Genomic DNA, 92,442 nt, shown 5'->3' with positions numbered 1-92,442 from the left:
CCGCTGAACTTCCCGGCTGCGGGCTGGCGGGTGTCGGTGCCGCTGAACTTCCCGGCTGCGGGCTGGCGGGTGTCGGTGCCGCTGAACTTCCCGGCTGCGGGCTGGCGGGTGTCGGTACCGTTGAACCTCCCGGCTGCGGGCTGGCGGGTGTCGGTACCGCTGAACTTCCCGGCTGTGGGCTGGTGGGTGTCGGTACCGCTGAACTTCCCAGCTGCGGGCAGTCGTGCCGCTGGGGCGGCACGGGTGGGCGCAGCGGCACCCCGCCGGCGCGGGCAAGCGAAACCCCCCGCGCCGGCCACACCCACCCCGCTGCTCCAGCGCCGGTGAGCGACACTCACCCCGCCGACACGAACCCCTCGTTCACGGCGCCGCCAAGCGCAACCCCACCCAAACGCCGCCACACCCGAAGGTGGCGCCGCACCACCCTCGCCGCCCTCCTCCTCGCCGCCGTGGTCCTCCCCCTCTCCGCGGCCGCCCGGCCCCAGATCCCCGCCCCACCCCCCGCCGCTCTCCCCACCCCCCTCACCCCGGCCGCCCTCGCCACCGCCTACGAGGCCAACCGCGAGAACGCCGCCGAAGCCGCCCGCATGGCCGCCGCCGACGGAGACGTCTCCCGCGCCGCCGCCGACCGCGCCCTCGCGTCCCCCTCCCGTCGCCTCCTCCGCTTCGACGCCAGAGGCGACGGCCAGGCCACCGAGGTCTTCGGCGACCTGCCGCACGCGACGCGTGTCGCCGTCCTGGTCCCCGGCTCGGACACCACCCTCGACACCTACGCCCGCTTCCGCACGGCGGCCGAGTCCCTGTACCGACGCCTCACCCACGAGGCAGCCGGCGACACCCGCACCGCGGTCATCGCCTGGCTCGGCTACCGGACCCCCGCCACGATCAGCACCACGGTCCTCACCCCGGGACGGGCCGGCCAAGCGGCCCCGCACCTGCGTGAGTTCATCCGCGAACTCCGCACCCTCACCGCCCCCGGGCCGGCGGCCGTCGCCCTCCTCTGCCACTCCTACGGCACGGTGGTCTGCGCCCGCACCGCCCCCGCCCTCACCGGCCTCGGCGTGACCGACATCGCCCTGGTCGGCAGTCCCGGCGCCGGCGCCGGCTCGGTCGCGGACCTGCACACCTCCGCCCGTGTCTGGGCGGCCAGAGGAGCCGACGACTGGATAGCCGAGGTCCCGCACCTCCGCGCCGACCTCTTCGGCACGACCGTCGGCCTCGGCGCCGACCCCGTGTCCGCGTCCTTCGGCGCCCGCGTCTTCGCGGCAGGCCCCGGCGGCCACAGCGACTACTTCACCCCGGGCTCGGCCTCCCTGGCCAACCTCGCCCGGATCGTCCTCGGCGAGACAACGGAGGTCACCCGTGCGTAAGCCGCCGACACCCCGCCTCCCCGACCGCATACGACACCTCGCCCAGCGCATCGACACCGCCACCCCACCCGACCGGGACCGTGCCGTCGACGCCCTTCGCGCGTTCGCGGTCCTCGGTGTGGTCCTGGGCCACTGGCTGGTCACGGCGCTGGTGGCGGACGGCGGCACGCTGCACACCAGCAGCCCCCTCCAGCATCTGCCGTGGCTGGCCCCGATCTCCTGGGCGTTCCAGACCCTGGCCGTGTTCTTCCTGGTCGGCGGCCACGTCGCCACCCGCAGCTATGCCACCGCCCAGGCCATGGGCACCCCGTACCACCGCTGGCTGGCGTCCCGTCTGTCCCGCCTCTTCAAGCCGGTCGCCGCACTTCTCGCCCTCTGGGCGATCGCGACCACCGCCCTCCTCCTGTCCGGCACCGACTTCACCACCGTCCACACCCTCGCCAAACTCGCCCTGTCCCCCCTCTGGTTCCTCGTGGTCTTCGCGGCACTGACGGCGGCGACTCCCCTCGTCACCCGGCTCAACCCCCTGTGGCCGCTGGCCGTCGTCCTCCACGTGGACCTTCTCCGCTTCGGCTTCGGCGCCCCGCCCGGCGTCGGCTGGGTGAACCTGGCGGCCGGCTGGCTGGTGCCGTACACCCTGGGTGCCGCCTGGACCCGCGGTGAACTGGACCGCCCGCGCGCCGGCTGGGTCCTGTTCATCGGCGGTACGGCGGCCACCGCCGGCCTCGTCGGGTGGGCGGGCTACCCGGCGTCGATGGTCGGTGTCCCCGGCGCGTCCGTCTCCAACCTCGACCCGCCCACCCTGGCCGCCGTCACCTTCGGCCTGGCGCAGTGCGGTCTGGCCCTGCTCCTGCGCGAGCGGCTGCGTCGCACGATGCGCCGCCCCCTCGCCTGGGCGGCGGTGGCCTTCGTGAACCTCTCCGCGATGACGATCTTCCTCTGGCACCAGACGGCCCTGATGGCGACCACGGCCACCGGCCTCCTGCTCGGCCACCTCCCCGGCCTCCACACACCCCCCGACGGCCTCACCTGGATCGCGGCCCGCCTCCTCTGGCTCCCGGCCTTCGCGCTGACGCTCGCCGTCTGCTGGGCGGCGTTCCACGCGTACGAGCGCGGCCGCCCCCGGACCCGCTCGCGCGTCGTCCGGACCCACCCCTCGTCCGATCGGGCTACACCGACGGGAGCCCGCCATGTCTAGGCTGGCCGCTGTGACGGAGACGGAGACGGGGACCGGGCGGCCGGAGTGGATCGGCCGCGTGCTGCGCTGGCTGCGGATACTCCGCGACGACCTGTGCACCGCCCGCCTCGACCCGCTGCCCCCCTCCGTATGGCTGCGCTGGCTGCCGCACGGCGTGCTGTGCCTGGCGGCGTTCGGCATCACGCTCGGCGGCATCGCGCAGCTCTCGGACAACGGGCATCTGGGTCCCGGTCTGTCCATTCCGCTCGGGCTCGCGCCGGGCTGCGCCGTGGTCCTCGCGATGTGGCGGCCCGTCCCGGCCTGGTGGCTGTCGACGGGGGCCATGCTGGTGGGCGCCGTCGCGCTGCACGGCCGGCTGGGCATGACCGCGCAGGCCCCTTTCACCTGGCCCTGGACCACGGCCGGGATCATCGCGCACCTGCTGGTCCTGCTGCTGCTCACGCTGCGGGTCCGCACCCGGGTGGCCGTCGAGGCACTGGCCGTGACCGTGGTGGTCACCTGGCTTCTCGACGGTGTCTGGGGTGGGGCGCCGCACCAGTCCACCTCGGTGGTGGCCGTCGTCCTGGCCGTGATCGTCGTGGCGCTCGGCACGGCGTTGCGAGGCCGCCGCGAGGCACGCGCGGAACTCGGCCGCCAGGCCTCGCTCACCGAGGAGGAGCGGGCCCGGCGCACCCTGCTGGAGGAGCGCAGCCGGATCGCGCGCGAGCTGCACGACGTGGTCGCCCACCACATGTCGGTCATCTCCATCCAGGCCCAGGTCGCTCCACACCTTGTGGAAAACCCTTCGGACGAGCTCCGGGAGAACCTCGACGGCATCCGGCACAACGCGCTGGAGGCGCTGACCGAACTGCGCAGAGTGCTGGGCGTCCTGCGCTCGGAGAGCCCCGACGAGGACGCGCCCGACGACTCCGGCACCGGCCCGCACAGCCCGCAGCCCACTCTGGACCGGCTGGACACGCTGGTCGAGAACACCAGGGCGGCCGGTCTGACCGTCACCGCCCGGATCAACGGCGAGCCGCGCCCCATGCAGTCGGGCGTGGAGCTGTCGGCGTACCGGATCGTGCAGGAGGCGCTGAGCAACGTTCTGCGGCACGCGCCGGGGGCGACCGCCCATGTCGAGATCGAGTACATCCCCTACGGACTTCTGGTGTCCGTCGCGAACTCCCGGCCGACACGCTCCGCACCGCCGTCGCCGGGCGCCGGGCACGGACTGCTCGGCATGCGGGAGCGGGCCGCGATGCTCGGCGGGTCGCTGACGGTCGGACCCCGGCCGGACGGCGGCTACCGGGTCTTCGCGGAGCTCCCGGCCGCCGCTCCCGGCGCCCGCCTGATACCCGGCCGTACCGCGGACCCCACCACCGGCACCACCCGTGCCCTCGCCCCGAAGGACGACCCCGCATGACGAGCAGCGGCAACCCCATCCGTGTGGTCATCGCCGACGATCAGCAGATGGTCCGGCAGGGCTTCACCGTGCTGCTGAACGCCCAGCCCGGCATCGAGGTGGTCGGCCAGGCGGTGGACGGCCTGGACGCGGTGGCCAAGGTCGCCGAACTCACCCCGGACGTCGTTCTCATGGACATCCGCATGCCCGAGCTCGGCGGCATCGAGGCCACCCGCCGGATCATCGGCGAACGCCCCCACATCAAGGTGCTGGTGCTCACCACCTTCGACCTGGACGAGTATGTGTACGAGGCGTTGCGGGCGGGCGCCTCCGGGTTCCTGCTCAAGGACGCGTCCGCGGACAAACTGGCGGAGGCGGTGCGGGTGGTGGCGGCCGGCGACGCGCTGCTCGCGCCGGTCATCACCCGCCGGCTGATCGCCCAGTTCTCCCAGCTGGACGGCGGCCGGGTGCGCGCCCCGCTGAAGTCGCGGGTCGGCGATCTGACCGAGCGCGAGACGGAGGTCCTCACGCTGATCGCCCAGGGCCTGTCGAACGCGGAGATCGCCGAGCGGCTGGTCGTCGCCGAGCAGACGGTGAAGACCCATGTGGGCCGCATCCTGGTGAAGCTGGGCCTCAGGGACCGCACCCAGGCCGCGGTGTTCGCGTACGAGTCCGGGCTGGTTCGGCCCTCCGGTTACTGACCGGTCTCCCGCTGCTCCTCGAAGTACCCGTAGTACCTGAGGAGGATGCCTGAGGACCCACCTCACTGGTGACGACGGCGAGCCCCGGCTGCGCCTACGGTCGATTACGTGACCGAGAAGACCCACACGCACTCGCAGCCGCTGCCGCCGGAGCCGCTGGACGGCGCGTTCGAACCGTACAAGCCGCGCAGCCCGGAGGTCCGGGCGGCGCTGGACGCCCTGCGCAGGCTGCGCCAGGACCTGTTCCAGGACGCCTTCGCCTATCGGCCGTTGCCCCCGATGAGCATGGACCGCCCGTTCATCCGCCATCTCCCCGTCCGGTTGCGGGAGTACGCCGTCTGGGCCCCGCATCTCGCGGTGGTCGCGGCCGGCGTGGCGGCGCTGCTGGCGTCCGTCACGGACCGGCCGCAGGGAGAGTTCGGGGCCCTGGTGGCGGGCCTGTTCGCGCTGGCGCCGGTGCTGCTCACGCTGGCGCGCCCGGTCGCCGCGTTCTGGCTGTCCCTGGTCGGGACCTGGGTCGGCGCCGTGCTGGGCAGCGCCTGGGACGAATGGCCCTGGGCGCCGGGCAGCTTCTTCTCCCACCTGGTGGTGCTCACGGTGGTCGCCGTCCGCACCCGCCCGCGGACGGCGGCCTGGATGTGGGTGATCACCGGGCTCTACGGCTTCGCGGCCCTCTCGCTCTTCGGCTCGGGCCACTACGGGAACAACGTCGCCCCGATGCTGGTCGCCTCCGCGATATCCATGCTCGCCGCCTCCGTCCGGCAGATCCGCCGGGAGGCCGAGCAGACGGTGACCGAGCAGCAGACGCAGACGGCGCACGAGCGTTCCCGGCGCACCCTGCTGGAGGAGCGCACGACGATCGCCCGCGAGCTGCACGACGTGGTGGCGCACCACATGTCGGTGGTCGCCATCCAGGCGGAGGCCGCCCCGTACCGTGTCGAGAACCCGCCGCCGGAGCTGGAGAAGGCGTTCGCCACGATCCGGGAGAACGCGGTGGCGGCGCTCACCGAACTACGCCGCGTGCTGGGGGTGGTCCGGGCGGAGGACTACGAGGCGCCGGACGCCCCGCAGCCCACCCTCGCGGACCTGGACGCGCTGCTCGGCAATGTGCGGGAGGCGGGCCTGACCGTCGACAAGGGGGTGACCGGCGCGGTCCGTGAACTGCCGCAGGGTGTAGAGCTGTCGGCGTACCGGATCGTGCAGGAGGCGCTGAGCAACACCCTGCGCCATGCGCCGGGAGCGAGCGCCCGCGTCGAGATCGGGTATGTCATCGGCGGCCTGGGCCTGCGCATTGTCAACGGCCCTGCGCCGCAGCCCGCCCTCATCAAACCGTCGCCCGGCGCCGGTCACGGCATCACGGGCATGCGGGAGCGGGTCTCCATGCTGAACGGCGAGATGACGGCGGCCGCCACGCCCGAGGGAGGCTACGAGGTGACGGTGTTCCTGCCGGTGACCACGACCAGCGGCGAAGGTGACGCATGACCGTCCGCACCATCCGCGTGCTGATCGCGGACGACCAGATGATGGTGCGCGAGGGTTTCTCCGTGCTGCTGAACGCGATGCCGGACATCGAGGTCGTCGGCGAGGCGGTCAACGGCCGCCAGGCGGTGGACCGCGTCCGTGAGCTCTCTCCCGACGTGGTCCTGATGGACATCCGCATGCCCGAGCTGAACGGCATCGAGGCGACGCGGGAGATCGTGGCCGCCGACGGCACGGCGAAGGTCCTGGTCCTGACCACCTTCGACCTCGACGAGTACGTCTACCAGGCCCTGCGCGCCGGTGCCTCCGGCTTCCTCCTCAAGGACGCCTCGGCCCGCCAACTCGCCGACGGCGTGCGGGTGGTGGCCGCCGGTGAGGCCCTCCTGGCCCCCTCGGTCACCAGACGCCTGATCACCGAGTTCTCGAAACTCTCCGACCCCCCGCGCCTGATGCCCGCGGCCCACGCGGCCTACGGCGACCTCACAGACCGCGAGACGGAGGTCCTGGTCCTCATCGCCCAGGGCCTGTCCAACGCGGAGATGGCCGAACGCCTGGTGGTGGCCGAGTCGACCGTCAAGACCCACGTCAGCCGCATCCTGGTGAAGCTGGGCCTCCGTGACCGCACTCAGGCAGCAGTGTTCGCCTACGAGGCGCGGCTGGTGACGCCGGGGTAGCACAGGCAGCGCACATGCCACGCGCACAGTCGTTATTGCGATTCGATCGCGGGCGGTACAGGTGTGGACACACTATGCGTAAGTTGTGTTTGAATGGTGAAGGAATCGGCCAGGTGGCTGATTCCACTCCCTCTTCCTTCTTTTCCCACTCCCGTTTCCCCGGCGGGAGCCGCAGCCGTCCCCTCCCCTCCCCGTCCCCGTTTCGCGCGAAGAAAGTTGCCGCGATGACCGCTGACGTGTCCGAGTTCCACTACGGCCTGGTAACTCCGATAGCCGCCTACCTGATGGCATTTCTGGGCTCCGTGCTGGCCCTGCGCTGCACGACCCGTTCGCTCGGCCGCAGGCGCGGTGAGAAGAGGCTGGGCTGGCTCGCCCTGGGCGCGATCGCCCTCGGCTGCGGCATCTGGACCATGCACTTCGTCGCGATGATCGGCTTCAGCGTGGGCGGCACGGGGGTGAGTTACGACGCGGGCAGGACGCTGCTGAGCCTCTTCGTCGCCATCGCGGTGGTCGCCGTCGGCGTCTTCCTGGTCGGTTACCGGGGTTCGGGCCCCGTCACCCTGGGCACCGCCGGCGTCATCACCGGTCTCGGCGTGGCGGCGATGCACTACCTCGGCATGAGCGCGATGAACACCGGCGGCACCGTGCACTACGACACCACGATCGTCGTCCTCTCCGTGGTGATCGCCGTGGTCGCCGCGACCGCCGCGCTCTGGGCGGCGGTGTCGATCAGAACGGTGTGGGCGACCGTTGGGGCCGCCCTGGTGATGGGCGCGGCCGTGTCGACCATGCACTACACCGGAATGGCCGCGGTGAGCGTCCACGTCGCCCAGATGCAGAGGGCCGAGTCGTCGACGAGCCTGCTGGCCTTCCTCCTGATCATGCTGGCCGGCCCGGTGGCGGCCCTGATCCTGGCCGCGGCGATCGTCATGTTCGACCCCGAGGTCGTGGGCGGCCAACGCGAATGGACCGACCCGACGCCCCCCGCCGCCATCCCGGCCCCGCCGCTCTGGCCCCCCACCGAACGCCCGCAGTCCCTGGCGGACCGGCGTTTCACGGGCTGACGCCGAGCGCTCGGAGACCGGCGTCACCACCGGCGAAGCGCACGGATGACACCTCCGGCACCCAGGGGGATCCGGGCGTACCGGACACCTTCCCTTCACCGCCCGCCAGCCGCTTTGAGCGGCTGGCGGGCGGCGGCGTGACCCGCTGCGGACGAGGGCTCACCCGAACGCGCGTACGTGTCGGCGGGGCATCGGTAGCCGGGCATGGTGAGGTGAGGCGGGCGGCGGGAACTGGGCCGGGACGCCGGCCGGCCGCCCGTCTCTTCCTTGCCGAGACGGGGAGCGTTCATGTACGGCGTACTCAGATCCGTTGCCGCGGCGGGCAGTGCCGCCTGTGCGCTGCTGCTGGGGCTGTCGTCGGCCCCGGCCGGCTCCGGGGCCGTGGCGGTGGTCGCGCCTCGTCCCCCGCGGGCGGCCGAGGACGTACGAGGCGGCGGAGACGGCACCCTCATCACCCGCCTGCGCACACCCCCTACCGGCACGTCGATCGCCTCACCCGCGCACGACACCCTCTTCGCCTGCAAAGGGGGGACCCTCACTCGACCCGACCGCCCGTGGATCGACGCGCACGGTGTGATCGACGTACTCAAGCGCCCGTTCGTGTCGGGGACCATGCACTGGCACAAGTACCTGAAGGTGACGACGACCGCGACCGGGAGGCGCTTCCAGGGCAACGGGCTCCCGGACCGTTCCACCGGGCGCTTCCCCGTCCGGAAGGGCACCCCCGCCTACAAGTACTACGCGGAGATTCCCGCGCACGGGTACCCCAACGCCGCCGCGATCCCCATCAAGTCGTGGAACCTCGACGTCACCGTTCCGCGCGATCCGTCTGTCCGGGCGCAGCCCACGTGCATCGACCAGCTGACGACCGGGATGGCTCTGGCGGGCGGCACCTTCCACCTGGAGGTGGCCACCGACGCGGAGGACCGACCGGTCGATCCCAACGCGGCCCTGCCGCTGGACCGCTGCTGGGGCCATCCGTACGACGCGCAGTACCACTACCACGGCCCTTCGCAGACCTGCTTCGGCAGCAAGTCCTCGAGGGCGTCCGGGCACTCACCGCTCGTGGGATACGCCATCGACGGCTTCGGGATCTTCGGGCCGCGCGGCGAGGACGGAAAGGTCGTCAGGAACAGGGATCTGGACGTCTGTCACGGTCACACGCACGTGATCATGTGGGACGGCAGGAAGACCGTCATGTATCACTATCACCTCAACGGGGAGTATCCGTACTCCGTCGGATGCTTCCGGGGGAAGCCGGTGACGGTCCCCGGGTCCGGGCACGGCTGGCACTGAAGGCTGGACCGCATAAGCCGGAGCAGACCCGGTGAAGGGCGAGCCCTCGACCTCAAGGCCGGTGACCCGGCTCTGCCACCCGGCTGAAGGGCAGGGCGCTCAGGGTCATCCCGGTCGCGCCGATCCACAGCGTGGCCGTCGGGCCGAACACCGAGCCCGAGGTGCCGCCGAGGAGGCCGCCCAGGGGGATGCCGCCCCAGGAGACGAAGCGGGCGGTCGCGCTCATGCGGCCCAGGAGCCGGTCCGGGGTGAGGGTCTGCTGGAGGCTCGACTGGGCGACCACGCGGATGACCCCGCCCAGGGAGAGGGCGGCGAGCCCGGCCGCGGCCACCCCCACGCTCCAGCCCGGCCGCGCCAGCGGCATCAGCGCGGTCGGCGGACAAGTCAGCAGCGGGGCCAGCCAGATGACCGTCCGTTGCCCGACCCGCCGCGCCACCTCGGCGGCCAGCAGCGCGCCCAGCAGGGCGCCGCACCCCATCCCCGACAGGATCAGGCCGATGCCGAAGGGCGAAAGCCCGATCACCCGCTCCAGGTAGACCAGCAGCATGGCCTGGTACAGGACCAGGAAGAGGTTGAACATCGCGTCCCCGAGGACGACGGCGCGCAGGGCGGGATGACCGAGGACGAACCGCAGGCCGACACGGATGTCCCGGCCCAGCCGCGGGCGTTCGCCCGTCTCCGGCCGCTCCTCCCGCCCGCGGATGCCGGTCGCGAGCAGACCCGACAGGGCCATCCCCAGCACACTCGCCAGCAGCGTCGCGGGGGCGCCGACCCCGCCGACCAGTGGTCCCGCGACCGCCGGGCCGCCGATGGCGGTCACCATGGGGGTACCTCCCACGCCCTTAAGGCAGTGGGGGAGGACCGCCGAGAGTCTCGCGTTTCCCTCGACGAGGCGGTCGCGGCCCACCAGGTGCGGCAGGTAGCTGACGTGGGCGACGTCGAAGAAGACGGTCAGCACGCCGTGGGTCAGAGCGACGGCACAGAGCCACCAGAAGGTGAGCCGGCCCGCCCACCAGGTCACCGGCACGGTCAGCAGGACCAGCGCCCGCGCGAGATCGGCACCGATCATCACGGGCCGTTTCCGTGTCCGGTCAAGCCAGGCGCCCGCCGGCAACCCCACGAGAAGGGAGCCCGCCGTGGTCAGCGCGGTCAGCAGTCCGACCTGGAACGCGGAGGAGTCCAGGGCCGTGATCGCGACCAGCGGCAGCGCCAGGAAGATGACGCGGTCGCCGAGTTGACCGAGGGCGGTGGCGGTGAGGAGGCGGCGGAAGCCGGGGTCACCCAGCAGGCCGGAGGAACGGCGGCGCATCTTCTACCGGTCCACCGCGAACTCGTAGACGACCTCCCGGCGGGCGTCCGGAATCACGATGTCGGCGGTCTCCACCGGCCGCCCGCCGGTGTCGTAGATGGTCCGCTCGATCGCGAGCACCAGGTCCCCGGCGGCGATCCCGAGCAGGTTCGCCTGCGCCTGGGTGGCGCGGGCCGGGCGCGGCAGCTCGACCACCGTGTCGACGTTCACCCCGATGGACCGCATGCGCTCGACCACCCCCCGGCCCGCGAGCGGCCCCCGCTCCGGCAGCACGACCGGGGTGCCGTCCGTGAGGTCCAACGGCTCCCAGGACTCGGAGAGCTGGACCGGCCGGCCGTCGGCGAGGAACTCGTAGTGCGTGCGGACGCAGAGAGCACCGGGGACGACGGCGAGCCGCTCGGCGATGTCCTCGGGGGCCGGGACCCGCACTTCGCTGTGCGCGTCCCAGGCACCCGCCCGGCCCCGCTCCGTCAGGGCGGCGAGCGAGCGTTCGCGGCGCCGGGAACGGACCATCCGCAGCCGCTCGCGCGGCACCCGCACGTACGTCCCCGACCCCGCCCGCCCTTCCAGGAGCCCGTCGGCGATCAGCAGGTCCATCGCCCGCTGTACGACGTTGCGCCCGACGCCGTACTCCTCGGCGAGCCGTGCCCGGGACGGCAGCCGGTCGCCGAGCCGCCACCCGTCGGCGACGATCCGTGCGCGCAGCGCCTCGGCCGTGGCCAGGTAGGGCGCTTTCCGGGGCATCCGCGGTCCTCCACTCTGTCGTTGCGGACGGAGTCGGCAAGCTACTGCCCCCGCCGAAAGCTGCTGGAGCAGAATCACGCTCCGTCGATCACTTCGGGCCCGGTGAAACCGCTCCGCCAATCGGGTGAAGCCCCAGCTCGCAGCCTGTTGGCGGGCCGCGCGCCCCCGCTACACCAAAGATCATGATCAAGCACCTGGAGCACGGTCTGACCGCCCTCGCGCTGACCGCTGTCCCCCTCCTCGTCACCGCCCTGCCCGTCCAGGCGACCGCGGTGCCGCAGTACTTCCAGATCAGCACGCACCTCAACGGCAAGTGCCTCGCCTCCAACGGCGACAACGTCGAGGTGCAGACCTGCAACGCCGGCACCGGCAACCAGCTCTGGTACTGGTCGGGCAGGAAACTCGTCAACAGCGCCGAACAGCACTGTCTGGATGTGAAGAACGGAGAGGTCAACGCCGCCGCCCAGGTCGTCGGCGACTGCCACGGGCTGGCCAACCAGCGCTGGTACAAGGACGGCAACTGGCTGCGCACCGAGGTCAACAACCAGTGCCTGAGCATCCAGAACAGCGGTGACCCGAGCGAGCACGCGGGCATCAACCTCCGCAACTGCGGCCCGTACGCCTGGCAGTACTGGAACCTGCCCAGCGCCTGAGCACTGAGACACCCCTGGTCAGGAAGGGGACCGGCGGTCTAACGTCCGTCCATGGCAGCCTTCGACCCCTGGGACCCGGACTTCCTGGCCGACCCGTACCCCTCCTACGCCGAGCTCCGCGCCCGGGGCCGGGTGCAGTACTTCGAGCCCACCGACCAGTGGCTGGTTCCGCTCCACGCCGACGTCTCGGCGCTGCTGCGGGACCGGCGGCTGGGGCGGACGTACCAGCACCGGTTCACGCACGAGGACTTCGGGCGGACCGCGCCCGCGCCCGAGCACGAGCCGTTCCACACGCTCAACGACCACGGCATGCTCGACCTCGAACCGCCGGACCACACCCGCATCCGCCGCCTGGTGTCGAAGGCGTTCACCCCGCGCACGGTCGAGCGGCTCAAGCCGTACGTGTCCCGGCTCGCCGGGGAACTCGTCGACGGGCTGGTGCGCAGCGGCGGCGGCGACCTGCTCACCGATGTCGCCGAACCGCTCCCCGTCGCCGTCATCGCCGAGATGCTGGGCATCCCGGAGGTGGACCGCGCCCCGCTCCGCCCCTGGTCGGCGGACATCTGCGGGATGTACGAGCTGAACCCGTCGGAGGAGACCGCGGCGAAGGCGGTCCGGGCCTCCGTGGAGTTCTCCGACTACCTGCGGGATCTGATCGCCGAGCGGCGCAAGGAGCCGGGCGACGACCTGATCTCCGGGCTCATCGAGGCGCACGACGAGGGCGACCGGCTCACCGAGCAGGAGATGATCTCCACCGCCGTCCTGCTCCTCAACGCCGGTCACGAGGCGACCGTCAACGCCACGGTCAACGGCTGGTACGCCCTCTTCCGCAACCCCGCCCAGCTTGCCGCCCTCCGCGCCGACCACTCCCTGGTCCCCACCGCGATCGAGGAGCTGATGCGCTACGACACCCCGCTCCAGCTCTTCGAACGCTGGGTGCTGGACGAGATCGAGATCGACGGGACCACGATCCCGCGCGGCGCCGAGATCGCCATGCTCTTCGGCTCCGCCAACCACGATCCGGCCGTCTTCGAGAACCCCGACCGCCTCGACCTCACCCGCCGGGACAACCCGCACATCTCCTTCAGCGCCGGCATCCACTACTGCATCGGCGCCCCGCTGGCCCGCATCGAACTGGCCGCCTCCATGACGGCACTGCTGGAACGGGCGCCGACCCTGACCCTGGCGGCGGAGCCGGACCGGAAGCCGAACTTCGTGATCCGGGGGCTGGAGGGGTTGCGGGTGACGGTGGGCTAGCCGTCGAGGCGGGAGAGCTGGGCGGAGGCCCAGATCCCGCTCCCCCCGAAGGCGGCGATGATCCCGCCGCCGACGAGTCCTGCACCGAGGCGGCGGCGGCGAGCATGCCGGCTGACCGTGCCTTCACAGAACCCCCTGCCGGCCTGTCGCTGACGTGCCGCTACGGCATGTCTATGACAGATTCGCACCGGCCGGGTGTCCGCGTCACGCCTCCTGCACGCTCGACGCCAGGCGCACGGCCGCGTCGACCTGCGCGTTCAGCTCCCCAAAATCATGCGGCCAGCCGTCGTACTTCACCCACAGCTCCCGGCCGCCCATCGCCGCCGACGCCACGTCCCCCAGGCCCAGTCGGTGTAGCTTCCGGTGGTGCACCCGTGCAGGCGACCGCTCCTCGGAGAGGCGGACCAGGATCGTCATGGGCTGATTGGAATCCGCCTCGGGGTCCCGGTGTGCGGAGCAGCTGATGCCCACCTCGACGCCGTCCCGGTGGCCCACGGCCAGCAGCGAGCCGCGAAAGAGCGGGCTCGCCGGCAGCTCCCACCCTTCCCCGTCGGTGGTGAACGCCGCCGGGTCGGTCTCGCAACGCCCCCCGTTGAGGCATGCCCAGGCGAGCAGGATCACGCGGCTGTTCTCCCGCCGGTCCGCGGCGCGCTCCTCGTCGCCCAGCGACATGGCGGCGAGCAAGACCCCGAACACGAATCCGGTGGCGGGGAGGGGCACCATCCACTGCCACGGCCATCGCAAGAACAACTCGACGACGAGGAGGAGCACCGCCGTGAACCCTCCGATGGCCGCGCCCATCAACAGCGTGTCCCGCGTATCGCGCGTAAGACGCATGTAATGCAGTAGACCACCGCTTGCCGCCAATTGCCCTGCCCTGGACGGTGGTTGTGCCGCGCTACGAACGGTTGCACCCCCATCCGCCCCTCAGGCCGTGAGGTCCCGCCTCCGCAGCCCCGCCAGCCCAGCGCCCGCCAGCACCGCCGCCAGCCCGAGCAGGATCATCACCGGCTCCCACTCCATCCCCCCGCCCGGCAGCTTGGGCAGGTGGCCGAAGGGGGAGAGGTCCAGGACGAGTCGGGGGGCGTTCAGGGCCGGGCCGACCCAGCCGATCAGGAGGACCGCCACCGCCACGCCCCAGGAGGCGGGGGCGCAGAGGCGGGGGGCCAGGCCGTACAGGAGCAGCGCCAGGCCGCCGATCACCCACACCGCCGGGAGCTGCGCCAGGCAGGCGCCCAGGATCGGGCCCACCTGCCTGCCGTAGCCGACGGCGAAGCCCGCCCCGGCCAGGAGCATGATCAGGGCCGCGCCGGCGAAGGCGATCGTCAGGTGGCCGGCCGCCCAGCGCAGGCGGCTCACCGGGCAGGCGAGGAGGGGTTCGGCGCGGCCCGAGGTCTCCTCGCCGTTGAGGCGGAGGACCGATGCCACGACGTACAGCGCGGCGAGCAGGCCCAGTGTCCCGATCATCGAGGCGAGGAACGCGTCCGTCAGCCCGCTCCGGCCGCCCATCCGCTCGAAGATCCGGCGGGCGTTCTCGTTGTCCCCGACCAGGTCGGCCGCGCCCTGGGTCAGGCCGCCGTAGACCACCCCGGCCAGGAAGAAGCCGAGCGACCAGCCGAGCACACCGCCCCGCTGGAGCCGCCAGGCGAGCGCGGCGGCGGAGCCGAGGCGGCCGACGGCCGGGCCGGGGCGGGTGGGGAAGAAGCTCATGCCGAGGTCCCGGCGCCCGGCCAGGACGTAGGCCACCGCCGCCTGCACCAGCACCGCCGCCGCGAACAGCAGCAGCACCCACCAGCGTTCGGCGGCGAAGGGGCGCAGGTTCTCCAGCCAGCCCAGGGGGGACAGCCACGTCCACGGCGAGGAGCCGTCGCCGGTCGCCGAGTCGCCCGCCGCGCGCAGCACGAAGGCCGCGCCCAGGACGGCGGCGGTGAGGCCCCTGGCCAGGCGGGCGCTCTCCGTGAGCTGGGCGGCGATCGCCGCCATCGTGGCGAAGACCATGCCGGTGGCGGCCAGGCCGAGGCCGAGGGACAGCGCTCCGGCCGTGCCCTGCCCCGCCAGGCCGGCGGTGATGAGCAGAGCCAGCACCCCGTTGGCGACCGCCGCCGCCAGCAGGGCCGCGGTCAGGGACGCCCGGCGGCCCACCGCTCCCGACGCCACGAGTTCCGCGCGGCCGGTCTCCTCCTCGTCACGGGTGTGGCGTACGACGACGAGCAGGCTGGTCACGGCCGCGAGCAGACCGGCGTACACGCCGACCCGCCACGCCGTCAGGCCGCCGAGCGAGGTGTCGTGGAGCGGGCCGATCAGGGCGCGGAAGGAGGCGTTGGTCTGCAACTGGCGGACCAGGTCGGTGCGTTCGGCCTCGGTGCCGTACAGGGTCCGCAGCGTGTTCGGCATGGAGAGGACCATCAGGGCGTTGACCGCGATCCACACCGGGGTCGTCACGCGGTCGCGGCGGAGCGCGAAGCGCAGCAGGGTGCCGGTGCCGGTGAGGCCGGAGAGGGGGGTCATCGGGCGGCCGCCTCGTCCTGGTAGTGGCGCAGGAAGAGCTCCTCCAGGGTCGGGGGTGTGGAGGTGAGGGAGCGGACGCCGGTCTCGGAGAGCGCGCGGAGTACGGCGGTGAGCTGGTCGGTGTCGACCTGGAGGCGGATCCGCCGGCCCTGCACGTCGAGGTCGTGGACGCCGGGGAGGTGCGCCAACCCGTTGGGCGGGCCCGCTAGTTCGGCGGTCACGCTGGTGCGGGTGAGGTGGCGCAGGTCGGCGAGGGAGCCGGACTCGACGGTCCGGCCGCCCCGGATGATGCTGACGCGGTCGCAGAGTTCCTCGACCTCGCTGAGGATGTGCGAGGAGAGCAGGACCGTACGGCCCCGGTCGCGTTCCTCCTCCACGCAGCGCTGGAAGACCTCCTCCATCAGGGGGTCGAGGCCCGAGGTCGGTTCGTCGAGGATCAGCAGGTCGACGTCGGAGGCGAAGGCGGCCACCAGGGCGACCTTCTGCCGGTTGCCCTTCGAGTAGGCGCGGCCCTTCTTCGTCGGGTCGAGTTCGAAGCGGTCGAGCAGGTCGGCGCGGCGGGACTTGTCCAGGCCTCCGCGCAGGCGGCCGTAGAGGTCGATGACCTCGCCGCCGGAGAGGTTGCGCCAGAGGGTCACGTCTCCGGGGACGTAGGCGATCCGGCGGTGCACCTCCACGGCGTCCGTCCAGGGGTCGCGGCCCAGGATCTGCGCGGCGCCCGAGTCGGCGCGCAGCAGTCCGAGCAGCACCCGGATCGTGGTCGACTTCCCGGCGCCGTTGGGGCCGAGGAAGCCGTGCACCTCGCCCGCCTCGACGGCCAGGTCGAGGCCGTCCAGGGCACGGGTGCGGCCGAAGGACTTGTGGAGCCCGGCGACCGTGATTGCCTTCGTCATGGCTCAGAACGTACGCTTCTTTCAGAAAATTGTGAAGTTAAGGAAGCGTCTGAAGCTCGGATAGGGTGAGCCCATGACGGAAACAGCCGGTGGCCGGGACACGGAGGCCGTGTCGAAGTTCGTCGAGTCCTTCGCGGCGCAGCTCGTCGAGGCCGGGATGCAGCGCATGCCCGCCCGGGTCTTCGCCGCGCTGCTCTCCTCCGACGAGGGCGTGCTGACCTCCGCCGAGCTGGGCGAACGACTGCAGATCAGCCCCGCGGCGGTGTCCGGGGCGGTGCGCTACCTGACGATGACGCACATGGTCGCGAGGGAGCGGGAGCCGGGCTCGCGCCGGGAGCGCTACCGGGTGCACGGCGACCAGTGGTACGAGGCCCTCACCAACCGGGAAGCCGTGATCAAGCGGTGGGAGGCCGCCCTGCGGGAAGGGGTCGCCAGCCTCGGCCCCGACACCCCGGCGGGACGGCGGATGGCCGAGACGCTGGCGTTCTTCGAGTTCGTGGACGAGGAGATCGTGAAGATGATGGAGCGCTGGCGGGACCGCCGGGACAAGCAGTTCGGCGACGTGCCCCGGTAGGAGCGCGGGGCTGGCCGACGCGTTGAAGCTCCTCGCAGAAGGGAGAACGGCGACATTACTATCCCTTCCGGGGCGCGGGGGCGCTCCACACGGCTTCGAAACAAGGGGCGGACGTGGCACGTTGGAAAGCGCTGCCGGCCGGGCTCGACCCGGCCGTCGTTGAATTCGTCGCGGAATTACGGCGGTTGAAGGACACATCCGGACTGAGCCTGCGGGACCTCGCCACCGGCACGGGCTACAGCTCCTCGTCCTGGGAGCGTTATCTCGGCGGCCGGCTGCTGCCGCCCCGCGAGGCCGTGGAGTCGATGGCCACGATGGTGGCGGCGGACACCGCCCGGCTGCTCGCACGGTACGAGAGGGCGGGGGACGCGTGGCGTCGTGACCACCTCGACGACTCCGGGGCGGGCGAGGAGCCGGAGCGGGGGCAGGAGGAAGGCGCGTCTGCCGCACCGGGCGTCCTCGTGGCGTCGGGGGATCCCGTGGCGTCGGGGGATCCCGGCGAGGGCCCGCGCGACGGCGCCGCGGTCGTCGGGAAGGGCGCCGGTTCCCGGCCCCGGAACCTGCTGCGGCAGCTGGCGACGGTCGGCCTCTCCGCCGCGGCGGGCGCGGTGATCGCGGTGCTGGTGATGGAACCGGGACACAGCGCGTCCGCGGTCGCGGTACCCCGTACCACCGCGACGGCGGCGAGACCGGTCCCGTACACCTGCCACTTCGTCCGCAAGGCGGGGCTGTGGTACGCGGGCAACAGCGCGACCCGCACCGATCACCTCCAGGTCGACATGTGGGGACCCGAGGTCGCCGAGTTGCAGTGTCTGCTCCAGCACGCGGGGGAGTCGCCGGGCGGCGTCGACGGCAACTTCGGCCCGCTCACCGAGAGCGCGGTGATCAGTGCGCAGAAAGCGTTCCACCTGGATGTCGACGGCCAGGTGGGACCGCGGACGTGGGCGGCGCTGAGACGATGACCCGGACACCGCCGGAGTGCGCCCGCCTCGCCGCGGAACTGCGCCTGTTGCGGGCGCGTTCAGGGCTGAGCCTGTCCGCGCTGGCCGTCGAGTCGGCGTACAGCAAGTCGTCCTGGCAGCGGTACCTGACGGGTCGTGCGCTGCCGCCCTGGCTCGCCGTACGCGCGCTGTGCATCCTCGCGAACGAGCCCGAGCCGCGACTTCGGGCCCTGTGGGAGCTGGCCGAGTCCGACTGGAGCCGACGCGGCGCGATCGCGACGGCGGAGCCCACGCCCGTCCCCGGGCCAGCCGTCCCCGTGCCATCCGTCCCCGTGCCATCCGTCCCCGCGCCGGCTGTGCCCGGCCCGGGGAGGTCGCCGCGATGGCGCGTCGGCGTGGCCGGCGGCGTTGCCGTGCTGCTGCTCGCCGGGCTCCTGGCGCTCACCGGTCGCGCGTGGACCTCCTCCGATCCCGGCGCGGACGCCGCGCTGTCCGCGCCCTCGGCCGCGGCCTTCCACGTCGGCTGCACGGGAAGCGCCTGCGACGGGCTCGACCCGGGAGCGGAGAAGTGCGGTGTGGAGCCGGAGACGCTGCTCCACACACAGATCCCCGCCGGCTTCGGCCTGGAGATCCGCTACAGCCCGAAGTGCCGTGCCGCCTGGGCCAGGGTCTGGAACACCGCCGTCGGGGACACCCTCAGCTTCACGGTTCCGGGCCGGCCGAGGCAGAGCGTCACCGTCGCCAGCCGCAGCGACGCCACCGGGTTCGTCTACACGGATCTGGTCGCCGTCACCGGCCGCGCCGCTCGGCTCACGGCATGCCTGAGCGCCGGATCGGCCCACCCTCCGAAGTGCTACTCCACGCCGTCGCCCTGACCCTCGGGACGACCCGCGAATCCCTCATCCGATACGGAAAACCCTCAGGTCAGAGCCGGTTCAGTTCCACTGTTCCGGCAGATTCCCCAGGGCCGTCGACACCCGGAGCCGACGCACCGGAGCATCGTCGGCGACGGGGGTGATCCCCGGTCCGGGGTGCCGGATCGGGGACCACGTCCGCCACCCCGATGTGATCCACGACTTGAGGAGGAGACGAAGTGCGACCGATCACTGTGCCGAGGGCATGTGCGGGTCTCGCCACCGCTGTCGCGATCGCCGCAGGGACCCTGGCGGGCGCGAGCACCAGCTTCGCCGCGACGCCGGCGTCCACGCAGGTCTCGACGCAGGCGGTGAGTCCCAGGACCGTCGCTCCGCGCGACACCGTGAACCTCGGCCTGAGCACGACCCAGGCCAAGTACGTCCAGTGCTGGCTGCGGAACTACTGGGGCTACACCGACGGGATCGACGGGCAGCTCGGCACCAACAGCTGGAAGGCGTTCCAGCGCAACCTGCAGGCGTACTGGGGTTACACCGGCGCGATCGACGGGGACGTCGGCGGCGGCACGGTCTCGGCGCTGCAGCGCCTGCTGAAGGCGTACTGGGGCTACGACAGCAGCATCGACGGAGTCGCCGGACCGGAGACCCAGGCCGCGTTCAAGAGGTTCGCCGACAACCGCAGCAACCAGTGCTGAGCGGTTCGGCCAGGCGCCCCGATAGGGGCGCGGGGAACTGCGCGCTCGGCCACGACGCTCCCGCAGGTACGCACTCACCTGCGGGCCGGTGGTGGGCTGGTCGCGCAGTTCCCCGCGCCCCTTACGGGGCGCTCAGCGCTCCCTGGTCTCCTCCAGCACCGTCCGCCCCAGCAGCGCGTACCGCTCCGGTGCCCGGTGCTTGAGGTACTGCGCGTAGCCGACGCCCGTCGCCGCCACCAGCGCCACCAGCCACGGCGTCGCCTTCAGCAGCAGCGAACCGGACTCCGTGCCGGCCGCGACGCCCATGTTGGACACCAGCAGGACGACCACGGCGAGCATCGCGACGCCGCCGATGAGCGGGGCGGCGAAGGTCCTGAACCAGTGCCGGCTCTCGGGGTGGTTCTTGCGGAAGTAGACCAGCACCGCGAACGAGCAGACCGCCTGCACGACCAGGATCGCCATGGTGCCGAGGATGGCGAGGAGGACGTAGAGGGCGTTGTACGGGTCCTTGCCCGCGATCCAGAACGCGGCGATCAGGACGGCGGAGATCACCGTCTGCACCAGGCCCGCGATGTGCGGGGAGCCGTGCCGGGCGTGGGTGCGGCCGACCGTGCGCTGGAGTGACGGGAGGACGCCCTCCCGGCCCAGCGCGTACATGTAGCGGGCGGCGCAGTTGTGGAAGGCCATGCCGCAGGCCAGCGAGCCGGTGATCATCAGCCACTGCATGAGGACGACCGCCCAGTGGCCGACGTAGTGCTCGGTCGGGTTGAAGAAGAGGGCGAGCGGGTTCGAGGAGGAGGCGGCCTTCACGGCCTCCGTCTCGCCGTTGCCGGTGATGGCCATCCAGGAGACGAAGACGTAGAAGACGCCGACGCCGAGGACCGAGATCATCGTCGCCTTGGGGATGATCTTCTTCGGGTCGCGGGACTCCTCGCCGTACATGGCCGTGGACTCGAAGCCGACCCAGGACCAGAAGGCGAAGAAGAGGCCGAGGCCGGCCGAGGTGCCCTTGAAGGCGTTGACCGGGTTGACCGGGCCGAAGGTGAAGCCGTGCGGGCCGCCGCCGTGCAGGGCGACCGAGATCGCCATCGCCGCGAGGACGGTCACCTCGGTGCCGAGGAGGACGACGAGGAGCTTCTCGGCGACGCTGACGCCGAACCAGGTGCCGGTCGCGTTGATGGCCAGCATCAGGATCGCGAAGGCCCACCACGGGACGTCAAGTCCGGTCTGGTCCTTCAGGGTCGTGTTGGCGAAGACCGAGAAGATGCCGATCAGCGCCGGTTCGAAGACGACGTACGCGAAGGTGGCGAGCAGCCCCGATGCCAGGCCCGCGGTGCGGCCCAGACCGTAGGAGATGAAGCCGTAGAAGGCGCCCGTCGAGGTGATGTGCTTCGCCATCGACGTGAAGCCGACGGAAAAGATTGCCAGGACGACCATTGCGACGAGATAGCTCGCCGGGGCTCCGATGCCGTTGCCCGACGACACCATGAAGGGCACGTTGCCGGTCATCGCGGTGATGGGCGCGGCGGTCGCGACGGCCATGAAGACCACCCCGAGCAGGCCGATCGCGTTGGGCTTGAGCCGGTGAACCGTGCCCTCGCCGTCCGTCTTCCCGTCCGTTCCCGTCGCCGGGGCGACTCCCTCTTCCACTGCCATCGGGGTGGCCCCTCTCCTGCGTTCGCTGGCTGTACTGGACCGGAACTCTGTAGGCCGAATGAGTCGGTAGAGGGTCTCGGGGCGTTAAATGTTTGTCAACCAGACCTTTAGAAATCTGACGCAATCTGTCGGCAACACCCGGCTCGTACGGTCGCCGCCATGAGCACGTACACGGCCACCCTCGGCGGCGAACGCCACCGCTTCGACTCCCTGGCCCGCCTGCTGGCCGCCGCCAGCCCGGAACGCTCCGGCGACCGGCTGGCCGGCCTCGCCGCCGCGAGCGCGCGGCAGCGGGTCGCCGCTCGCTGGGCGCTCGCCGAGGTGCCGCTCGCGACCTTCCTGACGGAGCCGGTGATCCCGTACGAGGACGACGACGTGACCCGGCTGATCCTGGACACGCACGACGCGGCCGCCTTCGCACCCGTCGCCGGACTGACGGTCGGCGAGTTCCGGGAGTGGCTGCTGGCGGCGGACACCGGGGCCCTGGCCGCCGTGGCGCCGGGGCTCACGCCGGAGATGACCGCCGCGGTGTCCAAGCTGATGGGGAATGCGGACCTGGTGGCCGTCGCCCGCAAGGTGCGGGTGGTCACCGCGTTCCGCTCGACGATCGGCCTGCCGGGGCGGCTCGCGACGCGGTTGCAGCCGAACCATCCGACCGACGACCCGGCGGGAGTGGCGGCCGCCCTCCTGGACGGCCTCCTCCTCGGCTCCGGCGACGCGGTCATCGGCATCAACCCGGCGACCGACAGCCCGAAGGCGGTCCGCGACCTGCTGGAACTCCTCGACGGAGTGATCGGCCGCTACTCGATCCCCACCCAGTCCTGCGTGCTCTGCCACGTCACCACCAGCGTGGACCTGATGGAGCGCGGCGCCCCGGTCGACCTGGTCTTCCAGTCCATCGCGGGCACCCAGGCGGCGAACGCCTCCTTCGGGGTGACCCTCGGTCTGCTCGACGAGGCGTACGAGGCGGCGCGCGGGCTGCGGCGGGGGACGGTCGGCGACCACGTCATGTACTTCGAGACCGGGCAGGGCAGCGCCCTGTCGGCGGACGCGCACCACGGCGTCGACCAGCAGACCGTGGAGGCGAGGGCGTACGCGGTGGCCCGCCGCTACCGCCCCCTCCTGGTCAACACCGTCGTCGGCTTCATCGGCCCCGAGTACCTCTACGACGGCCGGCAGATCCTCCGGGCCGCCCTGGAGGACCACTTCTGCGGCAAGCTGCTCGGCCTGCCCATGGGCCTGGACATCTGCTACACCAACCACGCCGACGCCGATGACGACGACATCGCCACCATGCTGACCATGCTCGCCGTCGCGGGCGCGTCCTTCGTGATCTGCACGCCGGGCGGCGACGACATCATGCTCAACTACCAGTCGGCCTCCTACCACGACGCGTTGTACCTGCGCGAGGTGCTGGGCCTGCGCCCGGCACCGGAGTTCGAGGCGTGGCTGGAGTCGATCGGCCTGCTGGCAGAGGACGGCGGACTGCGCGAGGTCAGCGGCCATCCGCTGACGGCGATCGGAAGGGAACTGGCCGCATGACCGAGGTGACGACCGCCGGACTCGACGAGCTGTGGCCGCTGCTGCGCCGCCACACCCAGGCGCGGATCGGTCTCGGCCGCTCCGGCCCCGCCCTCCCCACCCGGCACCGCCTGGGCCTCCAGGCCGCCCACGCGGCCGCCCGGGACGCGGTGCACTCGCCGTTCGACCCGGACGCGGTGGCGGCGGGGCTGCGGGGCCTGCCGACGGTACGGGTCCGCAGCGCGGCCGGCGATCGGCTGACCTATCTCCAGCGCCCCGACCTGGGCCGCCGGCTCGACCCCGTGGACCGGGCGCACCTGCCGGCCGGCGGTGACTGGGACGTCGTCTTCGTGGTCGCCGACGGGCTGTCCAGCCGGGCCGTGCACGAGCACGCGGCGGCGGTGGTCCGGGCGACGGCGGCCCGCCTCCCCGACTGGCGCATCGCCCCCGTCGTCCTGGCCGAACAGGCCCGGGTGGCCCTCGGCGACGACATCGCCCACGCGATGGGTACGGCCATGGTGGTCGTCCTGATCGGCGAACGGCCCGGCATGTCGGCGGCGGACTCCCTGGGCGCCTACCTGACCTACCGGCCGACACCGGGCGTGACGACGGACGCCGACCGCAACTGCCTGAGCAACATCCGCCCGCCCCTGGGCCTGACGTACGAGGCGGCGGCGGGAAAGCTGGCCGCGCTGCTGAACAGGGGCCGGGAGCTGGGACGGACCGGGGTGGCCCTGAAGGACGAGACGGACGCGGACGTGACCGCTCAGGGAGCCTTGGAGGCACCCGCTACGGCGCCCCCGGCACCGTAAGCCCCCAAGCGCCCTCCACCACCCGCCACGTCCGGCGTCGTACCGGGCCCGCCACGCCCGCGTCGGCCCGGTAGCGGAAGTCCGCGCCCGTCACCGTCACCGTGCGCCCGCTGGCCCGGAGCGGGGTCGCCTCCGCGCCCACGGACAGCGGGCGTACCTCCACCTCGGCGAGACCGTCGGGGCCGCCCGGGGTCACCGAGATGCCCTCCACCGGCTGGTCCAGGTCCACCACCGTCTCCCCGTCGACCTCCACCCGCAGCCGCGCGGGCCCGGGGCGGGGCACGGCCGGGAGCGGGCGGGTGACCGACAGGGACCGTACGAGGTGCTGGTACGGCCGCAGCCACCCGCGCGCCGCCACCGGCTCCGGAGCCACCGCCGCGGCCGTCAGCGGCGGTATCCGCAACGCGCCCAGCACCACCCCGTCGCTGTCGTCGACGAGGAGATCCATCCGGCGTTCCACCCCGTCCAGGACCGCCCGCGCCGCCGCCACCGTGCCCATGGGCACCCCCAGCGCGTGCGCGACGCCCAGCGGGCCCCCGACCGGGACCATGGACAGCACGCATCCGGCCAGCTCCCGGCGCCGGTGCAGCAGGGTCACCGCACGGACCAGGGCGCTGTCGTCGCCGACGACCACCGGCCGCCGCGAGCCCCGGCGGGCCAGCACGCGGGCGAATTCCTCGGGCCCGTCCGGCATGCACACCTTCGCGGCCGCACCCGCGCTGAGCACGTCTTTCGCGATCCGGACGGATTCACCGTCCGTTTCCCGTGCCGCCGGATCGATGATCACCAGCAGCTGATCGGACGTCGCGAATGTCGCCACCTCGGTCGTGCCTCGCTTCCTCGGGTAGCATCACTGTGCAAGAGCCCCTTGCGCTATTGCGCCAGGGGCTTCGTCTATTCCGGGGCATCCGGTCCGACGGTTGTGCGGCCAACGACGGTCGCGGTGGTACGCGGCGACGAACCTTACGCGTACGCCCCTGACCTTGGACATGCCCCGCCCGGAAGGGGTGTACGCGCGTGCCCGCACTTGTGCTGCTCGGTGCTCAGTGGGGTGACGAAGGCAAGGGAAAGGCGACGGACCTGCTAGGCGGATCCGTCGACTATGTGGTGCGCTACCAGGGCGGCAACAACGCCGGCCACACGGTCGTCGTCGGCGACCAGAAGTATGCGCTGCACCTGCTCCCTTCCGGAATCCTCTCGCCCACGTGTGTCCCGGTCATCGGCAACGGTGTCGTCGTCGACCCGTCGGTCCTGCTCTCCGAGCTGAGCGGTCTGAACGAGCGTGGCGTCGACACGTCCAAGCTCCTGATCAGCGGTAACGCGCACATCATCACGCCGTACCACGTGACCGTCGACAAGGTGACGGAACGCTTCCTCGGAAAGCGGAAGATCGGTACGACGGGGCGCGGCATCGGCCCGACCTACGCCGACAAGATCAACCGGGTCGGCATCCGGGTCCAGGACCTCTACGACGAGTCGATCCTGACCCAGAAGGTCGAGGCGGCCCTCGACGTCAAGAACCAGATGCTGACCAAGCTCTACAACCGGCGCGCGATCGCCATCGAGCAGGTCGTCGAGGAGCTGCTCGGCTACGCGGAGAAGCTCGCTCCGTACGTCGCCGACACGGTCCTGGTCCTCAACCAGGCCCTGGAGGAGGACAAGGTGGTCCTCTTCGAGGGCGGCCAGGGCACGCTCCTCGACATCGACCACGGCACGTATCCGTTCGTCACGTCCTCGAACCCGACCGCGGGCGGCGCCTGCACCGGCTCCGGTGTCGGCCCGACGAAGATCAGCCGGGTCATCGGCATCCTCAAGGCGTACACGACCCGCGTCGGCGCCGGCCCGTTCCCGACCGAGCTCTTCGACGAGGACGGCCAGGCGCTGCGCCGGATCGGCGGCGAGCGGGGTGTGACGACCGGACGCGACCGCCGCTGCGGCTGGTTCGACGCGGTCATCGCCCGCTACGCGACCCGCGTGAACGGCCTGACCGACTTCTTCCTCACCAAGCTCGACGTCCTCACCGGCTGGGAGCAGATCCCGGTCTGCGTGGCGTACGAGATCGACGGCAAGCGCGTCGAGGAACTCCCGTACTCCCAGACCGACTTCCATCACGCGAAGCCGGTCTACGAGACCCTGCCCGGCTGGTCCGAGGACATCACGAAGGCCAAGTCCTTCGCGGACCTGCCGAAGAACGCCCAGAACTACGTCAAGGCGCTGGAGGAGATGTCCGGCGCCCCGATCTCCGCGATCGGCGTGGGCCCGGGCCGCGACGAGACGATCGAGATCAACTCGTTCCTCTAGAGCAGCGGTTGCAGGACTCATTTGGGCCGGTCTTGGGAATCCTTGACCGGCCCTTGGGTCGTCCGTGGTTACGCCGGTAACGGGCGAGGGTCAGCATCTACGCGGGTAGCCCGCCGCGGCCCGTATGCCACACCCGTCCTCTGCGCCTTTCCAGGAGTCCTGAATGCCCGTCAATCCCATGAACCGCCGTGAGTTCGTGCAGAAGTCGGCCGTCACCGGCGCCGCCGTGGCCGTCGCGGGAACCGTCGGTACCGGCAGCGCCCAGGCCGCCGAGCTCGGCCACCCCAAGCCGCCGAAGGCGCCCAAGACCTGGTCGTTCTCCATCCTGGGCACCACCGACCTGCACAGCCACGTCTTCAACTGGGACTACTACACCAACGCGGCCCCGGTGGACTCCAGGGGCAACACGTACGGCATCGCGCGCATCGCCACCCTGGTGAAGAACCTCCGCAAGGAGAAGGGTGCGGACCGGGTCCTGCTGGTCGACGCGGGCGACATCATCCAGGGCACCTCGCTGGCGTACTACTACGCGAACGTCGACCCGATCACCGGCAAGGACGGCAAGCGCGGCCCCAAGCACCCCATGGCGGTCGCCATGAACGAGATGCGGTACGACGCGGCCGCCCTCGGCAACCACGAGTTCAACTACGGCATAGAGGTCATCCGCACCTTCGAGAAGCAGTGCGACTTCCCGCTGCTGGGCGCCAACGCCCTGGACGCCAAGACGCTGAAGCCGGCCTTCCGGCCCTACACCGTCAAGCACATCAAGGTCCCGCACGGCCCGGACATCAAGGTCGGCATCCTCGGCCTCACCAACCCGGGCATCGCCCTGTGGGACAAGGACAACGTCTCCGGGAAGATGGCGTTCACGGGCCTGGTCGAGCAGGCGAAGAAGTACGTGCCGCGGCTGCGCGCCCTCGGCTGTGACGTCGTCTTCCTCACCGACCACTCGGGTCTGGACGGCTCGACCTCGTGGGGCGACGAACTCCCCTACGTGGAGAACGCGTCGAACCTGGTCGCCGAGCAGGTCCCCGGCATCGACGCGATCCTCGTCGGCCACACCCACGTCGACGTCCCGACGTACACGGTGAAGAACGCGGAGACGGGCGAGGAGGTCCTCCTCTCCGAGCCGTACTGCTACGGCTACCGCCTCTCCGTCTTCGACTTCGAGCTGGAGCACGTGCACGGCTCCTGGAAGATCACCAAGAAGACCGCCACCACCCTGAACAGCAACACGGTCGCCGAGGACCCGCGGATCACCGAACTCCTCACCGCCGACCACAACCTGGTCGTCAAGTACGTCAACACGGCGATCGGCACCTCCACGCAGAACATGTCGACGGCGGAGGCCTGCTGGAAGGACGTGCCCGCCATCGACTTCATCCACGAGGTCCAGACGGAGGCGGTGAAGGCGGGCCTGTCCGCGGCGGACGCGGCGCTCCCGCTGATCTCGGTGGCCGCGTGCTTCAGCCGTACCGCCGACATCCCGGCCGGCAACGTGACGATCCGCGACATCGCCGGCCTCTACATCTACGAGAACACGCTGTACGGCAAGAAGCTCACCGGCGCCCAGCTCAAGGACTACCTGGAGTACGCGGCGAAGTACTACCACCAGGTCCCGTCCGGCACGGCGGTGAACACCGCCACCCTCACCAACGCCAACAGCTTCTGGGACTACATGTACGACACGGCGTCCGGCGTCTCGTACGAGATCGACATCGCGGCGGCCGAGGGCTCGCGCATCAAGAACCTGACCTACAACGGCGCGGCGGTCGCCGACGACCAGGTCTTCGTCGTCGCCGTCAACAACTACCGCGCCAACGGCGGCTCCGGCTACCCGCACATCGCCGCCGCGGAGACCGCCTACAGCTCCACCAACCAGGTCCGGGACCTGATGATCGCCTACGCCACGGCCAAGGGCACCATCGACCCGGCGGCCTTCGCGGCCACCAACTGGAAGCTGACGCAGGGCGGCACGCCCGTCTTCTAGTTCCAGCGCTTCGCCGGTTCATCGTGTGGTGGCCCCACCCCTCGGGTGGGGCCACCACTTTTTCTTTTTCCCGAATAAGAGAGACCTGTCGATTTCATTTGTGGATTTCATTGTTTCTGTGAATCCTGAAAATCTTGCACCGACTGTAATCCGAAAATGTTAGTCAGTCGGGTTTTCGCATTGAGTGTCAACAATGTTGTTGGTAGCGTCCGCGGTGCGTTCCTCTCACCTTCCGACCAGGCCAACGGGTGTTTCCGTATGGCTAGTTCGGCATGCCGAAGGAGTACTTTGTGAGCAAAGAGAGAACCCGTCTGGTCCGCTCCAGGCGGACTCGAAGGGTCGTAGTCGGAGCCGCCACGGCTCTGGTTCTTGTCGGCGGCGGATTCGCCGTGGCAAATGCGGCCACGGCCGGCAGTGAGAAATCGGCCGCGGGCGTCCAGCGTCCGGTCGACAAGCAGGCCAAGGGCACCGCGGCCGTCGTCAGCGCCGCCAACGCCTTCCTGAACACCCTGACCTCCGACCAGCAGGCCTCGACCCTGCTGGACTTCTCCCAGGCGAACGCGACCGCGTGGTCGAACCTCCCCTGCGGCGGGACCTGCCGCCCCGGCATCCAGCTCAGCACCCTGTCGGACGACCAGCTGGCCGCCGCCAAGGCCCTGTTGAAGGCGGCTCTGGGCACCGGCAAGGACACCGGCTACGAGCACGTCCTGCAGACCCTCAAGGCCGACGACGTGCTCGCCTCGGCCGAGAGCACCAGCTCCGCCTCCGCCGCACCGACGGACGCGCCCACGGCCACGGCGACGGACTCGGCGTCGGCCGACCCCTCCGCCACGGCCACCGACTCCGCCTCCGCGGCGCCCACCGACGTCCCGACCGGCGCCCCGCCCTCCGGCGGCACCGGCGGCGGCCCGGGCGGCTTCTCGTACGGCAGCGGCTACTACTACCTGGCGTTGCTCGGCACCCCGTCCAAGACCGGCTCCTGGCAGCTGCACTTCGGCGGCCACCACCTCGCCGTGAACATCACGTACAAGGACGGCAAGGTCTCCGGCGCCAGCCCCTACTTCACCGGCGTCGAGCCGACCAGCTGGACCGCGGACGACGGCACCACGTACGCGCCGCTGGCGAAGTTCCGCAACGGCCTGCTGAAGCTGACCGGCAGCCTGAGCACCGCGCAGCTGGCCGAGGCCAAGCTGTCGGAGTCGTTCAGCGACGTGCTGCTCGGTCCCGGCAAGGACGGCGACTTCCCGGAGACCAAGGAGGGCGTCAAGGTCAGCGAGCTGTCGCCGAAGCAGAAGAAGCTGGTCCTGGCGGCGATCCACCCCTGGATCGCGGACGTGGACGACGCCACCGCCGCGCAGCTGATGAAGACGTACGCGAAGGAGCTCGACCAGACCTACGTCGCCTACTCCGGCGGCACCGGCCTGGACACCCAGGGCGACTACGTGCGCATCGACGGACCCAGCGTGTGGGTCGAGTTCGTGGTCCAGAACGGTGTCGTGTACCAGAACCAGGTCCACTACCACACCGTGTACCGGGACCACACCCGCGACTACGGGAACGAGTTCTCCTTCTCATGACCGGACCGCGAAACTGGCTGACCACCGTCCTGACACGCCTGGTGGCCGGGATCGCGATCGTGGTGCCGGCGGCGCTCCTGCTCGGGGCGTCGCCGGCCGCCGCGCATCCGATGCCGCACTCGGTGGTGCAGCTGGACGTGTACAGGTCCTCGGTCTCCGCCCGGCTGGAACTGCCGGTCTCCGACTTCTCCCGGGCCAGCGGCATCGACCTGGACACCGTCACCGGCAAGGCCGTCCCGGCCGCGCGGGCGAAGGCGGTCCGCGCCTACCTCGCCCAGCACATCCACCCGACCACCACCGGCGGCAAGGCGTGGCAGGTCGGCATCGGCGCGATGCACCTCAGCGCCACCCAGCAGACGTCCACCGGCCCCTACCGCGAACTGACCGTCGCCGCGGTCCTCACTCCGTCCGCCGGCGCCGACGTACGCCACTTCACCTTCCACTACGACGTGATCGTGCACCAGGTCGTCACCCACGTCACCCTCGTGACCGTCCGCCAGGACTGGGCGAACGGCCAGGTCGACGGCAAGGGCACCACCCAGGTCGGCACGATCGAGCTCGACATCCGGCACATGAAGGTCCCGGCCCTGAAGGTCGACCTCGGCCCCGGCAGCGCCTGGCGCGGCTTCGTCGCCATGGTCGAACTAGGCGGCAACCACATCCTCACCGGCACGGATCACCTGCTCTTCCTGCTGATCCTGCTCCTGCCGGCCCCTCTCGCCGCGACCGGCGGCCGCTGGACCGGCCTGGTGGGCCCCCGCAAGGCGCTGGCCCGCATCGGCGGCATCACCCTCGCCTTCACCGCCGGCCACTCGGTCGCCCTGGCCGCCACCGCCCTCGGCCGCCTCCAGATCCCCTCCTGGCCGGTGGAGGCGTTCATCGCCGCGAGCATCCTGGTCGGCGCGATCCACGCGATCCGCCCCCTCTTCCCGGGCCGGGAGGCGATCGTGGCAGGCGTCTTCGGCCTGGGCCACGGCATGGCGTTCTCCTTCGTCCTGGCCGAAATGCACCTCTCCACCGGCCAGTTGGTCACCAGCCTGCTCGGCTTCAACCTGGGCATCGAACTGGTCCAGCTGCTGCTGGTCTGCCTCGCCCTGCCCTCGCTCCTGGTCCTGGCCCGGCTGCGCGTCCAGCCCGTACTCCGCCTGACCGGCGCCGCGCTCACCGGCGTGGCGGCCCTCGGCTGGCTGGTCGACCGCCTCGGCCTGCCCAACCCCGTCGCCCGCGCGGCCGACAGCGCCGGCTCCCACACCACACTGCTGCTGATCACCCTCACGCTGGCCGCACTCACCAGCACCGGATGGACCCTGGCCACCCGCCTGCGCGGCACACCGCAGGGCGGCCTCAGGCCCCGATGGCGTGCAGACCCGGGCCGGTCATGAGCCTGCGCAGGCCGTCCTCGGCCGCCGGATCCGCCGGGGTGACGGCGATCAGGCACTGGTCCGAGTCGTCCAGGGTGGCCAGCGTGTCGTAGCAGAGGGCCAGTTCACCGACGACCGGGTGCCGGATGCGTTTGCGGCCGTGGGCGCGCTGCTTCACCGTGTGGTCGTCCCACCACGCGGTGAACTCCGCGCTCCGGTCCCGCAGTTCGGCGATCACCTCATGCAGCCGCGGGTCGTCCGGGTGGCGCGCGAGGTTCGCCCGCAGGTTGCCGACCGTCTCACGGGCCACCCGCGCCCAGTCCATCTGGACCTCGCGCATGCCCGGCTCCAGGAACAGCACCCGTGCGGTGTTGCCGCCGAGTTCCCCGGCGGTGCCGAAGGCCGCGCCGAACAGAGCCGTCGCCGCCGCGTTGTGGGCCAGCACATCGAAACGGAAGTCCACGACATAGGCCGGGATCAGCGGCATCCCCGCCAGCAGCACGCGCAGCGAGTCGCCGACCGGGACGGACAGATGCCGGGCCACCGGGGTCTCGTCCCGCGCGATGAGATGCAGATGGTGCCGCTCGGAGGGCGACAGCCGCAGTGCCTGGGCCACCGCGTCCAGCACGGCCGCGCCCGGCGTGCCGACCCGGCCCTGCTCCAGCCGGATGTACCAGTCGATGCTGTCGGCGGCGAGCTGGGCCACCTCCTGCCGCCGCAGCCCCGGCGTACGGCGCCGCCCCACATCCGGCAGCCCGACGTCCCCGGGCCGCAGCCGCGCCCGCATGGCACGCAGGAACTCACCCAGTTCCGCACGCTGGGGTGACCGCTGACTCGCCATGCCCGCCATGATTCCGACCCCGGCCGTGCGCTGTCGACCCCGGAGCCTGGTATCCCGAATGCCAGCAATCCGAGAGCCTTCCTGCCGGTGTCCCGCCTCCTTGATCGTGGTGCCACCGCAGGCACCCGTCCAGGAGGGCACCATGAGAACGTCGATCCGAGCCGCCGCCGCGCTGACCGCGGTCGCCGCCGCCGTCACCACCGGCGTGACCACGGCCAACGCCGACACCCACACCGGCCGGTCGGACGACGGAGGTTACGGCTACACCCAGGTCCGCAAGGTCGTCCCCGACACCGCCGCCCACTTCACCGTCACCAGCCCGGACATCCGCAACGGCGGCACCATCCCGGCCGACTCCTACGCGGGCGCCGCGTTCGGCTGCTCCGGCGACAACAAGCAGATACGGCTGTCCTGGCACGGCGCCCCGAAGGACACCCGCAGCTACGCGGTCACCATGTTCGACCCCGACGCCCCCACCGGCTCCGGCTTCTGGCACTGGCAGACCTGGGACATCCCCGCCACGGACACCGAGCTGGGCTCCGCCCTGCCGGCCGGCGCGGTCGCCGGCACCAACGACGCCGGCCAGACCGGCTACCTGGGCCCCTGCCCGCCGGCCGGCGACATCACCCACCACTACCGGATCACGGTCTACGCCCTGGACACCCCGACCCTGCAACTGCCTGCGGCGACCCCGGCCGCGCTCACCCGCTTCACCATGTCGACCCACGTGCTCGGCACGGCCACGATCACGGCGACGGCGCGCAGGTCCTGACGAGGAGGACCGCGGCCGGACCAGCGCGCCCGGCGTCCCATGGTCGGCGCGGTGCCGCCCACGCCTTGAAGACCGCATCCGTGACGGCCGCGACCGCTCGTCCCCGCTCGGAAACCGAGTAGCCGTACTCAGGCGGGGACGCGCCGACGGGGGTGAGATGGGGGCATGAGCCTTCCGCCGCCCCCTTACCCGCCGTCGTACGGTCCCGGGTTCCCGTCGCCGCGTCCCCTGCCGGGCGGGCCTCTCAGGGTGGTCTTCGCCGTGCTGGCCGGGCTGCTGCTCGCGGTCGCTGTCGCGGTCAACGGGCTGTTGTTCTTCGGCATGCTCTTCGCCGGTGACAGCTGCGGCACCTCGGCCGGCACCCAGCGGTTCTGCGAGGGTTCCGGGTGGATGCTCGTGGCGATGTTCGGGCCGACGGTCGCGCTGGCCGCCGCGGCAGCCACGGTCGTGCTCGGGGTGGTGCGAGCCCGGCGGCCGTGGACCGCCCTGGCGCTGGGCGTACTCGTCTACGCGGCCGGGCCCGCGCTCGCCCTGTTCACCGTCTTCGGCTAGTGCTCTGACCGCATGGGTTCGCCGGGTCGGCCGTCGTGACGGTTGGATGCGCGCGGACGTCCGATCCGACCACTGGAGGCGCGGTCTGGTGGAGGCCGGCGGCGGCTACGGTGCCGAGGCCGTCTGCGTACGGGGCATGACGGGGTCGCCTTTCGCAACGGGGAGCGAGGGGGGATTCAGCGGTAGTCGAGCTCGGCGAGCTCGGTGGCGAGCTTCTTCGGCAGGCCCGTGTGGCCCAGCAGAGGCAGTGCGAGGTTGCGGGCCCCGCGGACCATGGGGTTGCGGGTGGTGGCCACCCGGGTCATCCGGTCGGTGAAGGCGACCACCCGCTGGGCGACCGGGCGGCGCTGTGCCTCGTAGCCGTCGAGCCGCCCGGTGGCGAACGCCCGGCCCAGTGTGTAGCCGTCCTGGATGCCGGTGTTCATTCCCTGGCCGCCGGCGGGGCTGTGCACGTGCGCGGCGTCGCCGGCCAGCAGCAGGCGGCCGACGCGGTAGTGGTCGGCGACCCGGTGGTGCACCCGGAACCGTGACGACCATGCCAAGCCGGTGACCCCGGCCTGGCCGGGGGCGCGCTCGTCGAGCAGCTGCTGGACGAACGCGAGATCGGGTGTGGCGGGGGCGTCGTCGATGGTGGCGACGACCCGGTAGTGGCCGCCGGGCAGCGGGGCGACGACGGTGAGCCCCGCGGTGCCGAAGGTGAGGGAGACTTCGGCGGGGCCGGGCGTCCAGTCCATCACGACGTCGGCGAGCACGAAGGACTCGGCATAGGCGTTGCCGGTGAACCCGATGCCCGCCGCTTCGCGCACGACGCTGTGCATACCGTCGGCGCCGACGGCGTACCCGGCGCGCAGCGTCTGACCGGTGGACATGGTGAGGGTCACCCCGTCCTCGTCCTGAACGACCGATGCGACCTCATAGGGGCGGTGCACATCACCGCCGAGCGCCCGCAGCCGGTCCAGCAGCACGCTCTCGGTCTCGTACTGGGGAACCATCAGCGTGTACGGGTGGGCCGTGGGCAGCTGGTCGAACGGCACGGTCAGCAGCCGGCGAGAGCCGTCCCGGACGGCGAACCGGGTCACCTGAACGCCTCGGGCGATCAGCTGGTCCGAAGCCCCCAGCTCGTCCAGGACTTCCAGGGTGCGGGCGTGTACGACGGCAGCACGCGAGGTGTTCGCCCCCTCGGCCAGCCGGTCCAGGACGACGAAGTCGACACCCGCGGAAGCGAGCGTGACGGCGAGCGCGAGACCGGTCGGGCCACCGCCGACGATGGCGACCTCGGTGTGGGCGGGGAGTGCGGTGGTGTTCATGGCGGTGTCTTCCGTTCTGATCCAGGAGGAAGGTCAACAGACGTTTGCCAACAGTTGTTGGCCAACGCTCGTTGACATGATGCTCAGAGTTCCACTGGAAAGTCAACATGTGTTGGCCTACAGTTGTTGGCATGACGCAAGACGCCGAGATCACCAGCAGGGACAAGCGTTCCGACCGCACCAAGGCCGCGATCCTGCGCGCGGCGCGGGAGCGATTCGCCGCCCAGGGCTACGAACGCACCACGATCCGTGCCGTGGCCTCCGACGCCGGCATCGACCCTTCGATGGTCATGCGCTACTTCGGCAACAAGGCCCAGCTCTTCGACGCGACACTCGCCATCGATCTGCGGCTGCCGGACCTCACGGGCGTTCCGGCGGACGAGGTGGCACAGGCCATGGTCCGGCACTTCCTCGAACGCTGGGAGGGCGACCCGGCCGACGACGCGCTGCTGGTCCTGCTGCGCTCGGCGGTCACCAACGAGCAGGCCGCGGCGCGGATGCACGAGATCTTCGCGGCCCAGGTCGCGCCGGCCCTGGCCGCCGCCCTGGGCCCGGAACGCGCCGCACGCCGGGCCGGCCTGGTCTCCGCCCAGCTCCTCGGCCTCGGACTCACCCGCTACCTGCTGCGTCTCCCGGCAGTGACCGCCCTGACACCGGACGAGATCGAAGACGGCCTCGCACCGGCCATCCAGGCCGTGCTCGATCCGAGCTAGGCGGCATCGAGCGATGAGTTCCGATACGAAGGGAGGTCTTCTCGGGCGGACGTGCTCGTGAGGTGCGGGCACGTACGAACTCGACCGAGCTTGATGACCGGTGAGGAGACTCCAGCGTGAGCGACATCGTGGTCCAGAAGATCGTCCGGCCTGAGCGCGCGGTATCGGGCCCGTGGCTGGAGGTGATCGCCTCAAATCTCGACTACCACCGAGCGACCTTCTTGTGGAAGTGCGAGGGCCTCTCGGACGAACAACTGCGGCTGCGTCCTGTGCGGACGTCGGCGTTGACCCTGCTGGGGCTCATGCGCCATCTACAGGGGGTTGAGCGTGCCTGGTTCCAGCGGACGCTGGCCGGCACGATGCCTCGCTTCTTTCCCTACCGGACCTACGTCACCGCTGACGGGGGCGAGTGGTACGACGAGTCGGACGCCACACCGGCCAGGGACGTCTACGAGGACTACCTCAAGGCGTGCGAGGAGTCGCGGCAGGTGTTCGCGGAGGTGACCGTCGACCTCGCGCGCATCGTGCCGAACCCGGAATTCGGTGACACCGACGTACGGTTCGTCCTTGAACACGTGATCGAGGAGTACGCCCGCCACGTCGGCCACGCGGACCTCCTCCGCGAGGCCATCGACGGCGCCACCGGCGAGTAGCCGACCGCTGCGCCCCACGGAGCACGCCGAGCTCGCGCAGTGATCAGCGGGTGAAGGGCCGGCCGACCAGCTGGGCGATCACCGGCATCCGGTTCACTGGCGAGCCGAGGTGTCGCCCCCCAGGAAGGCGGCCCAGGAGGCCGGGGAGACGGTGAGGCGGGGGCCGTCGGGGGCCGTCTTGGAGTCGCGGATGTGGATGGTGTGGGGGCAGGGGGATATTTCGAGGCAGTCGCCGCCGCTGTCGTTGCTGTACGAGGACTTGCGCCAGGTGTAGGCGGTTTCGACGCACTGGCCGCCGCTGTCGTTGCTGTAGCTCGACTTGAACCAACGCAGGGTGCTCGTCATGTCCGCTCTTCTCCTGCCAACTTTCGGATGAGGCTCAACGAGTCGTCCGAGCTCAGCGCCTGAGTTCGGATCTTCGCATATCGGTGGGTGAGGCGAGCGACCTTTGCGGGATCGCTGACCAGCACACTTTCGTCCTCGATCTCCATGTAGACCAGGCGGTGGTGTTCCTTGGTCTCCACCAGTTGCATGTCGCCACGTGCACCCGCGTGGCCGGCCCTCAACCCCCGGTCCGTCGGCAGCACTTGCACGCTCACATTGTCCCTCTCCGTGTCCTCCGCGAGCGACCGCAATTGGTCGCGCATCACCTCCCAGCTCCCGAACGGCCGCCGCAGTACCGACTCCTCCAGGATCAGCTCGATCATGGCCGTCGGATCCGCCCGGTCGAACAGCACTCGCCGTGCCACCCGCGCCTCGACCAGTTCCTCCACCTTCTCGTCGGGCAGCTTCGGGAAGCCTCCGCCGATCAGCGCGCGTGCGTACTCCGGTGTCTGGAACAGACCGTCGACCACGAACGTCTGGTACGACGACAGCGAGACCGCCTCCTGCTCCACCAGCGCGAAGTTCTTGAACTGCGGCGGATACTTGTCCAGCAGTACGAACCTGCGTGCCTTCTCGAAGATCCCCAGCCCGCCGCCGATCGCCTCCTCCAGCTTGGCGAGCATCTTGTCGCTGGCGGGCTGCGCTCCCGTCTCCATCGCGCTGACCGCGGACCCGGTGTAGCCGATGCGCTTCCCCAGCTCCTCTTGCGTCAGATCCTGTTGCTCGCGGAATGCCTTCGCGAGAGCGGCCAGGAGCTGTGCCGTGCTGCCCGCCTCCGCCTTGTTCTCAGCCCGCGCCATTGCGGTCACCCCCGAACTCAACCGAACTCAACCGGTCACAACCACCGAGCCCCGAATTCCCAGAGTTTTCGGCTCTTGACTCAGAGTTATGGCGACGGTAGCCGCACCTGCCCAAACTGGTCCCATGAATACGCAAAGTCACCAGTTAAACCTCGGCTGGCTCCCGGCCTCCGGCGTTCAACTCCGCAAGGCCGGTGTCCAGTTCGACGCGGTGCGGGTGGACGACGGGGAGTGGGGGCGGCGGCTCGCCGACCGGCTCGCGGAGCTGACCGGGGGTGACCCGGGGCCCGTCATCGAGGTCGCCAGCGGGCGGCGGTGTGTGTACTTCCTGGTTCCGGCCGGGAGTACGGATCACCTGCCCTGGCCTGCGGAGGTGACCAGACTGACCGCCGTTCCGGCCCGGGTGTCGTACATCCCGATTCCCGCGCTGGACGACATGACCTGGCCGTTGGCCTGGCGCTATCGGCCCACCGCGCACGGGCGTTTCGTGCACACGCGACTGCTGCGGACCGCGCTTCACTCGCCGGAGTGAATTGCGTCAACACGCGGGCAGAAAAAAGGGATTGTGGCTTGCGCTCGGCTCTTTGCGAGGCCCTAAAGTCACGATCAACGAGATTGCCCCCGCGGTGCGCCAACACCCGGGGGCCCGACACCTGGAGCTGAACCCTCCGATGCGCGTTCATCGTACGGCGCCCCTGCGCGCCTTCGCAGCCCTCGCCAACTCCCGTTTCGGGGACCGACGTCTGTCCTGGGGAGCGGTAGGCGTACTGGCGTACCTCTTGGGGCTGCCGGACGGTTCCTGGATCACGGAGCGAATGCTTGCGGCGCAGCGTCGCGAAGGGTGCATGTCGATCGTCGCCTCCCTGCGTGAACTGGAGGAACGGCGGTATCTGCGGCGGGTGGTGCGGCGGGACCCCGTGACTCGGCAGTACTCGACGACCTGCGAGGTTTTCGAGAGGCCGTACGAATTCGGGTCACCGGCGGGTGAATTGCAAAAAGTTCGCCTCGTGGCGGCCTAGAAACCAGAGAAAGGAACGTCGATGACTGTCACACTCGTACGCCCTGAGACGGTATACCGCCAGTATACTGTCCTCATGGCTGACACCACGATCAAGGTCGACCCCGCTGTCCGTGACCGCCTCCAGGAGCTCGCCCGGGAACGCGGGATGAGCATGCGGGACTTCGTGGCGGAGCTGGCCGGGGCCACGCCCACCAAGGAGGAGCTGCGCAAGCGGTACGAGGAGACCAGGGCGTACGTCGAGGAGCACTTCCTGGGGCGGCCCTACACCGAAGAGGATGAGAAGGCCGGCGAGCAGCTGTGGGCCGACATCGAGTCGGGTCGGATCGGGGAGGTCCAGTGACCGGGGAAGAGCGTTACCCGCTGCCGCGTGCCGTCATCTTCGACGACACGGCGGCCCTCGCGCTCGGCGCCGGGAACAGCATGGCCTCGCGGCTCGTCGTCGAGGCCGAGAAGGATCCGGCTCTGCGGGTCTACATCCCCGCGGTGAGCCTGGCCGCCGCCGAGCGGGAGCGGGCCGGTGTCGCCGAGCACGTCGGTGCGCTGCCGTCCGTCAACATCGAGGGGCTCGATTTCGCGGCGGCCACCGCCGTCGGCAAGCGCCTGCGCGCAGCCAAGGGCGACTCGGAGCACGGCAAGGACGAGCCGGACTGGAGCGGCGCGCATGTGCTGCACCTCGCCCTGCCGACCGTCGAATGGCCGCGCGGCCGTGCCGTGCTGACCAGGACCCCGATGCGTTACCGGGGCACGGGCATCCGCACCATCCGTCTCGTCGAGAACTGATCCCCGCCCGTCAGCTGAAGACGATCATCGACCCCTGCGCCAGGCTTCGGGTCGCCGCCGCGTGCAGGCCCAGCCAGACATGGCGTTCGCGGGCGAAGGGGCTCGGGTCGTAGGGGGCCGGGACCGCCGGTTCCTCCAGGTCGGTGGGGGCGGCGGGGGGCTGCGGCGGGGCCGGGGGGTTCGCCGGGTCGATGCCGATCGACGGGGCGACGTACTCCAGCTCGCGCAGCAGGGCGTGGGAGGAGCCCAGGGGGCCGCCGCTGGCGAGGAGTTCGTCGCTGGCGAGCGGGTTCGGGAAGTCGACCGGGACGTAGGCGCCCGCGTGGTCGTAGTGCCAGACCAGGTGGGACTGCTGGGCCGTCGACTCGAACATCTCCAGGAGCTGCTCGTAGTCACCGCCCAGGTCGTCCACGGGGGAGACGGGCAGGCCGCAGACCTGGAGCAGGTACACGCGGCGGAGGAAGTGGAGGGCGTCGTAGTCGAAGCCGGCCACGGGCGCGACCTCGCCGGACAGGCCCGGCATGTACTGGTACACCGGCACCGGGGGCAGCCCGGCCTCGGCGAGCACCTTGTTGTATTGCGCGAGTTCCTCGGCGAACGGATTGTCGGGGGTGTGGCACAACACGTCGACCAGCGGTACCAGCCAGAGGTCACAGGCCAAAGAGGGCTCCTAGTATCAGCGCGTTCACAGCAAGTGCTCAGCCAGGTGGTCAGGGAAGAGTAATCCGTGCGGCGCCGGTCAGCTCCCCTCGTGCAGGTCCCATACCCAGACCCCACCGGTCCACTTACCGGGTTTTCCGGTCAGGGCCTCCACCGCCTGTCGTAGTTTCTCGTCATTGGGTTGCGGGGCGACCACCAGTACCCCCGCCTTCCAGTACGCGAAGTCCTTCTTCGCCTGCGCCTGCCAGTTCTTGCCGATCACCGGGACCTTCCCGGTGTAGCGGACGTCCCGCAGCATGCTGGAGGTGTAGCGCGGGACGGCGCCGTAGATTCCGGTGCGGTCCTCGCCGTAGGGGCCGTTGAAGTATCCGCCGGGGAGCTTGAAGCCGAGCCCGGCGCTGGTCTGCCAGTGCAGGGCCTCCGCGTAGCCGGGGTCCGGCAGCGGGAGGGGGACGAGGGACTCGCCCCTGCCCACGTACGACTTCCACATCCCGCTGCTGATGAACTCCGGGACCGCCTCCCGCTGCTCGGACTTGAGCGGGGCCGGGAGGATCGGGAGCAGGGCGAGGGCGACGGCGAGCAGGCCGAAGTACTGGGCGCCGATGCGGCGGGTGGCCAGGACCTTCTCCAGGGCCAGCGCGAGCAGCACGCCCAGCGCGGGTGCGCAGATCATCGCCACCCGGCCCTCGATGACGGACTCGAAGAGCGGGAATTTGCGTACCAGCGCCCAGGGGCCCGGATACACCGTCTCCGTCAGCGGGATGCGGATCTTCGGGCCCATGGACAGCACGGCCGCGGCCACGGACGTGAACGCCAGCGCCTTGACCAGCGGCCGCTCCCACAGCCGTACGACGATCCCGAACGCGACCAGGACCAGCGGCCAGCCGTAGAAGGCGTTCTGCTCGGTGGGGTTGAGGGAGAGCTCGTTGGCGCGGCCCGCGTTGCCGTAGAGCAGCGAGCGTTCGGAGAAGGCGAGGAGGGAGAGCGGGCTGTTTCCGGCGTTGTCGCCGTGCAGGACGCTGTGGTAGCTCTGCGGGCCCGTGAACTGCCAGTAGAGCGGGAAGGCGACCAGGGGCAGACAGACCGCCCCGGCGATCAGCAGGCCCTTGCCCAGCGGGCGCCAGGCTTCCTTCGCCACCTGCGGCCGTACCACCGCGTACGCGAGGGCGAACAGGGTCATGCCCAGCGCCGCCAGCAGGAACGGCTCCTCGCCCAGGAGGACCTGGTACGCCGCCATCAGGCCGAGCACGATCCCGTCCCGCCGGACCCGGGCGCCGGTGGCCAGGCGCAGGGCGCGGTCGATGATCAGCGGGATCATGAACAGGATCACGAAGTTGGGGTGCGCGTTGGCGTGGCTGACCATCGGCGGCGCGAAGGCCGCGAGGGCCGCGCCGACGAAGGCGGCACCCCGGTGCCGTACCACCCGCTTCACGATCAGCCAGTACCAGGCGGCGGCGGTCGCGGCGAGCCCGAGCGCCATGCACACGGAGAGCGAGACGGCCGGACCGGCTATGAGCGTCAGCGGGGCGAAGGGGACGGAGACGCCCAGCATGACCGTGTTGGCCATGAGGTTCACGCCGTCGGGGAAGTTCTGGAAGTCGGAGAAGAGCGGGTTGCGGAAGTGCGCGAGGTTGTCCGCGGTCACCGCGAAGAACCACTCCCACTGGTTCTGGTCCTGGAGGGAGTCGACGAGATAGCGGTGGTCCGGGTCGAAGAAGCGGCCCGAGTAGAGGGCGATCGAGAGGGCGAGGAAGAGGAACGGGACCAGCAGGTCCGCCGGGCGCAGCCGGCGCAGCCGCAGCCGGGCCAGGTCGGCGAGGACCTTCGGGTAGTCCAGCGGGCCCACCTTGGAGCCGGGCTGGTGGCTCCAGCGGACCGGGACCTCGGCGATCGGGTGGCCGCCCCGGTGCAGGTGCTGGAGGACCTCGATGTCGATGCCCCAGCCGTCCAGCCGGGAGTCGGCGAAGGCCTCGCGGGCCAGGTCGCCGTCGAAGAGCTTGAACCCGCACTGGGTGTCCCGGATCCCGGGCACGGCGGTCGCGCGTATCAGCAGGTTCCCGGCGCGGCCGAGCAGCTCGCGCAGCCGGTGCTGGTGGTCGGCTATCTCCGCGCCCGGCACCGCACGCGAGCCGATCGCCGCCGCGCTGCCCTCGCTGAGCGCCTTGTCCAGCCGCTCCAGCTCCTCGATCGGCGCCGCGAGGTCGGCGTCGGTGACGAGCACGCGGCTGCCGCCGGTCGCGGCGACGCCGAGGCGCAGGGCGTTGCCCTTGCCCCGGTTGCGGTCCGCGGCGACCAGGCGGACGCGCGGGTGCCGTAAGGCGGCGACCTCGCACGTCCCGTCCGTGGAACCGTCGTCGGAGACGACCACTTCCCAGGAGCCGAAGCGGCTCTCGTTGTCGGCGAGGTAGCGGGTGACGGCGTCGAGCGTCGGGCCGAGCCGTTCCTCCTCGTTGTACGCCGGGATGACGACGGAAAGGTCGACGGTCCCCCTGTCCTCGTCCTCCGTGGTCTCCGTGGGCGCGGTCATCCGTTCTTCTCCGCCAGTCGCTCGATCAGGGCGAGGGAGTGCGTGTTGTACGCGGCGACGATCCCCCGGGCGGCCTCGGTGTCCCGGCGGGACAGCGCGTCGACCAACTCCGTGTGCCGGGACCACAGATACCCGCGTAGATCGGGCAGCCGGCGCAGATGCTGCACCGCGCACACCCAGGACTGCACGCGCAGCCGGTGCAGGAAGTCGGCGAGGTAGGGGTTGCCGAACAGGGCCGACAGCTCCCGCCAGAACCGCAGGTCGTAACCGATGAGGATGGTCAGGTCACCGGCGGTCGCGGCGCGCTGCGCCTCCTCGCCGCGCCGGCGGACCGCGGCCAGCGCGGCCGCGACCCGGGGCTCCTCGGGGTCCTTGAAGGCCGGGTGGAGGCCGTGGGCGAGGGCCTGGAACATGCCGTCGGTGACCAGGCTGCGGGCCTCGATCATGCCCCGGTAGTCGGCCAGCGTGTACTCCGGCACCCGGAAGCCGCGGTGCTGGTCGGCGTCGAGGATGCCCTGCGCGGACAGGTCGACCAGCGCCTCGCGGACCGGCGTGGCGGAGACCCCGTACTGCTCGGCGATCTCCTTGACGGTGAACTCCCGGCCCGGCTGCAGCCGCCCGGCGAGCACTTCGTCACGGAGCGCGTCCGCGATCTGCTGGCGCAGGGTACTGCGGGTCACAGCGCCGTTGCCGGGCATCGTCGGGTGCCTCTCCTCACGCGTACGGGTGACGTGCTCGCTCACAGATACATGTACGAGCACGCCACCTTACGCGTTCGGGTTCCGGGTGTACTCCTTCTGTACCCGGGAAGCTACCCGTGGGTCGGCTGTGAGAAGCGGCGCGCCCCTTCAGGGGCGCGGGGAACTGCGCGACCAGCCCCCACCGGCCCGCAGCCCGAAACGGGACCTCAAGCCACCGTGTATTCGTCGGCCACGCTCAGCGCCGCGTCCAGCGCAGCGAACCCTTCCTTCAGCTCGGCCTCACTGACATTGCACGGCGGCACCACATGCGTCCGGTTCATGTTCACGAACGGCCACAGCCCCTGCTTCTTCGCCGCAGCGCCGAAGGCGGCCATCGCCGCGTTCGCCTCCCCGGCCGCGTTGTACGGCACCAGCGGCTCCCGGGTCTCCCGGTTCTTCACCAGGTCGAGCGCCCAGAACATGCCGACCCCGCGGACCTCGCCGACGCTCGGGTGCCGCTCGGCGAGCGAGGCGAGCGCCGGCCCCACGACCTCCGCACCCAGCCGCTTCGCGTTCTCGACGACCCCTTCCTCCGCCATCACGTTGATCGTCGCGACGGCGGCGGCACAGGCCAGCGGATGCCCGGAGTAGGTCAGCCCGCCCGGGTAGGGCCGCTTGGCGAAGGTCTCGGCGATCTTCCCGCTGATCGCGACACCACCGAGCGGCACATACCCGCTGTTCACGCCCTTGGCGAAGGTCATCAGATCGGGTACGACCCCGAACAGGTCGGCGGCGAACCACTCGCCGGTCCGCCCGAACCCGGCCATGACCTCGTCCAGGACGAAGACGATCCCGTACTTGTCGCAGATCTCCCGGACCCCCGCCAGATACCCGGCCGGGGGGACCATGATCCCGGCGGTCCCGGGGATGGTCTCCAGCACGATGGCCGCGACCGTGCCCGGCCCCTCGAAGGCGATGGTCGTCTCCAGGTGCTCCAGCGCCCGCGCGGTCTCCTGCTCCTCGGTCTCCGCGTAGAAGCGGGAGCGGTAGAGGAAGGGCGCCCAGAAGTGCACGACCCCGGCGGCGGCGCCGTCGGAGGCCCAGCGGCGCGGGTCGCCGGTGATGTTGATCGCCTGCTGGGTGCCGCCGTGGTAGGAGCGGTAGGCGGACAGCACCTTCGGGCGCCCGGTGTGCAGCCGTGCCATCCGCACGGCGTGCTCGATGGCGTCGGCGCCGCCGTTGGTGAAGAAGATCTTGTCCAGGTCGCCGGGGGTGCGCTCGGCGATCAGCCGGGCCGCCTCCGACCGCGCCTCGACGGCGAAGGCGGGCGCGAAGGTCGTCATCTTCGCGGCCTGCTCCTGGATGGCGGCGACGACCTTCGGGTGCTGGTAGCCGACGTTGGTGAAGACGAGCCCGCTGGTGAAGTCCAGGTAGCGCCGACCGTCGTAGTCCCAGAAGTACGACCCTTCGGCGCCGGCCACGGCGAGCGGGTCGATGAGGTCCTGCGCGGACCAGGAGTGGAAGACGTGCGCACGATCGGCCGCCTTCACTGCGGCTCCGGCCTGGGGATTGGGCTGAGGGGTCATGCCCGGGAGCGTAGGAGTGTCCGGCGGGGGAGCGATATCGGCGACATGTTCCGTGGTCAGGGGGATTCCGCGACAGGTTGTCCACAGCCTGGGGACACGGCCGGGCGAACGGCACCGGTGCCTGTTACGTAACCGTAGACATAGCGCGGCGCGATCCCCGGAACGGCCGCATTATTCTCGGCTCGATCACAAGTGTGAGCAAGGAGCGGATCTGCCATGGAGAAGCTGGGGCCGGGGGATCCGCAGCACATCGGTCGCTACCGGCTGCTGGCGCGGCTGGGCGCGGGCGGGATGGGGCGTGTGTACCTCGCCCGGTCGGAGCGCGGTCGTACGGTCGCCGTGAAGCTGGTACGGGCGGAGCTCGCCGAGCACGAGGAGTTCCGCGAGCGCTTCCGGCAGGAGGTGCGCAACGCCCAGCGGGTCGGCGGGTTCTGGACCGCGCCCGTTCTCGACGCCGACACCGAGGCCGCCGTGCCCTGGGTGGCCACCGGCTATGTGGCCGGGCCGAGCCTCCAGCGGGTCGTCGAGCACGACCACGGGCCGCTGCCCGAGCGGTCGGTGCGCATTCTCGCCGCCGGTCTCGCACACGCGCTGGGCAACATCCACGCGGCCGGGATCGTCCACCGTGACCTCAAGCCGTCCAACGTGATGCTCACCATAGAGGGACCCCGGGTCATCGACTTCGGCATCGCGCGGGCACTGGAGACGCTGCCCGGCGAACGGCTCACCCAGACCGGCTCCCTCCTCGGCTCGCCCGGCTTCATGGCCCCCGAGCAGGTGCGCGGCGACCGGATCACGCCGGCCTGCGACGTCTTCTGCCTCGGCTCGGTGCTCGCCTACGCGGCCACCGGCCGGCTTCCCTTCGGCTCCACCGAGGGCGGCGCACACGCCCTGATGTTCCGGATCGCCCAGGAGGAACCCGACCTCTCCGGCCTCCCCGAGGACATCGCCGACGTGGTCCGCGACTGCCTGCGCAAGGACCCGGCGGCCCGTCCGTCGCTGGACGCGATCCTGGCCCGGACGGGAGCGGGCGACACGGTCTGGGAGGGCCGGTCGAGGGACCCGTGGCTGCCGGGCTCCCTGGTAGCCCAACTGGGCCGCCACGCGGTGGAGTTGCTGGAGGTGGAGGACCCTACGGTCTACGGGGCGCTGCAGGGGGTGACGCGTCAGGAGGCGCAAGGATCAGCAGACCAAGGGGCGCGGGGCGGTGTTGAATCTGCGGCTGCCGCCGCGGGGGCGCGACCAGCCCCCACCCACCCGCAGCCGACACTCGACCCGCCGTCCCCCGAACACGCCCCCGCCCACCCGGCCTACGGCTACCCGAACCAACCCCACCAGCACCCGCAGCCGCAGCCGCAGCCGTACAACCCCTACGCCGTCACCGCCCCCGTCACCACCCCCGACGCCACCCAGATCTACGCACCCCCGCTTCCCCTCTACGACCCCGACCCCGTCCCCGCCGACGAGTCCCGCCGCACCCCCCGCTCCACCGCCCTCCTCGTCACCATCGCGCTGATCGTGTTGCTGGCCGCGGGCGGCTCGGTGTACGCGCTCATGCAGAGCGGCGGCGACGGCGCGGACGACAAGGCGGCCGGCAAGGTCACCCCCACTCCGTCGGCCACCGCCCCGACCACCTCCGCGGAGTCGACGCCCGCACAGTCGCCCTCCTCCTCGGCTGCCCCGAAGAACATCGTCCCGAGCGGCTTCCTCGGCACCTGGGCCACGTCGATAGACAACGACACCGGCCACAACACCCGCGAACTGACCATCCGCCAGGGTGCCGTGGGCGACAAGGTCCTCACCCTGGTGGCGGACGGCCCCGGCTACCACTGCGAGTTCACGGCGAAGCTCGCCGGAAAGCCCGGCTCCGACGGCCCGTTGGAGATCGGCCCCTCCACGGTCACGTCCGGCAAGCCCCGTTCGTCGTGCAGCGCCGGCGAGGCCACCGAGGTGACCCTGCTGTCGGGCGGCAAGCTGAAGCGCGTGACGAAGGACGGCGACGAGAGCCTGACCTACAGCAAGGAATGAACAAAGGCTGAATATGGGGTAGTTGAACGTCCGGCGAACTTCCGTTCGGGCGGCCGAATTGTCCCTTCGCTGCTCGTCCGAGCCTCTTACGGTGACCCCATTCATCCGGCTCCGGGCAGTGGCGGGGGCACCCACATGGAGTGGCTGAGCGCGGAGAACGTCGTCGCCGTGGGCACCGCGGTGCTCGGCATCGTCGCGTCCGCGGGCATCTTCTGGTACGAGCGTCGCGTCCCGCGCCGTAAGCGGATCGGCTACCGCGTGCAGATGGACAACCCGATCGGCGACGACGTCCGTTCCGGCCGTATCGGCAGACGCCTGGGCCTCTTCGACGAGGCCCCGGACATGGCCGGTGCCACCCTGGTCCTGCTGCGCATCGAGAACGACGGCTCCCAGGGCATCGGCCGCGACGACTACACCAGTCCCGAACTGCACGGTCTCACCGCCGTGTTCACCGATCGCATCATCCGGGGCGTCTCGGTCACCCAGCCGACCGACAGCGACCACCTCATGCCTCACTTCACCCCGGAGCGCGGCTTCGGCTACGCGGGCAACACCCTGCGCATCCCGCGGGTCCCGCTCAACCACGGGGAGCACTTCAAGCTCCTTGTGCTGCTGTCCGGCGGTGACGTCGGCCGGGAGATCAGGATCGTCGGCGGGCTCCACGACGGCGAGGTGCACCCCAACCGCAGTGCCACCCCCGACGATGCCACGCCCCTGTTCAGCCGCGCCTCCCGGCTGATCACCATCATGCTGACGCTCAGCGTGCTCACCCTCGCCACGATCGTCGTGGCCCGCGACGACACCCCGCCGCCGATGGGCTGCGCGAAGGGCTCGCTGCGGGTCATCGGCTCGACCGCCTTCGCCCCCGTGATGCAGGACGCGGCGAAGAAGTACGAGAAGGGCTGCGCGGGCGCGTCGATCACGGTGGACGCGCACGGCTCGACCGCCGGGATCAGGGAGCTGAACGACGCCGGGGCGGACGCGAAGAAGGGCTCCCCGTCGGTGCTGGCCCTCTCCGACGGCCCCAAGCCCACTGACATGCCCGAGCTGAAGGAGAACCGGGTCGCCCTGGTGGTCTTCGCGCTGGTCGTGAACGACGACGTGCCGCTGCGGAACCTCACCACGGCCGACGTACGACGGCTGTACCGGGGCGAGATCACCAACTGGAAGCAGCTGGGCGGCCCCGACCTGCAGGTGGTGCTGGTCAGCCGGGACGCCAACTCCGGGACCCGGCAGGTCTTCCAGCGGCGGGTGCTGAAGCGTGGCGAGATCGCCAACTCCTCCGTGGACTGCGTGCACAAGGACGACCCGACGGCGAAGGTGATCCGCTGCGAGCTGGACTCCACCGACCAGGTGCTGTCGCAGGTGGCCCAGCTGAAGGGCGCGGTCGGATACGCCGAGCTGAACGTGGCGGAGCACGCGAAGGGCCTGCACATCCTCTCCCTGGACGCCAACGCCCCGTCGGTGGACGCGATCGAGCGCGGCGTCAGCCCGTACCCGTACCGCGAGATCGAGTACGCGTACACCTATGGCCAGCCGTCGGCCACCTCGCTCGCGTCGAGCTTCCTGTCGTACGTCGAGAAGGGGAACGGCCAGGACGTGATCCGCTCGTACGGGCATGTGGCCTGTTACGCGCCGGCGACCATGAAACTCTGCGCGTGAGCGCTCCCCGGCCGGGGTTCAGCCGAGGGTGACCCAGGTCCCCTGTGCGGCCGAGCGGCTCATCGCGTCGAGGGCGGTCGCGCTGTGCACGGCGTCCTCCAGGGTCGGGCCGTAGGAGGTGCCCTCGGCGACGGAGCGCAGGAAGTTGCGGGCCTCGATCACCTTGAGGTCGTCGTAGCCCATGGCGTTGGCGGCGCCGGGCTGGAAGGCGCCGTACTCGCCGTGGCCGGGTCCGACGAAGACCGTGGAGACGGGCTGGTCCTGGTAGGAGGTGCCACGGCTGACGCCCAGCTCGCCCATCCGCCGGTAGTCCCAGAAGACGGCGCCCTTGGTGCCGTGCACCTCGAAGCCGTAGTTGTTCTGCTCGCCGACCGAGACCCGGGAGGCCTCCAGGACGCCCCGGGCGCCGGAGGCGAAGCGCAGCAGGCAGTTGACGTAGTCCTCGTTCTCGACCGGGCCGAGCTCGCCGCCGGTGGCGAGGGTGTGGCCGGCGGTGGCGCCGGTGGGGCGGGCGCGCTCCGGGATGAACACGGCCGTGTCGGCGGTCAGCGACTCGATGTCGCCGAGCAGGAAGCGGGCCAGGTCGACGCCGTGCGAGGCCAGGTCGCCGAGCACTCCGCCACCGCCCCGGGCCCGCTCGTACCGCCAGGTCAGGGCGCCGTCGGGATGTGCGGCGTAGTCGCTGAACAGCCGGACGCGGACATGCGTCACGGTCCCCAGCTCACCGGAGGCGATCAGCTCACGCGCGTACGCGACGGCGGGCGCGTTGCGGTAGTTGAACCCGACCGTCCCGCGCACCCCGGCCTTGGCCACCGCGTCCGCCACCGCGCGGGCGTCCTCCGCGGTCAGCCCGACCGGCTTCTCGATCCATATGTGCTTGCCGGCCTCGGCCATGGCGACGCCGATCTCGCGGTGCAGGAAGTTCGGCGCGGTGATGCTGACGGCGTGGACACGCGGGTCGGCCGCCACGTCCCGCCAGTCCCGGGTGGTGCTCCGGAACCCGAACTGCTCAGCGGCCTCCTCGGCCCGCCCCGGCACCTCCTCGGCGACGGTCACCAGCTCGGGCCGTACGGGCAGCTGCGGGAAGTGGTGGGGAACGCGCTGGTAGGCCTGGGTATGCACCCGCCCCATCCACCCGAACCCGACGACGGCGACCCCGACCGTACCCACCATGTGGCTGCCCTTCCTCGGACGCTCCAGACCCTGCGCCCTCACGATGCGGCGCCCCTTCCCAAGATGTCAAGACATTCAGCCGTCCTGACAATTAGTGCGGCCCCTTACGCGCCCTTTTAGAGGTGCGGGGCTGTGGCGCGCCCCGCAGGGGCGCGGGACTGTTCCGATATGCGGCTCCGCCGCGTGGGCGCGAAGCCGCCCTCTTGGGGCGCGGGGAACTGCGCGACCAGCCCCCACGGTGCGGCACTGAGCCACGGCGCGAAACCACCCCTTTCAGGGGCGCGGCGCGAGCAACCACGACGGTGCCGCACCGAACCCGCGACGCGCACCCCCCTCACCTCACCTCGGTTCCGGCGGCCTCTGTCGCGGCATGTTCGGCCGCGCCCCGTTAGGGCCCGGCAGCGGAAACCGCCCGTTCAGATGCCCCGCATCCGCCCGCGGCCCCGCCGCCACCGTCGCCTGCATGCCCAGCGGCGTCGGCCCCGTCCGGAACTCCACCATCCAGTCGGCCGTCTCCGTACGGACCAGCTCGGTCACGTCCTCCGAGAACCGCCGCAGCACCCCCAGGCACCGCTCGCTCGCCTCGCTCGCCGTCCCCTCCGCCGGCCCCAGCACCTCCCGCACACTCTCCGACGCCCAGTCGAACTGCAGCACCTGCAGCCGCCGCTGCACGGCCTGCGCGGTGGCCATGTCCCTTATCCAGCCGGACGTCACCCCGAAGAACCGGTCGATACCGACGCAGGACACCGCCATCAGCAGCGAGAGGTACCCCCAGGGCGCGACCCCGCCGACCACCCCGGTGAGGTCCAGCAGCGGCAGCGCGGCCCCCAGTACCGCCCCCACGGCCGCCCCGCACCGCAGCGCCCTCGCCCCCCGCCGCTTCCACACCCGGTCCGCCAGATACCACGCGGCCGTCTCCAGCGCCCCGCGCTCCACCCACCGGTACAGCTCGTCGAGCCGCTCGGCCGGCTCACCCCAGTCCCCGAGCGGGAACGCCCGCCCGGTCAGATCACCCGGCCGCAGTCCGGCCGCACCCTCGCCGCCCCGCCCGTCCTGGGGCGGTCCCTCGGGCTGCATCTCCGGCTGACCCACCCGGCACTCCCTAACTGATCCCGACCGGTCACGTTCCGTGACATTCGGACCTGGCGCTGGACCTGACAATGAATGCTGACGACGGGAACCCTTCCTACCGCCCAATGGGTGGCGAAGGCCTTGCTTTCGCCTCTTTTACGCCCGGAAGTGGGCCTTGATCAGGTATAGGCATCTCGGGAATCTCACTCGAAAGAGTGGCGGGGCGATGGCTGCGTCGACCACGTAGGCTCATGCACAACAGAGAAAATCCGGACCCGACCCAGGAGCTGATCGTGATCCCCGGTGGTGGCCAGCCCAACATGCAGCAGCTGCTCCAGCAGGCCCAGAAGATGCAGCAGGACCTGGCACGGGCCCAGGAGGAACTGGCGAGCACGGAGGTCGACGGACAGGCGGGCGGCGGCCTGGTGAAGGCCACCGTGACCGGCTCCGGCGAGCTGCGCGCGCTGAAGATCGACCCGAAGGCGGTGGACCCGGAGGACACCGAGACCCTCGCCGACCTGATCATCGCGGCGGTGCAGGCGGCCAACGAGAACGCCCAGGCGCTCCAGCAGCAGAAGCTGGGCCCGCTGGCCCAGGGTCTGGGCGGCGGCAGCGGCATCCCGGGCCTGCCGTTCTGATGTTCGTCGCCCGCACGACACCCGTACCGCCTTCCTAGGACAGGCGGCAGCCAACTACGGTACGTACCGAAAGACTCCAGGAAGGGCAGTCCGTTGTACGAAGGCGTGGTCCAGGACCTCATCGACGAGCTGGGGCGGCTTCCCGGCGTCGGTCCCAAGAGCGCGCAGCGGATCGCCTTCCACATCCTGCAGGCGGAGCCCACGGACGTACGGCGTCTGGCGCAGGCTCTCCTGGAGGTGAAGGCGAAGGTCCGCTTCTGCGCGACCTGCGGCAACGTGGCACAGGAGGAACTGTGCAACATCTGCCGCGACGCCCGCCGCGACCGCACGGTGATCTGTGTCGTGGAGGAGCCGAAGGACGTCGTCGCGATCGAGCGCACGCGGGAGTTCCGCGGCCGTTACCACGTGCTCGGCGGCGCGATCAGCCCGATCGAGGGCGTCGGCCCCGACGACCTCCGGATAAGAGAACTCCTCGCGCGTCTGGCCGACGGCACGGTCACCGAGCTGATCCTGGCCACGGACCCGAACCTGGAGGGCGAGGCGACTGCCACCTACCTCGCCCGCATGATCAAACCCATGGGCCTGAAGGTCACCCGCCTGGCCAGCGGCCTCCCGGTGGGTGGCGACCTGGAATACGCGGACGAGGTCACGCTCGGCCGCGCCTTCGAGGGGAGACGACTCCTAGATGTCTGACGCCACGCTGCACGCGACCGCGCAGAACCCTGACGACTTCGCGGTCCAGATCGCCGACCAGGTGGAGAGTTTCCTGGTGGCCGTGACGGAGGTGTCGAAGGGCGACGAGCCGGACTCGGCGGTCCCCTTCCTCCTCCTGGAGGTCTCCCAGCTCCTGCTGGCCGGCGGCCGGCTCGGCGCGCACGAGGACATCGTCCCCGACGAGCGCTACGAGCCGGACCTGGGCCCGGAGCCGGACGTCGACCAGCTCCGCGAGAACTTCGCGCGCCTGCTCGACCCCATCGACGTCTACTCCGAGGTCTTCGACCCCTACGAGCCCCGCAAGGCGCCCGTCCCGGCCCGTATCTCGGACGACCTGGCCGACATCATCACCGACCTCCGCCACGGCATGGCCCACTACCGCTCGGGCCGCACCACGGAGGCCCTGTGGTGGTGGCAGTTCTCCTACTTCTCCAACTGGGGCCCCACCGCCTCCGCGGTCCTGCGCGCCCTCCAGTCCGTCCTGATCCACGTCCGCCTGAACCAGCCCCTGGAGGAACTGGACGGCCTGGACACCGACCAGGACACGATCGGCGACGAGACGCTGGAGTTCGAGGCGGGCCAGGTCATGGAGCAGGAGATCGGCGGGGCGCTGGGGGCGCAGTCCTCTTCCAAGTAGGACAGCCTCCGTCCCAAGCGGTCCCTACGGTCGTCGGTGACATTCCGACACCGGCGAGAGGATCGCGATGCCCGAGCAGCCCGGAAGCGCCGCACCGGACGGGTACACCACAGTCGCGCCCTGGGTCGTCACCGACGACACCGGGGCGTTCCTGGATTTCGTCACCCAGGCGTTCGGGGGTACGGAGCTGGGACGGGTGCCGACCGAGGACGGCCTGATCGGACACGCCGAGATCCGGATCGGCGACACCGTCGTCCTGGCCTTCGACCGGCACCAGGACTGGCCCGCCCTGCCGAGCCTGCTGCGCGTGTTCGTCACCGACGCGGACGGCACGTTCGACCGGGCCGTCGCGGCCGGTGCCGAAGTCGTCACGTCTCCGGCGGACAACGCCTTCGGGCAGCGCGGTGGGCGCGTCAAGGACCCCTTCGGCAACATCTGGTGGGTCGTCGCCCACGTCGAGGACGTCTCCGAGGACGAGATGTGGCGCCGACTCCGGGAGCCGACCTACGCGGAGGCCATGCGGGTGGCACAAGAGACCTTGGACGCCGAACTCGGCAGCCGTCGGCAGGGCCACAGCAGCGCTCCCGTGTTTCCGCAGTTCGGCCCGGGGCTTGAGCCTCGGGCTTCGAGCTCTTCTCCTGGGTTTTGGCCTGGTTTGAAACGACCCAACCAACCGAGTCTGAAGGTGAGTTGAGCCCGCCTACCTCGAAAGAGTGACGTTCCGTGATCGGCTTGCGCCGAAACGTAAAGGGCCTCTAGGTTCGCGGCAAATAGATCGGCCCCGGTCGGTGCTGGAACACCGGCTCCGGGGCCTGGACCTACGTATCGAGGGACCTCGATACCTACGCGAACGAGGAGCCTCGACAGTGGCTTATGCCAACCCTAGCCCTGCTCTGCCGTCCCCGTCGCACCCGATGGCCAAAACGGGTTACGGGAAACGCTCCACGGGTGACGAAGACCCGCACGCGGACCCGGACTTCGCACACCTGAGCCCCCGCGACCGTGACCTCGCCGTCTTCATCGACCATCTCCACGAGGGCCACGCGATGGGCTACAAGGCGATCGCCGCCGAGCATCCCCGCTACGGCCAACAGGCCTGCCGTACCTCGCTGCGCCGCATCACGCTCGCCGGCCACCTGCGCTGGATCAAGGAGCACATCACCGTCGACGACAACTCGATGCGCTGGGTGACCCGGACGTACTGGTCGCGTACCCGCAGGTCGGCCGAGTGGTGGGCGGAGTTCGCGCGGAAGCTGGACGGCAAGGACGTCACCGAGGACTACCAGCCGGGGCTGGCCCGCGTCGAGGAGGCCGAGGCGGTCCAGGACATCGATGTCGTGGACGTCGAGCCGGAACCCGACACCGCCCATGAGGTTCTCGCCGAACTGCGCGCAGCCGACTCCCGCATGACCCTGTCCGACGCCGACTGCCGTTCCCTCGCCTCCCTGGCCGAGGAGTGGCTGTCCCGTGGCGCGACGCCGAACGACATCACCAAGGCCCTGACGGACGGGCTTCCGGCCGCCGTCACCAACCCGGGCGGACTCGCCCGCAACCGATTGGAGAGCAGGATGCCCCCGAAGAAGTCCAAGGCGAAGATCCGGCAGAAGGCCGCCCGCCGGGCTCGCGTCTCCCGCGTGATCATGGCCTGCGGTCTGTGTGACGCGGACGAGCGGACGACCGAGATCGTGAGCGGGCTGTGCCGGGAGTGCCTGGAGGGTGTCGAGGAGGACGAGTACACATGGAGCTATGTCCCGGAGACCTTCCTTCCCGGCCCGCGCGGCAGCGGCGACCTGCCGGGCGCCGACGAGGTCATCGACGTCACCGAGCGCGTCGAGGCCCTGCGGCGCGCGGCGGGGCTGAGGTGAGCGTGCAGGAGGTGCCGGTCGGGGCAGTATGGAGTCGAGGAGGCGACGCCATGACCCCCAGGACCGAGCACCGGCCGCAGATGTCCGTCGAGGAGTTCGAGGAGCTCGAACGCCATGCCCCGGAGACCGTGTGGCTGGAGTTCATCAACGGAAGGGTCGTGGTCAAGCCCATGGGGGACGGCAACCATCGCGAGATGATCGCGTGGCTGCAGCGGACGTGCATGCAGCATCGTCCGGATCTGTGGCTGCACGCCGAGAGCGGGTTGAAGACGGAGCGATACCGCAAGGGGCGCGCTCGTGCCGATGGAGTCCTCGTCACGGTGGGCGGGCTCAAGGGGCACGGGGAGTGGTCCGAATCCGAGGGCGCCCTGATGGCCGTCGAGGTCACCTCGTATGACTCCGACACCAACAACCGCGACCGCGTCGAGAAGCCCGACGGCTACGCCGCGGCCGGCATCCCCGTCTACCTCCTCATCGACCGTGACGACTGCTCGGTCGTCGTCTTCAACCAGCCGGAGGACGGCCGCTACCGGCACGAGGAGAAGCTGCCGTTCGGAGCGGCCGTGAAGCTTCCGGAACCCGTGAACATCACCCTCGACACCGAGCCCCTCAAGGAGTTCGCGGACTGAGCCGCCGTTCCGCGAAGGTCACAGCGTCCATAGCCCCTTCGCCACCGCCGTGACCCCGCCCGTCAGGGCCAGCAGGAGGACCACCCGGCGTGCGTGGCGTTCGGGCAGGTGGTCGCCCACCGCCCTCCCGATGAGCCCGCCCACCACCATCGCCGCACCCACCGCCGCCCACTCCGTGCCGCTCAGGTCCGGCACCCCGTTCGCCGTCACCGAGAAGGCGTTCACGATCACGCCGTAGAACTGGGCGTTCGGGACGAACTCGCGTACCGTCCAGCCCGCGTTGAGCGCGTAGAGGGAGATCGGTGGGCCGCCCACGCCCGCCGCCGAGTTCATGAAGCCGCCGACCGCGCCGGCCGTGAGTGCGCCGCCCCGGCCGCGGAGGGCGGGGAGGCGGGCGCCGCGCATCACCAGGAGCACGGCTGCCGTCACCAGGGCGCCCATCGTCAAAAGCAACAAGGGAGCGGGGAGCCGGCGGGTCAGCCAGGTGCCTGCCGGGACCGTGCAGGCCGCCGCCGCGCACAGCGGGACCATCGCCGCCGGACGGACCCGGCGCCAGCCGCCCGCCAGGCCCACCACGCTGATCGCGCCCGCCGCGCAGTTGGCGAGTGCGACGCCCTCGGCGGGGCCGAGCAGGAGGATCAGGGCCGGTACGGCGACCAGCGCGAAGCCCATACCGGTCAGCCACTGCACGCTCGCGCCCAGCAGCACGATGCCGGTGAGAGGTATCAGCGTCGTCGTCATGGTGTAACTGGCTACACCAACGGTTCGGGAGAGCGCTCCCTCGTTGCGGTCCCCGGGAGACGGAATCGTTGATCTCGCCAGGCCAACCGCTCCCGGACAAGGACATCTCCCATGAAGTCGCTGCTCGCCTCCCGGCCCGTCCTCTGGTTCCTCTTCCTCTTCAACCTCGTCGTCGCCGCCGTCGCGCCCTTCGTCGTCGACGGCACGCAGGGCGTGCTGACCGCCGTCGGCATGGGGGTCGTCTCGCTCGGTGCCGGCGTCAGTCTCCTGCGCGGCTGAGGGAATTGGCTCAGCCCTGCACCTGCGCTGTACGTCGGCTGCACGGGCGTTAACCAGCGGAAAGCGAGTCTTGGGCCATGACCCGAAAGACACGTATACGCGCCGCCGTCGTCACCGTCACCGCTCTCGTCACCGCCGCCACGGTGAGCGTGGGGGTGAGCCAGGCCGGCGGCTCCAAGCCGCAGCACGAGCCGAGCAAGAAGCAGATCGCGGCCCTCTTCGACCGGTGGAACGCCGCCCTGCGGACCGGTGACCCGGAGAAGGTGGCCGGCCTGTACGCCAAGGACGCGGTGCTGCTCCCGACCGTCAGCAACAGGATCCGCACCGACCACGCCGAGATCGTCGACTACTTCGAGCACTTCCTGCAGAACAAGCCGGTGGGCGAGAAGAAGCGGACCATCGTGAACGTGCTCGACGCCGACTCGGCCATCGACACCGGGATCTACGCGTTCACCCTCACCGACCCGAAGACCGGCGCCCAGCGGGTCGTCGAGGCCCGCTACACCTACGAGTACGAGAAGCGCGGCGGCAAGTGGCTCATCGTCAACCACCACTCCTCGGCGATGCCCGAAGGGTGATCCGCACCCACAGCCCGCCGCCCGGAGCGTCCCGCAGGGTCACCGTGCCGCCGTCGTCCGTCAGCAGCTGGCGTACGACGGACAGACCGAGACCCGAGCCCGAGCGGCCGGTCAGGCCCTGGCCGCGCCAGAAGCGGTCGAAGGCGCGGGACTTCTCCGCGTCCGTCAGCCGTCACTGTGAGGCAGGGCACTTTCCGCGTGGTGTGCCGTTCGCTGGGCAGGTTCCGGTGGCGAGTGCCGACGTCTCACCATGCGGGAGCGCGCTGGTGGAATTCGGACGCTCGTTAAACTGAGCCGACACAAACAAACCGAGCGAGGAGCGCACGTGGGCCTTGTCGTGCAGAAGTACGGAGGCTCCTCCGTTGCCGATGCCGAGGGCATCAAGCGCGTCGCCAAGCGAATCGTGGAAGCGAAGAAGAACGGCAACCAGGTGGTTGTCGTCGTTTCCGCGATGGGCGACACGACGGACGAGCTGATCGATCTCGCCGAGCAGGTATCCCCGATGCCTGCCGGGCGTGAGTTCGACATGCTGCTGACCGCCGGAGAGCGTATCTCCATGGCACTGCTGGCCATGGCGATCAAAAACCTGGGCCACGAGGCCCAGTCGTTCACCGGCAGCCAGGCAGGCGTCATCACCGACTCGGTCCACAACAAAGCCCGGATCATCGACGTCACGCCGGGGCGGATCAGGACGGCGCTCGACGAGGGCAACATCGCGATCGTGGCCGGGTTCCAGGGCGTCAGCGCGGACAAGAAGGACATCACCACGCTGGGGCGCGGCGGGTCCGACACGACGGCCGTGGCGCTCGCCGCCGCGCTCGACGCCGAGGTCTGCGAGATCTACACCGACGTCGACGGTGTGTTCACCGCCGACCCGCGCGTGGTGAAGAAGGCGCGGAAGATCGACTGGATCTCCTTCGAGGACATGCTGGAGCTCGCCGCCTCCGGTTCCAAGGTGCTGCTCCACCGCTGTGTGGAGTACGCCCGCCGCTACAACATCCCGATCCACGTCCGGTCCAGCTTCAGCGGACTGCAGGGCACGTGGGTCAGCAGCAAGCCGATTGGGGACAAGAAGGTGGAGCAGGCCATCATCTCCGGTGTCGCGCACGACACCTCCGAGGCCAAGGTCACGGTCGTCGGTGTGCCCGACAAGCCGGGCGAGGCCGCCGCCATCTTCCGGACCATCGCCGATGCCGAGATCAACATCGACATGGTCGTGCAGAACGTGTCCGCCGCCGCCACCGGCCTGACGGACATCTCCTTCACGCTCCCGAAGACCGAGGGCCGCAAGGCCATCGACGCGCTGGAGCGCAACCGGTCGGGCATCGGCTTCGACTCGCTCCGCTACGACGACCAGATCGGCAAGATCTCGCTGGTCGGCGCGGGCATGAAGACCAACCCGGGCGTCACCGCCTCCTTCTTCGAGGCCCTGTCCGACGCCGGCGTGAACATCGAGCTGATCTCGACCTCCGAGATCCGCATCTCGGTCGTCACCCGCGCCGACGACGTGCCGGAGGCCGTGCGCGCCGTGCACACCGCCTTCGGTCTGGACTCCGACACCGACGAGGCCGTGGTCTACGGAGGCACCGGCCGATGACTGCCAAGCCGGCGCTCGCGGTCGTGGGGGCGACCGGGGCCGTCGGCACGGTCATGCTCCAGATCCTGTCCCAGCGGGCGGACGTCTGGGGCGAGATCCGCCTGATCGCGACCCCGCGCTCGGCCGGTCGCAAGCTGACCGTGCGCGGGGCCGAGGTCGAGGTCGTCGCGCTGTCGGAGGAGGCCTTCGACGGGATCGACGTCGCGATGTTCGACGTACCCGACGAGGTGTCCGCGCGCTGGGCGCCGGTCGCCGCGGCCAGGGGCGTGGTCGTCGTGGACAACTCCGGGGCCTTCCGGATGGACCCCGAGGTGCCGCTGGTCGTCCCCGAGGTCAATCCGCACTGCGCCCGCAACCGGCCGCGCGGGATCATCGCCAACCCCAACTGCACCACCCTGTCGATGATCGTCGCCCTGGGCGCGCTGCACGCCGAGTTCGGGCTGCGCGAGCTGGTGGTGTCGTCGTACCAGGCGGTGAGCGGGGCCGGGCGGGCCGGCGTGGAGACGCTGCGGGCCCAGCTGTCGATGGTCGCCGGTACGGAGCTGGGCACCAAGCCCGGTGACGTGCGGCGGGCGGTCGGGGACCTCACCGGGCCGTTCCCGGAGCCGGTGGCGCTCAACGTCGTCCCGTGGGCCGGGTCGCTGCGGGAGGACGGCTGGTCGTCGGAGGAGATGAAGGTGCGGGACGAGTCCCGCAAGATCCTCGGACTGCCGAAGCTGCCGGTCGCGGTGACGTGCGTGCGGGTTCCGGTGGTCACCACCCACTCCCTGACGGTGCACGCCAGGTTCCAGGGCGCGGTCACGGTCGACGGGGCCCGGGAGATCCTGGACACGGCCCCGGGTGTCGTCCTCTTCGACAACCCGGCCGCCGGCGAGTTCCCGACCCCTGCAGACGTGGTGGGCACGGATCCGACGTGGGTCGGGCGGGTGCGGCGGGCGCTCGACGACCCGACCGCGCTGGAACTCTTCGTCTGCGGGGACAATCTTCGCAAAGGGGCCGCTCTGAACACCGCGCAGATCGCCGAGTTGGTGGCGGCGGAACTGACCGGCCGTTCAGGTACGGCGGATTTTGTGTGAACAGCCGGTGACCACGGCAAACGCCCTGTAGGCGCTCCGGGTGGGAGCGGGCCCACAGGTAGGGTCTGCGTAAGAAATGTGTCCCGGAGCATGGTCCAAACCTCTTGAACCCCGACCCCCCGGCGTTCGAAGATTTTCCTCCCCGTCCTCCGCAACCATGCGGACGGCGGGGAGCGTCTTTGCGGTCGCCTGTCTTACCGGGCGCTTACGCAATCGGGCCTTCGGGCCGCGGGGACGCATGATCCTGGCGTGGGGACGCCGTGATCGGGGCGTGGGGACGCCCGTTCATAATGGGATATAGGGGAAGAGCGGGTCGCATGACGGCAATTGAGGCACCGTCGGGTGTGCTGCCGGACAGGCGTGGAGCGATGCCGACCACGCCGGCCGGCCCACCCGGCGGATCCGGCGTGCGCGCTGCCGGCGGGCTCGGCGGGTGCCCGTCCGACACGCCCGACGTAAAAGTGATGCCCGGCACGTACAACCCCAGCGGGGGTAGACGTGTCCAACTGGCGTGGCAGAGGTTCTCGAACTCAGTGCGCCCCGCGGCGCGACGGCCCTACGGCCGCCCCGCGCCGGCCTGCGCCCCCGCATGCCCGGTGCGCCCGGCGGCATGCCGGTGATCGCGCCCATGCCCGCAGCGCGGCCCACCCGCATACCCAGCCAGCGCGACGGCGCCGACGAGACGCCGGCCGCGGCCGGTACCACCGTCGACCACCTCACCGAGACCTACCGGGCGCACTACCGCTCGCTCCTCGGCCTCGCCGCGCTCCTCCTCGACGACACCGCCTCCTGCGAGGACGTCGTCCAGGAGGCGTTCATCCGCGTCCACTCCGCCCGCAAACGCGTCCGGGACCCGGAGAAGACCCTGGCCTACCTGCGCCAGACGGTCGTCAACCTCTCCCGCTCCGCGCTGCGCCGCCGCATCCTCGGCCTCAAGCTCCTCTCCAAGCCGATGCCGGACGCGGCCAGCGCCGAGGAAGGCGCCTACGACCAGCTGGAGCGGCGCGACCTGATCAAGGCGATGAAGGGCCTCCAGCGCCGCCAGCGCGAGGTCCTCGTACTGCGCTACTTCGCCGACATGACCGAGGCCCAGGTCGCCGAGACGCTCGGCATCTCGCTGGGCTCGGTGAAGGCGTACGGTTCGCGAGGCATCGCGGCGCTGCGGGTGGCGATGGAGTCGACGGTATGACGGACAGCCCCGAGGGAGGCGACTCACATGATCGCCACGAGCCCTACGCCTGGCACGAGCCGACGCATGGTCATGAGCCAGGTTCGAGGCCCGGTTCCGGGCCCGGTCCGAGGCCCGGTTCGGGGGAGCCGACGCCACGGCAGCACGAGCAAGAGCACACGCAATCGCACGCTGGGAACGGAACTGTGAACCACGGCCCCGACGAAAAGGGCCCCGAGGGCCTGGGACCGGGCCCTGAAGGGCTCCGGAGCGGGCTCGGCCCCGGCTTCGGCGCCGGCGCCGACGGCCCCGAAGCCCTGGACGGGTTCGACGCGGACGAGCTGGCCCTGCGCCGGCTGCTGCACACCGCGGTCGACGACCTCGCCCCGCGCGACGGCTCCCTCGACCACCTGCGCCGCGCGGTGCCCGCCCGCCGGGCCCGCAAGCGCCAGGCCGCCGTCGGCATGGCGGCCGCGGCCCTGTTCATCGGCACCGCGATCCCCGCCCTCATACACGTCTCCAACTCCGGCGGCACCGACCCCAACACCTCCATGGCCGGCCAGGCCTCCCAGGCGCAGGGCGGCGCCACCGGGGGCAAGAACCCGGACGGCGGTTCCAGCACCGCGGGCGGCACCAGCGGCCAGGCCACCGGCGAGAGCCCCGGCGGCGCCAAGGACGGCGGCAAGAGCGAGAGCACCGGAGCCGGCTCCGGCACCAAGGTCGTCCCGACCGCCAGCGCCGCCAGCAGCGCCCCCGTCTGCACCTCCGCGCAGCTCGGCACCCCGACGTCCACCGTCGACGCCCCCGACTCGGCGGGCGTCGTCTACGGCACCTTCAGCGTCGTCAACGTCTCGACGACGAGCTGCACCGTCGGCGGCCCCGGCAGCGTGGCCTTCCTCGCGCAGGGCGCGGCCGACTCCACCAAGATCCAGGTAGTCCGGCACGCCTCCGGCGACGCGGCGGCCGGGCTGCCCGACCCGACCACCGAGCTCACCGGCCTGATCCTGGCGCCCGGCGGGTCCTACCAGGAGAAGTTCGGCTTCGTCCCCTCGGCGACCTGTCCGACCAGCGGCACCAGCACCGGCGGCTCCACCGACACCGGCGGCACCGACGGCGGCGGCACGGCCTCCCCGAGCCCGTCCGACGGCGCCAGCAGCAGCGCCGGTACGACCACGTCCGGGACGGACGGCACCACCACCCAGATGCTCACCGAGGACGGCACGGCCGACGGGAGCATCGCGGTCTCGTACACCCCGCAGGCCGGGTCCCCGACCGGCTCGGCGACGGTGGCGAACGCCTGCGCCGGGACGGTCTACTGGACCGGGGTCCTGCCGGGGGTGTGACGGGCGGCCGTCTGCCGCCGCAGCCGGCCGCGCCCGGACTCCGGTCAGACGGCGGCGGTCGGCTGCCGGGCTTCCTCGTCCGGGTCCGGGACCAGGCCGAGCGCCGCGTCCCGGGCGAACTCCACCTCGCGGCGCAGCAGCCGGAACCACATGAACACCACGAACCCCGCGAACACGAACCACTCACCGGTGTAGCCGAGGTTCTGGAACGCCTTCAGGTCGAGCCCCGAGTTGTCCGGCGCGGTCGCCGGCACGGCCGTCATCCCCGAGTCGGCCTTGTCCAGGGTGATCCACGCGTCGTACACGGGGTACGGCACCAGGTTCACGAGTGAGGCCGCGCTGATCGCCGCCGTCTGCCCCGACGGCAGCCCGCCCTGGTTGCTGACGCCGTCGTCCCCCGGTGTCTCGGAGGCCTGCAGCGCGCCGGTGACGGTGACCTCGCCGGCGGGCGGGGCGGGCGCCTTGGCGGCGTCGGCCTTGCCGGGCAGCCAGCCGCGCACGACGGGCAGGGCCCTGCCGGAGTCGGTGCGCAGCAGGGTCAGGACGTAGAAGCCGTTCTTCCCGTCGACCTGACGGTCGGGCACGAGCAGCTGCTTGGCGTACCGGCCGGTGACGGTGGCCCGCTGGCCGGAGGTCGACTGGTCCACGGGGAGCAGCTCGGCGAGCGGCCGGGCCGCCTCCGTCTTCGCCGTCTCGACCTGCTTGTCGGCGCTGCGATGCGCCTCGACACGCGCCTCGAAACGGCTCAGCTGCCACGACCCCATGAAGATGCAGAACGGGATGGCGAGCAGCACGAAAACGTTGATGCCCCACCAGCGGGGTGTCAGCAGGAAGCGGTACACGCCGTCCACGGTACGGGGCGGTTCATGGCGGTTTACGGGCGGGGTGGGCGCGTCCCGGCGGGCTTGCCGGCCGGTCTGCCGGGCGGTCTGTCGCCCGGTCTGTCGGCCGGTCTGCCGGGCGGGTGTCGGCCCGGACGTCTACCTGGAGGTTCGCAAAGTTATCCACAGGCCGCGGACACTCCTCGACGCTTTGCGGGCGGGGACGGGCAGTATGGGGCCATGACTGCGGCCATGAGTGAGAGCGACATGCCGGACTGGGAGAAGCGCTTCCGCGCCCCTCGGGTCTCCCTGCCGGACTGGGCGGAGGACGCCCCCGACCGTTCCCTGTTCGTGTCGAACGCGACGGGGACGTACGAGCTGTACGCCTGGGACCGCGCGAGCGGGGAGCAGCGCCAGGCGACGAACCGGCCGAACGGCACGACGGACGGGCTGCTCTCCCCGGACGGCGCGTGGATCTGGTGGTTCGACGACAAGGACGGCGACGAGTTCGGCGTCTGGCGCCGCCAGCCCTTCGGCGGCGGCGCCGACGAGGAGGCGACGCCGGGCCTGGACCCGTCGTACCCCTCGGGCCTGGCGCTGGGCCGGGACGGCCGTACGGCGGTCGTGGGCCGGTCGACGGACGACGAAGGTACGACGATCTTCCTGGCCAGAACAGGCGAGGAGCCGCTGGAGATCTACCGGCACGCCGAGTCGGCGGGGGTCGGCGACCTCTCCCACGACGGCTCGCTGATCGCGATCGAGCACACCGAGCACGGCGACGCGATGCACTCGGCGCTGCGCGTGCTCCGTCCGGACGGTACGACGCTCGCCGAGCTCGACGACACCGACGGCGGCACGGAGGAACTGGGCCTGGAGGTGCTGGGCTTCGCCCCGGTCGACGGCGACCCGCGCCTGCTCATCGGCCACCAGCGGCGCGGCCGCTGGGAGCCCCTGGTCTGGGACGTCGTCTCCGGCGAGCAGACGGACCTGACCCTCGACCTGCCGGGCGACGTGAGCGCCGAGTGGTACCCGGACGGCAGCGCGCTGCTCGTCGCGCACAGCCACAAGGCCCGCAGCGACCTGTTCCGCTACGACCTGGCCACGCGCGAGCTGGCGCGCATCCCGACCCCGCCGGGCTCCGTCTCGGGGGCCACGGCCCGCCCCGACGGCACCGTCGAGTACCTCTGGTCGTCGGCCGCCGAGCCGCCGGTGGTCCGCTCGACGACCGGCGAGGTGGTCCTGGACCCGCCCGGGATGAAGTGCCCGCCGTCGGTCCCGGTCTCGGACGCGTGGGTGGAGGGCCCCGGCGGCCCCATCCACGCCCTGATCCAGAAGCCGGCCGGAGCCGTCGGCCCCCTCCCCACCGTCTTCGACCTGCACGGCGGCCCGACCTGGCACGACAGCGACAGCTTCGCGGCGGGCCCGGCGGCCTGGGTGGATCAAGGGTACGCGGTGGTCCGCATCAACTACCGCGGTTCCACGGGTTACGGCCGGGCCTGGACGGACGCGCTGAAGCACCGGGTGGGCCTGATCGAGCTGGAGGACGTGGCGGCGGTCCGGGACTGGGCGGTCGAGTCCGGCCTCGCCGACCCCGACCGCCTCGTCCTGACCGGCGGCTCCTGGGGCGGCTACCTCACGCTCCTCGGCCTGGGCACCCAGCCCGCCTCCTGGGCGGTGGGCATCGCGGTCGTCCCGGTCGCCGACTACGTCACGGCGTACCACGACGAGATGGAGTCACTGAAGGCGATGGACCGCACGCTGCTGGGCGGCACGCCGGAAGAGGTCCCCGACCGCTTCGCGGCCTCCTCCCCCCTGACCTACGTCGACGACGTCAAGGCCCCGGTCTACATCTCGGCCGGCCTCAACGACCCCCGCTGCCCGATCCGCCAGATCGACAACTACGTCAACCGCCTGGCAGCCCGCTCGGCCCCGCACGAGGTCTACCGCTACGACGCGGGCCACGGCTCCCTGGTGGTGGACGAACGCATCAAGCAACTCCGCCTGGAAATGGAGTTCGCGGAACGCCACCTCATGCCTACGGCGACAGCGCCGACGGACTGACCGATCTTTCCCACCCACCCACCCGACTCGGTCCGTGAAGGAGCGAGGATTTCAACCCCGCCGGGTACTGCTGGACACGCGATACTCAAGCGCCCCGTCAGGGGCGCGGGGCACTGTCGAGGATGCAGCCCTCAAGCGCCCCGTCAGGGGCGCGGGGAACTGCGCGATCAGCCACGACGCACCCGCGGGGACTCACGCCACCGCAACCCACCCACCCCCGCCTCTCAACCGAGCGAGTCGGGTGGGTGGGTGGGCAAGGATCGGCGGCCGGACAACTCGGCCAGCCCCCTCCGGGTGGCGACCACCACCACCCGGTCCCCACCTCGCAACACGTACTCCCCCGCCGCAACCCCCGGCCGCCCCTCAAGCGCCAGCACCCGCCAGGCCCCCGCCTGGAACGCCCCCTCCACGGTCCGCCCCTCCAACTGCGGATGCCCGCTCACCTCCACCACCGCCACCAGCAACACCTTCCGCTCCACCGGAATCGCCCCGAGGATCTGCCGCCCCAGCATCGCCCCCGCGAAGGACGGCGCCGCCAGATAGGACACGCTCCGGCTCCGGGTGACGGCGTGCGGATGCGCCGCCCGCAGCGTCCGGTACACGGCGGTCGCGAAGTCGTCGTCGTACAGCCGCAGCACCGCCGTCAGATCGGGCCGCACGGACCGCGCGTACAGCACGGCCTCCAGATTCGTCGTGTCGGCGCTGGTCACCGCGAGCAGCGCCTGCGCCCGATGGATCTTGGCGGCCTCCAGCACCCCTTCCTGGGTCACGTCCCCGAGCACCACCGGCACCCGCAGCCGCCGCGCCACCGCCAGCCCGCGCGCCTCGGGATCCGACTCGACGCACACCACGGGAACGTGCAGCTCCCGCAACCGCGTCAGCACGCGGGTACCGATCTTCCCCAGCCCGAGGAGCACCACATGCCCACCCAGCCCCCGAGGCGGCTTGCGCAGCGCGGAAGCGGTCCGGAAGGTCCCGAGCGCCTCCAGGACCGCCGCCAGCAGCACCGGCAGCAGCAGCAACCCGACCAGCCCCGTCAGCAGCTGGAGGATCTGCCGGCCGAGCGACGCCCCGATCGCGGGATCGTCGATGGCGAACAGGTCGAGGAGCGTGTAGTAGAAGGCCCGTACCGGGTGGATGCCCGTCACCACCGACAAGGCGACAGCGAGCGCGACCACGCACCCCACGCTCCCGGCCAGCGACCACCTGAGCCGCCGCGAGAACAGCGAGGCGAGCGGCGGTACGACCCCGACCCCGCGCCCGGCCGGCTCCGCCGCCCCCGCGGACGACGACACGTGCTCCAGCACCATCACGCCACGCTCACCCGCGGCCGCCCGTACCTGCTCCCCGTCCGGCAGCAGCAGCGGCCCCCGCTCCCGGCCGCCCTCGGCCGGCTCGGGCCCGGTGCTGTTCGGCGAGAGCAACGCCAGCGGGAACAGCCCCCGTTCGGCGGCGTCCTGCCCCGCGACGGCACCCGGCGGCAGGTCCACCGCCCGCAGCACCAGGCCCTCCGTGTGGATGACCTTGCCGCGCCCGGCGAGCGCGGTGGCGGCGAGCGCGGGCGCGGCGGTGTCGGCGTCGGACAGCACGATCGTGGAGGCGTCCCCCACCGCGCCGCTCCCGCTGCCGTCCGCGTCCCCGATCGCCAACGCGGCGGCCTGGTCGAGGAGTTCCTCGATGTGCTGCCCCAACCGCCGGTTGTAAAGCCGCAGTACGAGCCGCAGCCGTGGATTCAGCCGGCGGGCGGTGAGAGCGGCCCGGATGTTGGTCTCGTCGTCGTCGTACACGAGCGCGAGCGCTGCGGCCCGCTCCACACCCGCCTCGGCGAGCACCGCCTCACTGGCCTCGACGGCCTCCAGCACCCGCTCCCCGCGCGGCCCTTCACCGGTACCGGTGACCACACCGGTACCGCCGGCACTGCCCCCGTTCCCGCCGCCGTTGCCACCGTTGCCGCCCGTCCGTCCCACGGTCGCACTGACCACCCGGTCGAACAGCGCGGCCGAGGCGGCCCGGGCGCGTCCGACGACCGGCGGCCGGGCGATGCGCACGTTCGGCGGCACGACAAGGGTGACCTGTTCGCCGTAGACCGTGCGCAACTCGGCGGCCAGCCGGTGCGCGAGCCCGTCGTCCCCGCACACCACCATCTGGGCCGGGCCGCCACCACCTTGATACGGAACGCTCGCCACAAGGGAAAAGACTGCCTCAACGGGACGCATGGTTCCAGCAACGAAGTGAACAGCCACCCCTGACCGCCCGTAGGGAAGGGGAGGGAGCATAATCCCCGATCTGACCGAAGTGCCGGAGGTATCCGACCCGTGGCCATCACCGAGAAAGCCGCCCCGCCCGGGGCCGCGCCCGAGGACGGGACCCCCGGCGCCGACGGCAGCCGCACCCCGCCCGACCAGGAGGGCTGGCACCTCAACTCCCCCTTGGCCCTGACCCTGCTCCTCCTCGTGGTCGTGGTGTTCCAGGGGCCGGTGCGCGGCGCGCTGTCGACGCCGGTGATGCAGAGCTGGATGACGGTGTTCGTCGCGGTGGTCGTCCAGGCGCTGCCGTTCCTCGTCCTGGGTGTGCTCCTCTCCGCGGCGATCGCGGTCTTCGTCCCGCCCTCCTTCTTCGCCCGCGCCCTGCCCGGCCACCCCGCACTGGCGGTGCCGGTGGCGGGGCTGGCCGGGGTGATCCTCCCGGGATGTGAGTGCGCGTCGGTCCCGGTGGCCGGCGCCCTGGTCCGCCGGGGCGTCACCCCGGCCGCGGCGATCGCCTTCCTCCTCTCCGCCCCCGCGATCAACCCGATCGTGCTGACGGCGACGGCGGTGGCGTTCCCGCGCAACCCCGAGATGGTCGTGGGCCGGTTCGCCGGCAGCCTGCTGGTGGCGTGTGCGATGGGCTGGCTGTGGCAGCGGCTCGGCCGCACCGACTGGCTGCGCCTGCCGGCGCACGCGCACCACGAGGGCGAGACCAAGGGGGAGGCGTTCTGGTCCTCGGTCCGGCACGACACCATGCAGGCGGGCGGCTTCCTGGTGCTCGGCGCGATGGCGGCGGCGACCCTGAAGGCGGTGGCCCCGGCGGAGTGGCTGCGTACGGCGGCCGCCAACCCGGTGGTCGCGATCTTCGCCCTGTCGATCCTGGCCGTGCTCCTGTCCATCTGCTCGGAGGCGGACGCGTTCGTGGCGGCTTCCCTGACCCAGTTCTCGCTCACCGCGAAGCTGGCGTTCCTGATCGTGGGTCCGATGATCGACCTCAAGCTCTTCGCGATGCAGGCGGGCACCTTCGGCCGCGGCTTCGCCCTGCGCTTCGCCCCGGCCACCTTCGTGGCGGCGATCGCGGGCGCGGTCCTGACCGGGGCGGTGCTGCTGTGAACCGGCAGGCACAGGCGGCGGTGATGTTCCTGGTGGGCGCGGCCCTGCTGCACGCGGGCGGGACCAACCTCTACCTGCGCTACGTCAAGGCGGGCCTGCAGCCGCTGGTGCTGGCCGCGGGCGCCGTCCTGATCGTCTCGGCGCTGGCGACGGCGTGGTACGAGTGGAAGCGCGCCCGCGCCCGGAAGGAGGCCGCGTCCGAGGCACAGCACGAGGCACAGCCCGAGGCGCGGTCCCAGGCACAGCCCGAGGCGCAGCACGAGGCACATGTGCACCCGGAACCCCGGATCTCCTGGCTGCTGGTCCTTCCGCTCCTCGCCCTGATCCTCGTCGCCCCGCCCGCGCTCGGCTCCTACAGCGCGCTGCGCACCGGCACGGCCCTGCAACAGCCTTACGGCTACCTGAAGTTGCCCAAGTCCGACCCGATGCCGCTCAACCTGGTCGACTACGCGGGCCGCGCGGTCTACGACCACGGCCGTTCACTGGCCGGCCGCCAGGTCCGGATCGCCGGTTTCGTGGCCGTCGACTCGGCCGGCACCCCGTATCTCGTCCGCATGGCCCTCAACTGCTGCGCGGCGGACGCCCAGCCGGTGAAGGTGGGCCTGACCGGCAAGATCCCCCCGGTCCTGCAGCCGGACGCCTGGCTCCAGGTGACGGGCACCTACACCACCAAGCAGACCCGCGACCCGGTGAACAACGGCCCGATCCCGTTCCTCCAGGTCACCGACGCCAAGCCGATCCCGACCCCGGCCGACCCGTACGACGAGACCTGGAACAACTGACCCGTCCCCTACGGCTCCCGGAAGAACGCGGCCAGTTTCGCGACGGCCGGGGTGACGTACTCGTCCCGGTCGTAGAGGCCGACGTGCGTCGCGCCGTCGATCCAGAACAGCTCCTTGGGGCCGGTGACCCGCTGGAACGCGGCCACGCTCATCCAGGAGGTCACCGCCTCCCGTCCGGCGATCATCAACAGGGGGCGCGGGGCGAGCAGTTCGAGGGCGTGGAAGGCATCGAAGCCGGCGATGCGGTCGACGCTGTTCCAGGTGAACTCCTCGGCGGCGCGGGGGTGCCGGGCGCGGGGGGTGCGGTAGTACTCCCAGCCCTCGTGGGCGTGCGGCCCGCCGGCGCGTGCCTCGTCCTCGGTCGCGGGGAAGAGCCGGAAGGCCGGGACGCCCTCGCCGCGGGCCTCCGCGGTACGCGCCGCGGCGGCCGCGGCCAGCATGCCCCTGAGGACGGCGGGGTCCTGGCCGCCGTCGGCGCCGTGCCGGAACTGACGGGCGATGTCGACGGCGCTGACGGTGGCGACGGCCCTGATCCGCTGGTCGGTCGCGGCGGCGGCGAGGGCGTACCCGCCGGAGGCGCAGATCCCGAGCGCCGAGATCCGGCCGGGGTCCGCCTCCGCCCGGGTGGTGAGGAAGGAGACGGCGGCCCTGAGGTCCTCGACCCGCTGGGCCGGGTCCTCCAGACCCCGCGGCTCGCCCTCGCTCTCCCCCTGGTGGGCGGCGTCGAAGGCCAGGGTGACGAACCCGTGCTCGGCCAGGCGCCGCGCGTACACCCCGGCGGCCTGCTCCTTCACCCCGGAACCGGGGTGCCCGACGACGACGGCGGGAAGCGGCCCGGCGGTGTCGCCGTCGGGTGTGTACAGGTGGCCGGCGATCTTCAGTCCGGCGCTGGGGAAGGTGACGTGAGTCTGCATGGCCCCCACCGTCGCGCCGCCCGCACCCGGGTGCCAGGGAGGGCCTTGCCTGTGCGGCCGGTGCCTGTGCAACCCAGTACCAGGCACCGGGCGACGCGGGGACGGAGACTGGCCCCATGACCCCCGCCGCCCCCACTCCCGCCCCTACTCCCGCCTCCGGCAACGAACTGGGCGAGTTCCTGCGCGCCCGTCGCGCCGCCCTGACCCCGCGGCGGGCGGGACTGCCGGACGACGGCCGCCTGCGCCGCGTACCCGGCCTGCGCCGTGAGGAACTGGCCCAGCTGGCGCACGTGAGCATCGACTACGTGGTCCGCCTGGAGCAGGGCCGTACCCGCAGGGTCTCCCGCCCGGTCCTGGACGCCCTGGCCGACGCCCTGCGACTCGCCCCGGACGAACGGGAGTACCTCCTCACCCTGGCCGGCGTCGCCCCCACCGCCGCCCCGCGCCGACCGGGCCGTCCCGAGGTGGCCCCCGGCCTGCGGCAGCTGCTGGCGACGATGCCCGACGTCCCGGCGATGATCCTGAACCGCCGCATGGACGTACTGGCCTGGAACGCCGGGGCGGCCGCCCTCCTCACCGACTTCGCGGCGCTGCCCGGGCCCGAACGCAACCTCATCCGCCTCACCTTCCTGGACGAGGACGTCCGCGCCCTCTACGCGGACTGGCCGCGGGCGGCCCGCGAATGCGTGGCGGTCCTGCGCATGGAGGCGGGCCGCGCCCCCGGCGACCCCGCCCTGACCGCCCTCATCGCCGAACTGACCGACCGGGACCGGGACTTCCGCACCTGGTGGGCCGGCCACCAGGTGCGCGGCCCCCGCCAACTCACCAAGACCTACCACCACCCCCTGGCCGGCCCCCTCACCCTCGACGTCCACCAGTTCTCCGTCGACACCCACCCCGACCAGCAGCTCATCGCCTACACCCCGCCCCCCGACTCCCCGTCCCAGGAGGCCCTGCGTTTCCTGCTCCAGTGGTCGTCCACGGCCCACACCCGCTGACACCGGACGACCGGAGAGGGCTTCGCCGGGCGGGTCATGTCCGGCCGACCGTGTCCTGGTCGTCGACCGGGGTGGCCGGGGCCGGCAGGGGGAGGGGGTGGGCGGTGCTCGTCCGGGTGGTGAGGCGGCGGGCCAGGGGTTCGGTGTAGCGGGCGGTGAGGGGGCCCACGATGACGAGGATCAGGACGTAGGCCGTGGCCAGGGGGCCCAGGGAGGGTTCGATGCCGGCGGTGACGGCGAGGCCGGCGATGACGATGGAGAACTCGCCGCGGGCGACCAGTGTGCCGCCGGCCCGCCAGCGGCCCTTGGCCGGGATCCCGGCGCGTTTCGCGGCCCAGTACCCGGTGGCGATCTTCGTCAGGGTGGTGACCGCCGCCAGCGCGAGCGCGGGCAGCAGGACCGGCGGGATGCTCGACGGGTCGGTGTGCAGGCCGAAGAAGACGAAGAAGACGGCGGCGAACAGGTCCCGAAGGGGTGCCAGGAGGTGGTGGGCGCCCTCCGCCACCTCGCCGGAGAGCGCTATGCCGACGAGGAACGCGCCCACCGCGGCGGACACCTGGAGTTTCTGCGCGATGCCCGCGACCAGCAGGGTCAGCCCGAGCACCACCAGCAGCAGCTTCTCCGAGTCGTCGCTGGAGACGAACCGCGAGATGTGCCTGCCGTAGCGGACCGCGATCAGCAGGACCAGTCCGGCGACGCCGAGGGCGACGGCCAGCGTGAGGCTGCCCGCCGCGAGGCCGACGCCGGCCAGCAGGGCGGTGATGATCGGCAGGTAGACGGCCATGGAGAGGTCTTCCAGGACCAGGATGCTCAGTATCACCGGGGTCTCGCGGTTGCCGAGCCGCCCCAGGTCTCCGAGGACCTTGGCTATGACACCGGAGGAGGAGATCCAGGTGACGCCGGCCAGTACCACGGCCGCCACCGGGCCCCAGCCCAGCAGCAGGGCCATCGCGGCACCGGGCAGCGCGTTCAGCGCGGCGTCGACCAGGCCCGCCGGGTACTGCGTCTTCAGGTTGGAGACGAGATCGCTGGCCGTGTACTCCAGGCCGAGCATGAGGAGAAGGAGTACGACGCCGATCTCGGCGCCGATGGCGACGAACTCCTCGCTGGTGCCGAGCGGGTAGAGCCCGCCCTCGCCGAAGGCGAGCCCGGCCAGCAGGTAGAGGGGGATGGGCGAGAAGCGGAGGCGTCCGGCGAGCCGGCCGAGCAGGCCGAGACCGAGGATGATCGCACCGAACTCGATCAGGAAGACGGCGGAGTCGTGCACGGCGGCCTCACTCCCGCCCGAGTATCGCGGCGGCCGCGTCGACGCCCTCACGGGTGCCGATCACGATGAGCGTGTCCCCGCCGGCGAGCCGGAAGCCGGGCGTGGGGGAGGGCACCGCCTCGGCGCGGCGCAGCACGGCGACGATGGAGACGCCGGTGTCGGTCCGCATCCGGGTCTCGGCAAGGAGCCGGCCGTTCCAGTACGACGTGGCGGAGAGTTCGATCCGCTCGGCCACCAGCCCCAGGTCGGTGGTGGACAGCAGGTTCGGGCTGTGGTGCGTCGGCATCAGCGCGTCGATGAGCGCCGCCGTCTCGCCCGAGGACAGCCGCAGCGACAGGGCGCAGGCGTCGGGGTCGTCCCGGTGGTAGGCGCTCAGAGTCCGTGAACCGTCCCGGTGCGCGACCACGGACACCCTGCCCTGATCCCGCGTGGCGAGGTCGTAACGAACCCCGATTCCCGGCAACGGCGTCCTGCTCAGGCGTGGAGCCCCCAAGGCTGTCTCCCCTGTCTCGTCGTCTCGCCCCGATGGTTCTTTGCACTTTCTTTAACAACACCCTAACGGGGCGGGCGGGCGAGACGGGCCGGGGGCGGTTCAGGACGGGTAGGGGACGTAGCAGTCCAGGGCCGGGTGGTACAGCACGTGCCAGGTGCGGCCCTCGACGACTCCGCTGGCCGGCAGGCCGTGGCAGGTCTGGATCCACTCGATCTTCTTCTGCATGACCGTGCCGTAGAACCCGTCGGGCGCGACTTTGGGCGGCTGCCCGCCCCACGCGTTGCTGAGGCACTGAGCCTGTCTGACCGCCGCTCCGGTGGCGCCGTACGTGAGCGTCGGCCGGTAGCCCGATGCCACGTAGGAACATCTCTGGCCGGAGGCGGCCGTGGCGGTGTGGGGCACCGCCGGGCCCAGGGCGACGGCCGCGCCAAGGACCGCGGCCGAGGTGAGCAGTCGGTTTCGTCTCATGCCCGCTCCTTCAGGGGCGACTCGACTTCTGCCCATGGTCGCGCGGGAGCGGTGGCCCCCGCGAGTCGGGAGCCCCCGGTCACCCGGAGCCCGGGACGCCCGCCGGCTCCGGTGCTTCGGCCGTCTCCGCCGTCTCCGCCGCCTCGGGGTGTGCCGAACGCCGGTCGCGTACGGCGGTGAGCGCGCCGAGCAGGGCCATGGCCAGGCACCCGAGCAGGACGACGGTGGACGACGCCTTCAGCATCGCCAGCCCGGACCCGGTGAGCAGCACGACCAGGGCCCAGCGCACGGTGGATCCCGCGACCCGGCTGGAGACGAGGGAGCCGAGCAGTACCCCGGGAATGGCGCCGATCAGGAGCGTCGCCGCGAGCCCCAGGTCGGCGTCGCCGACGAGCAGGTGGCCCAGGGCGGCCGCGGCCACCATGGGGATGGCCTGCACCAGGTCCGTGCCGACGAGGTGGTTGGCCTTGAGCCGCGGGTGGGCCAGCATCAGCATCACGATGATCAGGGAGCCCGAGCCGACCGAGGTCATCCCGACGATCACCCCGCCCACCAGTCCGATGAGGAGCGTGGCCACGGGCCGTACGGGGACACGGGCGTCCTCCCCGGCCGGGCCGCCCGTGCCTTCCGGGCCTTCCGTGCCGTCCGCGGCGGTGCGGCGGCGGTCGAGCCACATGCGGGTGAGCATGCCCACGACGGCGAGCATCAGGGCCGTACCGACGACGTACTTGACGCGCTGTTGCAGGTCGTCGCCGTCGCCGAGCGCGCGGAGCAGGAAGACACCGCCGAAGGCGGCCGGGACGGCGGTCGGCAGCAGCCAGCGCACGATGTCCCAGCGCACGGTGCCGGCCCGCTGGTGGACCAGCGCGCCGAACGGCTTCATGAACACGGACGCGGCCAGGTCGCTGCCGATGGCCGCGGTGGGATTCACCCCGAACGCCATGACCATGATCGGCGTCATGAGCGCGCCGCCGCCCATGCCGGTGAGCCCTACGGCGAAACCGACCAGGGCTCCCGCGATGACGATCGGAACGGTGGAATCCATGGTGGGGGACCTTAGACACCATTCCTATGGGAAATGTATGGAACGCCGCCGGTTTCAGTGCTCGCAAGCCGTCCCGCCCGACTGAAACCGGGCTGAAGCCAGGCTGAACCGCCGCGGCCGCACGCTCTGCCGCATGACGACGAACGAACACGAACTCGCGATCGCGGCCACCGGGCTGCGCAAGGCCTACGGGGACAAGACCGTCCTCGACGGCATCGACATCCGGGTGCCCGCCGGCACGATCTTCTCCCTCCTCGGGCCGAACGGCGCGGGCAAGACCACGGCGGTCAACATCCTGTCCACCCTGATCTCCGCCGACGGCGGCGAGGCCCGGATCGCCGGGCACGACCTGGTCGCCGAGGCCCAGGCGGTACGGGCCGCCATCGGGGTCACCGGCCAGTTCTCCGCCGTGGACGGACTGATCACCGGCGAGGAGAACATGCTCCTCATGGCCGACCTGCACCACCTCTCCAAGCAGCGGGGACGGCAGGTCACCGCCGAACTGCTGGAGCGGTTCGACCTCACCGAGGCCGCGAAGAAGCCCGCCTCCACCTACTCCGGCGGCATGAAGCGCCGGCTCGACATCGCCATGACCCTGGTCGGCAGCCCGCGGATCATCTTCCTCGACGAGCCGACCACCGGCCTCGACCCGCGCTCCCGCCACACCATGTGGCAGATCATCCGCGAGCTGGTCTCCGGCGGCACCACCGTCTTCCTCACCACCCAGTACCTGGAGGAGGCCGACCAGCTCGCCGACCGCATCGCGGTGCTCAACGGCGGCCGGCTCGTCGCCGAGGGCACCGCCGAGGAGCTGAAGCGGCTGGTGCCCGGCGGTCACGTACGGCTGCGGTTCACCGACCCGGTGGCGTACGAGCAGGCGGCCACCGCGCTCCGCGAGACCACCCGCGACGACGAGGCCCTCACCCTGCAGATCCCCAGCGGCGGAAGCCAGCGCGAGCTGCGCGCCATCCTCGACTGGCTCGACGCCGCCGGCATCGAGGCCGAGGAGATGTCCGTGCACACCCCGGACCTGGACGACGTGTTCTTCGCCCTGACCGGCAACCCCGTGACCTCGACCGACAAGGAGACCGTCCGATGAGCACCGCTTCCTACGCCCTCCGCGACAACCTCACCATGCTGCGGCGCAACCTCCTGCACGCCCGCCGCTACCCCTCCCTCACCCTGAACCTCCTGCTCACCCCGGTCATCCTGCTGCTGCTCTTCGTCTACGTCTTCGGCAACGTGATGAGCGCCGGCATCACCGGCGGCCACGCCGACCGGTCCGAGTACGTCGCCTACCTCGTCCCCGGCATCCTCTTCCTGACCGCGGCCATGACCTCGCTCGGCACCGCGGTGGCCGTGGCCACCGACATGACCGAGGGCATCATGGCCCGCTTCCGCACCATGGCGATCTCCCGTGCCTCGGTGCTGATCGGCCACGTGGTCGGCAGCGTGATCCAGACGATGATGGCGCTGGTCCTGGTCCTGGGCATCGGACTCGCCATCGGGTTCCGGCCCGACGCGTCGCCGGTGGAGTGGATCGCGGCGGCCGGCCTGATGGCCCTGGTCAGCCTCGCGCTGACCTGGCTCGCCGTCGGCATCGGTCTGATCAGCCCCAACGCCGAGGGCGCCAGCAACATCGGGACGCCGCTGGTGATGCTCCCGTTCCTGTCCAGCGCCTTCGTGCCGGTGGACGCCATGCCGGGATGGTTCCGCTGGTTCGCCGAGTACCAGCCCTTCTCGCCCTTCATCGAGACCCTGCGCGGTCTGCTGCTGGGCAGCGAGATCGGCACGAAGAACGCGGTGCTCGCCCTCGCCTGGGGCCTGGGTCTGACCGTGCTGGGCTACCTGTGGTCCAAGGCGCGGTTCAACCGTGAGCCCCGGCAGTGAGCTCGTGCAGCGCCTGCCGGGCCGCCGACCGCAGCTGATCCCGCCCCAGGGCCGCGTACCCCGACCTCGCGTCGGCGTACGCGGCCCCGTCCGCGTTCTCGGCCGCCTGCCGGGACCGGGCCGAGGAGAGGGTGGGCAGGTCCCGCATCACCGGCAGCTGCTCCGCCAGCGCCAGCAGCCGTACCGCCGCCGTGTCGCCACAGGCCAGCCCCGCGTGGCCGAGCGCGAGCAGCACCGCGCCGTAGACCGGCAGTTCCAGCAGGTCCCCGGCACCGGAAGCGTCGCCGGACAGCATCCCGAGCAGCCGTTCCCGCAGCTGCCCGGCCAGCTCGCCGACCGGCTCCAGCCGGCCGTGCTGCGCGTGCGCGGCGAGCGCGGCCGCCTGCAGGTGGAGAGACCACGAGTCCAGGAAGGGATCGTCCGCGGCCTGCGCACTGGCCTCCCGGATCCCGAGCGCCGCCTGCCGCCAGAGGCCGAGGCCGACCTCGGTCAGCCCCCGGGCCAGCGCGATCTCCGCCCGGGCCTGGAGCAGTTCGGGAGTGAAGGCCTGCGGGGAGTCCGGCTGCCGGTCCGGGGCGGCGCGGCCCAGCCAGTACTCCGCCTCCTCGATCTCCCCGCGCTGCAGACAGGCGGAGACCAGCGCGTAGCGGACGCCGATCGCGTCCGACCAGGTACCGGCGTCACCGAGCGCGTCCGCGGCCCGGAGATGGTCGTACGCCTCCGCGCCGCGCTCCGTCTTGAGGCACAGCTCGCCGATCCGCCCGTGGCTGAGCAGCATCATGATCGGGTTGCCGAGCGGCCCCACCGCGGTGACCATCCGGCGGGCGTACTGGAGGGCGCGCTCCGTCTCGTACGCGGATTCCCACAGGTAGCTGGCGACGCCCGCCGCGATGCCCGCCAGCAGGGGCTCGCCGGCGTCGCACAGCTGCTGCAGCCGCTCGTACCGCGGCGGGTGCATGTCCGGTACCGCGCACAGCACGGCGGCCAGGGCCCGCGGCACGGTGTCCGCCGGTACCGGCGGCAGGCGGCGCAGCGTGACGAGCTGGCGTACGGCGTGCGGGCCGTAGCCCATGAAGAGACCGGCCGCGCATATCGCCGCCGCGCTCCGGGCCGCCTCCACGTCGTCGGGGTGCTCCGGTCCCGGGCGGAAGTGGGACAGCGGCCCGCCGGTCTCGGCGGCGAGGGTGACGAACCGGGTGTAGCTGTTGCCGACGGACCACAGGGAGGCCAGTACGGCGGTGACGGCGGCGGTGGCCGGCCCGTCGGCGCGGGCCAGGGCGTGCCGCAGTGCGAGGACGAGGTTGTCCTGCTCGGCGCGGACGCGGTCGAAGGAGAGCAGCGCGTCGGTGCTGTACATCCCGGCGTGGTGGGCCCGGCCGAAGTCCCGGGCCCAGGCGAGGAACCGGCCCGTCACGGCCTCGTCCTCACCCGCCTCCGCCCGCCGGGCCGCGCCGAACTCCCGCAGCGTCTCCAACATGTGGAAGCGCACCCCGGCAGCGCCCTCGCCCACCTTGAGCAGCGACTGACCGGCCAGCTGCTCCAGCAGGTCCATCGCGTCCAGGCCGTCGCCTTCGGTGCCGGCGAGCACGTACTCCGCCGCGGCCGCGTCGAAGCCGCCGGGGAACACCGACAGCGCGCGAAGCGCCGCCCGCCCCTCGGGCTCCAGCAGGTTCCAGCTCCACTCGACCACGGCCCGCAGGGTGCGGTGCCGTTCGGGCGCGTCCCGGGCGCCGCCGCGCAGCAGCGCGAAACGGTCCCGCAGCCGGTGTGCGATGTCGGCCACGGAGAGCACCCGCACCCGGGCCGCGGCCAGCTCCACGGCCAGCGGCAGCCCGTCCAGATGACGGCAGATCTCGGCGACCCGGTCGGCGGGCAGGTCCACGCCGGGCCGGGCGGCCCGCGCCCGCTGCCCGAAGAGTTCGACGGAGGTCGCCAGGGACAGCTCCGGCAGGGCGTACACGGACTCCGAGGTCAGGCCGAGCGGGGCCCGGCTGGTGGCCAGCACCCGCAGCTCCTTCGACCGTGACACCAGCGCCTGTACGAGAGCGGACGCGCCGGCGATCACGTGCTCGCAGTTGTCAAGGACCAGCAGCGCGGGGCCGGGCCCGAGCGCGGCGACGATCCCGCTCACCGCGTCCTTGCCGCCGCCCGGGAGCTGACGGCCCTCCCCGCCGCCGACGGCCGTGGCGACCTCGTCGGCCACGTCGTCGTCGGTGACACCGGCCAGCGTGACGAAGTGGACGACGGGCTGTTCGGCCGCCCGGCTCACCGCGTGCGAGAGACGGGTCTTGCCAAGCCCGCCCGGCCCGACGACGGTGACCACCCGGGCGCCCCGCAGCAGCCCGGCCACGGCGGCGATGTCGGCGTCCCGGCCCAGCAGCGGGTTCGGCTCGTGCGGCACCCCGTGCCGGACCGGCGCCGCGTCCGCACTCAGCAACTCCTGGTGCACAGCCCGGAGTTGCGGCCCCGGATCGCTCCCCAGCTCGTCCCGCAACCGGCGCCGGTAGCCGTCGTACCGGGTCAGCGCCGAGGCTCGCCCCGCGCCGGCGGCCTCGCAGCGCAGCAGTTCCGCCAGCACCTCCTCGTCCCGCGGCAGCTCCCGGTTCAGCTCGGTCAGCGGTGCGGTGGCCTCCGCCCGCCGTCCCAGCCGGGCGAGGGCGAGGGCGTGGGAGCGCACCAGCGCCCGGTGTGCCCGCACCCGCCCGGCCCGCAGCGCGACCACCGGGTCGTGCAGCTCCTCGTCCGCCCCGGCGCCCACGCTCCCGTCCCACAGCGCCAGCCCCGCCCCGGCCTCCGCCAGGGCGCCCTCGTGATCCCCGGCCCGCGCCCGCTCGGCGCTCGCCGCCTCGTGCACAAGCAGCGCGGAACTGTCGACCTGCGTCTCGTCCAGCCCCAGCCGGTACCCCGTCGGCGTGCTCAGGATCAGCTCGGCACCCAGCTGCGACCTGAGCCGGGACACCAGGATCTGCACCGCCTTGCCCGGCCGCTCCGGCAGCTCGTCCGGCCACAGCCCCTCCACCAGCCGGCCGGTGCTGCAGCCGGTGCGCAGGTCCTCCGCGAGCAGCGCCAGCAGCCCACGCAGCCGGGGCGCGGTGATCTCCCGTCCACGACAGGCGACTCGGGGCAGGAGGGTCAGCTCGGGGGGCTCGATGGTCACCCGTGCAGAGTAGGCGGGTCCGGCGAAGTCCGCTGCGGTTCGGCAGCGCCCCGATAGGGGCGCGGGGAACTGCGCGACCAGCCACGACGGCGCCGCAGTCGACACACGGCATATCGCGGCGCTTCCCGCGGAGCGCCTAGTTGGGAGCAGGGGTCCGGCCGAAGGCGCGCTCGAAGGACACCGAGGCCGCTTCCTCGCGCCACTGCACGGCGGCCTTCGAGCTCGTGTCGAGCAGGCGGCGGCACTCCGCGCCCGGCGGGCGGCCGCTGCCGGGGAGCTGCCCGGTGCAGGCGGCGACCGGGCGGTAGCCGTCGCGGGTGGGGTTGCCCCGCCAGAGGCTGCGGCCGGGAAGGAAGGCGTACTCCAGGGAGGCGCGGGCCAGGTCCTTGAGCTCCGGGTACGTCAGGCCGTAGGTCTCGGCGGCGTACTGGTACTCGTGGCTGATGTCGGTGCGGGAGACGCCGGGGTCGTCGGTGGCCAGGACGACCGGCACCCCGTACGACCGGTAGGTGTTGAAGGGGTGCGCGGCGCCGCGCACCCCGAGGATCTGCGCGTTGCTGGTGAAGGGCACCTCGACGGCGATCCGCCGGGCGGCCATCGTGCGGGCCGTGCGCTGCCAGTCGTCCTCGTGGCGGAGGTCCACGCCGTGGCCGATGCGCTCGGCGCCGGCGATGCCCACGGCTTCCCGGATGTGGAACCGCAGGTCCTCCGGCGGCACCAGTCCGGGCCGCAACTCGCCCGCGTGCAGGGTGACATGGGCCTTCGGGTAGACCGAGTGCAGGTACCGGACCATGTGCATCTGCACGGTGTAGTCGGCCAGCGCGACGGGCCCGTCCTCGGGCTGGACGAGGTTGACGGCGAGGAAACGGGGATCGCGTTCGGCGAGCCGCATGCCGAGGGCCAGTTCGGTGAAGACGCGTTCGCGGGACTCGCCGCGGAAGGCCTGGTAGACGAAGCGCACGGTGAGCCGGCAGCCGGGGCGGGGACGGTCGGTGCCGCAGCGGGCGGCGGTCCGGAACTCGGCGTCGGCGTCGTCCGTCGCCCCGCGCGCCTCGGCGACCACCTCGTCGAGCCGGCCGCCCTGGAGGAGCCTGGCGTGCAGGGCGGCGAGATCGGGGTCCCAGCCGACCTCGTCGGCGAGCTGCTCGGCGCGGTCGGAGGCCGGGTTGACCATGGTCTCCAGATAGAACTGGTGCTGCGCCGCGACCGAGTCGGCGACCGCGGCGAGCACCTTGCCCGGGTGGAGCGCGGGCACCAGCCCGAACTTGTCGAACGTGGCGAAGAAATGGTCGTGGCCGCTCTGGTCCGGTGGGAACTCGTACATGGACCAGGCCCGGAGGATCGCCTCGCGGAAGTCACGGTCGCTGCGGGCGTCGACGGCCGGCCGGGTGCCGGGGCCGCAGGGCGGTACGACGGCGGTCAGCGTCGCGGTGTCGATGCACAGTCCGTCCTCGGCGGCGAGCGCGATCAGGTACTCGGTCCTGACCGCGCCGAAGAGGTGGTTGTGCAGGTCGCCGCCCTTGGGCAGCTTCAGGAAGAACCTGCGCAGGGCTCGGGGGTCCTGGGCCGCCGTCCGCGCCGACGCCAGGTACGCGTCCGTGCGGGCCTCGGCATCCGTCAACGGGCGCGGGGAGGTCCGGGGTCGTGGGAGTGCGGCCGCGGGCGGTGCGGCGGACAGGGAGGTCAACAGGCAGCAGCAGAGCAGGGTGAGGGCGGCGGCGAGAGCGCGGGCGAGGGCCGGGTGCCGGGAGGCGGCTGCGACGGCGGGCGCCGTGCGGCGTGGGTGGCCGGCAGTGCGGGTGCCGTCGTAGGTCGTCACGGACTGATGATCATCAAGTCGGCCCGGCGGTGACGGGACAGCCACGCGGCACGCACCGCGGAGCCACCCGAGCGGGCGCAGCGGTGTGTGCCGGGTGGCCGTCCCGCGGGTCAGACGTCGGCCGGCGGGCGGTCCGCCGTGACGACGTAGTAGTCCAGCAGGCCGTCGCGGTAGGCCGGCAGGAAGTTGCGCGGCCACTGCACGGGCATGTCGACGCCGGCCAGGAAACGGTCCAGGCCCGGCCAGACATGGGCGCCGATCGACTCGGCCCGTACGTCGGTCAGGCCGGCGGTGCCGAGGGCGTCGAGCAGGGACACCAGCGGGTGGGCCACGTCCAGGCCGGACGCGAAGCTCTCCAGCCGCGCGGCCAGTTCCCCGCCCGCGTTCTCGGCACCGGCCGGCAGGAAGAAGCTGGTGACGGCCAGCCGGCCGCCGGGGCGCAGCACGCGCGCGGCCTCGTGGACGAACGCGGGCAGGTCGCGGAAGTGCTGGGCGGCCTCCACCGAGTACAGCAGGTCGAACCGGCCGTCCTCGAACGGCATCCGCTCCGCCGCACCGTGCGCGAAGCCGAGCCGCTCCGGCGCGCGGGCGAGCAGACCGGCGTTGGCCCGGCGGGCCCGCTCCAGTTGCTCGGGGTGGATGTCCAGACCGGTCACGGCGGCGAACCCGAACTCCTCCAGCGCGAGCGCGGCGCCGATCCCCAGCCCGCAGCCGACCTCGACCGCACGGGCGTCCGCCCCGTCGAGGGTGCCGAGCACGTGACGGTAGAGGTTGCGCTGGCTGCGGACCCGGTCCTCGGCGGTCAGCGGGCGGTCCAGCGGGATCCCGTCCCAGTGGCCGAAGTTGATGAACCCGCCCGCGAACGCCGGTGCGGAGCTGAGGTCCTGGGGTCCGTAGACGGCACGCACGGCGGGTGTGACGGCGAGGTCGCGGATGGGGTCCACGTGATCTCCTTCTCCACGATGTCTCCGGGATATCTCCGGGATGGCTCCGGGATGTCTCCGGGACGAATGTGCCCGACCCGGACGTTCTCCCCCTGCCGGCGCCCGCTCAGTCCGCGCCGTGCATGTGCGCGTGGCCGTGCCCCTCCCCTTCCCCTTCCCCCTTCCCCTCCTCCTGCTCCCCGCCGTCCGGCGAACCCCCCATCATCCGCAGCATCGCCGGGCCGCCGGTGCGCAGGAACCGTACGACCAGCGCGGCGGCCAGCAGCAGGAAGGCGATGTTGAGGTACGTGGTGTAGTTCCAGCTGATCCCGTCGTCGGGGATCTTCGCGTCGGCCTGGTCGGGGACCAGCCCCAGGCCCCCGAAGACGAGTTCCACGACATAGCCGGCCACCGCCATCGAGACGAAGAAGGTGCCCAGCAGGAAGGCGGCCATCCGGGCGCCGTAGTACTTCCGGTAGATGTTGAGGATCGGCAGGATCAGCAGGTCGGCGTAGATGAAGGCGATGACGCCGCCGAAGCTGATGCCGCCCTTCCAGAGCACCACGGCCAGCGGCACGTTGCCGATGGAGCAGACGAACGAGGCGATGGCCACCAGCGGCCCGATCAGCGGTCCGGTCAGCTTGGCCGCGAGCGGATGGCCGGCCAGGAAGAAGCTCCGCCAGAAGTCGTCCGGCACCCAGGCGGCGATCGCCCCGGCGATCAGCAGCCCCGCCACCAGGTCGCGCAGAATCGCCGCCCACTCCATCACGAAGATGTGGGAGACGGACGTGAACCCGTCCCGGGAGAGCAGCCGGCGGACGAAACCGCCCTCACCGCCCACGGACATGTCCATCGCCGCGTGCCCCTCCATGGAGCCCGCCAGCCCGCGCTCGGCCTGATCCCGCGCCCGGCGCAGCAGCCGCTCCCGCAGCAGGACGCGGAACAGCACGGCGAGGACGACGATCATGATCGGGCCGCCGACGAACTCTGCGGCGGTGAACTGCCACCCCATCAGCAGGGCCAGGATCACGCCCAGTTCGATCACCAGGTTGGTGGAGGCGATCTCGAAGGCCATCGCCGCGGTGAAGTCCGCGCCCTTGCGGAACAGGGAGCGGGCGAGGGCGACGGCGGCGTAGGAACAGGACGAGGAGGCGGCGCCGAACCCCGCGGACAGCGCGAGCGTACGGGGCCGGTCGTCCCCGAGCAGCCGTACGACCGTCTCCCGGCGCACCACGGCCTGCACGACCGCGGAGAGCGTGAAGCCGAGGATCAGCGCCCAGGTGATCTCCCAGGTCATCGACCCGGCGATGGAGAGCGCGTGCCCGACCGCATGCATGGTGTCCGCCCTTCGCAGCCGACCGCGACCATCCGTTTATATACCCCTGGAGGGTATGAGGCCAGTGGTGCCGCGGCATCCGGGTGGTGCCCGCCTCCTGCCCGCGCCGGCGGCAGTAGACTCCGGCTGCCGTTCGGCCGTCGGCCGGTCACCGACCGGCGCGGCCGCATCGGCTGCGGGGTCTTCGGACGGGGCGGGGGAGTCACATGGTCTGGTCACGGTTGCGCCGCGGGCGCGCGGCGCCCAGGCTCCCGCTGCCCGGTCCCTGCTGGCACCGGCGGCACACCGTGCGCACGGAACGCCTGCTGCTCTACACCCCGGAGACGGCGCTGGACCTCGCCGCCGCGGCGGCCGGCGCCTCGGACGCCGCGGCCCAGCGATGGCTCGGCTGGGCCGAACACGACCTCGCCGACGCGCACGCCCGCGAGGTCCTGCTCCGGCTGCGCCCGGGCGACCCCGACACGCTCCGGGCGTCCGCGCTGGGCAGGCGGCTGCTGGCCCAGCCCTACGAACCCCACCCCGACGGGACGGAACTGCTGGTCGGCGTAGGCCTGGACGACGGCAGATACGCCGGGACCACGATGCTGGACCCCGGCACCGGGGAGATCGGCGGATGGCTGGCGCCCCACGCGCGCGGTCTGGGGCTCGGCACGGAACTGTTCCGGGCCGCCGCGGTCCTCGCCCATGCCCACCTGGGACTGCGGACGGTGCGAGCGGGACACGAACCGGCGAACACCGCGAGCGGCCGGGCCCTGGCGAACGCCGGCTTCGTCGCGGCCGACGGACCGCCGCGCCACACCCTCCCGAACGGCCGCGAGATCGAAGCCCGCTGGCTCCAGCACACGACGACGGCCCCGCCCGCCCGCTGCCCGGGCGCCGCCCCGCTACCTGCGTGAGCCGCACCCCGGGCAGAAGGCCGCCCCCTCCGGCACCACCGCGGAACAGGCGGAACACCGTTCGGACTGGGCCAGTTGATGCCCGCAGCCCGGGCAGAACGCGGCTCCGCGGGTCTCGGTACGGCAGTGCGGGCAGACCAACTGGCGGGGCGTGCTGGGGTCGTAGCCCTGTCCGGCCTGCTGACCCGCGGCGTACGCCCGTTGCGAGGCCATGTCGTTGAGGCCGCGCTGCTGGGCCGCCATGGCCTCGGCCGCCGTGTCCGGAGCGCAGCGCAGACACAGCCCCTGGGCCGCGTTCCAGCAGCGGTCGCACACGTAGTCGGTGCAGCGCGCGCAGCGGTTGAAGTGCCCCTGCGCATTGTCGATCGCCCGCTGGAACGCCTCGTCGCGGGCGCGCCCGTAACCGGCCCCCGCCAGCCCGTCGGCCGCCGACGTCAGCCCGGTACCGGTACGGCCGAGCATCCCCCAGGCCACGTCGACGCCCTTGCGCAGCCAGGTGGCGGCCCGCTCACCGGCGTACGGCTCGAACGGCGAGCGCCAGGTGTCGTAACAGCGCGAGCAGGAGAACTCGAACTGGAACCCGGCACCGGTCCCGTTGCGCTCGCACAGATCCCGGTAGTTGTTGCTGAAGTAGATCTCGGCGCTCATGTGGTCCCCCCCACAGGTCAGGCCATCGGCACACATGCCGTACGACGCAGGGGAAACGGTACTGGTTCTGGCCAAAGCCGCCGAGTTCAGGCCATGGCCTCGGGCCGTGCCGGTGATGAACAGGCCGTGTCGACGAGGTTCCGCACGAGCGGACGGCGGGTCCGGCCGGGTCGGGTGCGACCCGGCCGGACCCGCCGGTCGGCGATCAGCGTGGGTTCGGCGTCCGGACCACCGGATCGGCTACCAGCCGACGGCGACCAGGAGCCATTGCGGGTTGGCGTGGGAGATGAAGGAGGACTGGCCCGCCACGTCGTCGTAGGGGAAGCCGTAGGCGAGGTGGTTGATGGCGTTGTCGTGCCAGAACTTGGCGTAGTAGTTCGCCGGTGCCGCCGTGTAGAACTGCGCCGGGTCGGACTGCTGGGAGGCCGGCAGGGTGGCGACGTGGCGGTTGAGGGCGGCGCACATGTTCGGGTCGGCCGCCAGGGAGGCCGCGCAGCCGAAGATGTCGGAGGTGGCCGCGGTCACGCCCACCGACTGGGCGTACGAGGTGAAGTAGTTCGCGTTGGCGCCGCCCGCGCGGAAGCTCGGGTCGCTGCCGGGCGCGATGATCCGGTACGGCGCCTGGGTCTGGGCCAGCACCTTGAACTGGCTCGGAACGGCGTCGGTGAAGCGCTGGAAGGTGGTGGCGCGGTCCTCGGCGAAGGTCTGCCGGTTCTCGCCGACCTCCGTGTCGTAACCGTCCTTGGTGTGCAGGCGCATGGCCAGCTTCAGGCCGAAGGCGTCGACCCGGGTGGTGTTGCCGTTGAAGACGTTGTTGCCGACCGTGAACTCGATGAAGTCGTAGTACGCGCTGGTGGGCGAGCCCAGGTAAAAGTACATGCGGCCCGCGGAGTTGGCCGGCATGTCGAGGTAGGGCTGCTCGGCGATGGAGTGCGTCTGGCCGTTGAAGCTCCAGTACACCTGGCTGTCCGGGTACTTGCCGTTGGTGCGGTTGAGGATCTTCACCTCGACGGCGTTGTTCGCCGCGGGGATGTCACTGGTGCTGCCCCAGAAGTCGTCCGGCGGGGTGGTGGACCCGGGGCCGTAGACCTGGAACTCCCACAGGGAGTAGCCGTACGGGGTGCCCCGCGCGGTGCCGTAGAGGCGGACGTAACGGCCGCTGCCGCTGACGGCCAGGTTCTGGGTGCCGCCGGTGGCGCTGGTGGTGGAGTAGACGGTGGTCCAGGTGGTGGCGTCGGTGGAGGTCTGGATCTGGAAGGCCTTCGCGTAGGCGGCCTCCCAGTTCAGGGTGACGCTGCTGAGCTGCTGGACGGACCCGAGGTCGACCTGCAGCCACTGCGGGTCGGAGAAGGCCGATGACCAGCGGGTGCCGGTGTTGCCGTCGACCGCCGCGCTCGCGGGGAAGGACGCGTTCTCGGTCGAGGAGGCGGTGGCCGGCCTGCCCTGGGACAGCAACTGGTCGGCGGCGTGCGCGGGTGACGGTGCGAGGACCGCGAAGAAGGCGGCGATCAGGACGACGACCAGCCCGAGAGCCGTGCGCGAGCGTAGGGCGCCGGCCGGCGGTCTGCGGGTGGGTGCGCTGACGGAACTCTGCATGCGGGTCTCCTCAAGCCGGTTCGGCGTGCGTGGGGATGGAGCAACAGCAGACATGAGAGCGCTCCCTCGGGTTGTAGACCCGCCGCCGCCCGCCGTCAACAACTGAAGCCGAAATCAATCGGGTTGAGCCCTCATGGACATCACGGCGCAGATCGCGGCCTTGCTGCGGCGCGCAGCGCGCCCGCCGAATTCAGCTTCCGACCGCATGGGCGGCCCCGGGTCGCCGCGTTTTTACAACCCTTGACGCAACCGGTACGGACCTTTCCGCGCCGCCATGCTGCCGCCCGGGGAGGCGGGGAGGCGGGGAGACGGGGAGGCGCGGCGGGGCCCGGTGGCCGCCGCTGTCGTCGTCGTGTCGGCCGCCTTCTGGTGTGCGGTGTGACGCGGGATCAGTCCTTCTCGTCCTCGCCGCGTTTGTTCTTCCCCTTCTGGGGATCCTGCTGCTTGTCCGGGCTGTTGCCGCCGCCGGTCGGCGGAGGGGTCAGGACCGAGGACGTGGCCGCCGGGTTCGTGGCGCCGGGCGGATCGGTCGGTGGTGTGTCCGCCGAGCTGTGGTCGGGGGAGAACCACGCGATGCCGATCAGCAGCGCCGCGAGGAAGACCACCACGGCGGCGATGGCACCCACCGCCCTCGACCGCCGTACGCCGCCGGAGGACCTGCCTTCCGTTCGCTGACGACGCCGCGTCCGGTGGGCCGGAGCGGTGCCGGTGGCGGCGGACGGGAAGGCGTAGGTGGTGACGGAGCCGGGGGCTGCGTTCGTTCCGGGCCACGCCCCAGCGAGCGCCCCGGAGGTGTTCGTACGCGACTCCGGCCCGGGGTGCGGTGCGGCTGCCGGGAGCGGCTCGGGACGTCCCCTCCAGGAGCCCGCGGCGAACCATTCGGACGTCTGGCGCGCCGTGGGGCGGTCCTCGGGCCGCTTGGCGAGGAGACCCAGCAGGTAGTTCTCGAAAGCGGGCGGCAGCCCGATGCCCAGCTCGCGCGGCGGCACGGGGGCCGTGTCGAGGTGGTGGTGGAGGACGGCGATGGGGCTGTCGGCGTGGAACGGCGGCTTTCCGGTGAGGAGCTGGTAGAGCACGCAGCCGAGCGAGTAGACGTCGGAGGGCGGTCCGGCGGGTTGACCGAGGGCCCGCTCGGGGGCGATGTACAGGCTGGTCCCGACGATCTGACCGGTCGCGGTGAGCGCGCCACCCGGGTCGTCCATGAAGCGGGCGATACCGAAGTCACCGATCTTCACGGACCCGACGGCGTCGAGGAGAAGGTTGCCGGGTTTGATGTCCCGGTGCACGATGCCCTGTTCGTGTGCGACGGCGAGCCCGGCGGCCGCCTGCGCGGCGATGCGGGCCACCTCCTCGGCCGGCAGGGATCCCATCTGGGCGAGCACGCGGTGGAGACTGTCGCCCTCGACCAGCTCCATCACCAGGAACAGCCGGCCCTCCTGCTCGCCGAAGTCGACGACGCCGACCACATGGGGGTGCTGGAGCCGGCCCGCGGTCTGGGCCTCCAGGCGGAAGCGGGCGGCGGCGGTGGGGTCGGCGTTCTGGGCGATCAGGAGCTTGACCGCCACCGGTCTGCCGAGCATCTCGTCGTACGCCCGCCAGACCTCGCCCATCGCGCCTCGCCCGATGGCGGTCTTCAGCCGGTACCGGCCCGCTATCAGCACCTGTTCCTTCACCCTCACACAGTGAGACGACTCGACCGCTGTCGGCCATGTCCCTGTGAGAGGACGGATGTTGGTGGGTTGCCGCAGCCTCCCCCACTCTACTGGCGGGCGGACGGCGACCGACCCCGAACGGGACTTGCTCCCTTGCGATCGTCGGTTCAGCGGTTCACGGGCTTCGACTGATGGGTCGACAAAGGGTTGTAGCACCCGCACCCGTCTCCGACTTCGTGTCCGTTCCGGCGTGTGAGCTGATCCGGGACGTTAAAGGGCCGCCGAGACTTCCGGGATCATGCACTGCGCTGTCGTTGTCGCGGTGTCACTCTTGCGCCTGCGGCACACGAAGCGTGGCCGTCGGGGGATCTGCAGAGGCGGGCGAGTGCAGTGGGGGACTTTCTGGGGGCGGTCACGGCGTTTCCGACCGTGGTCTTCACCTTCGCGCTCGTCGTGGTGGCGGCCTACTGGCTGCTGGTGCTCCTGGGGGGCGCCCACTTCCATGGGGCGCGCGGAGGACACCACGGGCACGGCCACAGCCACGGCCACGGGCATGGTGGGGGACGCCATGGCCACGGGGGACTGCAGAAGGTGCTGGGCCTGGGCGGCGTGCCGATCACCGTGGCGGTGTCGCTGGTGGTCGCCTTCGCCTGGTTCAGCGCGCTCAGCGGCCGGGTCGTGTTCGGCAGCGGCCACGGGGGATTGCTGCTGCCGGCCGCCCTGGTCGGCGGGTGGGCGGGAGCGCGGCTGCTCGCATGGCCGCTGCGGCGGCTGATGCCGGCTCCCGCCCCGCCGCCCTCGCGCCGGGACTTCGTCGGTCTCGGCTGCGTGATCCGCACCGGACGGGTCGGCCCCGACTTCGGACAGGCCGAGGTCCATGCGGCCGACGGCTCCTCCGCGGTCGTACAGGTCCGGCAGAGCCTCGACGACGCGGCAGGGCCGGGCGGCGTGCTCCGCGCCGGGGCGTCGGCACTCATCTACGACTACGACGACGCGGGCGAGTACTTCTGGGTCATGCCCGCCGTGCCGGCGACCGGCTGACGCGACAACACCCCCCGTCGTTCGTCCGGGCGTTCCGCACGCCCCTCGTGCACTCTCATCCATCCACGGCAAGGTCGTCCAAGGGAACAGCCATGTCTGTCGTCACTATCGGAATCGGCGTGCTCGTCGCCGTCCTGCTGCTCATCGGTCTGGGCACGCTGCTGCTCTTCGGCCGGCTGTTCCGCAAGGTGGTCCAGGGCGAGGCCCTGATCGTCTCCCGGCCCAAGAGCGTCGACGTCACCTTCACCGGTGCCCTGGTGCTGCCCATGCTGCACCGGGCGGAGGTCATGGACATCTCGGTGAAGACCATCGAGATCTCCCGCACCGGCCGGGAGGGCATGATCTGCAAGGACAACATCCGCGCCGACATCCAGATCACGTTCTTCGTCCGGGTCAACAAGACGGTGGAGGACGTCGTCAAGGTCGCCCAGGCGATCGGTACGGAGCGGGCCAGCCACCAGGAGACCCTGCAGAACCTGTTCAGCGCGAAGTTCGCCGAGGCGCTGCGGACGGTGGGCAAGCAGCTCGACTTCGCCGACCTCTACACCAAGCGCGAGGAGTTCAGGGACCGCATCGTCGCCGCCATCGGCACCGACCTGAACGGCTACCACCTCGAGGACGCCGCGATCGACCACCTCGAACAGACCCCGCTGGGACAGCTCGACGCGTCCAACATCCTGGACGCCCAGGGCATCCGGAAGATCACCGAACTGACGGCGCTGGAGCACATCCGCACCAACGACTTCCAGCGCAACGAGGAGATGGAGATCACCCGCCAGAACGTGGACGCGCGGGAGGCCGTCCTTGAGCTGGAACGGCGGCGCGCGGAGGCGGAGATCCGGCAGCGCAAGGGCATCGAGACCCTGCGCGCCCAGGAGGAGGCCGCCACCGCGCAGGTCCAGGAGGAGGAGCGGCTCAAGGCGCACAGCGCGCTGCTGCGGACCGAGGAACTGCTCGGCGTCCAGCGGGAGAACCAGGTGCGGGAGATCGCGGTCGCCGAGAAGAACCGGGAGCGGGTCCTCGCGGTGGAGAGCGAGCGCATCGAGAAGGACCGGCTGCTGGAGGTCGTCAACCGGGAGCGGGAGGTGGAGCTCGCCCGGGCGGAGAAGGAGAAGCAGGTCGAGGTGGAGCGCCGGAGCGTGGCCGACGTGGTGCGCGAGCGCATCGCGGTGGACCGTACGGTCGCGGAGCAGGAAGAGGAGATCAAGAGGGTCCGGGTCGTCCAGGAGGCCGAGCGCACCCGGCAGACCGTGATCATCGCCGCCGAGGCGGAGGCGCAGGAGCAGCTGGTCAAGGACATCAAGGCGGCCGAAGCCGCCGAGCAGGCCGCACACCTGCGGGCCAAGGAGCAGCTGGTGCTGGCCGAGGCCGGGCAGAAGCGCGCGGAGCTGGAGGCCGCCGCCAACATGCGCCGGGCGGAGGGCGAGCGCGCCCTGGCCGGGGCGGCCGGCCTGGCCCAGGCCGAGGTGGCGGAGCGGCAGGCCATGGCCGAGGCGGCCGGCGTGCGGGCCCGGCTGGAGGGCGAGGCCGCGGGCCTGAAGGAGAAGGCGGAGGCCGTCGAGAAGGTCGGGTTCGCCGAGGCCGCGGTCGCCGAGAGCAAGGCGAACGCGGAGGCGGCGGGCATCCGGGAGCGGCTCCTTGGCGAGGCCGCCGGCCTCAAGGAGAAGGCGGCGGCGATGGCCGCGCTGGACGAGGTGTCCCGGACCCACGAGGAGTTCCGGCTGCGCCTGGCCGCGGACAAGGAGGTCCGGCTGGCCTCGCTGGAGGTCCAGAGCAAGGTGGCCGAGGCCCAGGCGGCGGTGCTGGCCGCCGGACTGGAGAGCGCGGACATCGACATCGTCGGCGGCGACAGCGTGTTCCTGGAGCGGCTGGTCGGCGCGGTGTCCTTCGGCAAGGCCATCGACGGCGCGGTACAGGGCTCGGAGACGGTCCAGGCCCTCGGGGCGGACTGGCTGAACGGCGAGAAGAGCTTCAGCGGCGACGCGACGGAGGTGCTGCGATCGCTGGCGGCCGGCGGCCCGTGGAACCTGGCCCTGCTGATGAAGCTGCTCGGGGGCCAGCCGGCCGACGGCACCACCGTCCCGGTCGACCCGGTACAGCTTGCCAACGGTACGACGAAGTAGCGCGCCCCCGAAGGGGCGCGGGGAACTGCGCGACCAGCCACAACGGCGCCGCAGACGACCGACGGCGCAACGCGGCCAGGAGAAACGGAAAGCAACCATGGGCGTCGAGGACGGCACCTACCAGATCCTGCGGGCAAGGCTCGCCGACCGCGCCGCGGAACTCGGCCGACGGGCCGCCTCGCTGAACTCCCGCCGGCAGGAGGCCTTCGGCTCCCGCACGCTGGAGCTGGCGGGCTCGGCCCGGCCGCGCACCGGCGGCGAGGGCACCGCATGCGGCGTGGTCGCCGTACGGCCCGACGTCCTCCTGCTGGGGACCTCGGCGCCCGGCCTCGACGCGGGCCTGCTGTCGCTGCACACCCCGGACGGCTCGGCCCTGGGGCCCGAGAAGGTCCCCGGCCTGCTCGACGATGAACGGTTCCACCGCGACCTGGCCGAGCTGCTGCGCTACTACCGGGACGCGCGCCTCACCGACCTGAGGCGTACGGCGTCGGGGCGGCTGCTCGCCGTGTTCCGCACCGGTGAGAACGAGGGCGATCTACGGGTCCTGAGCTGGCAGTTGGGGGCGGACCGGGTCGAGTACCTGGGCAACCACGGTGAACGCGACCTGCCGCAGCCGCCCGTCTCCGAGCTGCCGTGGACGACGACCGGACGCGAGTACCACGCGGACGGCAGGATCCTGATCGAAGGCGGCGAGGGCGCGGTCTCGGTCGCCACCACCGGCGGCAGCCTCACGGTCCGGGCGCACCCCGGCGACCGGCCGCTGTACCGGGAGGCGGTCGACGAGCCGCTGCAGAGTCTGGCCGACGCGACGGTCGCCTACGCGGCGACCGGCCCCCTGCTGCTCCTGCGGATCCGCCCCTACAACGAACCGGCGGACCGCTACCTGGTCGTCAACACCCGTACCGGTTCGGTGCGCCGCCAGGACTCCCTCGGCCGCGGTGCCAGGCTGCTGCCCGCCGAACAGGGCCTGATCTTCCCCGGCGGCTACGAGCTGGCGGACGGCAGCCATCGGGCCTTCCGTATCGGCAGCGGCGCGATCGGCGCGGCCGGCGCGACCGGCGGATCCCCGGGCGCCGGATCCCCGGGCCCCGGTTCCGCGGCCGACGGGTCCGCCGCGGACGAGCTGCGCTTCGACGCGGTGCTCCCCTCGCCCAACGGCGAGGACCTGCTCTACGTCCTGCGCCGGCCGGGCCGTGCCCAGGTCCTGCTGCTGCCGTGGAACACCGTCCGCCGCGAGGCCGCGAGCGCCCTGCACGGCGCGGCGTACGCCCTGCTGCCGGACGGCACCCTCGTCCTGCTCAGACCGGACCCCGAGCCCGTGCGCACGCACGAACTCCAGCTGTGGCAGACCCCTTTCCAGTCCGCCGAGTACGCCGCCGCCCAGCCGGTCGGCGACGGCCCGCTGGCGCGCATCGGCAACGCCGACCTGGTCGGGGGCATCGCCGACTGCCTGGACGTGGTCCGCAGCGCGACGGCCGCCGCACAGGAGAACCGGACGACGGCGTCCCCTGAGCTGATCCTCGACGCCTGCGCCAAGGCGGCGGACCGCCACTACTGGCTGGCCGACACCGGCCTGCTCGAACCGCTCACCGAACTGCGGGCCGCGGCCGAGCAGTTGGCGGCCGAGCAGGCAAGGATCCGCCAACTCGCCGCCCGCGCCGCGCAGGCGCTGGACGAGGCTGGTGCGGAGGCCGCCGCGCTGGTCCGCCGCTCCCACGGCGAACCGCCCGCCGACGCGGACGCCTGGACCGTACTCCTCGCCGAACTGCGCCGGGCCCAGGGCCGCACCCGCACACTGAGCGAACTGCCCCAGCTCGACCTCAGAATCGACGCCGAGGGCGAACGACCTCA

83 protein-coding genes and 2 pseudogenes are annotated in these 92,442 nt (G+C 71.7%); 51 read left to right on the top strand and 34 right to left on the bottom strand.

Annotated features, from left to right (window positions below; all coding sequences use genetic code 11):
- A partial coding sequence (locus KVT45_RS30320; RefSeq protein WP_217552311.1) for a hypothetical protein occupies positions 1-338 on the bottom strand: 338 nt, incomplete at its 3' end.
- Between KVT45_RS30320 and KVT45_RS30315 the strand changes: the two genes are divergently transcribed.
- The 8 genes from KVT45_RS30315 to KVT45_RS30280 all read left to right on the top strand — a co-directional run bounded on the left by KVT45_RS30315 (position 324) and on the right by KVT45_RS30280 (position 9,163).
- Entirely contained in the window at positions 324-1,370 is a 1,047-nt protein-coding gene (locus KVT45_RS30315; protein WP_217552310.1) for an alpha/beta hydrolase, read from the top strand. The genes KVT45_RS30320 and KVT45_RS30315 overlap by 15 nt on opposite strands.
- Positions 1,371-1,398: 28 nt before the next feature.
- Complete coding sequence (locus KVT45_RS30310; protein WP_217552397.1) at positions 1,399-2,568, top strand: acyltransferase; 1,170 nt, start codon at positions 1,399-1,401, stop codon at positions 2,566-2,568.
- Positions 2,561-3,970 (top strand): sensor histidine kinase, encoded by a 1,410-nt coding sequence (locus KVT45_RS30305; RefSeq protein WP_217552309.1) that lies wholly within the window; start codon positions 2,561-2,563, stop codon positions 3,968-3,970. The genes KVT45_RS30310 and KVT45_RS30305 overlap by 8 nt, the downstream gene beginning before the upstream one ends.
- Entirely contained in the window at positions 3,967-4,650 is a 684-nt protein-coding gene (locus KVT45_RS30300; RefSeq protein WP_217552308.1) for a response regulator transcription factor, read from the top strand. The genes KVT45_RS30305 and KVT45_RS30300 overlap by 4 nt, the downstream gene beginning before the upstream one ends.
- A gap of 108 nt (positions 4,651-4,758) precedes the next feature.
- Positions 4,759-6,132: a histidine kinase gene (locus tag KVT45_RS30295; protein ID WP_217552307.1), complete on the top strand. Its 1,374-nt coding sequence runs from the start codon at positions 4,759-4,761 to the stop codon at positions 6,130-6,132.
- Positions 6,129-6,803, top strand: a complete 675-nt coding sequence (locus KVT45_RS30290; RefSeq protein ID WP_217552306.1) for a response regulator transcription factor — start codon at positions 6,129-6,131, stop codon at positions 6,801-6,803. Before KVT45_RS30295 ends, KVT45_RS30290 begins: the two co-directional genes overlap by 4 nt.
- A 224-nt stretch (positions 6,804-7,027) precedes the next feature.
- A complete protein-coding gene (locus tag KVT45_RS30285; RefSeq protein ID WP_217552305.1) occupies positions 7,028-7,867 on the top strand; it encodes an MHYT domain-containing protein in 840 nt (279 codons plus the stop codon).
- Between the two features lie 288 nt (positions 7,868-8,155).
- A complete protein-coding gene (locus KVT45_RS30280; protein WP_217552304.1) occupies positions 8,156-9,163 on the top strand; it encodes a YHYH protein in 1,008 nt (335 codons plus the stop codon).
- 52 nt (positions 9,164-9,215) lie between these two features.
- Here the strand turns inward: KVT45_RS30280 and KVT45_RS30275 are convergent, their stop codons facing one another.
- The gene (locus KVT45_RS30275; protein ID WP_217552303.1) at positions 9,216-10,472 is read right to left on the bottom strand and encodes an MFS transporter; all 1,257 of its coding nucleotides are present in this window, start codon (positions 10,470-10,472) and stop codon (positions 9,216-9,218) included.
- A 3-nt stretch (positions 10,473-10,475) separates the two neighbouring features.
- A complete protein-coding gene (locus KVT45_RS30270; RefSeq protein WP_217552302.1) occupies positions 10,476-11,216 on the bottom strand; it encodes a GntR family transcriptional regulator in 741 nt (246 codons plus the stop codon).
- Positions 11,217-11,398: 182 nt separating this feature from the next.
- Here KVT45_RS30270 and KVT45_RS30265 point away from each other — a divergent pair, with 182 nt between their 5' ends.
- Together KVT45_RS30265 and KVT45_RS30260 are read left to right on the top strand one after the other, a co-directional pair.
- Positions 11,399-11,869, top strand: coding sequence for an RICIN domain-containing protein (locus tag KVT45_RS30265; protein ID WP_217552301.1), 471 nt, complete (start codon positions 11,399-11,401; stop codon positions 11,867-11,869).
- Between the two features lie 51 nt (positions 11,870-11,920).
- Entirely contained in the window at positions 11,921-13,126 is a 1,206-nt protein-coding gene (locus KVT45_RS30260) for a cytochrome P450 (protein ID WP_217552300.1), read from the top strand.
- Positions 13,127-13,330: 204 nt separating this feature from the next.
- On the opposite strand, the gene KVT45_RS30255 is transcribed toward KVT45_RS30260, so the two are convergent.
- The 3 genes from KVT45_RS30255 to KVT45_RS30245 all read right to left on the bottom strand — a co-directional run bounded on the left by KVT45_RS30255 (position 13,331) and on the right by KVT45_RS30245 (position 16,527).
- Positions 13,331-13,963, bottom strand: a complete 633-nt coding sequence (locus KVT45_RS30255) for a hypothetical protein (RefSeq protein ID WP_217552299.1) — start codon at positions 13,961-13,963, stop codon at positions 13,331-13,333.
- A 90-nt stretch (positions 13,964-14,053) separates the two neighbouring features.
- Complete coding sequence (locus tag KVT45_RS30250) at positions 14,054-15,634, bottom strand: ABC transporter permease (RefSeq protein WP_217552298.1); 1,581 nt, start codon at positions 15,632-15,634, stop codon at positions 14,054-14,056.
- On the bottom strand, positions 15,631-16,527 hold the full coding sequence (locus KVT45_RS30245; RefSeq protein ID WP_217552297.1) for an ABC transporter ATP-binding protein: 897 nt from the start codon (positions 16,525-16,527) through the stop codon (positions 15,631-15,633). The genes KVT45_RS30250 and KVT45_RS30245 overlap by 4 nt, the downstream gene beginning before the upstream one ends.
- Positions 16,528-16,600: 73 nt before the next feature.
- Between KVT45_RS30245 and KVT45_RS30240 the strand changes: the two genes are divergently transcribed.
- The 4 genes from KVT45_RS30240 to KVT45_RS30225 all read left to right on the top strand — a co-directional run bounded on the left by KVT45_RS30240 (position 16,601) and on the right by KVT45_RS30225 (position 19,609).
- On the top strand, positions 16,601-17,101 hold the full coding sequence (locus KVT45_RS30240) for a GbsR/MarR family transcriptional regulator (protein WP_217552296.1): 501 nt from the start codon (positions 16,601-16,603) through the stop codon (positions 17,099-17,101).
- A gap of 113 nt (positions 17,102-17,214) precedes the next feature.
- On the top strand, positions 17,215-18,063 hold the full coding sequence (locus KVT45_RS30235) for a peptidoglycan-binding protein (protein WP_217552295.1): 849 nt from the start codon (positions 17,215-17,217) through the stop codon (positions 18,061-18,063).
- Positions 18,060-18,917: an XRE family transcriptional regulator gene (locus KVT45_RS30230; RefSeq protein ID WP_217552294.1), complete on the top strand. Its 858-nt coding sequence runs from the start codon at positions 18,060-18,062 to the stop codon at positions 18,915-18,917. The genes KVT45_RS30235 and KVT45_RS30230 overlap by 4 nt, the downstream gene beginning before the upstream one ends.
- 218 nt (positions 18,918-19,135) lie before the next feature.
- Entirely contained in the window at positions 19,136-19,609 is a 474-nt protein-coding gene (locus KVT45_RS30225; protein WP_217552293.1) for a peptidoglycan-binding domain-containing protein, read from the top strand.
- A gap of 132 nt (positions 19,610-19,741) precedes the next feature.
- Here KVT45_RS30225 and KVT45_RS30220 read toward each other — a convergent pair whose 3' ends face one another.
- Complete coding sequence (locus KVT45_RS30220) at positions 19,742-21,265, bottom strand: APC family permease (protein ID WP_217552292.1); 1,524 nt, start codon at positions 21,263-21,265, stop codon at positions 19,742-19,744.
- Positions 21,266-21,424: 159 nt separating this feature from the next.
- Here KVT45_RS30220 and KVT45_RS30215 point away from each other — a divergent pair, with 159 nt between their 5' ends.
- Both KVT45_RS30215 and eutC read left to right on the top strand, forming a co-directional pair.
- The gene (locus KVT45_RS30215; RefSeq protein WP_217552291.1) at positions 21,425-22,807 is read left to right on the top strand and encodes an ethanolamine ammonia-lyase subunit EutB; all 1,383 of its coding nucleotides are present in this window, start codon (positions 21,425-21,427) and stop codon (positions 22,805-22,807) included.
- Complete coding sequence (eutC, locus tag KVT45_RS30210) at positions 22,804-23,598, top strand: ethanolamine ammonia-lyase subunit EutC (RefSeq protein WP_217552290.1); 795 nt, start codon at positions 22,804-22,806, stop codon at positions 23,596-23,598. Before KVT45_RS30215 ends, eutC begins: the two co-directional genes overlap by 4 nt.
- Here the strand turns inward: eutC and KVT45_RS30205 are convergent.
- On the bottom strand, positions 23,576-24,418 hold the full coding sequence (locus tag KVT45_RS30205) for a diacylglycerol kinase (RefSeq protein ID WP_217552289.1): 843 nt from the start codon (positions 24,416-24,418) through the stop codon (positions 23,576-23,578). The two genes, eutC and KVT45_RS30205, sit on opposite strands and share 23 nt — an antisense overlap.
- A gap of 197 nt (positions 24,419-24,615) precedes the next feature.
- Here KVT45_RS30205 and KVT45_RS30200 point away from each other — a divergent pair, with 197 nt between their 5' ends.
- The 4 genes from KVT45_RS30200 to KVT45_RS30185 all read left to right on the top strand — a co-directional run bounded on the left by KVT45_RS30200 (position 24,616) and on the right by KVT45_RS30185 (position 30,848).
- The gene (locus KVT45_RS30200) at positions 24,616-25,899 is read left to right on the top strand and encodes an adenylosuccinate synthase (protein ID WP_217552288.1); all 1,284 of its coding nucleotides are present in this window, start codon (positions 24,616-24,618) and stop codon (positions 25,897-25,899) included.
- A 163-nt stretch (positions 25,900-26,062) separates the two neighbouring features.
- Positions 26,063-27,889: a bifunctional UDP-sugar hydrolase/5'-nucleotidase gene (locus tag KVT45_RS30195; RefSeq protein WP_217552287.1), complete on the top strand. Its 1,827-nt coding sequence runs from the start codon at positions 26,063-26,065 to the stop codon at positions 27,887-27,889.
- 389 nt (positions 27,890-28,278) lie between these two features.
- Complete coding sequence (locus tag KVT45_RS30190; RefSeq protein WP_308310907.1) at positions 28,279-29,466, top strand: DUF3500 domain-containing protein; 1,188 nt, start codon at positions 28,279-28,281, stop codon at positions 29,464-29,466.
- The gene (locus KVT45_RS30185; RefSeq protein WP_217552285.1) at positions 29,463-30,848 is read left to right on the top strand and encodes a HupE/UreJ family protein; all 1,386 of its coding nucleotides are present in this window, start codon (positions 29,463-29,465) and stop codon (positions 30,846-30,848) included. The genes KVT45_RS30190 and KVT45_RS30185 overlap by 4 nt, the downstream gene beginning before the upstream one ends.
- On the opposite strand, the gene KVT45_RS30180 is transcribed toward KVT45_RS30185, so the two are convergent.
- Positions 30,811-31,668: a helix-turn-helix transcriptional regulator gene (locus KVT45_RS30180; RefSeq protein WP_254647555.1), complete on the bottom strand. Its 858-nt coding sequence runs from the start codon at positions 31,666-31,668 to the stop codon at positions 30,811-30,813. The genes KVT45_RS30185 and KVT45_RS30180 overlap by 38 nt on opposite strands.
- A gap of 142 nt (positions 31,669-31,810) precedes the next feature.
- On the opposite strand from KVT45_RS30180, the gene KVT45_RS30175 reads away from it, so the two are divergent.
- Together KVT45_RS30175 and KVT45_RS30170 are read left to right on the top strand one after the other, a co-directional pair.
- Positions 31,811-32,440: a YbhB/YbcL family Raf kinase inhibitor-like protein gene (locus KVT45_RS30175; protein WP_217552283.1), complete on the top strand. Its 630-nt coding sequence runs from the start codon at positions 31,811-31,813 to the stop codon at positions 32,438-32,440.
- 165 nt (positions 32,441-32,605) lie between these two features.
- A complete protein-coding gene (locus tag KVT45_RS30170; RefSeq protein ID WP_217552282.1) occupies positions 32,606-32,992 on the top strand; it encodes a hypothetical protein in 387 nt (128 codons plus the stop codon).
- Between the two features lie 176 nt (positions 32,993-33,168).
- On the opposite strand, the gene KVT45_RS30165 is transcribed toward KVT45_RS30170, so the two are convergent.
- Entirely contained in the window at positions 33,169-34,299 is a 1,131-nt protein-coding gene (locus KVT45_RS30165) for an NAD(P)/FAD-dependent oxidoreductase (RefSeq protein WP_217552281.1), read from the bottom strand.
- Positions 34,300-34,430: 131 nt separating this feature from the next.
- Here KVT45_RS30165 and KVT45_RS30160 point away from each other — a divergent pair, with 131 nt between their 5' ends.
- On the top strand, positions 34,431-35,012 hold the full coding sequence (locus KVT45_RS30160; RefSeq protein ID WP_217552280.1) for a TetR family transcriptional regulator: 582 nt from the start codon (positions 34,431-34,433) through the stop codon (positions 35,010-35,012).
- Between the two features lie 116 nt (positions 35,013-35,128).
- Positions 35,129-35,665: a DinB family protein gene (locus KVT45_RS30155; protein WP_217552279.1), complete on the top strand. Its 537-nt coding sequence runs from the start codon at positions 35,129-35,131 to the stop codon at positions 35,663-35,665.
- Between the two features lie 93 nt (positions 35,666-35,758).
- Here the strand turns inward: KVT45_RS30155 and KVT45_RS30150 are convergent, their stop codons facing one another.
- Together KVT45_RS30150 and KVT45_RS30145 are read right to left on the bottom strand one after the other, a co-directional pair.
- A complete protein-coding gene (locus KVT45_RS30150; protein WP_217552278.1) occupies positions 35,759-36,010 on the bottom strand; it encodes a DUF397 domain-containing protein in 252 nt (83 codons plus the stop codon).
- Complete coding sequence (locus KVT45_RS30145) at positions 36,007-36,849, bottom strand: helix-turn-helix transcriptional regulator (RefSeq protein WP_217552277.1); 843 nt, start codon at positions 36,847-36,849, stop codon at positions 36,007-36,009. Before KVT45_RS30145 ends, KVT45_RS30150 begins: the two co-directional genes overlap by 4 nt.
- A gap of 124 nt (positions 36,850-36,973) precedes the next feature.
- Here KVT45_RS30145 and KVT45_RS30140 point away from each other — a divergent pair, with 124 nt between their 5' ends.
- From KVT45_RS30140 to KVT45_RS30130, 3 genes are all read left to right on the top strand, one after another.
- Positions 36,974-37,381, top strand: a complete 408-nt coding sequence (locus KVT45_RS30140; RefSeq protein ID WP_217552276.1) for a hypothetical protein — start codon at positions 36,974-36,976, stop codon at positions 37,379-37,381.
- Positions 37,382-37,943: 562 nt separating this feature from the next.
- A complete protein-coding gene (locus tag KVT45_RS30135; RefSeq protein ID WP_150133819.1) occupies positions 37,944-38,210 on the top strand; it encodes a ribbon-helix-helix protein, CopG family in 267 nt (88 codons plus the stop codon).
- Positions 38,207-38,650 (top strand): hypothetical protein, encoded by a 444-nt coding sequence (locus KVT45_RS30130; RefSeq protein ID WP_217552275.1) that lies wholly within the window; start codon positions 38,207-38,209, stop codon positions 38,648-38,650. Before KVT45_RS30135 ends, KVT45_RS30130 begins: the two co-directional genes overlap by 4 nt.
- Before the next feature lie 10 nt (positions 38,651-38,660).
- On the opposite strand, the gene KVT45_RS30125 is transcribed toward KVT45_RS30130, so the two are convergent.
- From KVT45_RS30125 to KVT45_RS30110, 4 genes are all read right to left on the bottom strand, one after another.
- Positions 38,661-39,311, bottom strand: coding sequence for a hypothetical protein (locus KVT45_RS30125; RefSeq protein WP_217552274.1), 651 nt, complete (start codon positions 39,309-39,311; stop codon positions 38,661-38,663).
- Between the two features lie 78 nt (positions 39,312-39,389).
- Positions 39,390-41,837: a dolichyl-phosphate beta-glucosyltransferase gene (locus KVT45_RS30120; protein WP_217552273.1), complete on the bottom strand. Its 2,448-nt coding sequence runs from the start codon at positions 41,835-41,837 to the stop codon at positions 39,390-39,392.
- Positions 41,834-42,535 (bottom strand): GntR family transcriptional regulator, encoded by a 702-nt coding sequence (locus tag KVT45_RS30115; protein ID WP_217552272.1) that lies wholly within the window; start codon positions 42,533-42,535, stop codon positions 41,834-41,836. The genes KVT45_RS30120 and KVT45_RS30115 overlap by 4 nt, the downstream gene beginning before the upstream one ends.
- A gap of 209 nt (positions 42,536-42,744) precedes the next feature.
- A complete protein-coding gene (locus KVT45_RS30110; RefSeq protein WP_217552271.1) occupies positions 42,745-44,103 on the bottom strand; it encodes an aspartate aminotransferase family protein in 1,359 nt (452 codons plus the stop codon).
- Between the two features lie 216 nt (positions 44,104-44,319).
- On the opposite strand from KVT45_RS30110, the gene KVT45_RS30105 reads away from it, so the two are divergent.
- Positions 44,320-46,131 carry a serine/threonine-protein kinase gene (locus tag KVT45_RS30105; RefSeq protein ID WP_217552270.1) on the top strand — a complete coding sequence of 604 codons (1,812 nt, stop codon included), beginning with the start codon at positions 44,320-44,322 and terminating at the stop codon, positions 46,129-46,131.
- A 135-nt stretch (positions 46,132-46,266) separates the two neighbouring features.
- The gene (locus KVT45_RS30100; protein ID WP_217552269.1) at positions 46,267-47,793 is read left to right on the top strand and encodes a substrate-binding domain-containing protein; all 1,527 of its coding nucleotides are present in this window, start codon (positions 46,267-46,269) and stop codon (positions 47,791-47,793) included.
- Positions 47,794-47,811: 18 nt separating this feature from the next.
- Here KVT45_RS30100 and KVT45_RS30095 read toward each other — a convergent pair whose 3' ends face one another.
- Positions 47,812-48,966 carry a Gfo/Idh/MocA family protein gene (locus KVT45_RS30095; protein WP_217552396.1) on the bottom strand — a complete coding sequence of 385 codons (1,155 nt, stop codon included), beginning with the start codon at positions 48,964-48,966 and terminating at the stop codon, positions 47,812-47,814.
- Between the two features lie 339 nt (positions 48,967-49,305).
- Entirely contained in the window at positions 49,306-50,058 is a 753-nt protein-coding gene (locus tag KVT45_RS30090; protein ID WP_217552268.1) for an SLATT domain-containing protein, read from the bottom strand.
- 272 nt (positions 50,059-50,330) lie between these two features.
- Here KVT45_RS30090 and KVT45_RS30085 point away from each other — a divergent pair, with 272 nt between their 5' ends.
- From KVT45_RS30085 to KVT45_RS30060, 6 genes and pseudogenes are all read left to right on the top strand, one after another.
- The gene (locus tag KVT45_RS30085) at positions 50,331-50,675 is read left to right on the top strand and encodes a YbaB/EbfC family nucleoid-associated protein (protein WP_217552395.1); all 345 of its coding nucleotides are present in this window, start codon (positions 50,331-50,333) and stop codon (positions 50,673-50,675) included.
- A gap of 93 nt (positions 50,676-50,768) precedes the next feature.
- Positions 50,769-51,368 carry a recombination mediator RecR gene (gene recR, locus KVT45_RS30080; RefSeq protein ID WP_217552267.1) on the top strand — a complete coding sequence of 200 codons (600 nt, stop codon included), beginning with the start codon at positions 50,769-50,771 and terminating at the stop codon, positions 51,366-51,368.
- Positions 51,361-52,026: a DUF5063 domain-containing protein gene (locus tag KVT45_RS30075; protein WP_217552266.1), complete on the top strand. Its 666-nt coding sequence runs from the start codon at positions 51,361-51,363 to the stop codon at positions 52,024-52,026. Before recR ends, KVT45_RS30075 begins: the two co-directional genes overlap by 8 nt.
- Before the next feature lie 67 nt (positions 52,027-52,093).
- Positions 52,094-52,615, top strand: a pseudogene (locus KVT45_RS30070) (VOC family protein); the annotation flags it as partial.
- Positions 52,616-52,940: 325 nt separating this feature from the next.
- The gene (locus KVT45_RS30065) at positions 52,941-53,891 is read left to right on the top strand and encodes a hypothetical protein (RefSeq protein WP_217552264.1); all 951 of its coding nucleotides are present in this window, start codon (positions 52,941-52,943) and stop codon (positions 53,889-53,891) included.
- A 50-nt stretch (positions 53,892-53,941) separates the two neighbouring features.
- Positions 53,942-54,520, top strand: coding sequence for a Uma2 family endonuclease (locus KVT45_RS30060; protein WP_217552263.1), 579 nt, complete (start codon positions 53,942-53,944; stop codon positions 54,518-54,520).
- 18 nt (positions 54,521-54,538) lie between these two features.
- Here KVT45_RS30060 and KVT45_RS30055 read toward each other — a convergent pair whose 3' ends face one another.
- Positions 54,539-55,261, bottom strand: a complete 723-nt coding sequence (locus KVT45_RS30055; protein ID WP_217552262.1) for a sulfite exporter TauE/SafE family protein — start codon at positions 55,259-55,261, stop codon at positions 54,539-54,541.
- 111 nt (positions 55,262-55,372) lie between these two features.
- On the opposite strand from KVT45_RS30055, the gene KVT45_RS30050 reads away from it, so the two are divergent.
- Together KVT45_RS30050 and KVT45_RS30045 are read left to right on the top strand one after the other, a co-directional pair.
- The gene (locus tag KVT45_RS30050) at positions 55,373-55,540 is read left to right on the top strand and encodes a hypothetical protein (protein ID WP_167449888.1); all 168 of its coding nucleotides are present in this window, start codon (positions 55,373-55,375) and stop codon (positions 55,538-55,540) included.
- Between the two features lie 77 nt (positions 55,541-55,617).
- Complete coding sequence (locus KVT45_RS30045; RefSeq protein ID WP_217552261.1) at positions 55,618-56,118, top strand: SgcJ/EcaC family oxidoreductase; 501 nt, start codon at positions 55,618-55,620, stop codon at positions 56,116-56,118.
- On the opposite strand, the pseudogene KVT45_RS30040 reads toward KVT45_RS30045, so the two are convergent.
- Positions 56,084-56,287, bottom strand: a pseudogene (locus tag KVT45_RS30040) (ATP-binding protein); the annotation flags it as partial. The gene KVT45_RS30045 and the pseudogene KVT45_RS30040 overlap by 35 nt on opposite strands.
- 156 nt (positions 56,288-56,443) lie before the next feature.
- On the opposite strand from KVT45_RS30040, the gene KVT45_RS30035 reads away from it, so the two are divergent.
- From KVT45_RS30035 to KVT45_RS30020, 4 genes are all read left to right on the top strand, one after another.
- The gene (locus KVT45_RS30035) at positions 56,444-57,715 is read left to right on the top strand and encodes an aspartate kinase (RefSeq protein ID WP_217552260.1); all 1,272 of its coding nucleotides are present in this window, start codon (positions 56,444-56,446) and stop codon (positions 57,713-57,715) included.
- Complete coding sequence (locus tag KVT45_RS30030) at positions 57,712-58,791, top strand: aspartate-semialdehyde dehydrogenase (RefSeq protein ID WP_217552259.1); 1,080 nt, start codon at positions 57,712-57,714, stop codon at positions 58,789-58,791. The genes KVT45_RS30035 and KVT45_RS30030 overlap by 4 nt, the downstream gene beginning before the upstream one ends.
- Positions 58,792-59,302: 511 nt before the next feature.
- Positions 59,303-59,980 (top strand): SigE family RNA polymerase sigma factor, encoded by a 678-nt coding sequence (locus KVT45_RS30025; protein ID WP_217552258.1) that lies wholly within the window; start codon positions 59,303-59,305, stop codon positions 59,978-59,980.
- Positions 59,981-60,165: 185 nt separating this feature from the next.
- Positions 60,166-61,302 (top strand): hypothetical protein, encoded by a 1,137-nt coding sequence (locus KVT45_RS30020; protein WP_308310906.1) that lies wholly within the window; start codon positions 60,166-60,168, stop codon positions 61,300-61,302.
- Between the two features lie 44 nt (positions 61,303-61,346).
- Here the strand turns inward: KVT45_RS30020 and KVT45_RS30015 are convergent, their stop codons facing one another.
- Positions 61,347-62,144, bottom strand: coding sequence for an SURF1 family protein (locus tag KVT45_RS30015; protein ID WP_217552257.1), 798 nt, complete (start codon positions 62,142-62,144; stop codon positions 61,347-61,349).
- A 231-nt stretch (positions 62,145-62,375) separates the two neighbouring features.
- On the opposite strand from KVT45_RS30015, the gene KVT45_RS30010 reads away from it, so the two are divergent.
- Complete coding sequence (locus tag KVT45_RS30010) at positions 62,376-64,184, top strand: prolyl oligopeptidase family serine peptidase (RefSeq protein ID WP_254647553.1); 1,809 nt, start codon at positions 62,376-62,378, stop codon at positions 64,182-64,184.
- A gap of 224 nt (positions 64,185-64,408) precedes the next feature.
- Here KVT45_RS30010 and KVT45_RS30005 read toward each other — a convergent pair whose 3' ends face one another.
- Complete coding sequence (locus KVT45_RS30005; RefSeq protein WP_217552392.1) at positions 64,409-66,328, bottom strand: NAD-binding protein; 1,920 nt, start codon at positions 66,326-66,328, stop codon at positions 64,409-64,411.
- Positions 66,329-66,499: 171 nt separating this feature from the next.
- Here KVT45_RS30005 and KVT45_RS30000 point away from each other — a divergent pair, with 171 nt between their 5' ends.
- Both KVT45_RS30000 and KVT45_RS29995 read left to right on the top strand, forming a co-directional pair.
- A complete protein-coding gene (locus KVT45_RS30000) occupies positions 66,500-67,543 on the top strand; it encodes a permease (RefSeq protein ID WP_217552256.1) in 1,044 nt (347 codons plus the stop codon).
- Positions 67,540-68,325, top strand: a complete 786-nt coding sequence (locus tag KVT45_RS29995; protein WP_217552255.1) for a TIGR03943 family protein — start codon at positions 67,540-67,542, stop codon at positions 68,323-68,325. The genes KVT45_RS30000 and KVT45_RS29995 overlap by 4 nt, the downstream gene beginning before the upstream one ends.
- A gap of 8 nt (positions 68,326-68,333) precedes the next feature.
- Here the strand turns inward: KVT45_RS29995 and KVT45_RS29990 are convergent, their stop codons facing one another.
- Positions 68,334-69,239, bottom strand: coding sequence for an alpha/beta hydrolase (locus KVT45_RS29990; protein ID WP_217552254.1), 906 nt, complete (start codon positions 69,237-69,239; stop codon positions 68,334-68,336).
- 116 nt (positions 69,240-69,355) lie between these two features.
- Here KVT45_RS29990 and KVT45_RS29985 point away from each other — a divergent pair, with 116 nt between their 5' ends.
- Positions 69,356-70,237, top strand: a complete 882-nt coding sequence (locus KVT45_RS29985) for a helix-turn-helix transcriptional regulator (protein WP_217552253.1) — start codon at positions 69,356-69,358, stop codon at positions 70,235-70,237.
- 34 nt (positions 70,238-70,271) lie between these two features.
- On the opposite strand, the gene KVT45_RS29980 is transcribed toward KVT45_RS29985, so the two are convergent.
- From KVT45_RS29980 to KVT45_RS29965, 4 genes are all read right to left on the bottom strand, one after another.
- Positions 70,272-71,504 (bottom strand): cation:proton antiporter, encoded by a 1,233-nt coding sequence (locus KVT45_RS29980; protein WP_217552252.1) that lies wholly within the window; start codon positions 71,502-71,504, stop codon positions 70,272-70,274.
- 7 nt (positions 71,505-71,511) lie between these two features.
- Positions 71,512-71,997 (bottom strand): cation:proton antiporter regulatory subunit, encoded by a 486-nt coding sequence (locus tag KVT45_RS29975; RefSeq protein ID WP_217552251.1) that lies wholly within the window; start codon positions 71,995-71,997, stop codon positions 71,512-71,514.
- Between the two features lie 99 nt (positions 71,998-72,096).
- Positions 72,097-72,465 carry a peptidoglycan-binding protein gene (locus KVT45_RS29970; RefSeq protein ID WP_217552250.1) on the bottom strand — a complete coding sequence of 123 codons (369 nt, stop codon included), beginning with the start codon at positions 72,463-72,465 and terminating at the stop codon, positions 72,097-72,099.
- A 79-nt stretch (positions 72,466-72,544) separates the two neighbouring features.
- Positions 72,545-73,510, bottom strand: coding sequence for a sulfite exporter TauE/SafE family protein (locus tag KVT45_RS29965; RefSeq protein WP_217552249.1), 966 nt, complete (start codon positions 73,508-73,510; stop codon positions 72,545-72,547).
- Between the two features lie 133 nt (positions 73,511-73,643).
- On the opposite strand from KVT45_RS29965, the gene KVT45_RS29960 reads away from it, so the two are divergent.
- Together KVT45_RS29960 and KVT45_RS29955 are read left to right on the top strand one after the other, a co-directional pair.
- Positions 73,644-74,609 carry an ATP-binding cassette domain-containing protein gene (locus tag KVT45_RS29960; protein WP_217552248.1) on the top strand — a complete coding sequence of 322 codons (966 nt, stop codon included), beginning with the start codon at positions 73,644-73,646 and terminating at the stop codon, positions 74,607-74,609.
- On the top strand, positions 74,606-75,400 hold the full coding sequence (locus KVT45_RS29955; RefSeq protein WP_217552247.1) for an ABC transporter permease: 795 nt from the start codon (positions 74,606-74,608) through the stop codon (positions 75,398-75,400). Before KVT45_RS29960 ends, KVT45_RS29955 begins: the two co-directional genes overlap by 4 nt.
- On the opposite strand, the gene KVT45_RS29950 is transcribed toward KVT45_RS29955, so the two are convergent.
- From KVT45_RS29950 to KVT45_RS29935, 4 genes are all read right to left on the bottom strand, one after another.
- Entirely contained in the window at positions 75,378-78,557 is a 3,180-nt protein-coding gene (locus tag KVT45_RS29950; RefSeq protein WP_308310905.1) for a BTAD domain-containing putative transcriptional regulator, read from the bottom strand. The two genes, KVT45_RS29955 and KVT45_RS29950, sit on opposite strands and share 23 nt — an antisense overlap.
- Positions 78,558-78,693: 136 nt before the next feature.
- Positions 78,694-80,235 carry an adenosine deaminase gene (locus KVT45_RS29945; protein WP_254647565.1) on the bottom strand — a complete coding sequence of 514 codons (1,542 nt, stop codon included), beginning with the start codon at positions 80,233-80,235 and terminating at the stop codon, positions 78,694-78,696.
- 251 nt (positions 80,236-80,486) lie between these two features.
- The gene (locus tag KVT45_RS29940) at positions 80,487-81,320 is read right to left on the bottom strand and encodes a class I SAM-dependent methyltransferase (protein WP_217552246.1); all 834 of its coding nucleotides are present in this window, start codon (positions 81,318-81,320) and stop codon (positions 80,487-80,489) included.
- 106 nt (positions 81,321-81,426) lie between these two features.
- Positions 81,427-82,635 (bottom strand): permease, encoded by a 1,209-nt coding sequence (locus KVT45_RS29935; RefSeq protein ID WP_217552245.1) that lies wholly within the window; start codon positions 82,633-82,635, stop codon positions 81,427-81,429.
- 287 nt (positions 82,636-82,922) lie between these two features.
- Between KVT45_RS29935 and KVT45_RS29930 the strand changes: the two genes are divergently transcribed.
- Complete coding sequence (locus KVT45_RS29930; RefSeq protein ID WP_308310904.1) at positions 82,923-83,531, top strand: GNAT family protein; 609 nt, start codon at positions 82,923-82,925, stop codon at positions 83,529-83,531.
- Here KVT45_RS29930 and KVT45_RS29925 read toward each other — a convergent pair.
- From KVT45_RS29925 to KVT45_RS29915, 3 genes are all read right to left on the bottom strand, one after another.
- Positions 83,520-84,179, bottom strand: coding sequence for a zinc ribbon domain-containing protein (locus KVT45_RS29925; protein ID WP_217552243.1), 660 nt, complete (start codon positions 84,177-84,179; stop codon positions 83,520-83,522). The genes KVT45_RS29930 and KVT45_RS29925 overlap by 12 nt on opposite strands.
- A 240-nt stretch (positions 84,180-84,419) precedes the next feature.
- The gene (locus KVT45_RS29920; protein ID WP_217552242.1) at positions 84,420-85,775 is read right to left on the bottom strand and encodes a beta-1,3-glucanase family protein; all 1,356 of its coding nucleotides are present in this window, start codon (positions 85,773-85,775) and stop codon (positions 84,420-84,422) included.
- Between the two features lie 389 nt (positions 85,776-86,164).
- Positions 86,165-87,436, bottom strand: a complete 1,272-nt coding sequence (locus KVT45_RS29915; protein WP_217552387.1) for a serine/threonine-protein kinase — start codon at positions 87,434-87,436, stop codon at positions 86,165-86,167.
- A 381-nt stretch (positions 87,437-87,817) separates the two neighbouring features.
- On the opposite strand from KVT45_RS29915, the gene KVT45_RS29910 reads away from it, so the two are divergent.
- From KVT45_RS29910 to KVT45_RS29900, 3 genes are all read left to right on the top strand, one after another.
- The gene (locus KVT45_RS29910; protein ID WP_217552241.1) at positions 87,818-88,468 is read left to right on the top strand and encodes a hypothetical protein; all 651 of its coding nucleotides are present in this window, start codon (positions 87,818-87,820) and stop codon (positions 88,466-88,468) included.
- Between the two features lie 92 nt (positions 88,469-88,560).
- Complete coding sequence (locus tag KVT45_RS29905; protein ID WP_217552240.1) at positions 88,561-90,591, top strand: SPFH domain-containing protein; 2,031 nt, start codon at positions 88,561-88,563, stop codon at positions 90,589-90,591.
- Between the two features lie 97 nt (positions 90,592-90,688).
- A partial coding sequence (locus KVT45_RS29900) for a DNA repair ATPase (protein ID WP_217552239.1) occupies positions 90,689-92,442 on the top strand: 1,754 nt, incomplete at its 3' end.

Origin of the sequence: Streptomyces sp. GbtcB6, from assembly GCF_019091475.1 — a bacterium.
GTDB classification, from domain to species: Bacteria; Actinomycetota; Actinomycetes; order Streptomycetales; family Streptomycetaceae; genus Streptomyces; species Streptomyces hyaluromycini.
Note: the sequence above shows the minus strand (reverse complement) of the source record. Positions and strands in the feature narration are given on the sequence as shown.

Coding starts and splice junctions, on each gene's coding strand:
- KVT45_RS29935 (WP_217552245.1), bottom strand. CDS start 82,635: ATGCATGCGGTCGGGCACGCGCTCTCCATCGCCGGGTCGATGACCTGG.
- KVT45_RS30055 (WP_217552262.1), bottom strand. CDS start 55,261: ATGACGACGACGCTGATACCTCTCACCGGCATCGTGCTGCTGGGCGCG.
- KVT45_RS30135 (WP_150133819.1), top strand. CDS start 37,944: ATGGCTGACACCACGATCAAGGTCGACCCCGCTGTCCGTGACCGCCTC.
- KVT45_RS30230 (WP_217552294.1), top strand. CDS start 18,060: ATGACCCGGACACCGCCGGAGTGCGCCCGCCTCGCCGCGGAACTGCGC.
- KVT45_RS29970 (WP_217552250.1), bottom strand. CDS start 72,465: ATGAGACGAAACCGACTGCTCACCTCGGCCGCGGTCCTTGGCGCGGCC.
- KVT45_RS29925 (WP_217552243.1), bottom strand. CDS start 84,179: ATGAGCGCCGAGATCTACTTCAGCAACAACTACCGGGATCTGTGCGAG.
- KVT45_RS30250 (WP_217552298.1), bottom strand. CDS start 15,634: ATGACCCCCCTCTCCGGCCTCACCGGCACCGGCACCCTGCTGCGCTTC.
- KVT45_RS30305 (WP_217552309.1), top strand. CDS start 2,561: ATGTCTAGGCTGGCCGCTGTGACGGAGACGGAGACGGGGACCGGGCGG.
- KVT45_RS30060 (WP_217552263.1), top strand. CDS start 53,942: ATGACCCCCAGGACCGAGCACCGGCCGCAGATGTCCGTCGAGGAGTTC.
- KVT45_RS30160 (WP_217552280.1), top strand. CDS start 34,431: ATGACGCAAGACGCCGAGATCACCAGCAGGGACAAGCGTTCCGACCGC.
- KVT45_RS30150 (WP_217552278.1), bottom strand. CDS start 36,010: ATGACGAGCACCCTGCGTTGGTTCAAGTCGAGCTACAGCAACGACAGC.
- KVT45_RS30030 (WP_217552259.1), top strand. CDS start 57,712: ATGACTGCCAAGCCGGCGCTCGCGGTCGTGGGGGCGACCGGGGCCGTC.
- KVT45_RS30100 (WP_217552269.1), top strand. CDS start 46,267: ATGGAGTGGCTGAGCGCGGAGAACGTCGTCGCCGTGGGCACCGCGGTG.
- KVT45_RS30170 (WP_217552282.1), top strand. CDS start 32,606: ATGAGCCTTCCGCCGCCCCCTTACCCGCCGTCGTACGGTCCCGGGTTC.
- KVT45_RS30275 (WP_217552303.1), bottom strand. CDS start 10,472: ATGCGCCGCCGTTCCTCCGGCCTGCTGGGTGACCCCGGCTTCCGCCGC.
- KVT45_RS30300 (WP_217552308.1), top strand. CDS start 3,967: ATGACGAGCAGCGGCAACCCCATCCGTGTGGTCATCGCCGACGATCAG.
- KVT45_RS30105 (WP_217552270.1), top strand. CDS start 44,320: ATGGAGAAGCTGGGGCCGGGGGATCCGCAGCACATCGGTCGCTACCGG.
- KVT45_RS30165 (WP_217552281.1), bottom strand. CDS start 34,299: ATGAACACCACCGCACTCCCCGCCCACACCGAGGTCGCCATCGTCGGC.
- KVT45_RS29990 (WP_217552254.1), bottom strand. CDS start 69,239: ATGCAGACTCACGTCACCTTCCCCAGCGCCGGACTGAAGATCGCCGGC.
- KVT45_RS30180 (WP_254647555.1), bottom strand. CDS start 31,668: ATGGCGAGTCAGCGGTCACCCCAGCGTGCGGAACTGGGTGAGTTCCTG.
- KVT45_RS30065 (WP_217552264.1), top strand. CDS start 52,941: ATGGCCAAAACGGGTTACGGGAAACGCTCCACGGGTGACGAAGACCCG.
- KVT45_RS30290 (WP_217552306.1), top strand. CDS start 6,129: ATGACCGTCCGCACCATCCGCGTGCTGATCGCGGACGACCAGATGATG.
- KVT45_RS30005 (WP_217552392.1), bottom strand. CDS start 66,328: ATGGTGGTGTGCGGGGACGACGGGCTCGCGCACCGGCTGGCCGCCGAG.
- KVT45_RS30140 (WP_217552276.1), top strand. CDS start 36,974: ATGAATACGCAAAGTCACCAGTTAAACCTCGGCTGGCTCCCGGCCTCC.
- KVT45_RS29905 (WP_217552240.1), top strand. CDS start 88,561: ATGTCTGTCGTCACTATCGGAATCGGCGTGCTCGTCGCCGTCCTGCTG.
- KVT45_RS30260 (WP_217552300.1), top strand. CDS start 11,921: ATGGCAGCCTTCGACCCCTGGGACCCGGACTTCCTGGCCGACCCGTAC.
- KVT45_RS30245 (WP_217552297.1), bottom strand. CDS start 16,527: ATGACGAAGGCAATCACGGTCGCCGGGCTCCACAAGTCCTTCGGCCGC.
- eutC (WP_217552290.1), top strand. CDS start 22,804: ATGACCGAGGTGACGACCGCCGGACTCGACGAGCTGTGGCCGCTGCTG.
- KVT45_RS30195 (WP_217552287.1), top strand. CDS start 26,063: ATGCCCGTCAATCCCATGAACCGCCGTGAGTTCGTGCAGAAGTCGGCC.
- KVT45_RS30115 (WP_217552272.1), bottom strand. CDS start 42,535: ATGCCCGGCAACGGCGCTGTGACCCGCAGTACCCTGCGCCAGCAGATC.
- KVT45_RS30240 (WP_217552296.1), top strand. CDS start 16,601: ATGACGGAAACAGCCGGTGGCCGGGACACGGAGGCCGTGTCGAAGTTC.
- KVT45_RS29960 (WP_217552248.1), top strand. CDS start 73,644: ATGACGACGAACGAACACGAACTCGCGATCGCGGCCACCGGGCTGCGC.
- KVT45_RS30095 (WP_217552396.1), bottom strand. CDS start 48,966: ATGGTGGGTACGGTCGGGGTCGCCGTCGTCGGGTTCGGGTGGATGGGG.
- KVT45_RS30120 (WP_217552273.1), bottom strand. CDS start 41,837: ATGACCGCGCCCACGGAGACCACGGAGGACGAGGACAGGGGGACCGTC.
- KVT45_RS30185 (WP_217552285.1), top strand. CDS start 29,463: ATGACCGGACCGCGAAACTGGCTGACCACCGTCCTGACACGCCTGGTG.
- KVT45_RS30145 (WP_217552277.1), bottom strand. CDS start 36,849: ATGGCGCGGGCTGAGAACAAGGCGGAGGCGGGCAGCACGGCACAGCTC.
- KVT45_RS30045 (WP_217552261.1), top strand. CDS start 55,618: ATGACCCGAAAGACACGTATACGCGCCGCCGTCGTCACCGTCACCGCT.
- KVT45_RS29985 (WP_217552253.1), top strand. CDS start 69,356: ATGACCCCCGCCGCCCCCACTCCCGCCCCTACTCCCGCCTCCGGCAAC.
- KVT45_RS30265 (WP_217552301.1), top strand. CDS start 11,399: ATGATCAAGCACCTGGAGCACGGTCTGACCGCCCTCGCGCTGACCGCT.
- KVT45_RS30220 (WP_217552292.1), bottom strand. CDS start 21,265: ATGGCAGTGGAAGAGGGAGTCGCCCCGGCGACGGGAACGGACGGGAAG.
- KVT45_RS30075 (WP_217552266.1), top strand. CDS start 51,361: ATGTCTGACGCCACGCTGCACGCGACCGCGCAGAACCCTGACGACTTC.
- KVT45_RS30175 (WP_217552283.1), top strand. CDS start 31,811: ATGAGAACGTCGATCCGAGCCGCCGCCGCGCTGACCGCGGTCGCCGCC.
- KVT45_RS30010 (WP_254647553.1), top strand. CDS start 62,376: ATGAGTGAGAGCGACATGCCGGACTGGGAGAAGCGCTTCCGCGCCCCT.
- KVT45_RS29965 (WP_217552249.1), bottom strand. CDS start 73,510: ATGGATTCCACCGTTCCGATCGTCATCGCGGGAGCCCTGGTCGGTTTC.
- KVT45_RS30280 (WP_217552304.1), top strand. CDS start 8,156: ATGTACGGCGTACTCAGATCCGTTGCCGCGGCGGGCAGTGCCGCCTGT.
- KVT45_RS30050 (WP_167449888.1), top strand. CDS start 55,373: ATGAAGTCGCTGCTCGCCTCCCGGCCCGTCCTCTGGTTCCTCTTCCTC.
- KVT45_RS30255 (WP_217552299.1), bottom strand. CDS start 13,963: ATGCGTCTTACGCGCGATACGCGGGACACGCTGTTGATGGGCGCGGCC.
- KVT45_RS30110 (WP_217552271.1), bottom strand. CDS start 44,103: ATGACCCCTCAGCCCAATCCCCAGGCCGGAGCCGCAGTGAAGGCGGCC.
- KVT45_RS30215 (WP_217552291.1), top strand. CDS start 21,425: ATGAGCACGTACACGGCCACCCTCGGCGGCGAACGCCACCGCTTCGAC.
- KVT45_RS30285 (WP_217552305.1), top strand. CDS start 7,028: ATGACCGCTGACGTGTCCGAGTTCCACTACGGCCTGGTAACTCCGATA.
- KVT45_RS29920 (WP_217552242.1), bottom strand. CDS start 85,775: ATGCAGAGTTCCGTCAGCGCACCCACCCGCAGACCGCCGGCCGGCGCC.
- KVT45_RS29955 (WP_217552247.1), top strand. CDS start 74,606: ATGAGCACCGCTTCCTACGCCCTCCGCGACAACCTCACCATGCTGCGG.
- KVT45_RS30270 (WP_217552302.1), bottom strand. CDS start 11,216: ATGCCCCGGAAAGCGCCCTACCTGGCCACGGCCGAGGCGCTGCGCGCA.